The sequence below is a fragment of the Paenarthrobacter sp. UW852 genome (assembly GCF_024608385.1).
Taxonomy (GTDB): Bacteria; Actinomycetota; Actinomycetes; order Actinomycetales; family Micrococcaceae; genus Arthrobacter.
The window spans coordinates 513,130-626,376 of sequence record NZ_JAMSGY010000002.1 but is presented as its reverse complement, the minus strand read 5'-3'; the positions used below and the strand labels follow the sequence as shown (position 1 = coordinate 626,376).

Below are 113,247 nucleotides of genomic sequence, written 5' to 3'. Positions count from 1 at the left end.
CGGGATAATCATCGACTGATAGGTGTCCAGCAGGTTCACGGTTGAGTAATCGATGAAGAGCGGGACAAGTGCGATTTGGACGGGAACAATAATCCCGACCAGGAACAGGCCGCGAACGAACCGGCTGAAACGGAAGCCCAGAACCTGGATGGCGTAGGCGGCCATCATTCCGAACAAGACAATGAGCAGGTTGGCGCCCATGGTCACGATGAAGCTGTTGAGGATATTCCGGCCCAGGTCTCCCGTTTCGAAGGCGCGGGCGTAGTTCTCCCAGGTGAGGGAACCGGGAAGTGCGAACGGGTCTCCCGTGGCGAAGTCCTGTTCGGTGCGAAGGCTGGTGAGGAACAGCCATGCCAGAGGGTAGACCTGGACAATCACGATGAGCATGATCAGGACCCGCGAGAGGGTCCGGTAGAGGCTGGGCTTGCGGCGCCGCGGCTTGTAAACGGGTGCCGGTGGTGGGGCGGTGCGGTTAGTGGCCGGGGCTGTCTGGGCGATCATGAGTCTGCCTTCCGCTTGAGCATGAACAGGATGAGGCCGACGGCGACGAGGCACTCGATCACGATGAACACGGAGATGGTGCTTGCGTACCCGAAATCGGTACTGGTGAATGCTGTCTTGTACATATACGTAGTCAGCAGCTCGGACGATTGACCCGGGCCTCCGTTGGTCATCAGGTAGGGGATGTCGAACCCGCGCAGGCCATAGGTGGTGGCCATGATGGTTGTGGTGATCCATACCGGGCGGATGTACGGGAACCGGATCTTGGTGAAAAGCGTCCATTTGGAGGCGCCGTCAAGGACCGCGGCTTCTTCGAGCTCCTTGGGTACGGCGATGAGGGCCGCGTAGATGATGAGCATGTAAAGTCCCGTGAAGCGCCAGCCTTCGGGCGCGGACACTGCTGCCAGGACGGTGTTCACATCAGAGAGCCACGCCCGCTCCAAGGACCCCAGGCCTACCCAGTGCAACAACTGGTTCAGCAGGCCCACGGGGTCGATCGAGTAGATGCGCACGAAAAGGAACGCAATGGCTACGGTCGAGATGACGGCGGGCAGCAAGTAGAGGGTCTTGATGAGTTCCCGACCGCGACGCAGGGAGGTCAGCAGGCTGGCGACCACCAGGGCGCCGCCGAGTTGCAGGACCAGGCAGATGACCAGGTAAAGCAGGGCATTGAAGAATGAGCGCCAGAAAATGTCATCGGCAGTGAGCATCCTGACGTAATTCGCCAGTCCGACGAACTCCATGTCGCTGATGCCGTTCCACGAGAAGAAGCTCAGGAACAACGACTGGAGGATCGGGAAAAGCACGGCTGCGCAATAGAGCAGGAGGGGCGGGAGCAGGAATACCAGGACTGATGTCCTTGACCTGTTGGGAAGCATGGTGGGCCTTTCGGTGCGGGGGCTTTTGCAGCCCCCCGCATGTGTGTCTACTTGAAGAACTTGGGCGCGTTCTGCTTGATGGCGTCGTCCATCGTTTGCGTGAACTGTTCAGGGGTGATGTTTCCCTGCACAAGGAGGACGAGTTCCTGCTGCAACCTGCCGTTGGTGGTTGGGTCCAGTTGGGTGTCCCACGGCATGGCCTGCTTGCTCCCGAGGCCGTTCGCAGCGTCGAGGGCCTTCTTGTACAGCGGCGTGGCGTTCGCCGGCACCGCGGTTTGGACGGTGGTGGTGGGGGACAGGGCGCCGGTTGCGGCGTATTCCGCCGGATACTTCCCCAGGGCGAACTTCAGGAAGTCGCTGACCAGCGGATCGTAGGTCTTGGAGTTCACGGCCATGCCGATTCCCGAGGGTGAGACGTACTCGTTCGCGGCCGTTACCGCTCCTTCTGTGGTGGGGAGGGTGAAGAAGTCGATGTCGTTCCGCACGGCAGGGTTCAGTTTGTCGGTGGCAAGGCTGGGGAGTTCCCAGGTTCCGATGTTGTACATGGCTGCTTGGCCGGAGGTGAACTGGTTCTGGGCGTCCGAATAGCCTTGGGCCGAGAATCCGTCCTGGAAGCAGTTGGCCTTGCCAAGTTCGGCCAGCCACCCTACCGTCTTTTTCCCGGCCGGGTCGGCGAATGAGGCCTCGCCCTTCTTCAGTTTCTGCACGAACTCCGGCCCGGCTTCACGGAACGGCTGGTAGGCGACGTAGCGTTCCAACGGCCACTGGTCCTGTCCGTCCAGAGCAATGGGGGTGATGCCGGCCTTCCTCAACGCCGTGCACATGGCAGGGATGTCATCGAGGGACTTCGGAACGGAAACGCCGGCCTTTTGCAGCAGCGCCTTGTTGTACCACATGAACTCGAGCTCGAACTGGAACGGAATCATGTACAGGGAGCCATCGTCGAAGCGCTGGTAGTCCAGGGCCCCGGGGCGGTAGTCGTCGTAGACCCCCAAGGATTTGAGCAGTTTGTCGGCGTCAACCATCTTGCCCTGCTTGGCCAGCTGCTGGGCGAAGGGGGTGGCGTCCGTGTCGAACAGTTCAGGGAGCTTGTTCGCGGCGGCCAACGTTTCGAGCTTTTGGATGTAAGAGGGGCGGTCCGGGGTGGTGATGAGGTTCAGCGCGAAGCCAGGGTGGTCCTTGGCGTAGTCATCGGCGAGCTTCTTCATGATGTTGATGACGGCGCCGTCGGCGGGCCGGGACAGCAGCCAGGAAATTTCGCGGGGCTTGATCTCGCCGGCAGGACTCACGTCAGTTGGGTTGCCCGCGGTGCCGCCGCCACCACACGCCGTCAGCGCCAGCGCGCAGGCAGCCGCAACGGCTGCGGCTCGGAAAAGTTTCTTCATGGGGACAATCTCCCTTGATTGGTCGGAATGATGGGTTGGGGTTATTCAGTTGTCGGTGCGTTGGCGTATCTCAAGTTCGGCCACGGTGACCGCGCCTTCGCCGGCGAAGACGCCGATCCGTCCGGTGGGGCGGTCGTAGATCCTTGCGCTCAGCGCCACTTGGCGGTCGACGACGGCGACGCACGTGTCGCCGTCGACCATCACCTCGAGCGTGTGCTTGCCTGCGGCGAGGTGGCAGGGGCGTTCCAAGGCGATGTCGAAGGGCACATCGCCCGACACCTGCCACTGGGCATCGCCGGTCACTTCACGGGGCCAACGATCGAGGACCAGTCGGCCTCGTTTGGGTTCGAGGCGCAGCACGTAGGACTGGTCGCCGTCGTGGCTTGACCGGAGCAGCAGCCCGCATTCGGTGGTGTTGGGCGCTATGTCGAACACGGCCTTCGCGTAGAACTGGCTGGGCAGTTCCTCGTTCGAGACCATGGCGGAGTAGTTGTCCGGCACGTCCAGGGTGGCCGGCATTGGAACGGGCAGCGTTACCGGCACGTCCTCCCAGAAGCTCTCCACGAGTTCGTCGGCAAAACCGAACCCGAGCGTCCCGTCCGGGTTCTGGCGGGCTTCCAGGACGGACATGGTGCCCGCCCACTGCCACGCACCGTCGTCGGCGTTGCCTTCCTTGCTGGCTATCCAGCCGAAGAAGAATCGCCGATCGTCGCGGGCGGCGCTCTTCGAAGCGTAGAAGGCGCGGCCGTCGATGCTGTCCAGCTCGGGTACCGACCATGGACCGGTGGGACTTTTGGCCATGCGGTACCTGGTGGTGAACGATTCGGAGAACTCGGAGTACACCATGTACCACCAGTCGCCCCACTGGAAAACGTCCGGGCACTCGTGGGTGATGTAGCGGCGCGGGTCCCAGAACGGATCCGCATAATCCCAGGTCATCAAATCCCGGGAGACGCACTGGGCGATGACACCCCGGCGGCGTTCGGGGCCCTTGGAGTGCCGGGCTGCGATGAGCATGCGCCAGAGTCCGCTTTCCTGATCGTAAAAGACGAAGGGGTCGCGCCAGTCGCCGGTCTCGTACCCCTCCGGTGCGCCGAAGGTGAGCTCCGGGTGCTTGGTCCAGCTCCGCATCCCGTCAGTACTGGTGGCGTGCATGACCAGTTGGAGGGGAGCGCCGTCAGGGCCCAGGTTTCGCGGATTTTGGCCGGTGTAGAACAGATGGTGGGTGCCGTCACCGTCGACTGTCACGCTGCCTGTGTAGGCATTGAAGTCCGGTTCGTCCTCGGTTCCGTGCGGCAGGGCGACACCGTGGTTTTCGAACTGGGTGAGGTCTTTGGTGGTGACCAGGTTCCATGCCGTTCCGGGCTTGGGGTGGGAGCGTTCTTCATGAAGGTAGAAGAGCCAGAACTCCCCGTCCTTCTCGAAGGGGATGAGGTCCCCAACCCATCCGTCGGCGGGCTGGAAGAAGACTGAGCGTTTCATCTGCGCTGATGTCCATTCTGCTAAAGCGTTTGATCACCATGAAGGTAGCGCAGGTCACATCCATTGATCAAGCGTTTTAGCAAAATATTCTTCCGGTGCTAAAACGCTTGACCGTTGCCTCGGGAAGCCACTATGGTCCTAGCTACCGATGACAAACCGCGCTCCCTCGACGCCGAGCGGGCTGACCTGGTCACCGTCATCGAAACATGTTCTCCAGCCCTATGACGGCGTAGCTTTTGCGCGCCCGGCCACACCCTGGCCGGCCCCTTTGTCACGCCCTCATGCCACTGAATGCTTGAGAGGAACCACTTCATGACGCTCGAATTTTCACGCCGAACAGTCCTGCAAGGGACGGGAGCGGGCGCTTTGGCGCTGCTCATGGGAGGCGTCGCCGCCGGAACAGCCCAAGCGGCGCCCTCCCTCAGGGCGGTTTACCACATGACACCGCCGTCTGGTTGGCTGTGTGATCCCCAACGGCCGGTCCACACCAACGGCGCCTACCAGCTCTATTACCTGCACTCCAGCATCAACAACGGCCAGGGCGGATGGGACCACGCGACCACCAATGATGGCGTCTCGTTCACCCACCACGGTGTGGTGATGCCGCTCCAACCCGATTTTCCTGTGTGGTCAGGATCGGCGGTGGTGGATACAGCGAACACGGCGGGCTATGGCGCGGGGGCGGTGATCGCCCTCGCGACCAAGCCCACGGACGGGATCCGCAAGTACCAGGAGCAATACCTCTATTGGTCCACGGACGGCGGCTTTACCTTCACAGCGCTGCCGGACCCGGTGATTGTGAACACCGACGGTCGCGCCGCCACGACGCCCGCGGAGGTCGAAAATGCCGAGTGGTTCCGTGACCCGAAGATCCACTGGGACACCGCACGGAACGAATGGGTGTGTGTCATCGGGCGGGCACGCTACGCAGCCTTCTACACCTCATCCAACCTGCGCGACTGGCAGTGGACCTCCAACTTCGACTACCCCAACCACGCGCTCGGCGGGATCGAATGCCCCGATCTGTACGAGATGACCGCCGACGACGGCACCCGGCATTGGATCTTCGGGGCGAGCATGGATGCATACAGCATTGGCCTGCCCATGACCTACGCCTACTGGACCGGTTCCTGGAACGGCACGGAGTTCACAGCCGATAACCTGACGCCCCAGTGGCTCGACTGGGGGTGGGATTGGTACGCCGCGGTGACGTGGCCGGCCGTGGAAGCGCCCGAAACAAAGCGGCTCGCCGTCGCCTGGATGAACAACTGGAAGTACGCTGCCCGGGACGTCCCCACGGACGCAACGGATGGCTACAACGGGCAGAACTCGATAGTCCGGGAGCTTCGGCTGGAGCGCCAGTCCGGTGGCTGGTACAGCCTGTTGAGCGCCCCCATCGCCGCTCTCGAGTCCTACGCGACAGCCACCGTTCAGCTTCCTGATCGCACGGTGAACGGAAGCGCAGTGCTTCCGTGGTCCGGGCGCGCGTATGAGTTGGAGCTCGACATTTCCTGGGATGCCGCAGCGAATGTTGGGGTGTCCGTGGGGCGTTCCGCCGACGGTTCGCGGCACACCAATATTGGCAAATACGGTGGAGATCTCTACGTGGACCGTGCGCCGTCAGACCAGGGCGGATACGCGTTGACGCCTTACACGCGTGCTGCCGCGCCCATTGACGCCGGCGCGCGGTCAGTGCACCTGCGGATTTTTGTCGACACCCAAAGCGTGGAGGTCTTCGTCAATTCCGGGCACACAGTGGTGTCGCAGCAGGTGCATTTCGCTGAAGGTGACACCGGCATTTCGCTCTACGCCGACGGTGGCCCAGCCACCTTCACCGGAATAACCATCCGCGAGTTCGGAACTCCCATCTAGCGGAGCGGCGGGGCGAGGGTTGCGTCGTTATCCACAAACGCAAGGACGCGGACGACGGCGGCCCTCGCCTCGCGCTAGGCTGGTTACCTCGGCTGATGCAAGTGGCCGCAGGAACCACCTATGCGGAGCTTTCCTCTTAATGTCCGATGACCTTGCCCTCGCCGCCCTTGCGGCGTCTTCCTTTTCCCTCCCAACTTTGCGCGACGGCCAACTGGCCGGCATGAGTGCCCTGGTCGAGGGCCGTGATGTCCTGGCCGTCATGCCAACCGGGTACGGCAAGTCCGCCACCTACCAGGTGGCGGCCCAGTACCTTCACAACAAAACGGGACGACCCGCCGTCGTGATTTCTCCCCTCATTGCCTTGCAGGAGGACCAGCTCGACGGCCTGGCCGAGGACCTGGGGGAGGGCGCCGCGGTCGCGGTCAACTCGTCCCACAGTGATGCCGACGTGGAGGCCGCATGGGAGGCAGCGGGTTCAGGCCGTGCCACATTCCTTTTCCTCGCGCCGGAGCAACTGGCCAAGCAGGAGACGGTGGACCGGATCGCCGCGATGGACGTCACCATGTTCGTCGTTGACGAGGCGCATTGTGTTTCATCCTGGGGTCACGACTTCCGGCCCGACTACCTGGACCTGGGAAATGTCCGCAAACGCTTGGGCAACCCGCCAGTGCTGGCATTGACCGCCACGGCCTCCCCGCCGGTGCGCGACGAGATCGTGGAGCGCCTGGGCATGACCGACCCACTGGTCCTGGTCCGCGGTTTCGACCGCCCCAACATCAGCCTCAACGTCGTCCGCCACCAGGAAGACAAAGGCAAACGTAAGGCCGTGGTGGAACAGGTCGCCGCATTGGCCAAGACCGACGGTTTGGGGCTGCTTTACGCCGCAACACGCAAGGACACGGAGAAGTACAGCAGCAAGCTAGCCGAGGCCGGGCTCCGTGCAGAGGCCTATCACGCGGGCAGGAATGCCTCCGAACGCGAACGCATCCACCAGCAATTCCTGGATGACGAACTGGACGTTGTGGTGGCCACGACAGCGTTCGGTATGGGCATCGACAAGGCAAACGTGAGGTTCGTCGTGCACGCGGACATCCCGGAGTCCCTGGATGCCTATTATCAGGAAATCGGACGTGCTGGCAGGGACGGGGAGCCCGCCTCAGCCATCCTCCATTACCGGGAGGAGGACTTGGGGCTGCGGAAGTTCTTCGGCACCCATTCGCCGGACCCCGAGGCTCTTCTCACGGTGTTAACCGTGGTGAAGAACGCCAAGTCGCCAGCTCCCAAGAGCGCCATTGCAGAGCTCACCGGCTTCCCGCCGCGGCAAGTCACCGCGCTGGTAAGCCAGCTCGAGGAAGCCAGTGCCGTTACCCCCGGAAAACGTGGCGTCCGGCTCACGTCCAAAGCCAAGCTGCCCGCTTTGGTGGAGCGGGCGGTCGAGCTGGCCGAAGCCCGGCAGCGCGTAGACCAATCCCGGCTCACCATGATGCGTGCCTACGCTGAAACGGACGGTTGCAGGCGCCAGTTCCTCCTGGGGTACTTCGGCGAGGACATGCCCCAGCCGTGCGGCAATTGCGATACGTGCACCGAGGCGGCGGACCCTTCCGAAGCTCCGACTGGTACGGACCCTGTGCCCGCAGCATCTGATGAGCCGTTTCCGCTTCAATCAACGGTGATCCACAAGGAGTGGGGGCAGGGCCTGGTGATGCGCCACGAGGATGACGTCATCACAGTCCTGTTCGAGCAGGAGGGTTACAAGACCCTGTCCCGCACTGCGGTAGTGGAGCACGAGCTGCTGAAACCGGCGTAGTTTGGCTGGGGTGTCAGGTGTTCAGCTCCAGCATGAGGGCAGGGAGTTGGTCGCTGAGCTCGCGGGCCAGGAAGCCCAAGGGACCGAGCTTGCTGGCCAGGCGATCGGCCGCGGCCGCGTGGAGGTGAGTGCCCCAGCACGCAGCCTGGGCGTCGCTGGTTCCGCGGGCCCGCAACCCGGTAATGGCACCGGCAAGGACGTCCCCGCTGCCCGATGTCCCCAAGCCGCCGTAGCCTGTGGTGATTTTCCATAGTCCTGCCGTGTCCGCGTCCGGGGTGGATGGCCCGGCAATGTAGCCCTGGCAGCTGACCACGGCGTCAAAGCGTTGGGCGATCTCCACAATGGCCCCTTCCAGAGTGTCCACGTCCCGGCCCAGCAGGATCCCGGCTTCCGTGGGGTTGGGTGTGAGGATCAGCCGGCCACGCCACGGCCCGATGTGGTCTTCCAGCTTGGTCAGCGCCCCCAGCGCATAAGCGTCAAGAACGACGGCGGGGCCGCCGTCGCCGTCCGGGTCACCGCTTTGTTCCTCCCGCTCCAGCAGCGCCCTAAGCATCGTCTCAGCCAGGTCGAGATCGTCCAGGCCAGGACCGATCAGGACCGCGTCCGAACCGTCCAGATAGGAAGATATCCGGTCCAGGCCTTTACCGGTTAAGGATCCGTCATCCGTTTCCGGCAGGCCCAGGGCCCCGCACTCCGGGAAAGCAACGCCCAGCTGCGCGGCCACGGATTCAGCGACCGCCAACGATATTTTTCCTGCACCCGCGCGAAGGGCGGCTGTGCCGGCAAGCAGAGCCGCGCCCGGGGTGGCACGTGCCCCACCTATGACCAGCACTGCTCCCCGTGAATACTTGCTGTCGCCCGGTGCCGGCAATGGCCAGTCACGCAGCAGGGAGGGGGTTACCAGAGTGGGCTCTTTGTGGTCATTGTGGGTGGACACTGGCGTCTCCGGAGTGCTCTGTGACCGTCACGCCTTGCTCGGCCAGGTGGTCGGCCACGTTAAAGCTTTCCAATTCCCAACGGCCCGCACCACTGGGACGGACATAGCGTGTGATCGAGGCATTGAGTACCGATGTACTCGCCGCAAGGTCCAGGATTTCGTCCTCGGACATGCCCTCCAAGACGTAGCGGATCAGCAGGATCACGGCGTCATGGCAGACCAACATCACCCGGTGGCCTGCCGCGAGGGTGTTGAGTTCGTCCAGGACCGAGCGCAGCCGCAGGGCAACGTCCGCCCACGATTCGCCGCCCGGCGGCCGGTAGTACAGCTTGCCGAGCCAGAGCCGCCGCTCGGCCTCATCCGGGTACCTGCTCTCCACTCCGCGACGTGTCAGCCTGTCCAGGATTCCCAGTTCACGGTCACGCAGGCGCTCGTCCGTGAGCACTTTCACGGGCCAACCCGCCGTTTCGACCGCGATTTCCGCTGTTTGCCGGGCGCGTGCATAAGGGGAGGACACTACGGCATCGGGCCGCAGCTCCTCTGCGATCCTGGCCAAGGCCGTTCCCAGGGCTTTGGCCTGCTCTTGCCCGGTCCCGGACAGGTTCACATCGGGATCCCTCGCAGGCACATCGATGATTTCCGCTCCGGACAGGTGCGCCTCGGTTGCGGCCACGTTGCCTTCGCTCTCACCGTGCCTTATCAGCAGCAACTCGACAGCCCCGGCCTCCTGCACAGCGTCTGTCAGTCCGTCCTCTTTCACTAAAGATCACCTTTCCGCGTGCTTTGCCGAATTCAGAACCCTACCCACTGCGTACCCACCGGACCAGAGACTAAACGTGAGGTGTCCGCAGTCGACCCCTGTCGCATGGGCCTCCTGTGAAGTAAGTTGCTCGCATGGAGGACTCATACCAAGTCATTGTGGTCGGTGCCGGATTCGCAGGCGTTGCAGCAGCCAAGGAACTTGGCCGAAAGGGCATTCGCGTCCTGCTCATCGATTCGAACAACTACCACCAGTTCCAGCCGCTCCTTTACCAGCTGGCGACCTCGCAAATCGGAGTCTCGGCCATTGCCCGGCCCCTCCGCTCGGTCTTCCGACGCTTCAAGTCCGTCCGGGTCCTGACAGCAAAGGTGGAATCCGTGGATGCGGCAGAGCGGTCCGTCACCACAGCGGAGGGCCGAACCCTGCGCGCAGAGGTCCTGGTCATCGCCGTCGGAGCCGTCCCCAACTTCTTCAATACTCCCGGCGCGGAGGAGTTCGCGTATCCCTTGTACTCAGTCACCGATGCCACCCGACTCGGTACAGGCCTCACCCGGTTACTGGACCAGGCCGACAGGAGCCCTGACGGATCCGTGGACGTTGTAGTGGTGGGCGGTGGCCCTACCGGGGTAGAGACCGCCGGGGCCATGGCAGAGAACGTCAAATACGTTGTCAGCAAGTACTTCTCGCCAGGCCTTGCTGCGCGGTGCAAAGTGCATTTGGTGGACATGGTTCCGAGTGTCCTGAACATGTTCTCCACCAAATCCCAAAGCTACGCCACGGAACACCTGACCAAGATCGGGGTCCAGTTGCACATGGGCGTCGGGGTCACTGAAGTTCGCAAGGATGGTGTGACGTTGGCGGACGGCAGCACCGTGCCTGCACAGATTGTTGTGTGGGCCGGCGGCCTGAAAGCCGGGGACCTGATCGCCAACTCCGGCCTCACCCAGGGGAGGGGAGGGCGCATCGATGTTAATCCCGACCTGACCGCGCCCGACGTTGACGGGGTCTATGTCCTGGGGGATGCCGCCAACATCACCGATTCCACCGGAGCCAAGCTGCCCCAATTGGGATCCGTCGCCCAACAAGCGGGCAAGTGGGCGGCCAACAACATCGTCGCTGACCTGCAGGGAGGCACGCGAAAGCCCTTCAGTTACTTCGACAAGGGGTACATGGCGATGGTGGGCCGCGGCGCGGCCGTGGCCGAGCTCGGACGCAAACGCCACCAGTTGCAGGGGCCTTTCGCTTTCCTGTCCTGGCTGCTGGTGCACCTCGCCCTGCTGTCCGGACTCCAGCAGAAGGCGCGTGCGTTGTTCTCCTGGCTCAACGGCTACCTGCTGCACAGCCCCGCGCAGGTTGTGGTGAGCGGACCGGTCGAGAAGGACCCACCGGAGCAAGCTCCACCCGGGACTGCCTGAACACCTGAGTGCACCGCTGGGCGCCGAACTGGGAAGATAGCAGGAGGACACCCAAACAAGGAGCATCATGTCACTCAAAGAACGCTTGAAGGCCGACGTCGTGGACCACATGAAGGCCGGCAACAAGGTCGCGCTTACCACCGTGCGCAACGTCCTGGGCGAAATCACCACCCGCGAGAAGTCCGGCAAAACGCCGGTGGAGCTCGACGACGCCCAGGTCACCTCGCTGCTGCAGAAGGAAGCTGCCAAGCGCCGCGACACCGCCCGCATCTACACGGAGGCCGGCGAAACCGACCGTGCCGCTTCAGAGGTGGCTGAAGCAGAGATCATCGAGGCCTACCTGCCCAAGGCCCTCACCCGTGAAGAGGTGGAAACAATCGTCGATGAGGCCATTGCTGACCTGAAAGCGGACGGCCAGGAGCTTTCCATGCGGTCCATCGGAGCCGTGATGAAGCCCGTTACCGCCAAGGTGGCAGGACGCTTCGACGGAAAAACCGTTAGCGAAATCGTGCGCGGGCGTTTGGGCTAAAACGGCTGGGCTGGAGCGGTATCACACCGCGTACGCGGTGAAGGCGGCAACATGCGTCGCTTCAGGCGTCGAACTCCTGCAACTCTGCCGTCATCTCGCCGCCAGCATCTCCGGTGTTGACAGTGCCTTTGGGCTCAATGAGGAGGGCGGAGACTTCGGCGTCAGCCTTGGGGCAGTGCTCTACGCCGCGGGGAACGACGAAAACATCGTTAGGGCCAAGAACCACGTCGCGGTCGCGCAGCTGGATTGTCAGCTCGCCGGAGAGCACCATGAACAACTCGTCAGTGTCGGGGTGCGTGTGCCAAACGAATTCGCCTTGGAGTTTCACCAGCTTGATGTCGTAATCGTTGATGCTGGTCAGCCTGTGCGGCTGCCAATGGTCGGAGATCGAGGCGAGGGCATTAGTCACGTTGTGCACGTCAGTCATTTGCCCAATGTAGCAGCGGAAAGCGAGCGTCAGCCCGCCCCAAGCAGCCGCCGCAAAGTCTCAGCGTTCCGCACGGCGTTACCACCGCCGTCGTTGTTGAAGTAGGCGTAAACGTCCTTGCCGGCGTTGCTCCACTCGCGGATCCGGTCGGCCCACCACCGGAGGTCGTCATCGGAGTACGAGCCACCGTAGAGATGCTGGTGGTCCGGGCCGTGCAGCCGCAGATAGACGAACGGCGCGGTGGCCCGGAGAATGCAGGGGAGGTTGGCTCCGCTCATGATGCAGTACGCGGCCTCGTGCCGTTCCAGGAGGGCATACACCTCGGGGTGGTCCCAGCTGTCGTGCCGGAATTCGACGGCGACGCGGATCCAGTGGGGCAGGGCAGCCAGGAAGTAGTCGAGCCGGGCGTCGTCACGGGCGAAACCGGGCGGGAGTTGGACCAGCAGCACGGCCCTCTTGTCGCCCAGTTCGTGCCAGCAGCGCACGATCCGCTCCACCCAGACTTCCGGGCTGTACAGCTTCTTGGCATGCGTGAGGCCTCGAGGGGCCTTGACCGACATGGCAAAACCGGGAGGCAGCCGGTTCCGCCAGCTGGCAAACGAGGTGTCGCGGGGCCAACGGTAGAAGCTGGCATTCAGTTCCACGGTGTTGAAACGCGCCACGTAGTGAGCTAACCGCTTGGCGGTCGGAAGGCCGGGCGGATAGAGAACGTTCTCCCAGTGGTCATAACTCCAGCCAGATGTCCCAATGTGGATACCCATGCTGGAAATGTACCCGCGTCGGATGCCTGCTAACGCGAGCCGCTACTGCTTCGCTGCGGTACTGGCCATGAGGGCCCGGAGGTCCTCTGCGACTTTGGCGACCTCACGTTGGCGGGCGCTGCGGATCGGCTTTGATCCGTGGACTGCCGGACGCTCCGCGCGGCTGGAGTTGTGCGATGGGCGGCGAATTTGGGGGTCCCGAACGGGCTGCACGTCAACAGCGACGGCGCCCTGGAAGGGATCGTGAAAGAGCGGGAAGTTCATGATCCCTGATCCTGACACAACGACAGAACCGCCGAAATGGACAGTTGCATATCGTCCCATGTGGGCGCTGTGCAGATGTCCATGCAGGCCTACCCCCACAGCGCCTTCTTGAGCAGTGCCCTGAGCTGCAGGTTTTCGTCCTCGCTCAGCCCTTCAAGTTGCGTCTGCTCGCACACTTCAAGTGCCGCCCGGGCCTTGTTGTGGATCCGGCGGCCCTCAGCGGTTGAAACGATGATCTTGGCGCGCCTGTCCTGCTTGCCCTGGGCCCGTTTGACCAGGCCGCGGTGTTCCAGGTCGTCAACCAGGCTGACTACCTGGCTGGGATCCAGGCTGAGGAAATCGGCCAGCTCGCGCTGGGTGGGTTCGAGTCCGCTGCAGGCGAGTGTCAGCACGGAAAACGACCGTTCCCGAAGTCCATAATCCGCCAGCGCCTTGTTGTTCAGGAGGGAGCCGGTGGCGTGGAGCTTGGCCAGCAGCAGGCCCACATCGTTGCCGATTTTGGCGGCGGCCAGGCGCGGGGTTTCCACTTCGGTGCTTTGCGGTCCCATGACAACTCCAATAGTAATGAAAAACAATCGTTGACTTTTTCAATGATCCGTATTCTCATTGATCATGACAAGGATCTCACGCCGCAGTGGGATCGGCCCCACCGGCTCCGGCCGGTTACTGCATGCGAAGGAGCACGCCATGAGCTTGAACGGCAAGGTTGCAATCGTCACCGGGAGCGGACAGGGTCTTGGACTCGCTTACGCGAGGGAGCTCGCCCGCCAGGGAGCCGCCGTCGTGATTAATGACCTGAACCAGGAAACCGCTGCTGCCGCAGTCGCGCAGATTGAGGCCGACGGCGGCCGGGCCACCGCCGTCGTGGTCCCCGTGGGAACCACAGACGCCGCCAAAGCGCTGGTGGCGGGCGCAGTCGATACGTTCGGGCGGTTGGACATCCTGGTCACCAACGCCGGCATCCTGCGGGACAAGAGCCTGCTGAAGATGACCGACGAGGATTTCGACCTGGTCATCAACGTGCACCTGAAAGGCACCTTCACCTGCGTCCGTGAAGCGTTTGCGTACTTTAAGGAAAACAACATCGCGGGCCGTATCATCACCATCGGATCGCCCACGGGCCAGCGCGGCAACTTCGGACAGACCAACTACGCCGCCGCCAAGGCCGGAATCGTAGGCATGGTCCGGACCTGGGCGTTGGAGATGAAGAGGGCCGGCGTGACGGTCAATTCCGTGATCCCGGTGGCCGCCACCGCGATGACCAAGACAGTCCCGTACTTCCAGAAGGCCGTGGAAGCGGACGAGCGTGGCGAGGCCATGCCGTCCTTCTTCCGCCACGACCTCGGTTTCGGAACGGCCGACGACGTCGCCGGGCTGATTGCCTTCCTCGCCTCCGACGAAGCTTCCGGGATTACCGGCCAGGCGATCGGCGCCGGCGGTGACCGGCTGCAGGTCTGGACCCACCCGACCGCCGCCAGCACCGAATACCGCGAAGGCGGCTGGAGCTACGACGCACTGCAGGAGAGCGCCGGCACGCTCTTCGGCCAGGAAAATCTGCAAAGCTACGGCGAGGAATTCCTGCCGCTGCCCGAGGAACTGCAGCCCGAACCGGCCAAGGCTGAGGCCCGCTGATCATGGCCACCCGTTACGAACCGGGCATCGACGCGGCTGCCTTGGATGCGATCGACATGCACGTCCACCTTGAAGTGGACAGCTGCGGCCACGGCTCACTCCCTGATGCGCTCACGGAGGCCTCGGCAAAGTACTTCAAGGCCGAGGACCGGACGCCGTCGCTGGACAGGATCGCCGAGGTTTACCGCGAACTGAACATGGCCGCCGTCGTCTTTACTGTTGACGCGCGCACCCAGCTCAAGCACGAACCCAACAGCATCCCGGAACTGATCGAGGGCGCGGCGCGGAACAACGACGTGCTGATTCCCTTCGGCAGCGTGGACCCGCGGACGGGCGAGGACGCCATCGCCGGGGCCAAGCACCAGGCCGTTGAGCTCGGTGCCCGTGGCTTCAAGTTCCACCCGTCCTTGCAGGGTTTCGATCCGTCCAACGAGCAGTTCTACCCGCTCTGGGAGACCCTCCAGGAACTGGGCCTGCCCTGTATTTTCCATACGGGCCAAAACGGCATGGGGGCCGGTCTGCCCGGGGGATACGGCATCAAGCTGGCGTACTCGAACCCGTTGTTGCTCGATGCTGTCGCCGCCGACTTCCCGGGCCTGCAGATCATCATGGCCCACCCGTCGGTGCCGTGGCAGGACGAGGCCAACTCGATCGCGACACACAAGTCCAACGTGTTCATCGATCTGTCGGGGTGGTCCCCGAAGTACTTCCCGGAGTCCTTGGTTCGGCTCTCCAACTCGGTGCTGCAGGACAAGGTGCTGTTCGGCACGGACTTCCCCCTGATCACTCCGCAGAAGTGGCTAGGTGCGTTCGCGGACCTGCCGTTGAAGGACGAGGTCCGGCCGAAAATCCTCAAGGACAACGCTGTGCGGTTGCTCGGGCTCGGTGGTTGAGATGTCCACCACCGCATTGGAACAACGGCTCTACGTAGTGGGGGACTGGTACGACGCCGAAGCGCTCCTCGCTACTGAAGAGCGGGAGGTGTTGGCCCGGCTTCGCGGCTTCCTGGACGCCGAGGCCAAGCCGCTCCTGGCCGAGTACTGGGAGCGGGGGGAGTTCCCGCAGCAATTGGCCCAACCGCTGATCGACCTTGACCTGATGGAACCCTTCGACGCTCCGGCCCGGGGCATCTACCAGGGGTTCCGGATCTTCGAACTCGCACGGACCGATGCTTCCCTGGCCACCTGGTACACCGCGCAGGCCGGGTTGTTCCGGACGGCGATCCGGGTGGGCGCGTCGGAGGAACAACAGAAACAGTGGATGCCGCAGGTTGTGGATTTTTCACTCAAGGGTGTCTTCTCGTTGACGGAACCGGAACACGGCTCGGACATTGCCGGCGGACTGGCCACCACCGCCCGGTTTGAAGAAGATTCCGACGGCGGAACATGGGTTCTGGACGGTGCCAAACGTTGGATTGGGGGCGCCTCAACTGCGGATGTGCTGTGTGTGTTCGCCCGGGATGTCGCCGATGGACAGGTCAAGGCCTTCCTCGTGGACCGAACCGCCGCCGGCGTCAGCCTGGAGAAGATCACGGGCAAGACGTCCCTGCGGATGATGCAGAATGCGCACATTACCCTGGACGGTGTCCGCGTCCCGGAAGCCATGCGCCTTCGCAACGTGAACTCCTTCAAGGACGTTGCGGCGATGCTGCGCGCCATGCGCTCGGACGTTGCCTGGATCGCCACCGGGATACAGGCCGGAGCGTTCGAAGCCGCACTGGCGTACGTCAAGGAACGCCAACAGTTCGGCCGGTCGATCGGTTCCTTCCAACTGGTGCAGGAGAAGCTGGCCCGAATGCTCGGCAACCTCACTGCGAGCTTGTCGCTCGTGGTGCGTCTAACCGAACAGCAGAGCGCAGGGATCGTGCGGGACCAGGACTCGGCGCTCGCCAAAATGCAGACCAGCCTTCTGATGCGCGAAACCGTCGCCCTGGCCCGCGAAGTGGTGGGCGGCAACGGCATTACGCTCGCCGCCGACGTCGCGCGTTTCCACGCCGACGCAGAAGCTGTCTATTCCTACGAGGGCACCCACGAAATCAACGCCCTCATCATAGGCCGCGCCCTCACGGGCGAGAGTGCCTTCACCCGCTGAATCTCTTCAAACAACAACACAGGAGGCAAAGATGCCCAATCTCGTCGTCGATTTCGACACCCTGCTCACCATGTCCGGCAAGGACCTCGGCACCACTGATTACCGTGAAATCACCCAGCAGCAGATCAACCTCTTCGCCGACGCCACGGACGACCAGCAATGGATCCACACCGACCCCGAACGCGCCAAGGACGGCCCCTTCGGTGCCCCGATCGCGCATGGTTTCCTCACGCTTTCCCTGATCATCCCGTTCTGGGGAGAGCTGTTCGACGTGGACGGGGTCACCACCAAGGTCAATTACGGCCTGGACAAAGTCCGCTTCACCTCACCGGTCAAGGTGGGCTCCAAAGTCCGCATGAACGGCACCATCGCCGAAGTCAGCGAAGTCAAGGGCGGCGCCCAGATCAAGGTCAACGCCACCATCGAAATCGAAGGCCAGGAACGCCCCGCCGTCGTAGCTGAATTCCTCGCACGCTTCTACAAATAAACCCTCCACCAGCAATATCCCTCCTCTCCCAAGGAACAGCCATGTCAGGACACACTGCGCTCGCAACATCGAGCACGGCCGCAAAGCGCAAAGAAGCACGCACGGTCATCTTGTCCAGCTATCTGGGCAGCACCATCGAGTTCTACGACTTCCTGCTGTACGCAACAGCCGCGGCCGTTGCCTTCCCCAAAGTCTTCTTTGCCGGCACGGACGAATGGGTTGGCGTGGTCGCCGCTTACGCCACCTTCGCCGCCGGCTATGTCGCCCGGCCATTGGGTGGCATCATCTTTGGCCACTTCGGCGACCGCATCGGGCGAAAAGGGATGCTCATCGTCTCGATGGCCATGATGGGCATTGCCTCCACGCTGATCGGGCTGATCCCGGGAGCGAACGTCATTGGTCCTTGGGGTGCCGTGCTCCTTGTGGTCCTGCGCGTCTGCCAGGGCATCGCCGTCGGGGGTGAATGGGGCGGCGCCGCGCTGATGGCGCTGGAACATTCAGACCCCAAGCGGCGAGGGTTCGCTGCGTCGTTCGTCAACGCCGGTGCACCGACGGGTGCCGTGCTGGGAACGGTGGTTATGGGCATCTTCTCCGCCCTTCCGCAGGATGCTTTCCTTGCCTGGGGGTGGCGTGTGCCGTTCCTGCTGTCGTTCGTGCTCCTGATTGTCGGTATGTTCGTGCGGCTCCGGGTCTCCGAAAGCCCCATCTTCGCTGAAGCGGTGGCCAAGGAAAGCGCACAAGGAACCAAGCGCAAGATCCCGCTACTGGAAGTGCTGCGGCGTCCCAAGGCCCTGATCATGATCATGTTCGCCGGTGCCGCCGGGTTCGGACTACAGGTAGTGCTGCCCACATTCTCCGTCACCTACGCGGTCTCCAAGGGCGCACCCCAGCAGGGCGTGCTCTATGCCTTCGCGGGAGCCTCGGCCATTTCCATTCTGTTCGTCCTCCTGGGCGGAAGATTGTCCGACCGTTTCGGACGGCGTCCAGTGATGGTCACAGGGTTGGCTTTGTTCATCCTGTACCTGTTCCCCATGTTCGGGATGCTCAGCTCGGGCAACATCGCCATGATCTTCCTGGCCTTCACGGTTGCCCTGATCCTGCATTCCTCCCTTTACGGGCCGCTGGCCGCGTTCGTGTCCGAGCAGTTCGGCACCACCAACCGCTACACCGGTGCCGCGGTGGGCTACCAGTTGGCCACCCTGATCGGTGCCGGCTTCACCCCGGGCATCGTGGCTGGCCTCTACAAGGACGCGGGGCAGAGCATCGTCCCCGTGGTGGTGTTCCTCTCGGCAATGTCCTTGGTGTCGATTGTCTTCATCCTGCTCACGCGGGAGTCTAAGAACAACGACCTTTCATCGGTCAGTTAGGAGTACGGACCATGGACAACAACGGAGTTGGATCCTGGCTGCACCGCCGCCGTGCCAAGTCCGGGGGCAAAGCGGCCCTCGTCTCGGGCAGCCAGGTCCTGGGCTACGACGAACTCTCCACCCGCACCGATCGCCTGGCAAATGCACTGGTCGCCAGGGGTGTGACCAAGGGGGACCGGGTGGCTTATCTCGGGGAAAACCACCCCTCCTTTGTGGAGACCTTCTTTGCCTGCGGGCTGGTCGGGGCCATCTTCGTGCCGCTCAACACCCGGCTCGCTGCCCCGGAACTGCAGTTCCAACTGCAAGACTCCGGCGCGCGGCTCCTGGTCAACGCTTCCGCTTTGGAAGTCGTAGCGTCCGCGTCCGTGACAGACACAGTGGTAACGCACCGTCTTGTGGTGGCGCCCGACGACGGCCCTGACAGTTCCGCTGACGAGCTGCCATCCGGCGTCGAGCACTATGGTGAGGTGATTGCGGCCTCGGCCGCCGTTGCCCTGGACGAACCGGTGACCCTGGACGACGGCGCCATGATCCTTTACACCTCCGGCACCACGGGCAAGCCAAAAGGTGCGCTGTTGACGCACGGCAACATCACCTGGAACTGCATCAACACCGTGGTGGACATGGACCTGAACCGCAACGACGTGGCCCTCATGATCTCGCCCCTGTTCCACGTGGCCTCCTTGGACATGGGCTTGCTGCCGATGCTGCTCAAGGGCGCCACCGTGGTTCTTGAAGCGAAATTCGACGCCGGGCGGGTACTGGAACTGGTGTCCGAGCACAAAGTCACCACGCTCAACGGTGTCCCCACCACGTTCCAGATGCTCTGCGACCATCCGGAATGGTCGACGGCGGACCTCAGCTCCCTGGACAAGCTCACCTGCGGCGGTTCTGCCGTTCCGCAGCGTGTTCTGGACGCGTATGAGGAGCGCGGCATCGGCTTCACCAGTTGCTATGGCATGACCGAAACCGCGCCCGGGGCAACCATGCTGCCGGTGTCCCGGTCGAAGGAGAAAGCCGGATCCGCCGGGTTGCCGCATTTCTTCACGGATGTGCGGATTGCCGACCCACTGGGCGGTGTTGCTGCTCTCGGCGCTGTCGGCGAAATCCAGATTTCCGGCCCCAACGTCATCAAGGAGTACTGGAACAGGCCCGAGGCCACCGCAGACAGTTACGCGGACTCTTCCTGGTTCCGTTCGGGCGACATGGGCCACCAGGACGAAGAGGGCTTCTTGTTCGTCTCGGACCGCCTCAAGGACATGATCATTTCCGGAGGCGAGAACATCTACCCGGCGGAGGTGGAAGCTGCCATAGCGGAGCTGCCTGAGGTGGGGAGCGTGGCCGTGATCGGTGTTGCCGACGAAAAGTGGGGCGAAGTGCCCCGGGCCATCGTTACCCTGCGTGAGGGGAGGACCTTGACGGAGGATCAACTGCGGGCGCATCTGGAAGGGCGCCTGGCCCGGTACAAGATCCCCAAGTCCGTGGTTTTCGTCGAGGAGATGCCGCGGACTGCCAGCGGGAAAATCCGCAAGATGGACCTGCGGAAACAGTTCGCTCAATAGGCGTTCCCCACCCCTGGACGCTCTCTCACGTCCCGCCCGTCTGAACCGAACGCTCTCTCACGTCCCGCCCGTTTGATCCGAACGCTCTCTCACGTCCCACGGTTTGTGAGTGAGGGTTTGGGGGGTTGGGGGTGGTTGGTGAGTGAGGGTTTGGGGGTTGGGGGTGGTTTGTGAGTGAGGGTTTGGGGGATGGGGGTGGTTTGTGAGTGAGGGTTTGGGGGGAAATAATCCGTCAACAGGCTAAATCCGGGTTAACTTTGTCCATCAAACTGCCTTATTGGCTCCCGGGGCATTACGATAAGGCACGACTCATCACCTGAGCGCCTCAAACCTACCCGGGGGAAATACTAATGAGCTCTTACCCGCAGCAACCTCAGCAGACCCAGCCCTACGCCGCCCAAGGCGGCGAGCCGCCACTGTGGGCTCCCTACTACGGCGCCCCGATCGGCGCAGCAGTCAACCGTTTCTTCAAGAAGTACACCGCCTTCAACGGCCGCGCCAGCCGCAGTGAATACTGGTGGGTCGCCCTGGTCCTGGGCGTCGTCGGTTTCGTCTTGCAGCTCCTCACCGGCATCCTTGGAGCCGCAGGCGCAACCGTTAGCTCCAACGGCACCTCCGTTCCGGGGCCGGGCGCGGTCATCGGCCTCATCCTGATTGTCGTTTTCTACCTGGCTGTCCTGATTCCGTCCATCGCGCTGCTGGTGCGCCGTCTCCACGACGGCAACTTCAGCGGCTGGCTCGTCCTGCTCGGCCTGATCCCGGGCCTTGGCGGCCTGGCACTGCTCATCTTTGCGCTCCTGCCGTCCAACCCGGCCGGCCAGCGTTTCGACCAGCCGACTGCCTAGTCAGCGACCAGCCGACTGCCTAGTCAGCCGAGCACCAAGCAGTACGCTCCAATGAAAGGGGCGGCACCCGGTGTGCCGCCCCTTTTGCGTGCCCGCCTCCAAGTTCCGATACGCCGGACATGACATGCTGTGACTGACACGGACCGACCCCAACGACGAGGAGTGCCATGTCCACGCGAAACATCAAACGCGCCGCAGTGGTTGGCGGCGGAATCATCGGCATCGCTGTGGCCAGGGAACTGACCAACACCCTCGACGACGTCCAGGTCACCGTGTATGAGAAGGAAGACCACCTGGCAGCCCACCAGACCGGGCACAACTCCGGGGTGGTCCATGCAGGCCTCTATTACGAACCCGGTGGGTTGAAGGCACGGTTGTGCCGCCGTGGGGTGGAGCTGCTCCAGGAATTCTGCGCAGCCAAGAGCCTTCCCTACGAGGCCTGCGGCAAGCTGGTCATTGCCCAGACGCCGGAGGAGTCCAAACGCCTGGACAACATCTTCGCCCGCGCCACGGCCAACGGGGTGCCCGGAGCGCGGCTGCTGCGCGGTGACCAGATACCCGAGGTGGAGCCAAACGCCGTCGGGCTTTCTGCTTTGCACTCGCCTGAAACGGCGATTGTCGACTACGCAGCCATCACCCGGGCGCTCGCCGACGACGTCCGCGCAGCGGGCGGGACCATCCGCCTTGGGACCGAGGTCACGTCGCTGGAACAGCAGGGGAGCGGCGTTGCGGTGTCCACGAAGGACGGTGACGAACATTACGACCTTGTGGTTACGTGTGCCGGCCTCCAATCCGATCGCCTCGCCAAGTCAACCGGAGAGCCCCCAAGCCCGCGGATCGTGCCCTTTTTCGGGCAATACTTCCTTCTCGGGGGCGAAGCCCGGGAGAAGGTGCGTGGCCTGATTTATCCGGTGCCGGACCCGAGGCATCCTTTCCTGGGCGTGCACCTGACCAAACGCGTTGACGGCGAAATGATGCTGGGTCCCAATGCATTTATCTCCTTTGGTCGTGAATCCTACGCGTGGAAAAACGTGAATGTCCGGGACGTCCTGGATTACGCACTCTTTCCGGGCTTCTGGAATTTCGCCTGGCATAACGTGCCGTCTGCTGCCCGGGAATTCCAGACCGTCATCAGCAGGAAGAAGTTCATCCGTGAGGCAATGCGCTTCGTGCCCTCGCTCGAGGGGGCCAGCGTCCTGCCTGGTACGCGCGGAGTGCGTGCCCAGGCCATGAACGGTGACGGCTCGCTGGTGGACGACTTTGTCATTGCACGACGCCGGGACACGGTGATGGTGCGCAACGCGCCTTCCCCGGGCGCGACGTCGTCGATGGCCATCGCGGAGTACATCGTGGAGCAGGCCCTGGCAGAGTGACCACGGGAGGCGCCAGACAGTTAACAAGCCCGTGACGTACCTGAAACCGCTCCGGACCACACGGTGGATAGCGTGGCGGCATGATCGCATCGACTCTTGGAAGCTGGGCTGCCACCGCGCTCGCCAAGCTGGGCTCCGTCATTGAAGCCGCCTACGTGATGGACTGCGCCGGGCCCGAGTCGGGGAGCCCCGGATCCGACGCCGCGGATTTGACGTGGTTGCCGGCACTCAGCGGGGTGACCGTTGCCGGTTCGCAGGCCATTCAATCCCACGCGTCCAAGCCCGGTATCTAGCCTTTGGGGGCGTCGGAAAGCCAAGGACTGTTGCGTTGGGCACACTTTTCGTAATTTGCGGGTAGCATGCCCTAAACTGCATCACTGAGGTGCCGGAATGGGCACTATGCAGCAACGAAAGCGAACACCCAATGGCTACTGATTACGACGCCCCGCGCAAGACAGAAGAAGAGTCTCCCGCTGAATCGCTTGAGGCCCTCCAGGCATCCCGTGGCGGCGGTGCCCAGACCGCTGTGATCGACGTTGAGGACATCGACACAGCCGAAGGCATTGACCTTCCCGGGGCTGACCTTTCGGGTGAAGAGCTGACCGTCATTGTGGTCCCTGAGCAGTCCGACGAATTCACCTGTGGATCCTGTTTCCTGGTCCGTCACCGCTCGCAGGTGGCTTTGGAAAAGAACGGCCTGAAGTACTGCAAGGACTGCGAAGGCTAGATAACGCCGAGGTCTCGTTACCTTCGATCACGAACCAAGGTACGGAGACCCCGTTTCCGGCCTGAAAACACGGCCCGCGGGACCTTGTCATGACCCGCCCGTAACCAATCGGCGCACCCTTTAACGGTTGCGTGCCGAAGCGGCCACAACCCGCCCCTAGCCCCTCCCACCCTCCTAATGTTGAAGTATCAACGTAGCCTGAAGGGGGCACAAAAAATGAGGAAATTGGGAGCGGGTTTGGCGGCCGTCATGGCCATTGCCGGACTCGGTCTGGTGGCGCCGGGACCAGCCTCGGCCGCCACGTATTGCGGCATCTCGTGGGGTTCACTGGCCAAGGCCGATCCCGATATGAGCGCCGCCAACGTCACAGGCGTCCGCACCGGCCAACAGCCGTGCTTCGATCGCCTGGTGATCGATATGGCCGGGAAGGTTGCCGGCTACTCCGTGCAGTATGTTCCGGTGGTGACCCAGGACCCGACCGGCTTCCCCATCCCGGTGCTGGGGGACGCGGACCTGCAGGTGGTTGTGACGGCGCCGTCGTACAACCAGGCCGGCCAGCCCACCTATGAACCCGCGGCCAAGGCGGAACTATCCAACGTTTCGGGATACCAGACGTTCCGGCAGGTGGTTTTCGCCGGCAGCTTCGAAGGAATCACGAGCATTGGGCTGGGGGTCCGTGCGCGGCTTCCGTTCAGGGTTCTCACCTTGGACGGGCCCGACGGCGGGTCCCGGCTGGTAGTGGATGTCGCCCACCACTGGTGATCGGTCGGCCCTTGGCCCTCCATAACGTGGGAAAGCGGCCAGTTCGCGGGAAACTTCCCTGCGAGCTGGCCGCTTTCCCACGCACTCGGCGTAACGCGAGCCGTGCGGACCGGCTACTCCGGAACTACCAGTGCCGGGGTGTCCTTGCGGATGGTCTCGCCACGGAAGAACCCGGGACGCATGCGGGCCTGAACAAGCATGACCACGCCACCGAGGGCCAGGATTCCGATGCCAAGCACGAACACGAGCCCCACACCGAAGATTTCCGAGCCGCTGCCGAAATCCGGATCCCAGCTGTCCACTGCGGTCTGGATGAACACCACGAAGAGTCCCAGGCCACCGAGCAGCGGGCAGACGAGCCGGAAGAAGAAGTTCCGGGCGTTGGAGAACACGCTGTTGCGGAAGTACCAAGCACAGGCGATGGCCGTGAGCCCGTAGTAGAAGCAGATCATCAGGCCCAGAGCCAGGATGGTGTCGTTGAGGACGTTCTCGCTGATCACGTGCATCACCGCGTAGAACCCGGCGGACAGGACGCCCGCAGCGACAGTGGCGAAGCCCGGCGTCGAGAACTTCTTGCTCATGTGGCTGAAACGCTCCGGGAGTGCACCATAGTGCGCCATGGCCAGCAGGCTGCGGGACGGCGACGTAAACGTGGACTGCAAGGAAGCCGCGGACGACGACAGCACCGCGAGGGACATGAGGATCGCGAACGGACCCATGACCGGAGAAGCCAGCGCGGTGAAGACGTTGGCGTGGTTCTCGGCGTTGTTCAGGCCAATTCCTGCATCTCCTACACCGGCGAACATCATGGTGGCGATGGTGACCAGCAGGTAGATGCCAAGGACGATGACAGCGGTGAGCGTGCCTGCCAGTCCGGCAGTCTTCTTGCCGTTGGCGGTTTCCTCGTTGACCGTGAGGCAGACATCCCAGCCCCAGTACACGAAGATCGACAACGAGATGCCTGCAGCGATTTGGCCGAAGGTTTCCACCTTGGTCACGTCGAACCAGTCCCAGCTGAAGGGGATCGCGGTCTCGGAGGTGGACCAGTTGGCAAACGCCATGGCCACGAACAGGCCCAGGACCAGCAGTTGGAAACCGACCAGGCCGTACTGAACGATTTTGGTGGTGTGCAGGCCGCGGTAGCTGATCCAGACGGCCAGTGCCACGAAGACGAAGCAGGTTGCAACGTTCAGGAGTTTGTTGGAGGCCAGGTCCGCAAGCTCGGGTGAGCCGGTGGCCTGGGCCAGGAAGAGGTAGAAGAAGTCCACGGCGACGCCCGCCAGGTTGGACAGGACGATGATGTTCGCTGCGAGCAGGCCCCAGCCGCCCATCCAGCCAACCCATGGGCCGAAGGCCTTGGTGACCCAGGTGAAGGTGGTGCCGCTGTCCGGGGAGTCAGCGTTGAGCTCCCGGTATGCGAGCGAGACCAGGATCATGGGAATGAACCCGATCAGGAAAATAACGGGCAACTGGAGCCCGACTTGGTTGACGGTGGGTCCGAGCGCACCCGTGAGGGTATACGCCGGGGCGATGGTTGAAATGCCAAGAACGACGACGGCGAGGAGCCCCAACTGCCCCGTCTTCAGTCCCTTGCCGCTGATGTTGTGCGACTCTGCAGCATCGACGCTGCTGCGGCGGATTGTCTGGCTCATATTGGGCCCTTTCTAGATGGCCGAAGGTTGCTGCGTGGTGCTGGCCAGGGAAGTGGGGCATTCGAGGCGGGAAAGTTCAATCATGGTGGCATGTACTCCGGTGAGACGACAGTCACTAAATGAATAGCGTTCATTTAGTATGGCCTGTGTCACGCTCCGGCGCAAGGCCCAAATGAATCCCATTCATATGTGACTTCGCCGACCCGGCTGTCCGGGTTAGCCGCCGAGGGTTGGCAGAGTCAGGATCTCCGCACCGTCGGCGGTGATGGCGATAGTGTGCTCGCTGTGTGCCGTGCGGCAGCCGGTGACGCTGCGCAGGGTCCAGCCGTCGGCGTCCGTGACGAGCTGTGCCGTGTCGGCCATGACCCATGGTTCAAGTGCAAGCAGCAGGCCGGGCCGCAGTTTGTATCCTCGCCCGGGGCGGCCCATGTTGGGTACGTGCGGGTCCTGGTGCATGGTTGATCCGATGCCGTGTCCGCCAAATTCGACATTGATGGGGTACCCGGCGTCGCTGAGTACTGAGCCGATGGCGTAGGAGAGGTCCCCGATCTGGGCCCCCGGGCGCGCCGCGGCAATCCCCGCACGAAGCGCCCGCTCGGTGGCTTCGATCATCGCCACGCTTTCGGCGGGCCTCGAGTCGCCCACGATAAAGCTGATCGCGGAGTCTGCTGCGATACCCCGCAGGGAAACCGCGAGGTCGAGGGTGAGCAGGTCGCCGTCGGCCAGGGTGTAGTCGTGGGGCTTTCCGTGGAGGACGGCGTCATTGACCCCGGTGCAGATGTAGTGCCCAAACGGCCCCCGGCCAAAGGAGGGTGCGTAGTCGACGTAGCAGGACTGCGCCCCCGCTTCGAGGATCATTTCCTTGGTCCACTGGTTGATGTCCAGGAGGTTGGTTCCCACTGTGCATCGGCCCTTGAGGGTGTGCAGGATATTGGCGACGAGGGCGCCGGAGTCCTGTGCTCGGAGCAGTTCGGTGGGGGTCAGGATCTCGATCATGGAGGGCCTTTCGCGGGATTACCAATAACTATCCCGGCCATATTATCCCGGTATTAGAATTGGATCCATGGTCAGGTTGCCCCTCACACCCGCAGAGGCCGAGCGCGGACAGCGTCTCGGCGCCCTTTTGCGTCGCGCCAGGGGAGGGAGGTCCATGCTTGAAACTGCCTTGGATGCAGGGGTTTCCCCTGAAACCCTCAGGAAGATCGAATCCGGAAGGGTAGCAACCCCCGCGTTCCCCACCGTGGCCGCGATCGCTGAGGTCCTTGGCTTGTCACTGGATGAAGTGTGGGCCGAGATCAACCAGCCCGAACCGGGGACCGTCCGGCGTGGCGAACGTGAAAGGCTCGCGTCCTAGCCCTGGCGCTGCGGGCGTGCCCGCACGTGCATCCGCTCGCCCTGCTGACCGAAGAGCGTGAGCAGCTCAACCGGGTCCTTGGTGGCGCTCGCGAACCAATGTGGCGTCCGCGTATCGAATTCGGCCACCTCGCCGGGCTTCAGCACAAAGTCGTTCCCGCCCAGGACCAGTCGCAGCCGGCCGTTGAGGATGTACATCCAGTCGTAGCCCTCGTGTGACTGCGGTTCCGGAGTTTCCTTGCCGGTGGCGCCGCGGAGCACCATTTTGAAGGCCTGGATGCCGCCGGGCCGTCGGGTCAGGGGAAGAGCGGTTCCCCAGGGGTGGACGTGTGGCTTGAGGTGGATGCGGGGATCGCCCGTTTCCGGAGCGTCGATGAGCTCCTCCAGCGGGATCTGATGGAGGCGCGCCAAGGGCAGGAGCAACTCCAGTGTGGGTTTCCGCTGCCCCGCCTCCAGCCTGGAGAGGGTGCTAACGGAGATGCCCGTGGCTTCCGAAGCTTCCGCGAGGGTCACGTTACGCTGCGTCCGCATTGCCCTCAGGCGCGGACCAACGGCGTCGAGCATGGAGCTGAAGTCTGTAGCCATGGGATCAGTTTGCCATACCGGCAAATTACTTTGCTGTTTCACGATGATGTGTCAAACCATGGAAGAAGCGGCGCAGGGCCGCTCCGATGACGTGGAGGCACAGTGGAATCAGGAAACAGCCGGATGGCCGGACAGTACGACGTAGTGGTTGTTGGTGGTGGCGCAGCTGGGTTAAGTGCGGCTGTGAGTTTGGGCCGCGCCCTTCGCTCCGTTCTGGTGATCGACGCCGGCGAGCCCAGGAACGCGCCGGCGGCCGGCGTACACAGCTTCCTCTCGCGGGATGGAATCAGCCCCACCGAGCTACTCAGCCTGGGGCGGGATGAGGCAATCCACTACGGGGCCGACGTCGTGGACGGGGAAGCCGTAGCGGCGCGCCTGACCGGGGAACAGCGTACGACGGCGGAACCGGGCACCGCAGCCCAGCCCGCCTTTGAGGTGGAACTGGCGGACGGCAGTACCGTGGCCGCCCGCCGCTTGCTGGTCACCACCGGCGTGGTGGATATCCTGCCCGATGTCGAAGGAATCCGTGAGCGCTGGGGCAAGGACGTCCTGCACTGCCCGTACTGCCATGGATGGGAAGTCAGGAACAAGGCAATCGGCATCCTGGGATCCGTCCCCATGGCTTTGCACCAGACACTGCTGTTCCGCCAGTGGAGCCCTTCCATCACGCTCTTCCTCAACGACCTGGTGGAGCCAACTGAGGAGCAGTGGGAACAACTCGCGGCCCGTTCCATCACTGTGGTTGAGGGCAAAGTCCGTTCCCTTGACGTTTCCGATGATGCGTTGGCCGGCGTGGTCCTGGAATCCGGAAAGGTGGTTCCCGTGGACGCCCTCGTGGCCGGACCGCGGGTGGAGGCACGCTCCGCCGTCCTTGAGTCCTTGGGTATCTCCACGGTGGAGCACCCGATGGGGGTGGGCCGCCTCGTCGAAGTGAGCCAGCCCGGTGGAGCTACCTCTGTCCCCGGGGTGTGGGCGGCCGGAAACGTTACCGACCTCACCGGCCAAGTGATGGCTTCCGCGGCTTCGGGCTCCATGGCTGCGGCTGCCATCAACGCGGATCTGATGCTCGAAGAGACCGCACTGGCCGTGGAAGCTGCCCGGTTGGCTGTCCGAATGTGAGCAAAAGGGTCGACGCAGGGACCAAGAGCGAGGAACATTGAAGGACAGCCGTTGAAGGAGGTTGGGTATGTGCTACGCGTACTATGACGACTTCGAGCGGCGCACGAAGAAGGACTCCGCGCGCAAGCCCGAGACGCACACGTCTGAGCCAGTGAAGGAAACGGAAGCGCCCGCAGAAAGCCGTCCGCGGACGGAAGGAACACTGTGGACTTTCCTGGCCCGCCGTCGCAGGGAATTCGAGGTTTCCGAACCGAAGATCGACCGCATCCGCGAGAAAGTCTAGGCGCCGTCCTGGACTGACCCGAAGAACCGATCCACTGAAAGGCGCTGCTCCGGCAGCGCCTTTCCGCTGCGCGTGACCGGCGCTGCGCGTGACCCGCCGTAAACCCGCCGGGACGCGAACCTTCCTAGCGTGCCAGCTCTGCCCGGAGCGGATACACGGCGCCGTCCAGGATCACTTGGAGGCACGTGCCCTCCGCGTTGACCAGGAGTGGTGCCATCAGGTTCACGGTGGTCTTCTCCGACGCCGGGTTGACCACCACCAGGACCGTAGCGTTGGCAACACTGGCAAGACCCAGCGCGCCCAGCGATGCCGCCGGAATGGCTGGCTGGTAGTCCGGAACATACACGGAGGCGTCAGCTACGAACATCCGGGCGCGCGGCTCAGCCACTTCCAGGGCGTAGAGTCCTTCTGCTCCGGCGATGCCGCGCAGCGAGAACCCCTCAGCCGATTCCAGCCCGGGCATGGGGGAGGCAAAAGTCAGCGTGTCGAACGCCAGTGCCGTGCTCATCGGAGGAAGTCCATCAGCGTCGGCTGGAGCACCTTGGCCGAGACGGCAAGTGCCACCTGGTAGTTGGTTTCCTGCAATTTCAAATCCATGACCGCCTTTCCCAAGTCCATGTCTTCCACACGGGACCTTTGAGTTTCAAGCGTAGCCTTCATCCCCTCCAGCGAGTCCTGGGCCTGCCCGAGCCGCGTTTGCCGCATGCCAACATCGGAGCGGCCGTCGATCACGGCCTTGATGCGGTCGCCGAGCGCGGCCAGCCGGGCATTGGGGTCCGCACCCGAACGGATATCGGCGACGACGTCACTTACCAGGGCGAAAACAGAGCCGGCGCCATCGCCGAAGATCGCTCCGCCGTCGGAATCCACGCGCACAGTCCGGGCGGCGTCAACGCGACGTTCCACGGACCCGCCGCCCGTGCCCACGAACGTTGGCGGAGTGGTGTTGGTAAACGCACCCACGGTGTCCGAGTTACCGGCGAACACGTTGCGGCCCAAGTACTGCGTGTTGGCCTGGGTCAGGAGGTCCTTGCCCAGGCCTTCGATCTCGACAGCGATGGCCTCCTTGGCGCTGCTGTTGAGGGTGCCGTTGGAGGCTTGGATGACGAGGTCCCGGACGCGGTTGAGGATGTTGGTGGACTGCCCTAAAGCGGTATCGGCAGCCGCGAGCCAGCCATTGCCGTCGCTGATGTTGGAGCCGTATTGTGTGGCCGCACTGAGCTGGGCGCGCATGGCGATGGCTTGGGCGGCACCGGCGGGGTCGTCGGATGGGCGGCTGATGTTCTTCAGCGTCTGGGCCCGTTCCTGCAACTCTGCAAGCCGGGATTGGGAGGTCTGGAGATTCCGCTGCGCGGAAGCTGACATCATCTGGTTGGTGACGCGATTGAGCATGGCTTACCTTCCCACCAATCCGGTGCGGTTGATCAGGACATCCAGGGCTTCGTCGATTGCGGTCATGACTCGCGCCGCGGCCTGGTAGGCGTGTTGGCTCGCGAGGAGTGCGACGTTCTCCTCATCAAGGCTCACCGAGGCGGCTGACGAACGCTGCCCGACGGCGGCGACACTCGCCGCGTCTGCCAGTTGTGAATGCTGCTGGGCTGATTTGGAGGCCATCCCAATGCCTGCAACCACTCCATTCCAGAAGGTGTCAGGCGCGCCCGGCTTCGAACCGATTTGGGCCACCGCATCCGCGATGCTGCCGTCCAAGGAGCCGGCACCGGGTGCGCCGGTCGCGATTCCCGCGGCATTGGTGGGAACCACGCGCAGGGACAGCGCCACCGGGACGCCGGGCGTGCTGGTAAAGAAGTCCAGGTTGCCGGCACCGGTGGACGTCTGCCCCGTCCGGTGGATTGCGTTGACGTCGTTCATCAGTTGGGTGGCGAAGGCGTTGTAAGCCTCTGCAGCTTCGGCGATCGGGCCGCCTGTTCCGGCTCCTTTGCTTCCCGGCGCCGCGGGAGCCAGGAGCGAGACAGCTCCGGCGAGTTGGCCGCCGTCGAGGTTTACCGCCAGGCCGGCACGGTCCGCCCACTCCAGCTGCACCGGCTGTCCGGGGCCGCCCATTGAGGTTTGTCCGGCAAGCGTCAATGCGCGGTGCGAGGTCCCGGACACCAGTGCGTTGCCTCCGATGAAGACGTCCGCGGTGCCGTCCGGATTCTCGCGGACGGTGCCACCTGCCAGCGTGGCTATGGCCTCGGTCATCTGGTTCCTGGTGTCGATGAGTTCGTTCGCGGAACCCCCGGAGGCCAGGACCGAGCGGATGGTGGCGTTCAATTCCGCCACCTTGCCTGCGGTGGCGTTCAGTTCGTCCACAGTGGCAGAGGTTTCCCCACGGACCCGGCTCCACTGGGCGTCGAGCGCTTTGTAACCGGCTGAGACGGTTTCGCTGAGGGTGGAGGCCGCTTCAAGCAGGACCGACGCCGGAGCGGAGTCGCCCGGGTGGTTGGAGACTCCCTGCCATGATGCCCAGAAGGTGTGCAACGCCGTCGAAATTCCGTGGGGGCCGGGTTCCTGCAGTGCATCTTCGAGGCGCTGGAGTTCCGTGGACCGGATCCCCGCGAACCCGGACTGGGCCCCGGTCCTGCGAACCCCGGCGTCCAGGAAGCTGCTGCCGAGCCGCGCTATACCGTCCACCGAGACGCCCTGGCCGGCCTGGCCCGTGGCCGGGTTCAGCCCAACCGGGACGGGCGCGCCGATGGCCGACAGGTCCAGCCGTTGACGGGTGTAGCCGGGGGTTGTGGCGTTGGCGATGTTCTGGCCTGCCAGGTTGATGGCCTGCTGCGCTGCGGTGAGGCCACGGTAGGCCGTGTTGAGTCCGCCGAAAGTGCTCACGTGAAGATGTCCTTTTCGCTGGGTGGGCGGTCAGAATTGCCGGTCGACCAGGTGCGCGGCCGATTGGTCCCCGGTCCGGCCGTGAGAGTCGTAGGTTCCCGCCGCGGGTTTCAGGTCGGCGAGTGTTTCCTGGGTGGAACGGACGGCCGCACGCAGGAACTGCTCATTGGCGTCGCGGAGTTCCTTGATGGCCGCTGCCTGCTGGCGCATCGCGGTGACATGGGAGGTGAGGACCTCGGCCCAGGCGGGCTCCGGCGCGGCTGCGGCGAGCTCAGCCAAGGAACAATCCTGGGATACGCCCCATTGCGCAGCGACCGCGGCGATCTCCACCGTGCGGGCGAGGCCAGCCTGGGAAACGCGCTCCAGGACCTGCTCCACTTCCCTGGTCCCGTGGGGCAGCCAACGGGACTTGCCTGCTGTCAGGAGCAACTGTTCTTCTTCGAGCTTGAAGGTCAGGAGATCGAGAAGTTCGCGCTCGCGCCACAGCAGTGCTGACAGTTCATGGATGGCCACAGGGGGTCAACTCCAGTTCTGGTCGGTATCGGGTGCGGTTGTGATGGCGTACCTCCCGCCAACTCCCCATTAGTTATCGGCCGCCGGCTGGCAGGGGTTAGGCGGGAAGGTCCCTGAATCTTTCCTTCGGATTTTTCCTAACGGGCCCGCGATGGCCAGTCGATAGTGCTGGGTGACGGCCCACGGATGGGCTGTTGCACAGTAAGTCCACATCATGGAGGAAAACAACATGGGCATGCAGATCAACAACAACCTGATGGCGAACAACGCGTACCGCAACCTGAACGCCACCCAGGACAACCTGTCCAAGTCGATGGAAAAGCTTTCCAGCGGCCTGCGCATCAACCGTGCTGCAGACGACGCAGCCGGCCTTGCCATCTCGGAAGGCCTCAAGTCCCAGGTCAGCGGCTCCGCGGTTGCCGCACGTAACGCCCAGGACGGCATCAGCCTCATCCAGACCACTGAAGGTGCCCTCAGCGAGGTTCACTCCGTTCTGCAGCGCATGCGCGACCTCGCAGTCCAGGGTGCTTCCGACACGAACAACACCGCGGCACGCTCGGCGATCAAGGATGAAGCGGATTCGCTGGGCAAGGAGCTGGACCGCATCACGCAGTCCACCAACTTCAACGGCATTGACCTGCTCAAGGGCGGTTCCAAGAACATCCAGGTTGGCACCGCTGGTACCGCCAACGACACCATCTCCGTCAACCTCGGCGATGTTGCAACGGCTGCGGGCACGCTGTCCTCGGCTACCGGCGCCACCGGCTTCGACGTCACCACCAACGCCGCAGCGCAGACCACGATCACCGCTATTGACGCAGCGATCACCACGGTCTCGGCACAGCGTTCGGACCTTGGCGCCAACCAGAACCGCCTGGACCACGCGATCAAGACGCTGAACGTCTCCGGCGAAAACCTGCAGGCCGCACAGTCCCGCATCGCCGACACGGACATGGCAGCTGAAATGGTCAAGTACACCAAGGCCAACATCCTGTCCCAGGCCGGCACTGCCATGCTGGCCCAGGCAAACCAGTCCGGCCAGGGTGTCCTGTCCCTCCTGCGCTAAGCCTTCACAGCATTTAGCCGCATGAGCTGACGGCGGCCGGCCAGGCCCCATCCTGGCCGGTCGTCGTCGGACACCTTTGCTTTACGAGCCTTCCGGAAGGGACCCGCGTGGGAACAGCTATCGACGGCCTTGTCAGCGGCCTTAAGACCACGGACATCATCAACTCGTTGATGTCCGTCGAAGCCCTGCCGCAGACCCAGCTCAAGACCAAGCTGGCGTCCAACCAGACCATCATTTCCACGCTGCAGTCCTTCAACACCAAACTCACCGCGCTGAAGGAGCTCGCCGTTGCCGGGACGGCTGCCGGTGCCCTGAACCTGTTCACCGCAACCAGCGGTTCACCTGCCATCACCGCGAAAACCACGACGGCGGCCACCGCCGGATCGATCGACCTGACCGTGACGCAGTTGGCCCAAACGCAGGTCAACGTCACGGCAGCTATGTCCGCCTGGCCGTCCAACGCCGGGGTGCCTGAACGGCTGACGATCGTCGATTCCACGGGTAAGAAGACCGAGATTGCTCCCTCAGGGACTTCCTTGGATGACGTGGTTTCGGCGATCAACGCAGCATCAGCGGGCGCACACGCCGTGAAGGTTCCGGCCGGCAACGGCAGTTACCGGCTGCAGCTGACTGCCACCACGGCCGGGGCAGCAGGTGCTTTCACCGCCTACCGGGGAACGGCCGCGCAAGTAGGGGACGGCACCGCGGTGGACCTGATGACGGAGCCGACTGCCGCCGTCGTGAAGTCCGCCCAGGACGCGAAAGCGACGCTGTATGCCGGGACGCCCGCCGCGCAGGTCCTTAGCTCCGCTACCAATACTTTTGAGGATGTCCTTCCCGGCGTCTCCATCACGGCCTCGGCAGTGACCACAGGACCGGTGACAGTGACCGTGGCCAGCGACGTTCCCGGAATCACCAAGAAGGCCGAGGACCTGGTCAAGTCCGTCAACGACGTTCTGGGGTTCATCGCCATCTACTCTTCAGTGTCCAAAACCACGGACACCAAGGGCGCCACAGTGACCAAAGCCGGAATTTTCACCGGCAACAGCACTGTCCGTGCCGTCAACGACCAAGTACTCACAGCACTGTCCAGGCCCGTCGACGGGAAGTCGCCCTCCGAGTACGGAATCAACATCACCAAGGCCGGCGACTTCACCTTCGACGCCGACAAGTTCGCGAAATCACTCGCCGCAGACCCCGCCGCCACGCAAGCCGCCGTCCAGGGGTTGGCAGCCAGGCTCGCCGAGGCAGCCACCGCCGCGTCTGATCCGTACACGGGCGCAGTGTCCGGGCTGATCAAAGGCCGCGAATCCGAAGTGCGCGACCTCGGCAACAGGATCGCGGATTGGGATCAGCGCCTCATCACCCGCCGCGCCACGCTCCAATCCGTTTATACGAACATGGAAGTGCTGCTCGGCGGCCTCCAGTCCCAGTCGGCTTGGTTGTCCGGCCAAATTTCCAGCCTCTCCAAGCAGTCCTCAGGAGCATGATGACTCTCCGCGCCCAGCAACTTTCCCGGTACAACGACGACGCCGTCCTCTCGGCACCCCCGGCGCGTCTGCTCACCATGCTTTACGACCGGCTCCTGCTGGACCTCAAACGTGCCCAACTGGCGCAGGAAGGCAGCAGCTGGGACACGGCCCGGGAGAACCTGTTGCACGCCCAGGCGATCGTGGCTGAGCTGCGCTCCACCCTGCGGACCGACGCGTGGGATGGCGCGGCCTCGCTCGCGAGCATCTACGACTACTCCATGGAAGCCCTGATCGGCGCCAACATTTACCGGGACGTGGAACGGACCAAGGAGTGCATCGGCCTTCTGGAGCCACTCCGCCAAGGCTGGCACGAGGCCTTGGCTGCCTTGTCGGCTGACACCCCGGCTGGATCCGTTGCGGGGTCCGTTGCTGCCTCCGTTGCTGCGTCGGGCAGGGCCCTTGGAGTCGCTTGAGGCCTGGTCCGCGATCCTGGACGGTTTTGAACGCGACATTGCCCGTGCCGTTTCGGGCGGTCCCGCAGGGCTCTGGGCGCCGCCGACCGACGCGGGACCGTTGCCCGCAGCCTTGGCCGACCGCGCCCGTAGGGTCCTTGATGCCCAGGCGGACGCGGTCGCCATCCTTACGCGGTTGAAGAACGACGCCGGCACGCAGTTGGGTGCCATCGACGCCGTTCCTTCGGGGGCGGTGTCGGACAGGCCCCTGCTGCTCGACGTGCGCGGCTGACTTAGCTGGCGGAGGACCCCAGGAATTCGCGGGCCGCGGTAACCAGTGCTTCCGTTCCGCGCTGCAGGGTTGGCTGGATCACCGGCGCGAAATAAGGGGAGTGGTTGGACGGGATGTCTTCCGGCAACCGACCTGTTGTGGCGTACTCCTGGAAGAGCACAGGATCGGCTCCGCCCAGGAACCAGAAGACCAGGGGAGCATCCGCAGCCTTGGCCAAGGCTCCCACGTCTTCGCTGCCGGATACCGGTCCCGGATCGATGATGTGGCCCTCGCCGAAGGTCGCCTGGAACGCGGCCCTTACCTTAGCCGTGGCCGATTCATCGTTGACCGTCAGGGGGAAGTGCTCTTCGTAGTGGAACTCCGGGTCCTTGGTTGCACCGGAAGCGGTTGCTTCGCTCTGGATGATCCGTTCGATGGAACCCAGGACCTTGTCCCTGGTGGCGTTGCTGAAGGAACGTACGCTGAGCCCAAGGCTCGCGGTCTCGGGGATGATGTTGTTCTTGGTTCCGGAATGGATTTGTCCCACTGTTACCACTGCGGAATCGCTGGCAGCGAGCTCCCGGGACACGATGCCCTGCAGGCGGACGGTGGCTGAGGCTGCCATAAGGACAGGATCAACGGTGGTTTCGGGGCGGGAACCGTGGCCGCCGCGTCCGTGCAGCACCACGTTCAAGGAGTCGGCGGAGGCCATGGTGACACCGGAGCGCACCCCGAACCAGCCTGCCGGGAAGGGTGCAACGTGCTGGCCGAGGACCACATCGGGCTTCGGGACGCGGTCGTAGAGGCCGTCCTTGACCATGGTCTGGGCGCCGCCGCCCCATTCCTCGGCCGGCTGGAACACCGCAATCAGGGTGCCTTGCCATTCCTGTCGCTGCCCGGCCAACGATTCAACGGCCCCCACCAGGCAGGTCACGTGCACGTCGTGCCCGCAAGCGTGCATGACGGGAACGTCTTTGCCTTCATGATCGACGCCGGCTGCCGTGCTTGCGTAGTCCAGGCCGGTGGCTTCCTTGACGGGAAGAGCGTCCATGTCCGCGCGCAGCATGACCACAGGGCCGGGGCCGTTCTCCAGCACACCCACAACGCCGGTTTTTCCCACGTTGCGGTGCACGGTGAAGCCAAAGTCCTGGAGGTGTTGCGCGGCGATCCCTGCGGTCCGGACTTCCTGGAACGAGAGTTCAGGATTCGTGTGCAGGTCTTTGTACAGCTCTTCGAGGTCAATGGTCATGTCTTCGCCCTTCTTTCGACGTCGTCGGTACGGCCAGTGTATCGACGCGAAATCCGCACTTGCTGGGAAGCCAGAGGGCAGACTGGTGCCATGAATGATTCCGGGTCAGTGACAACTCAGGCAGCCACTGTGGAAGCGTGGACGGAAGCCCTCGCCGAATCAACCGGCTCGCCTGGCGGCGGTGCCGGGACCGGGGTGATGCTGGCCATCGCTGCCTCGCTGATCTCGATGGTGGCCGGATATACGGAGGCTGAGGAGGAGCGGGAGTCCGAGTTGGAGGCGTTGCATGGGCGGGCGAAGGAACTTCGTCGTACCGCACTGCGGCTGGCCGACGACGACGCTGCCGCATCCAAGGCGTTCGGCGCTGCCTTCCGCTTGGATCCAGGACCGGAACGCGACGACGCCATCCACCGGGCATCGGTTGATGCGGCCAAAGCATCCGCCGTCCTGGGCGGGAAAGCCATGGACGCCATCGAGGACCTTGGCTGGCTGGCTGCGCACGGAAATCCGGCGCTCATCGCCGACGTCGTGGTGGCGTTCGGGGCGCTTAGGGCTGCGATTGCCGGGGCAAGGACCAATGTCAGCTTCGACCTCGGTTCGCTCACGTCGGCAGGTGCCGAACTCGAAGAAGTCCGGGAGCAGCACCCCAGGCTGTGGGACACGGTCAGCCGGCTCAGCGAAGCCTTGGACCGGATCGACGAACTGACGGCAAGCGTGGACGGGAAAGCCGCACCGACGCAGCGCTAAAAATAAGTGGAAGTATTCTCCTAACGGGTTCGCGGGCGCTGCCGATAACTGTTGCTGAGCAGGGATCGCTCGATGCATGGCCACGGATTGGCCTTAGGACACCAGCAGGTGAGGACTTTGTGCTTGAATCCGTGACTTCCGCCGCCATGGCCAGCGCCCTGGACGCGCTCGCCTTGCGCCAGCGGACCATCGCCAACAACATCGCGAACGTCAACACGCCCAACTACCACGCCAAAAGGGTGTCCTTCGAAGACCAGCTGGCCGCTTCGGTACGTTCCGGGGATGGCAACGTCAAAGCGTCCATAAGCCCGTCTGATGAGCCCACCCGCACCGACGGCAACAACGTCAACCTGGACACGGAAACCCTTTCCAACATTGACACAGTGCTGCGCTACCAATTCGCTTCAAGGGCAGCAACCGGCGAATTCACGTCCCTCCGCACCGCACTGAGGACCAACTGATGACGTTTGACGCGATCGGAATCGCCGGTTCCGCACTGACGGTACACCGCAAATGGCTCGATGCAGTCTCCGACAACCTGGCCAACATGAACAACGCTTCCAGGACCGACGGGCAGGTTTTCCGGGCACGCTACATCGAGGCCGCCGAGGGCAACAACGGCGACGGCGTGTACGTCAAGAGCACACCGCTGGGAAATGGCGAAGGCCGGATTGTCTACCAGCCGGACCACCCCTTGGCCGACGCCAACGGCAACGTTCGCTACCCGGATATCGACATGGCAGAGCAGATGGGCACGTTGATCATCGCCCAGCGCGGCTACCAGGCCAACGCCCAAGTGGTTGACCGCGCGCGCGAAACTTACCTGGCGGCCCTTGAGATAGGAAAATCCTGATGGCCATCGGCCCAATAACAGCGGTCCAAGGCGTCAGCGGAACCGGCTACGTAAGCCCGGCAGCGCCAGCCACCACCGGCGGCGACTTCGGAGCCGCACTGACGGGCGCCGTCGACAATTTGCAGTCCCTGCAATCGACATCCAAGGAACTGGCCGTATCTGCGGTGACCGGCAACCTGGACGACATCCACAAAGCGACCCTTGCGTCCACCCGTGCGCAGGTGACCTTTGAACTGGTGGCCGCTGTCCGGAACAAGGGCATTGACGCGTTCAACGAGATCATGAGGATGCAGGCCTGATGCCACCGGCGATTTCCCAGTTTTTCCGCAAGTTCGGCAGCGGCATCCAGGCGTTCAGCCCCGCCCAGCGCACCCTCGCCATCCTGGGCGTGGCCGTGCTGGTGCTTGGCAGCGTCGCGCTGACCGCATGGCTGGGAAAGCCCGCCTACTCACCCCTGTTCTCCGGCTTGAAAGACACCGACGCCAACAGCATCGTGGAGCAGCTCCGGAAGGACAACATCCCCTACGAGCTCAGCAATGGCGGTTCCACCATCCTGGTCCCGGAGGACAAGGTTTACGACGAACGGCTGAAGGCTGCTGCCGCCGGACTCCCTTCCGCTGCTGCCACCGGATACTCGCTGCTGGATAAGTTGGGTGTCACATCCTCCGAATTCCAGCAATCCGTCACTTACAAAAGGGCGCTGGAGGGCGAACTGAGCACCACGGTGCAGGCCATGGACGGCGTGAAGAGCGCAGCGGTCCGGCTCGCCATTCCCGAGAAGTCCGTGTTCGTGGACACCACCCCTGAGGCCACAGCGTCCGTGTTCGTTGAGACCCAGCCCGGCACCACCTTGTCCGCTGACAAGGTGCAGGCCATTGTGCACCTGACCTCGGCAGCCATCGAGAACCTCAAACCCACCAACGTCTCTGTGGTCGATTCCCAAGGCAACGTCCTGTCCACTGTGGGCGGGGGAGCCACCGGTTCCTCTTCCAAGCAGGCAACCGACTACCAGCAACGAACCTCGGATGCAGTCCGGGCAGTCCTGGACAGCGTCGTGGGCCCGGGCAACGCAACGGTCGCCGTCGCAGCGGATGTCACCGCCGAGTCCGCCCAGCAGCGCAGCGAAACGTTCGCGCCCGCGGCCAACACTCCGGCGCTCAGCGAGTCCACCAAAACCGAAAAGTACACCGGTACCGGTGGCGGCGCCGCAGGCGTCCTCGGCCCGGACAACATCGCAGTGCCCGGTGGCTCCAACGCCAACGGATCCTACGATTCCAGCGACACCACCAAGAACAACGCCGTCAACAAGGTCACCGAGGACCGGACCATCCCGCAGGGCGCCGTGAAGCGCCAGACCATCTCTGTAGCGATCAACCAGGCCGCAGCTGGAGGGGTAAACGTGGACTCGGTGCGCGCGCTGGTCACCTCAGCGGCAGGGATCGATACGGGTAGGGGTGACGTGGTCACTGTGGAGGTGCTGCCATTCAGCACCGCTGCCGCCGACAAAGCCGCCCAAGCACTCGGGGCGGCGAAAGCCGACGCTGCCGCTGCCAAAGATGCAGCCCTGATGAACACCCTCATCCTTGCAGGCAGCATCATGCTGGCAGCCATCGCCCTGATCGTGGTTGTGCTCATTACCCTCAAACGCCGCCAACGCCGCGAGCCTGTGGACCTGGGCGAGCAGATGGATTACGACGCCCTCCCCGAAGCCCTTCAGACGCCGGCCCTCACCGGCCCGCCGACCACAGCGATCGAACTGACCTCCATCCAGCCCCAAGCCCCGGTCCAGCCCACCCCGGCGCTGCCGATGCCAGGCTCCGAGGCCCTCGACGGCGAACTGAAGCGCGCCCAAATCGAAGCCATGGTGGCTGACAACCCGGCACGCACGGCCGAGTACCTGCGCGGGCTCATGGATGACAGGCAGTCCGTATGAGCCAGATGGTCCCGGAAGCCTCAGCCCTGAGCGGGGTGCAAAAAGTGGCGGTGGTGCTCATGCAAATGAACCCGTCCAGCGCGGCAGCCGTCATGGCCCAATTCTCCGAATCCGAAGCCGAAGACATCGCGGCCGAAATCGTTCGGCTCCGCCGTGTGTCCTCGGTGGTCGCCGACCACGTCATCAACGAATTCCACGGCCTGGCCGTCAGCGGGCGCCGCACTGCCCGCGGTGGCCAGGAATTCGCCGTCGGGCTCCTGGAAGCATCCTTCGGCGCGGACAAAGCCGCCGGCTTCATGGACCGGCTCGCGTCCGCCATGGCCGGTAAGTCGTTCGAGTTCCTGGAAATGATGGATCCCGGGCAAATCCTGGCCCTGATCGACGGCGAACTCCCGCAAACCATCGCACTGATCCTCGCCCACCTGCGGCCGGGGAAGGCCTCCGCCGTCATGGCGGGCCTCGGCGACACCCAGCGCATCGATGTTGCCCGCAGCATCGCCACCATGGGCTCAGCATCACCCGAAGCCGTTGGGATCGTGGCTGAAACCCTCAAAGCCAGGGCCGGCGCTGTCATGTCGCAGCGGAAGTCAAACGAAATCGTTGGCGGTATCCAACCGCTGGTGGACATCATCAACCGGTCCGACATCACCACCGAACGCTCCGTCCTGGACGGCCTGGGCACGCTGGATCCCGAGCTCGCCACCGAGGTCCGGGCCCGGATGCTCACCTTCGTGGACATCGTGAAGCTGGAACCGCGGGACATCCAACGGATCCTCCGCGGAGTCAGCGCCGACGTCCTGGCAGTAGCCATGAAGGGCGCCCCGGCCGTGGTTCTGGATACCGTCCGGGCCAACGTGTCCGGCCGCAACCTGGAAATCCTCGAAGCCGAGATGGCCGCCTCCGGTCCGGTTCGTGCCTCGCAAGTGGAGGAAGCCCGCGCGGAGATCGTCCGCTCCATCCGCGAACTCGAAGCCGAAGGCGCGATCGTGGTCCGGCGCGGGGACGAGGACGACTTTGTCTACTGAGAACTTCACCCGCATCACCTTCCCGCCGGTTGGCACCACCGACCGTTCCAATGACGTCGATCGCGGCTTCGTCCAAGGCCATGCGGCCGGCTATGCCGCCGGTATGCAAGCCGCCGCAGTCGAGCACCGCGAGCTCCAGCAGCGCTTGCGGGCCGAGCACCAGGAAATGCTCGACGCCGGCAGGTCCTCCCTGGCCCGTTCGGCCCAGGTCCTGCAGGCTGCAGCACAAGCGGCCCAGCAGCGCCAGGAAGTCACCTTGGACGAGATGCAGGACGTGCTGGCGGCCAGCGCGGTGGAACTGGCCGAGGCAATCCTCGGATACGAGCTCGCCCACGGCGCGGACACGGCCCGGGCGGCACTGAACCGCGCGCTGGGAGCCGGCGGCAGCACCGGCGTCGAACACGTCACCGCAGTACGCCTCCACCCACGCGACATCGCAGCCCTCCAGGCCTCGGGTGTTGACGCAATTGCCGGTGTGGAGCTGAAAGCCGATGCCACGCTCAGGCCCGGCGACGCCATCGGCGAGTACCCGAACGGATGGATTGACGCCCAGATCGGTACCGCGCTGGACCGGGCCCGGAGAGCCCTGCTCGAGGTCCGGCAGTGACGGCGTACCGTCCCCACGCGCACAGTTTCCGTGCAGCACTGGCCGCCGCCGCCCCGCAACGCGTAGGCACCGTGACCTCCGTGCTCGGACTGGGATTGGACGTCGCCGGGCTGCACTGCGCAGTGGGGGAGCTGGTGACGGTCGGCTCCGGAACGGAAACGCTCGACGCCGAAGTGGTCGCCTCTGTGGGTGGCACGCTGCGGTGCATGCCCCTGGGCCGGTTGACCGGCGTCGCGGCAGGAACACCCGCACGGGCCGCGGGGTCTCCCATGCTCGTCCCCACCGGCGCCGGGCTGTTCGGACGGGTGCTCGATGCGCTGGGCCGGCCCATCGACGGCAAGGGGCCACTTCCACGGTCCCCGATGGTTCCTTTGGATCAGGAAGCGCCGAATGCCATGAGCCGGGCCCGGATCGACACGCCCCTGCAGACCGGAGTCCGCATCCTCGACACGATGACCACACTGGGTCGCGGCCAACGCATGGGGCTCTTCGCCGGCTCCGGCGTGGGAAAGTCCTCGCTGTTGTCCATGGTGGCCCGAGGCACCGACGCCGAAGTCTCCGTGATCGCCCTCGTTGGGGAACGCGGCCGTGAAGTCCGCGAGTTCCTGGAAGACGACCTTGGAGCCGAAGGGTTGGCCCGCTCCGTGGTGGTGGTTGCCACCTCCGACGAACCCGCCCTCATGCGGCTCCGGGCCGCCGTCACCGCCACCCGCATCGCCGAGTCCTTCCGCGAAGCTGGCAAGGACGTCGTGCTCATGATGGACTCACTCACCCGCGTGGCCATGGCCCAACGCGAAATCGGCCTCTCCGCAGGTGAGCCGCCAGCGACACGCGGCTACCCGCCGTCGACCTTTTCCGTCCTGGCCCGGCTCCTGGAACGCGCCGGCACCGCAGAAAGGGGCTCCGTCACCGGCATCTACACCGTTCTGGTGGACGGCGACGACCACAACGAACCCATCGCCGACGCCGCCCGCTCCATCCTGGACGGACACGTGGTCCTGGACAGGAAACTCGCCGTCACGGGGCACTTTCCCTCCGTCGACGTCCTCGGTTCGGTGTCCCGCGTTGCCTCCAAGGTCAACCCTGCCGGGCACACCGCGCTCGCCGTCGCCCTCCGGAGAGTCCTGGCGGCGAGGCGTGGCGCGCAGGACCTGATCGACGTCGGCGCGTACCAGCGGGGCAGCAACCCGTTGGTGGACGCGGCCCTTGACCACGAGGACGCGATCAACCAGTTCCTGCGCCAGCCAATGGGCGAATCGACGCCCAACAGTGGGTCCTGGGACGCGTTGGCCCAGCTCACAGCCAACTTTGGACACTTTGAAGGAGCAGCGTGAACCGACAATTCTCCCTTGCCGGGCTGTTGAGGCTGCGGCAGGCTGAACAGACGTCCGCGGAAAGCGGGCTCGCCGCCGCCAACTCACGATCGGCGTCATTGCGGGTCCGGCGTGCGGAAGCCCGCGAGGTGCTTGCCGATTCGAACGGGCACGCAGGGGATTCGGCGTCTTTGCTGGCCATCGCCGCGGCCCGTGCGTCCTCGCAGAGCATGCTGGCCGAACTCGACGCCCTGGTAGCCGGTGCCGAGGCGGACGCCGACGCTGCCCGCGCCGACTACACCGAAGCCAAGCGCCGGGCGGTGGGCCTGGAGAAGCTCGAAGTCCGCCACGACGCCGCTTTCGTTGCCGCACAGTTGAACGCGGAGCAGGGCGTCCTGGACGAGATCGCATCCACCGCTTGGCACAGGAAGGCCACCCCGTGAGTATGACCGACGCCATTGGGCGGATACAGAACATCGAAGCATCCCTGCAACAGCTGACTTCGCCGACCCGTTCTACCCCAGCCTCTTCAGCCTCCGCTGGGAGCTCGGCTGCCTCAGCCACCTCAGCCTCCGATGCTGCTTCCTTCGCTTCCGCGTTGAGCAGCGCGATGGGCACCTCCACTTCCGTTGCTTCAGGCCTGGGTTCCCTGCTGCCGGCCGTAGGGAGCGCGACTTCTTCGAACGCGGCCTTGGGAAGCACGACGGCGGCCACCGGAGCGGCGGCAGTCGGCGGCAGCGGCGGCACGACGTCGGGTGACGCCGTGGTTGCAGCAGCCAAGAAGTACATCGGCGTGCCCTACGTCTGGGGTGGAACCAACCCGGCAGTAGGCATGGACTGTTCCGGATTCGTGCAAAGGGTCTTCAAGGACCTGGGCGTGGAACTGCCCCGGGTGGTCAGCGACCAGATGAAGAAAGGAACCCCTGTGGCCTCCCTGGCCGAAGCGAAGCCAGGGGACCTCCTTGTCAGCTACGGCGGAGAGCACATCTCCATCTACCTGGGCAACGGGAAAGCCATCGACGCACCCGTGCCCGGGCAGACCATCCAGATCCGGGACGCCTGGGAAAAGTACTCCAACCTGACCTCGATCCGTCGGATTGTCCCGGCAGGGGTGTCCTGATGTCCGCCGTTGCCGCGAATCCACGGTTCCTAGGTCCCCAGCTTGGTTCCGGCGCCCGGATGCCTCATGGCCCAGGGGACGCCGGCGCCTTCGAAGCCGTGATGGCAGCCGAAGCCCACCCCACTGGCCAGCTCGACGGTGCGCTGCAGGATAGACGTTCCCTGCCGTCTAAGGCGCAGCGGGCCATCGAAACGGAGGCGGCCGGGGATTCTTTGGGTGGCCCGGGGGGAGCGGCGGATGCTCTTCCCGCGCTTCCTCTCGGGATTGCCGGGGATGCCCGTTTCGATGCTCCGCTGCGGAGTGTGCCGGGCGCACGGCACGATTCGCAGCAAACCCCCGAGCGGGGCCTGCCCGGTGCGAGCGTGGCCAGTGCCGGGGGAGGGGTTGAGGTCTCTTCCTCTGTCCGTTTCGATGCTTCGCTGCGGAGTGTGCCGAACGCACGGCACGATTCGCAGCAAACCCCCGAATCGGATGCACTTGTGTCTGCTGTGCCCGCTGGTGTTTATGTGGCTGCCGGGGTGTCGGGATTGGCCCGGGTTGAGGGAGATGTTGGCGTGTCCGGGATTCCTTCGGCCACCCATTTAGACGCTTCGCTGCCGGTTAGACGATTCCTACCGTCTAATGGGCAGCAAGCCGTCGAAATGGGCGTGCCCGGGGCCGTGGTTCCTGGCGTCGGGGTAGCAGTTGATGCCCCTCCGGCGCTTTCTGGTGCTCTCCAATTCGATGCTTCGCTGCGGAGTGTGCCGAACGCACGGCATGATTCGCAGCAAACCCCCGAATCGGGTGTGCCCGGGCCCGGCGGCTTGGCCGGGAACGCGGCGAGTGCTGGTGCGGCTGGGCTTGCCTGGAACACGGGGCTTGCCGGGAGCACGGGGCTTGCCAGGAACACGGGGCTTGCCGGAAACACGGGGCTTGCCGGAAACGGAGCGAGTGCTGGTGCGGCTGGGCTTGCCGGGAGCACGGGGCTTGCCGGAAACGGAGCGAGTGCTGGTGCGGCTGGGCTTGCCGCTGCCTCCGACCCTCAGCCGGCGCAGCCCACGCCTCCGTCCAGTGCCGGGGGAGGGGTTGAGGTCTCTTCCTCTGTCCGTTTCGATGCTTCGCTGCGGAGTGTGCCGAACGCACGGCATGATTCGCAGCAAACCCCCGAATCGGGTGTGCCCGGGCTCGGCGGCTTGACCGGGTACCCGGCGGGTGCTGGTGCGGCTGGGTTTGCCGGGAGCACGGGGTTTGCCGGGAACACGGGGCTTGCCGGAAACGGAGCGGGTGCTGGTGCGGCTGGGCTTGCCGGGAGCGCTGGGCTTGCCGGGAGCGCTGGGCCTGCCGCTGCCTCTGACCCTCAGCCGACGCAGCCCATTCCTCCATCCAGTGCGGAGGGCGTGTTGGGCGCTGCTTCGGTGTTGTCGCCGGCCCTCCAATTCGACGGATCGCTGCACGACAGACGCTTCTTTGCGTCTAACCAGCAGGGAAGCGTCGAATCGGGCCCGCTCCAGGCACCCCAAGTCACGCAGGCCGCACAAATTCCCCCGATCCTGCAGCCTGTACCTCCGCAGCTCAACACCATCCCAATCCAGACAGCCATCCCAACCCCGCTGGCTGGCGCACCCCAACCGGCCCTCGCACCCCAGCTCGCCGCACCACTTTTTTCGCTGGCATCGGCAGGAAACGGGGAGCACGTGATGACGTTGCGTGTTGCCCCGGACGACCTGGGACCCCTCACGGTCAGGGCCCACATCGACGCCGCGGGCGTGCGAATCGAACTGTTCGCACCCGGGGACGCGGGCAGGGACGCAGTACGGCATGTCCTTCCGGAGCTCCGACGAAGCCTCGAAGACTCCGGAGCGAGCCTGAGCCTCTCTTCACAGAACAGCCCACCCGACGCCGGACGGGATCCCGGGCAAGGCAGCGGACGGGATCCCGGCCAAGGAACAGGGCAGGGCTCAGGTCCCGGCAGCGGAACACGTGACCCGGACACCCGCACCCAAGGGCCCGGCGAACAAGGGCACGGCGAACAAGGGACCATCGAGCGAGGCCCCAACGAGCAAGGGCCCGGCGAAGCGGGGCACGAAGGTGCCGATGCCCAACCACAGCTGCCACCCGGCGTCGTACGCCGCCCGGGTAGCCCGAACCGCCTGGACATCCTGGCCTGACGAAAGAGACGAGCATGACAACCATTCCCGCAATCGCGGCCAACAACGGCGCAGCCCCGGGCAGCACCCCAAGGAGCCCGGTCAAGGCCATGGATTCGGAGGTCTTCATGTCCTTGCTGGTCACCCAGCTGAGGTACCAGGACCCCAGTGCCCCCATGGACACCAACCAGATGATGAGCCAGTCCGTGCAGCTCTCCATGATGGAGAAGATGACCGAGCTGGCAGCCGGGTCCAAGGAGAGCTTCTCGCTTCAGATGCGGAGCGCTGCGGCGCAGATCATCGGAACCGAGGTGAGCTATACGCTCGCCGACGGCACCAAGGGCGCGGGCGTCGCCAGTGCGGTGTCGTTCGCCGACGGTGTACCCACCGTGACCGTGGGGCAGGCCAAAGTGCCCCTGGACCTGATCACCGGCATGACGGCACCAGCGCCCGTCGAGCCCAAGAAGACCACCTGATCCCCAAAAACACTTACCCCGAACCAAACCGAAGAAAGGCAACACCATGCTCCGTTCGCTGTACTCCGGAATTTCCGGCCTCCGAGCCCACCAGGCCATGCTCGACGTCACCGGCAACAACATCGCCAACGTGAACACCACCGGCTACAAGTCCTCGTCCGCCCAGTTCCAGGACACGCTCTCCCAGATGACGCAGGGCGCGGCGGGACCGCAGCAGAACGTGGGCGGTTCCAATCCCGCACAGATCGGTCTCGGAGTCCGGGTGGCCGGCGTGAGCACCAACTTCGGCCAGGGATCGTCGCAGAGCACCGGCCGCGGCACGGACCTGATGATCTCCGGTGAGGGCTTCTTCGTCACCGGCAAGGGCACCCAGCAGTACTACACCCGCGCGGGCAACTTCCAGATGGACGCTGCGGGCCGCTTGGTCAGTCCCGACGGCGGCATCCTCCAGGGCTGGACGGCCACCAACGGCGTGGTCAACCCGGGCGGGGCAACGGGGCCAATCACGTTGTCACCGGGCACCACCGCGCCGGCAGTTGCGACGACGAACGCCACCTTGGGCGGCAACCTGCCTTCCGACGCCGCTGTGGGCACCTCCGTGGAGCGCCAGGTGAAGGTGTACGACGCCAACGGGGCGGAGCGCAGCCTCACCCTGACGTTCAGCCGTTCGGCCACGGGCTGGAATGTTGCCGGTGCGGACGCCAACGGAGCCAATGGAACGGGCACCTTGACCTTCGCCAACGGTGCTTTGACGTCCGGCGGGACGATGACGGTTGGTGGAATCACGGTGAACATGGGCGCGGTCACCGGCTTCGCGCAGATGAGTACCCTCTCCGTTACCGGCCAGAACGGCGCGGAAGCGGGCGAACTCGAGTCGTTCACGTTGGCTGGCGACGGTTCCTTGGTGGGGTCCTTCAGTAACGGTGCCAAGGAAGTCCTGGCACGCGTGGCCCTGGCGCGATTCACCAACCCCGAAGGCCTGGAGAAGGCCGGCGGCTCCGCGTATGTTGCCACAGCCAACTCGGGTGCCGCCCAGCTTGGGGTTGCCGGTGAAGGCGGTCTTGGCTCGCTGGCTTCGGGTTCGCTGGAGATGTCCAACGTGGACCTGTCCCAGGAGTTCACCAACCTGATTGTGGCCCAGCGTGGTTTCCAGGCGAATGCCCGCATCATCACCACCTCGGACGAGGTCCTGCAGGAACTGAGCAACCTGAAGCGCTAAGCAGATCCCGTCCTTGTCCGGATTCCAGCCGCGTAGTACGTGCCGATAACCGAACAAGGACGGGAGAGGGCTGCACGCAAGCTAACGCCCGGCCCGGTCCGGCCGACAGTAGGGGACAGCACCACTTCCAGCCACACCCTGACCAGAAACGGCCCATGATCGTTGTCACCCGCCTCAACGGCACACGCTTCGCCGTGAACCCGGACATCCTTGAACGGATCCACGAGAGTCCGGACACCCACTTGGTGACTCTCGACGGCGCCGCTTACGTCGTGCGGGAATCGCTCGCCGAGGTGGTGGAGCTGATCGCGGATTACCGTGCCAGTGTCCTCCGCCGTGCCCAGGATCTTCCCGCACGCACAGGGTATCCGCTGAGCCTGGTCCGGTCGCCCGAGCCCGAGCCCGAGCCCGAGCCCGGCCCGGCCGACGCGCCGCAGCCCGCGCCGCAGCCGAACAACCACCCGAACGGAATGTAGTCGATGACAATTCTTGGCCTGCTGTTGGCCTTCGCATCCGTGGTGGCCATGGTCACCCTGGAGCACGCGAACCTCATGTCGCTGCTCTTGCCGGCACCAATGATCCTGGTTTTCGGCGCCACCATCGCGGTGGGCCTGGCAGGGAACACGCTCGCGGATGTCATCAAGGCCTTCAAGGACGTTCCCAAGGCCTTCCTCGGCAAGCCCGCCAAGCCCACGGAGAGCATCGACGAGTTGGTCCGCCTCGCAGAGAAGGCCCGCAGCGAGGGCCTCCTTTCCTTGGAGGAGGAGGCCAACAACGCCAAGGATCCGTTCCTGCAGCGCTCGCTCCAGAACATCGCCGATGGGACGGACGCAGAGGAATTGCGCCTGCTCATGGAGGACGAAATCGACACCAAGATGCGTGCCGACCACGTGTCGTCCAAGTTCTTCGCGGCCCTGGGCGGGTACGCGCCCACTATCGGCATCATTGGCACGGTGGTCTCCTTGACTCACGTCCTGGAGAACCTTTCCTCGCCCGACCATTTGGGGCCGATGATCGCGGCAGCCTTCGTTGCCACCCTCTGGGGCCTGCTGTCCGCGAACTTCATCTGGCTGCCGTTGAGTGCCAAACTCAAGCGCCTGTCCGAGCTGGAAATCGAACGCATGACGCTCCTCATGGAGGGCCTGCTCGCCGTGCAGAACGGCACCCAGCCGCTGCTTCTGGCCGAACGGCTCCGGGCCATGGCGCCCGCAGAGGCCAAGGCCAAGTCCAAAGACGGAAAAGCGGACGACGGCGGCAAGTCCGGTAAGTTGCCGGCGTCCAAGGCAGCATGAGGTCCCGGAGGAGGCGGGGTGCCCAGCCCGAGGAGCACCACGTCGACGAACGCTGGATGGCTTCCTACATGGACATGGTCACGGTGCTGATGTGCATGTTCATTGTCCTGTTCGCCATGTCCTCGGTGGATCAGGATAAGTTCGAGAAGCTGCGCAATTCGCTGGCCACGGGCTTCGGCACCCAGATCAGCCAGAAAGTGGATACGGCTACTGGCGTTGTGGTCCCGGCGGAGCTCGCTGCTTCCGACGGCGAGGGTTTTTCGGCACTGGATTTGGCCATCAAGGAAGCCGACAAGCTCACTGCCCTTGAGCATGAAATGAAGGCCAAACTCGATGCCCAGGGCCTTGGCGCAAACGTGCAGTTCGACGTCGGCGAGCGGGGTCTGTCCGTGAAACTGGTGGGCTCCCAGACGTTCTTCCAACCGGACATGCCGGACCTGACCAACCGCGCCCTCGAGATCCTGAAGACCATCGCACCCACCGTGGTGGGCTCCGGGCTTGAAGTCATGGTGGAGGGCCACGCAGCCAAGGGAATCACGGCCTATGCATCCACGTGGGAGCTGTCGGCGGCCCGTTCCGTCAACGTCCTGCGGTACTTTGTGGACGACGCCGGCATGCCGCCTGGCCGGATCGGTGCGGTGGCTTTTGGTGCCGCGCGCCAGGTGACGGACGATTCCACCGAGGAACTCATGGAGTTGAACCGGCGCGTGGATGTGGTGTTGTTGTCCTCCAGCCCGGAGGATGTCCGCGCGCTCATTCCCGGCGCGATCGAAGCCCAGACCAAGGAATCCGCGGCGGCGGCGAAAGCTGCGAAATAGAGTCCAAATAGTCGTAGCGGGAAACGTCTTACGCGCTTCCCCGACGTGCCGATAGTGCCGTCCGTGGGAGAACAGGAAGATCGCGCGGCGGTACGCCAGCGCACCGTAGAGGTCTACGACTTCCGTCGACCCACCACTTTGCCGCGCCAGCATAGCCGGGTCCTGGAAGTTGCTTTCGAAACCTTCGCCAGGCAGTGGGGTACGCAGCTCACAGCCAAGGTGCGGTTGAAGTCCACGGCCACGCTGGAACAGCTGAGCATGCAGAGCTACGACGAATACTCGGCCTCCCTCCCTTCGGTCACGTCCATGGTGCTCTGCAGGATTGATGGCAGCGAATCCCGCCTGGTCATCCAGTTCCCCGCTACGGCCGCCCTGTCGTGGCTGAGCCGGATGCTGGGGGGTTCAAAGGAAACCGCAGTGCCGGAGCGGAAGTTCACCCAGATCGAACACGCACTGGTTTCCCGGATGGTGGAGGAAGTGCTGGAAGACCTCCGGTACTCTCTGGGCAACCTCCTGACGCAGGCCGTGACGATGGACGGCATCCAGTACAACTCCCAGTTCGCGCAGGCGGCCGCCCCCTCCGAGCTCATGATAGTGGCGTCCTTCAACGTCAACGTGGGGGAAACCCAGTGCGCGGCCACCTTGGCAGTTCCTGCCGACGTGCTGCTGTCCAGGCTCGGCGATGTCAACCCCATGGTCCACAGCGTCGACAACGAAGCACTGGTCCGCACCCAACTGGCGCAGGTGCCGGTGGATGTGGCCGTACAGTTGACCGCCGCACCGGTGACGCCCGCACAGATCCTGGGTCTCGCCGTCGGAGATGTCCTGCCGCTGCCGCACCTTGAAAACCGTCCGTTCGATGTCACCATCAACGGCACCCGCCTAGCCACCGCCGCGGCCGCCCGCAACGGCTCCCGCGCCGCCGCGGTCATCGTCACAACCGAGGAGCATCAGCGATGAGCAACATTTTGACCCTGCAGGCGGCTGCTGCCGAGCGCCTCGCGCTGCACCTGCCCAGCGCATCCACCCTCCGTGTTGCCGGCATCGTTCCTGCGCAGGACGCGGCCGCCTATGCTTCTCCGGCCGTCACTGCCACGTTTGTCGGAGCCTTGACGGCCGATTTTGCGCTGCTGCTGGTGGACCGGTCGTTCCTGGCCGCCGCCGGTGGAGCCGGGCTGGGTGGTGCGGTCCAGCATGCCGTGCAGGCCGGCGACGTTCTGCGTCCCGCTCTGGAACAGGCCGCGTCAGCGTTCGACGCCGGCGTGCTGGGTGAGGTGCGCGAGGAGGACTCAGCCGCGCTGCTCTCGGACCCCGATACTGCGGTTTTTGAACTGAACGACGGCGGTGCCCCCTTCGGCTGGTTCGCTGTCCGTGTGCGGGACAACGGTACTGGCCCTGATGCCGGTGCCCGTGGACAAGGTAACGAGCTGGCTGCCCGCTTGGGCCTGATCAGCAGCGTTGAGATGGCGTTGACCGTGGAGATCGGCCGTACCCGGATGTCAGTGCGGGACGCCCTGGCCCTCGAGCCCGGGAAGGTCATTGAACTGGACCGGTCAGCCGGTGCACCGGCGGATGTGCTGCTGAACGGCAGGCTGATCGCCCACGGCGAAGTTGTAGTGGTGGACCAGGACTATGCAGTGCGCATCACCCGCATCCTGGACGGGTCCGAGGGAACACTGTAGATGGACACAATGATCCTCGGGCTGCGGGTGCTCGTGGCCCTCGGCGCCGTGCTGGGCTTCATCTGGCTGGTGCAGAAGCGCCTCGGCAAGGGCAAAGGCCGCCGGCGCGCGGATGCCGCGCTGACGGTCGTGAGCCGTCAGGTGGTAGGCCAGAAAGCGTCGGTGGTGGTGGTCGACGCCGGGGACAAGCGTTTCCTGTTGGGCGTCACCGAGCACGCGGTGACAGTGCTCCACAGCGGTGACACTCCTGCCATAGCGCCGGAGCCGGAGGAAGCAGTGGTAGCCCAGTCCGCCGGGAGCTTCGCGGAGCTGTTCCGGCAGGCATCTGGTCGCCCCCAGCCTGAACTTCGGCCGCAGCCTGAACTTCGCCCGCAGCCGCTCACTGGGTCGCTTCCGGAGCCGGTCACGGACTCGCTGCCGGTGCTTCGGCGTCGGAGCGAACTCCACCGTCGCGGCCAAATGCCGGAGCACCCCATGCATGGCTCCATCCTGTCCGCTTCCACTTGGCGGCAAGCCTCGGATGCCATCCGGGGACGCCGCAATTGATCCGAACTACTGGGTTCGGCCTGCCGGGCCGGCCATTTCCTGCCGCACGCCGGCGCGCCCTGCCGCAGTTGTTCTCTGCTGCGGCAGTCGTGTTGTTCACGGGCGTTCTGCTGTTGCTTGGAATGGCAGCCGCCCAGGCAACCCCCATCGATCCCACGCAGCCCACGCCTCCAACTCCACCTGCGGCACCCGGTTCCGGGAACGTCAGCATAGACATCAACGGCCTGGACGGCACACCCTCCACGGCGGTCGTAACACTGATCGGGATCACGCTGCTTTCCGTAGCCCCCGCGCTGCTGCTCATGATGACGTCCTTCACCAAGATCTTCGTGGTGCTGGCGATGACCCGGAACGCCCTCTCCTTGCCGGCTATCCCGCCCAACCAGGTCCTGGCCGGACTCGCGCTGTTCCTCTCCTTGTTCGTCATGTGGCCCGTGGTCTCGGACATCAACACGGCGGCAGTGCAGCCATACCTGAACGGCGGGCTGGACTTCAACGGTGCAATGTCCGCGGGTTGGTCTCCGCTCCAACACTTCATGCTGGCCCACACACGGGAAGAGGACATCGCGCTGATGACCCGGGCCGCGAAGATGGACAACCCCGCCAACCCTGAAGCCGTGCCGTTCCAGACACTGGTTCCGGCCTTCATGATTTCGGAACTGCGTGCCGCGTTCATTATCGGCTTCGTTATTTTCATCCCCTTCCTGGTCATCGACCTCGTGGTATCCGCTGCGCTCATGTCCATGGGCATGATGATGCTTCCTCCGGTGATGATCTCGCTGCCGTTCAAGATCCTGTTGTTTGTCCTGGTGGACGGTTGGGGACTGGTCATCACGTCCCTGATCCAGAGCTATTCGAGCGGCTGATGGATACCAATGCAGTCCTGGACATCTGCCTCCAGGCCATGATCGTCGCAGCCAAGCTCGCCGCACCCACATTGGTTACCGCACTGGTGGTAGGACTGGCGATTTCGCTCCTGCAGTCCATCACGCAGTTGCAGGAAGCAACGTTGTCATTCGTCCCCAAGGCTGTTGCAGTAGCGATCGCCTTGGTGGTCTGTGGCCACTGGATGATTTCGGAAATGGTGGCTTTCACCAATGAGCTGTTCGCCCGCATCCCCAGCCTGATCGGCGGAGCGTGAGGTGGACATCCCCGTCGACCAGTCGTGGATCCAGGTCCTCTTGCTGGCATCGGTTCGCATGACAGCCTTTTTGGTGGTCGCTCCGCCGTTCGCCCACCACGCCATCCCGGCCCGCATCAAAGCCATGCTCGGGATCGGGTTGGGGCTGGCCGTTTCCCAACGGCTCTCGTCCGGAGCCGTCCCGTCGGACACGGCAGGTTTCGTCATGGCCGTGGTCCTGGAACTGGTCACGGGCCTGGTCCTGGGCTTCCTGGTCATGGTGATCTTCGCAGCGATCCAGTCCGCCGGCAGCCTGGTTGACCTCTTCAGCGGCTTTCAAATGGCGCAGGCGTTCGACCCACAGATGATGGTCAATGGTGCCCAGTTCACCAGGCTCCTTCAAATGGCGGCCCTTGCGCTCCTTTTCGCCTCGGACGGCTACCAGATGGTCCTTGGCGGCCTCATGGGAAGCTTCAATGCGTTGCCCCTGGCGGGTGGCATCGATCTCAGCCGACCCATCGAGGCACTGATCGGCGCCGTCACCGGCATGTTCCTCGCCGCCGTGCAGATCGCCGGCCCGCTCCTGGTGGTCCTGGTGCTCGCCGACGTCGGACTGGGGCTCCTGACCCGCGTGGCCCCGGCCCTCAATGCCTTTTCGCTCGGCTTTCCGCTCAAGATCTTCATCACCCTGGCACTGGCGGGCTTCCTGTTCCTGGCGTTGCCGCGGCTCGTTTCAACCCTGGCCGAGCAGGCAGCCAACACTTTGATGGGGGTGGGCTAGTGGCGGATTCGCAAGAGAAGACCGAACAAGCCACGGACAAACGCATGCGCGAGGTACGGGAAAAGGGGCAACTGTCCCGGTCCCAGGACCTTATGGCCTGGCTGGCAGTGGGGGCCGCCGCTGCGATGCTCCCGGCAACCATCGATCACGCCACAAACGCGGCCGTCGACCAGCTCTTCACCGTGAAAAGCGTCATCGCGCAGCCTGATCCCGCGAAAGCCGTTGCTGCACTCGAAGCAGGTCTGGGGTCCCTGGCCGGAATCCTGGGGCCCTTGCTCTTGGTTGTCACCGTCGTGGTGCTGGCAGGCTCGGCCCTGCAGGGTGGCATCCGCTTCAAGAAGTTCCGGGCCGAGTTTGAGCATTTCAACCTGCTCGCCGGTTTCAAACGCATGTTCGGCGGCCAGGCACTATGGGGAGGCGTCAAAGCGCTCCTGAAGACCGCCGTCGTGGGTCTTGTCCTTTACGCCGTGGTGCAGGGACTGATGCCGGTGCTGTTGACCGCCGGCGGGCTTCCGGTTGCCGGGATATTGGCAGCGGCTGCGGGGGGAATTGGCGCGCTCATCCAGTTCGCCGTCGCCGCAGGGCTGGTGCTGGCAGCGGCGGACATCTTCGTGGTGATGCGCCGCAACCGCAAGAAAACGCGGATGTCCAAGAAGGAAGTCCAGGACGAGAACAAAAGCACCGACGGCGACCCCCTGATCAAATCCCAACGGCGTTCACGCCAGCTCAGCATGAGCCGCAACCGCATGATCGGCGCCATTGGGGACGCGGACGTCGTGCTGGTCAACCCGACGCACGTGGCAGTTGCGTTGAAGTACGACGCCGGTAAATCGGCACCGCGCGTCGTGGCAAAAGGCTCAGGGCTGATCGCTGCCCGCATCAGGGAGGAAGCCGAAGCCAAGGGTGTGCCCATGGTCCAGGACATCCCCCTGGCGCGGGCCCTGCACTCGGCCTGCGAGTTGGGCCAGGAGATCCCGGTTGAGCTGTACCGCTCGGTCGCCGGAGTGTTGGCCTTTGTGATGTCGCTGAAGAAACGCGGAACTGCACGGGGAATCCATCAGATGAAAGAAAGTATGCAGGCATGAAGAACAACAAGTTCGCCCGGCTTTCCGTGCCGGTTGGCATCGTAGGAATTGTGCTGCTACTGGTTGTTCCGCTGCCGGCCGCGCTGCTGGACTTCCTGATCGTGTGCAACATCCTCCTGGCGTTGCTGATCCTGCTGACCAGCATGTTCGTGAAGAAGCCCCTGGACTTCTCCGTCTTCCCGTCGCTGCTGCTCGTGGCTACGCTCTTCCGGCTGGGACTCAACGTGGCGTCCACCCGGTTGGTACTGGGCCAGGGGTTCGCGGGCCAGGTCATCGAGGCGTTCGGCAAGGTCACGGTTGGTGGTTCGCTGATCATCGGCGCCGTGGTGTTCCTGATCCTGGTGGTCATCCAGTTCGTGGTGGTCACCAAGGGTGCCGAACGTGTTGCCGAGGTGGGCGCGCGCTTCACCCTGGATGCCATGCCCGGCAAGCAGATGGCCATCGACGCGGACCTCAACGCCGGACTCATCACCGACGCCGAAGCCCGGAAACGGCGTGCCGAAGTGTCCGCTGAAGCCGACTTTTACGGCGCCATGGATGGTGCTTCGAAGTTCGTCAAGGGTGATGCCATCGCGGGCATCATCATTATCATCATCAACTTCGTGGGCGGAATCGCCATTGGCGTGCTGCAGCGCGGCATGGATGCCGGGGATGCCCTGAACACCTACGGTCTCCTGACCATGGGCGATGGCTTGGTCACCCAGATTCCTGCACTGCTTATGGCCGTCTCCACCGGCATGATCGTCACCCGGTCCAATGCCGAAGAAGACATGGGCCGCACGGCTTCTTCGCAGCTCATGCAGTCACCCAACGCCCTGCTGATCGCAGGCCTGGCTGCCGGCAGCATGGCCCTCATTCCCGGCATGCCCATCCTTCCGTTCGTGGTGGTGGGCGCGCTGCTGGTCCTCGCTTCCAGGCGCGTAGCCAGCGCACAAAAACTCCAGGCCGAAACGCAGGAGGCAGAGAACGCAGCAGCTTTGACCGGGGAGGAGGACCCCAACGAGCGGCTCATGGAAGATATGCGCGTCCATCCCGTGGAGATCCTGCTCGCACCGGACCTTGTGGACATTGTTTCCGGTGCCTCCGATGACCTGCTGGCGCGGGTACGCTCCCTTCGGCACAAGATCGCCATGGAACTGGGGCTCGTGGTCCCTCCCGTCCGCACACGCGACGCGATGGACCTGCCGCCGTCCACCTATGCCATCCGCATCGCCGGCGTCGAGGCTGGAAGGGGAGTGGCGCCGTCGGGCAAGCTGCTTGCCTTGGGCGAATTCCTGGACGCGTTGCCGGGCACCGCAACCGTGGAACCGGTGTTTGGTCTCTCCGGCAAATGGGTTCCAACGGAAATGCGGCACAGCGCCGAAATGACCGGAGCCACGGTGATTGACCGGGTCTCTGTCCTGGTAACGCACCTGTCCTCGATCATCACCGCAAACGCGGCCCGGCTCCTGACCCGCGAAGACGTCCGGGTGCTCACCGAAGGGGTCCGCAAGCAGAGCCCCTCCGCCGTGGAAGAACTCACGCCTGCCCTGCTGTCCCTGGCCGAAATCCAGCGCGTGCTCCAAGGACTCCTCGAAGAGCAGGTCCCCATCAACGACCTCCCGCGGATCTACGAAGCACTGGCGTTGCGGGCCAAGGTTTCCACCGACCCCGAATCGCTGGTGGAATCGGCCCGCCACGCGCTGGGTCCGGTGCTTGCGGACAGGTACATGGACGGGGCGGTCCTGAACGTGATCATGATCGATCCGTTGTTGGAGCAGTCCATGTTGGAGGACATGCGTCCAGGCGAAGGCGGGACCCAGATTGTCATGGGCCAGGCGAAATTGGACAGTGTCTTGAACTCCCTGAAGTCCGCTGCCGACGGAGCCGCTGCTGCCGGCCGGGAAGCCGTGCTTGTGTGTGCACCAGCCCTGCGTCCCGCGATCCGGCGGCTCGTCGCAGCCCCCGACGGCGGTGTCCCCGTCCTCTCGTATCGCGAAGTGACCTCCGCCAACATCCGTATCGAGACGGTGGGGGTGGTCCGCCATGCAGAAGCGCTACAAGCTTAGCGGTGCGTCGCTGGAAGCCATTCGCGCCAAAGCACTCAAGCAGTACGGACCCGGTGCGCGCGTAGTCTCCGCCGAGAAGGTCACCAATCCGGGAATCGTGGGGCTGTTCGCCGCAGCCAGGTTCGAAGCCACGGTGGAGGTGTCGGACGTCCCGGAACCTGCTGGCCAGCAGGCGCCGCTGACTGCCCGGCTTGTTGAGCCAAGTCCCGTTCACGAGCTCCACGGGCCAGCCATCGCGGCACTCCTGGAGCGAGCCGACGCCGCCGAGCTTGAGATGCACCAGCCCACGCCCGCGCCGGTCTCCACCGCATCCCCGGACTTCGCGGGCCTGCTGGAACAACTCGGCAAGGAACTCCAGCCGGCCGGTCCGTCCCCCTCCGTGCCGGCCCTGGTGACCATGCCGCCGTCGGCCGATAAGCCCATGCCGAAGGTTCCGCAGCCCATAACAGGCGACGGTAACCTCATCGTCCTCTTGGGCCTCGGCGACGACGCGCTCGGACCCGCACTGGAAATGTCCATAGCCGCCGGAGGCTCGGATGTCCGCACCGCGGGCAGGCTCACCGCCTTCGGCCACCTTCACGTCCAAGGAAGGCAAGGCACGACGGCGGCACGCGCCCAGGCCGTCCTCACCGGCCAGACTGTGGTGGTTGCGTTCGGGCTCGGACGCCCGGGGGACGTGCCATCACATGGCGCGGACATCTCCCTCCTGGCCGCCGACCAAATGTGGGTGGTGGTCGACGCCCGGCACAAAGCGGAAGACACCCAGGCCTGGGTACAGGCACTCCAGCGTGTCGTGGCAGGGGAGTCCTTGGGTGTTGACGCGCTCGCCGTCATCGGTGCCTCGGAAACCGCGAGTCCGCAAACGGTGGATACGCTGGACATTCCTGTCGGTTGGGTAGATGGCAAACCCGCCACCGCATCCGTCCTCGGAAAGGTAAATTGAAAGCATGCTGGTACTGACGCGTAAGCCGGGCGAAAAGATCATGATCGGGGACGACATTGTCATCACCGTCATGGAAGGGCGCGGCGACGGCGTCCGGATCGGAATCGAGGCTCCCCGCGGAGTGTCCATCCAGCGCAGCGAGGTGGTGGAAGCCATCGCCGCAGCCAACCTGGCAGCAACCCAGGCCGGCCCCGACGCCGAGGAACTCCTGGCGGCCCTCCGCCCGCCTGCCCCCAAAGCCTGACCCTCATTCACATCCCGCCCTATTGGGGCGGACGCTCTCTCACGTTCCGCCGTGTTGGGCGTGACGCTCTCTCAGGTTCCGCCGTGTTGGGCGTGACGCTCTCTCACGTTCCGCCCTGTTGGGCGTGACGCTCTCTCACGTCCCGCCCAGTTGGGCGGGGATCCTCTCTCACGTCCCGCCCGGTTGAGCCGGATGCGTCCTCCTGGGGAAGGTCGACGCCGGGCCTTGGGATCCGCGGGAAGAGCTCGCCACCCATGGTGGCGCAGTAAATGCGGTTCACGGATGGGCGTCTACTGCCAAAGGCGCAGAGTTGTGATGGAGGGTTGGGCTGAATGGGCTGATGGGGGTGGGTTGTGATGGAGGGTTGGGCTGATGGGTGAGGGTTGGGTTGATGGGGGTGGGTTGTGAGTGAGGGTTGGGGTGATGGGGGTGGGTTGTGAGTGAGGGTTGGGCTGATGGGGGTGGGTTGTGATGGAGGGTTGGGCGGAAGGCGCCGGGATGTGATGGAGCGTCGAGGGGGGCTAGTCCAGCTCCAGGAAATCGCGCAGCGTGGGCAGGGTAGCCGAGCGCACTGCAGCCAAGGCCCGCTGTATGTTCGCATCACGGGCCAAGAGGTCAAGGTCCGCGTCCCCACCCGGTGCCTCATTGGTGCCCGATGCCAACGACGGTATCCCGGCCTCGTCCGGCGGGGCTTTCAACAGCTCGATATTCCGGGCAGCGGCAAGGTCAATTCCTGCCAACAATGCCGTCAATCCCCGGCAGTGATCGTCAAGGAGCTCGGGCCACAGTCCAGGGGGCGCCAGCGAAATAAGGGAGGGAAGGGTGGATTGATCCGGGGCTTTCCATTCGGCTGCCAGGGCCGAGGCCTCCACCCCGCGTGCGAGGGATTCGAAACGCAGATTTTCGAGGACTTTTTCGAGTTCGGCCGCGGTGAAGGTCAACCGGTGCCAGTTGCCTGCCCGGAGATGCAGGAGCTGTGTTTCGAGGAGGAAAAGCAGGAAGTCCAGCTGCCTCCGTTCGCGCCACAGCGTTGCCGATAGCTCGTCCGCCCCCACGGTTCCCCAATTCATTTTTTGTCCCGCCAAAATCACAATTTGGCAGGGTTTATCTTTACTTCTGTCGAGCGTACACGCAGGGAGCTTTTGAGGTGGTATGTTCACTGAATACGTACCTGATTGAACGCTCAACAACGATGCTCTGATTGGTCTCTGGACATCGGCGAAACGGCAAAGAAGTCGGGTTTGCAACTCAATAATCCGGTCTCATGGGGGGACTCACTTTTGAATCGCGAACAGCGCAACGAGCTGGTGTTGCAGCACCTTCCGCTCGTTGGTTACCTGGTCTCTGACCTTTGCGCGCGCGCGTCGCATTTATCGCGCGATGATTTTGCTTCTGTCGGTGCCGTTGCCCTGATAACGTCTGCTGATTCCTTCGATCCGGACCTCGGTGTTCCGTTCGGTGCTTTCGCGCGCCGCCGGATCGTAGGTGCCTTTGCGGACGAGATGCGAGCCGGAGATTGGGCTACGCGGTCGGCCCGCAAGCGGATCAAGGAAACCCTGGGCGTCCAGGAGACCTTGACCAGCATGCTGGGACGGGGTCCCAGCGTCGCCGAGATGGCTTCGGCCCTGGGTGTCGAGCGTAGCCATGTTGAAGCTGCCCTGGTGGACGCATCCCGGACGCTGACTTCACTGGATGAGGTGGTGGCGGACACCGTTGCGTCCCCCACGGATTCCCCGGAACACTCGGTGCTGGCTGATGAGCGGATCAAGTACCTGCGTGCCGCCGTCGATGCCCTCCCCGAAAAAATGCGCTTCGTGGTCCAGGAGATCTATCTCGCGGGACGGTCCGTGAAGGAGCTTGCCGAGGAACTGGGTTCCACGCATGCCGCCGTCTCGCAGCAGCGGGCTGAGGGGATACGGCTCATGCGCGACGGCCTGGCGGCCCATTACGCCGATTCGCCCGACCAGGTTTTCGAACCGGAATCGCGCATCACTGCCCGCCGCCGCAATGACTATCTTTCATCCCTTGCCGCGGCAACCACGGGTGGAATCACCCGCGGCTTTGGCCTGGGGACCTCACTCAACAGCGCCGTTTAGACACTGACGCGAAGGAGGCCGGGCCGCTCAGCGACCCGGCCTCCTTGCGTAGACTCGGCTAGTGCGCCCTGGGGACACGCCGGAGTACGACGGCGGCAAGGGCTGCCGCTCCGGCCATGAGTACCAGCCCAATCGCCGCAGTGATGTGGACGCCGGAGTCAAAGGCGACGCGTGCCGAGGCCGTCAATGCTTCAGCCAAGGGCGCTGGGAGCGTGGAAGCAACGTCAACGGCACCGGCCAGGGTTTCCCCGGACTTTTCGGCGGCGTGGCCGGTTACGCCGTCCGGTATGACCAGGTTGTGCTGGTAGGAGGCGGTGAGGATGGAACCAAGGACAGCCGTTCCCAACAGCGAACCCAACTCGTAACCGGTCTCCGAGATGGCTGATGCTGCCCCGGATTTGTCAGCCGGTACGGACGCCAGGATGAGGTCGTTTGAGATGGTCTCCGCCGCACCCACGCCAACAGCAAGAACTGTGAGGGCTGACAGGAGGAAGACGGGGCCGCTGCCGTGGTCGCCCACAACAGCCACGAAGTAGCCAACGGCACTGAGCGTCAAACCTCCGGCCACCACAAAACCGGGCCGGACCTTTTTGACCAGGGGCACCACCAGCAGTCCGGCGATGACTGTTGCCAGGAGGGCCGGGATCATTGCGATACCCGCCTCCATGGGGGACTGGCCTTCAACCAATTGCAGGTGCTGGGCGAAGAAGTAGATGAAGCCGGTCATGGAGAAGAGGGAAAGTACGTTGGCAACGATTGCCGTACTGAATACCTTGTTCTTGAACAGGCTGACGTCCAGCATCGGGCTGTCGATCCTCTGCTGGCGTCGGACGAAGAGGACACCCATTACCAGACCGAAAAGCATGAACGCCGCGGCTGATGCCCCAAGGCCGTGCACTGCGAATTCTTTGATGCCGTAGACAAACGGAGCCATGGTCAAGATGGACAAAGCGATGCTGGGGACATCCACGCGGCCCGGGTTCGCGTCTTTGGACTCGGGGATCAGAACCTTTCCGAAGGCAAGCAGCGGCAGCAGCAGGAAGGCTGCCACCAGGAAGACGGCACCCCACCAGAAGTGTTCCACCAGCCAACCGCCGAAGATCGGCCCGAGGGCAGCACCGCCTGAGAACCCGGCCGCCCACACGGCAATAGCGAGCCGGCGGCGGTTGGGGTCGGTGAAGATGTTCCGGATCAGGGAAAGCGTTGAGGGCATCAGCATGGCGCCGAAAACGCCAAGGGCGGCGCGTCCGGCAATCAGCCATTCTGCTGAGGGCGCGAACGCAGTAGCAGCCGACACCGCAGCAAAGCCCGTGCTGCCGATCAGAAGCAGCCGCCGTCGGCCGATCCTGTCGCCGAGGTTGCCCATGGAGACGAGGAGTGCGGCCAGGACCAAGGGGTAGGCGTCAACGATCCAGAGCAGTTGCACGCCACCGACATCGAGGGATCGGGCGATCTCGGGCAGGGCAAAGGTGAGCGCGGTGTTGTCGACGGCCACCAGCAGTACCGGGAACATCAGGAGTGCCAGGGCCGTCCAGTCGCGCCACGGTGCAGGGCCCATGACGGGACGAGCTGAACGGGGAGCTTGGGTGGAGGACGGCGAGAACATGTCTTTACTGTACCGTCCAGACGGTATAGTTTCAAATTAAACCCCAGCAAGCCTTTAGGGAATGATGTACTCATGCCACGAAAACCAGTTGCCCGGGACGCCGTCCTGGATGCCTACGAATCCCTCCTTATAGAGGTAGGGGAGCGGGCCGCCACGCTCGATGCAGTTGCCAAGCGTGCGGGCGTCTCGAAGGGCGGGTTGCTGTACCACTTCCCCAACAAGGAGTCGCTGATCAGCGCCCTCCTGGAACGCCTGGACCAGCTGGCAGTACAGGACATTGAGCAGATGAGGGCCGCGCCGGACGGTGCCGCTGCCTACTTCATCCGGACGTCATTGTGGGCCGGGACGCCGATGGACCGCGCTTTCGTCGCTGCTACCCGGCTGGCCGAGGTTGCCCACGAAGAAACGCGCCGCAGGTTTGCCGGAATCCAAAAGCAGTGGCTTGATGTCCTGGCCAAGGATGTCGGACCCGAAGTTGCGAAGGCCGTTAGCTACATGGGCGACGGACTGTATTTCAACGCAATGTTCGAGGGCGGCCAGGAGGCTGGCGACGACGGCCGGGAAGCCGACGTCAAAATCCTGCTCGGAGTGCTGGAGCGGCTGCGGAAGTAGCGCATCATCCCATTTGCGGCGACGCGCCGCACGTAGGACAATTAACCCTTGTGGCCTGCCTGAAATCGGGCCGCGTTATAACTGAACATTGCCTATGATCTGCGGCGGGAGAGTCCTGCAAGCACGTGATGCAGGCGCCGTAGGAGCAAACCCTCCCCAGGAATCTCTCAGGCCCACGCACCGCCGCGGCAAGGCAACTCTGGAAAGCAGCAGGCGCTCACCACCGAAGGGTGAAAGAGTGCTGTGCTCACCGACGGTGCAAGCGATGTTGTTCCAACAACGCGGAAACTCTCAGGTCCAATACAGAGCGGGGAGGAACCCAGCCACTGTGGCGTACCCAAACGCCGCCCAAGTAATGGAGTTCCTTCGTGACGGTTAGTTCTGCCTCCACCACCTTCGTTGATCGGCATATTGGCGCCCGCCGCCAGGCCGACATTGAGACCATGCTCAAGTCCGTGGGCTACGACACCGTTGACGCGTTGGTCGACACCGCCGTCCCCAACGACATCCGCCAGGACGTCGCCCTCACCCTGCAGAACGCCCTGAGCGAAGTCGAAGTCCTTGCCGAGCTTCGCAAGCTCGCCTCCAAGAACAAGACCGCCGTGCAAATGATCGGCCAGGGCTACTACGACACCGTCACGCCGCCGGTGATCCGCCGCAACATCCTCGAGTCCCCGGCCTGGTACACCGCCTACACCCCGTACCAGCCGGAAATCTCCCAGGGCCGCCTCGAAGCGCTCCTCAACTTCCAGACCATGGTCCAGGACCTGGTGGGCCTGCCCATCGCCAACGCTTCCCTCCTGGATGAAGCAACGGCTGTGGCCGAAGCCGTGCTGATGATGCGCCGCGCCAACAAGAACAAGTCCGCCCAGGACGGCAAGACTGTCCTCGACGCCGACTGCCTGCCGCAGACCATTGCGATCGTGAAGGGCCGCGCGGAAGCGCTCGGCTTCGACGTTGAGGTAGCCGACCTGAGCGCCGGTCTTCCGGAAGGTGCCATCAACGGCGTCGTCCTCCAGCAGCCCGGCGTTTCCGGCCGCGTGTTCGATCACTCCGCCGTCATTGCTGAAGCCAAAGAGCGCGGCGCGCTGGTCACGGTCGCCGCCGACCTCCTGTCCCTCACGCTCATCACCCCTCCGGGCGAGCAGGGCGCCGACATCGCTGTTGGTTCCGCCCAGCGCCTGGGTGTGCCGCTGTTCTTCGGCGGCCCGCACGCCGCGTACATGGCCGTCCAGAAGGGCCTGGAGCGCTCCATGCCCGGCCGCCTGGTAGGCGTTTCCAAGGACGACGCCGGTGTCCCCGCCTACCGCTTGGCGCTGCAGACCCGCGAGCAGCACATCCGCCGCGAGAAGGCTACGTCCAACATCTGTACAGCCCAGGCACTCCTGGCGATTGTGGCCTCCATGTACGCGGTTTACCACGGCCCCGAGGGACTGAAGGCGATCGCTGAGACCGCCCACAACCACGCCCGGACACTGGCCGCATCCCTGAAGGCTGCCGGCGTCGAGGTCCTCCACGGCTCGTTCTTCGACACCATCACGGTCCGCGTCCCGGGCAAGGCCGCCGAGCTGGTGGCCGCAGCTGAGGCCAAGGGCATCAACCTGCGCGGGGTCGACGCCGACACGGTTGGCATCTCAGTGGATGAAACAACGACGACGGCGATTGTCGCCGACGTCGCAAGCGTCTTCGGCGCTTCGGTAACTGAAGCCGTTGAAGGCTTCGCGCTGGAATCCTCCGTTGAGCGCACCAGCGACTTCATGCAGCACCCGGTGTTCAACACCCACCGCTCCGAAACCCAGCTCCTGCGTTACATCCGCAAGCTGTCCGACCGGGACCTCGCGCTGGACCGCACCATGATCCCGCTGGGTTCGTGCACCATGAAGCTCAACGCCACGGCCGAAATGGAAGCTATCTCCTGGCCGGAGTTCGCTTCCATCCACCCGTTCGCGCCGGACTCCCAGACAGAAGGCTGGCGTGAGCTCATCACCGACCTCGAGGCACAGCTGACCGAGATCACCGGCTACGACCAGGTCTCCATCCAGCCGAACGCCGGTTCCCAGGGTGAACTCGCCGGGCTCCTCGCGATCCGCGGCTACCACCACTCCAACGGTGACGAGCAGCGCAACGTCTGCCTCATCCCGGCTTCCGCCCACGGCACCAACGCTGCCTCTGCAGTCCTGGCGGGCATGAAGGTGGTGGTCGTTGCCACCGCGCCGGATGGCACCATCGACCACGTAGACCTCAAGGCCAAGATCGAGGCCAACCGCGACGCCCTCTCGGCCATCATGATCACCTACCCGTCCACGCACGGTGTCTACGATGCCGACGTCCGCGAAGTCTGCGACGCCATCCACGAAGCCGGCGGGCAGGTCTACATCGACGGTGCCAACCTCAACGCCCTTGTTGGCCTTGCCCAGCCCGGCAAGTTTGGTGGCGATGTCTCGCACCTGAACCTGCACAAGACCTTCTGCATCCCGCATGGCGGTGGCGGTCCCGGCGTTGGTCCGGTTGCTGCCAAGGCACATCTGGCACCGTTCATGCCGGGCGATGCGGCTTCCTGGACCGAAGGCAACGACGTTCCGATTTCCGCATCCCGCTTTGGTTCCGCGGGTGTCCTGCCGATCTCCTGGGCATATGTGAAGCTCATGGGTGGCCAGGGCCTCACCGAAGCGACCAAGTCCGCACTGCTCGCTGCGAACTACATCGCGTCCCGCCTCAACGACCACTTCCCGGTGCTCTACACCGGCGAAGGTGGACTCGTGGCACACGAGTGCATCCTGGACCTGCGGGAACTGACGGCCAAGACCGGCGTCACCGCTGAAGATGTGGCCAAGCGCCTCATTGACTTCGGCTTCCACGCCCCCACGCTCGCCTTCCCGGTTGCAGGGACCTTGATGGTGGAGCCCACCGAGTCCGAAGACCTCGTGGAGATCGATCGCTTCATCGAAGCCATGATCACCATCCGCAAGGAAATCGACCAGGTCGCTGCCGGTGACTTCTCCGTGCAGGACTCCCCGCTTCGCCGCGCGCCCCACACGGCAGCCGCCGTCGTAAGTTCCGACTGGGACCGCGCCTACCCGCGTGAGCAGGCTGCCTTCCCGGTCCACCACCTGAAGCAGGACAAGTACTTCCCGCCCGTTGGCCGCATCGACGGCGCAGCCGGAGACCGCAACCTGGTCTGCTCCTGCCCGCCCATCGAAGACTTCGAGAACTAGGGGGTTCCGGAAAATGACTGAGAACTACACGGCCCTCTACGAAGAGCACAAGAAACTCGGCGCCTCCTTCACCGACTTCGGTGGCTGGCAAATGCCGCTCAAGTACTCCTCGGAGCTGGCTGAGCACCACGCCGTCCGCAAATCCGCAGGCCTGTTCGACCTCTCCCACATGGGCGAAGTCTGGGTCACCGGGCCGGAGGCCGCTGCGTTCCTGGATTACGCCCTGGTAGGCAAAATCTCCGCCATGGCCGACGGCAAGGCCAAGTACTCGCTGATCTGCCAGGAAGACGGCGGCATCATCGATGACCTCATCACCTACCGTCGCCCCTCACCCGAAGAAGGTGAGGACAAGTTCCTCGTAGTCCCCAACGCGGGCAACGCGAAGGTAGTGGCTGACGCCCTTGCCGAACGGGCCGCCGGATTCGACGTTGTGGTTCAGGACGCCTCCGCCGAGACCTCACTCATCGCCGTCCAGGGTCCCCTTGCGGAATCGATCCTGCTGCGGCTCGTGCCTGCCGAGCAGCACTCCCTGGTCACGGAACTGAAGTATTACGCCGCCGTCGAGGTCACGTTCCTGGTGGCCGGCAGCGGCCAGGACCTGCTCCTGGCCCGCACCGGCTACACGGGCGAGGACGGCTTCGAGATCTTCGTGTCCAATGAATCCGCCGCAGCCCTGTGGCAGGCCATTGCCGCAGTCGCGGATGACGGCGAGCTCATCCCCGCCGGCCTCGCATCCCGCGACTCCCTCCGGCTCGAAGCGGGCATGCCCCTCTACGGCAACGAACTTTCCCGTGAGGGCAACCCCTTCGCCGCAGGACTTGGGCCCGTGGTTGCGCTGTCCAAGGAAGGCGACTTCGTGGGCAAGGAAGCCCTGGCTGTCCTGAAGGCGGACGGGGCCGGGTCCACCACCGGCCGCAAGCTCGTTGGCCTCAAGGGCCTGGGGCGCCGCGCCGGACGCAGCCACTACCCGGTCCTGAAGGACGGAGCGGTTGTTGGCGAAGTGACCTCCGGCCAGCCCAGCCCGACGCTCGGCTACCCGGTAGCGTTGGCGTATGTCGACGTCGAGTTTGCCGAGGTTGGAACTGCGCTGGACGTCGACCTGCGCGGCAAGGCCGAGCCTTTCGAGGTCGTTGCCTTGCCGTTCTACAAGCGCCAAAAGTAGCCAGTTTTTCATTCACCACACGTTAGGAAACAGAATGCCCAAAGTAGCGCCCGAACTTCAGTACTCCGACGAACACGAGTGGGTTTCCCGCGGCGAAGGGAACTCGGTGTCTGTTGGTATCTCCGAGGTTGCCACCGACGCCCTGGGCGACATTGTCTACGTTGACCTTCCGGAGGTCGGCTCCACTGTGACCGCAGGCGAGACCTGTGGCGAAGTTGAGTCCACCAAGTCGGTCTCCGACCTGTACTCGCCCGTCACCGGGGAGGTCACCGAAATCAACGACGCCGTTGTTTCCGACCCCGCACTGATCAACAACGATCCCTACGGTGCAGGCTGGCTGTTCAAGGTGGCCGCCGAGGCCGACGGTCCGCTGCTTTCCGCCGAGGAATACGCCTCCAAGAATGGCGGAGACCTGTCCTAGGTATCCCGCCACGCGAGCTCCATGGGCGTAGCGTGGTAACCAGTAACTGAAAAATTGCGACGCCGGGTTGCCGCCTTTGGGGGCCATCCGGCGTCGTGCTTCGGTTGACTTCCGCCACAAGCGGGAGCGGCCATCCGGCAGGACCATCTGCCGGGACATCTCAAGTTTTTATGAAGGAATCACGGCTATGGCTGTTGGTGTTTTCGATCTGTTCTCTGTAGGCATTGGTCCGTCGAGTTCGCATACGGTGGGCCCGATGCGTGCCGGGGCGGTGTTCGCTTCTGAGTTGAAGGACGCTGGCGTCCTTGATTCGGTGGCGTCGTTGCGGGTGGACCTGTATGGGTCGTTGGCGGCGACCGGTCGTGGGCATGGGACGTTTACCGCGACCCTGTTGGGGCTTGAGGGTTTTGAGCCGGAGTTGATCCTTCCCGATGAGGTGGAGGCACGGTTGGCGTCGATTGCGGAGACGGGGAAGCTCAACCTCGCCGGTGAGGTTCTGTTGCCGTATGCGGTGGAGGACATGGTTTTGCATCCCTTGACGGTGTTGCCGCGGCATACGAACGGGATGAAGTTTGCTGTCTCCGATGCCGGGGGGACCGTGCTGAAGGAGGCGACGTTTTTCTCGGTCGGTGGTGGGTTCATTGTCCGTGAGGGTGAGGAGTCCGCGGCTCAGGCGGAGTTGGAGGAGTCCAAGAAGGAGTTGCCGTTGCCGTTCCGGACGGCGGCGGAGTTGTTGGGCAGGTGTGCGTCCAAGGGTTTGGGGATCAGCGACATCATGTTCATCAATGAGCGGGCGTCCCGGTCCGAGGAGGAGATCCGGGAGGGTCTGCTGCATATCTGGGCTGTGATGGAGGCTTGTGTTGAAACCAGTTTGCAGCGTGAGGGTGTGTTGCCGGGTGGGTTGAAGGTCCGTCGTCGTGCGCCGGATTGGTTGGAGCGGCTCCTGAAGGAGGACAAGGACCGGAACGATCCGAAGTACTGGCAGGAGTGGGTGAACCTGATCGCGTTGGCGGTCAATGAGGAGAACGCTTCCGGTGGGCGGGTGGTGACGGCTCCGACCAATGGTGCTGCGGGGATCATTCCTGCGGTGTTGTATTACGCGTTGAATTACGCCCCGGGCATGGATAAAGCGACCCAGGCTGATAAGGACGACGTGGTGGTGAAGTTCCTGCTCGCTGCCGGTGCGGTGGGTGTGTTGTACAAGGAGCAGGCGTCTATTTCGGGTGCTGAGGTGGGTTGTCAGGGTGAGGTCGGGTCGGCGTCGTCGATGGCTGCTGCGGGTTTGGCTGAGGTGATGGGTGGTTCCCCGGGTCAGGTGGAGAACGCGGCGGAGATCGCGATGGAACATAACCTGGGGCTGACGTGTGATCCGATCGGCGGGTTGGTGCAGATCCCGTGTATCGAGCGGAACGCGATCGCTGCGGCGAAGGCGATCAACGCGGCGAAGATGGCGTTGTGGGGTGACGGGACGCACCGGGTCTCGTTGGACGAGGTGATCGTGACCATGCGTGAAACGGGCAAGGACATGTCCCACAAATACAAAGAAACAGCGATGGGCGGCCTCGCCGTCAACGTCGTCGAATGCTGAGTCTGTTTACTGTCGGTGCCTAGTGCCATGCTGTATCCATGAGCGGGGGATACGACAGGGATTTTTTGCGGGCACGCCTTGAGCTGCCCAGTCCGTCGGCGACGACGACTCTTTTGGACTACATCCACTTCTCCGTGCGTTTCCGGGTTTCCCGGAAGCTCGCGGCGATCGTGGGGGTCAATATCAACGGCAAGGAGCTGAACCCGCTGGCCCGTGAAGGTACCTGGCATTTCGATGACCGGATTCCCCGGGAGCAGCAGGCCGGTCCGGACGTCTACAAGAACAACGCGTTTGACCGCGGGCATCTGGTGCGGCGTCTGGACCCGGTGTGGGGAGATCCTGCCACCGCCAAAAAGGCCAACCAGGACACCTTCGTGTTCACCAATGCTGCGCCGCAGGTTGATGACTTCAACCAAGGCAAGGAACTGTGGGTGGGGCTGGAGGACCATGTCCTGGAACACGCTGATGCCTACGATGCCAAGCTCAGCGTCTTCACGGGGCCGGTTCTTCTCGACGACGACCCCCCGTACAGGGGCGTGCAGGTTCCACGGAAATTCTGGAAGATCGCTGCATGGACCAGTGATGCCAAACTGGCGGCCGCGGGATTCGTCCTGGACCAGTCGCCGCTCCTGGGCAAAGTAGAGCTGAAACGGGCCATCGACCAGCGGCTCCTGGAAGGCGAACCGCCGCCGTTGGGGCCGTTCCGGACGTTCCAGGTGCCCATTGGGGAGATTGCGGATCTGACCGGGCTCAGCCTCAGCCGGTTGGTGAACGCAGATCGTCTGGCCAGCGGCCAGCGAGAGCTCGGAAAGGCGCCGAAGGCCATTAAGTTGGAAAGCGCGGATCAGATCAGGCTTTAGGGCGAACCGGAAGATTTTTCCCGGCCCGATAGACTTGGGGCTGCATGTCCGCATGCCTTTGAACACTGCACCAAAACCCTGAGATTGGACACGGCCACCTTGCGAGAATTTACTGCCCGCTTTGCCACCGCCGAGGAAACCGATAACTGGGACAAGCACGTCACGGCCAATCCGAACAGCGGCAACATGCTGCAGTCGGACGCCTACGCCGCAGTAAAGGACGGCAACGGCTGGCTGGTCCGCCGCGTGGTGGTGGAAACCGCCGGGTACGCCAGCTACAACCTGCTGCTGGAGAAGAAGTTCCCCGTTCTCGGCCGGCTCTGGTACCTGATCAAGGGACCGGATGCTGCCTCGGCGGATGACATCGAGCCCATGCTCAGGGCGGTAGCTGCGTTGGCACGGGAACAGAAGCTGAACGTCTTCAGCATCAAGATCGAGCCCGACGTCGTGGAGTCACCTGAGGTGGTCGCGAAGCTGAAGGCGTCTGGCCTGGTCAAGGCTCCGAATATCCAGTCCAACGATTCCACGGCGTTGTTGGACATCTCCGCCCCGGCGAACGAAGTCCTGCGGAGTATTTCGTCCCGGGCCCGCAATGCGGTCCGAAGGGCGGAGCGCGAAGGCTGCGAAGTTGTGGAAGCAGAGCCGGGCCAGGACAGCTACAAGAAGCTCTACGCCCTGATGCAGAACACCATGAACGCCAAGGGCGCCATGCCGCTGCGAAGCTACGAGTACTACGCCACCTTCTGGGAGCAGTTTTGCAGTCGGGGCCAGGGACACTTCTTCTTCGTCTACGAGGACGGTGCCCCGAGCGTTGGCGCTTTCGTCATCAACTACGGTTCCAAGGCAACCTACAAGGACGGCGGTTCCACGCAGAACCGTAAACAGTATGGCGACTCGCACTTGGTCCAATGGGCAGCCATCCAGCGCATGCAGGAGCTCGGCTGCGTGGAATACGACTTCTGCGGCACACCCCCCGCTGCCAGGATCAAGGACAAGAGCCACCCGCTCTACGGCCTGGGATCGTTCAAGACGAGCTTCACCAAGACCGTTACGGACTTTGTGGGCTGCTACGACCTCGTGCTGGGCCCTGTCCGGTACAAGCTGTGGCTCAAGGGCGCAGAGAAGGTGTTCAGAAGGCTCGAAACCATGCGCACCGGCGGTCAGTTCTACTGACGGACACCCAAGCCAGCAAGCCAACCCACAGGCCCGCCCCGGCCACCAACGGGCGCAAATCTAATCTAGGTGAGGTAATTTCTTTGACTCCGATCGAGGCTGGAACCGACATGGAATTCGTGATTCTCAGTGACGCTGATTTCGAGACGTTCGCCAAGGGACACCCACAGGGGAGCTTCATCCAGTCCATGGACCTGACGCGCTTCCAACGAGCCCGTGGCCAGGAGGTCGAGCTCTTTGGCGTAACCCGCGCCGGCAGCCTCATTGCTGCGGGAAAGCTCGTCTACACGTCCAACCGTTTTGGCTACAAAACCGCGGACTGTGCCAAGGGACCACTGATGGACTACAGCGACCCGGCAGTGGTTCGCTTCGTCGTCGAGCAGTTGAAGAAGCATGCCGCTTCAAAGAAAGCGGCGGAACTGCGCATCTCGCCGAACGTCCGTTACATCGCCCGTGATGAGGACGGCGCCGAGCACCCGGAGATCGAAGACAACCGGCCGCTGTTGAAGGAACTCGAGGGCCTCGGTTTCAAGCACCAGGGCTTCGACATGAACTTCGCCAATATCAACTGGATGTTCATCAAGCAGCTCGATGGTTTCGCGGACTCCGAAGAGCTCATCATGGGCATGAACTACCGCACCCGCAAGGCGATCCGGAAGGCCGAGAAGAACGGCGTCTACCTGGAACAGGCCACGCTGGAGACGCTGGACGACTTCTACACCGCGCTGAGCACCGCAGGCGACGAGAAGGGCTTCACGTACCGCGAGCGGGAGTACTACGAGCAGCTGCTCCGGAACACCTCCGATGAGTTCACCAAGCTCATGATGGCCAAGATCAACATCCCCGAGTACCGCGCGTCCATCACGGAGCGGCTCGAAGCTGAATCCAAGACACTGGCCGAACTGAAACGCGAGGTCGAGGAGACCGGCAGCAAGAAGAAGGCCAACCGCGTCAAGGTGGTCCAGGACCTCGTGGACAGCTACGAGCGCAGCCTCAAGGACATCGAGCGTTTCCCCGATTCCGTGGGGGTGGCTACGGTGGCGGCCATCCACTTCGCGTGCTCCGGCGACGAACTGACGTGCGTCATCGGTGGCACCGTGCAGGACTACATTTATTTCAACGGCGCCACGTCCCTGTACTGGGGCATGATGCTCCACGCCCTGAACAACGGGTACTCGCGGTACAACTTCTACGGCACGTTCGGCATCCAAGGCCAGGACGACACCGGTCACGGTGGGTATGAATTCAAGAAGGGGTTTGGCGGCGAGGTGGTCCAGCTGATTGGCGACTTCGTGGCTCCGGTGAACCCGCTCACGTTCAACGCCTACCGCCTGGCCAGGAAGCTTGCAGGAGCCGCCCAGACAGTACTGGGACGATTGCCACTTGAGAAATTGCCGGTCGTAGGAAGACTCCGGAGGAACCACTAATCACACAAGCGCAGGGGAGGATCACCGCGTGACTGAACGCCCCGAGGGGTCCGGTAGCAGGCCCCACACGGACGGCTTGCCCAAGACCCAGCCGCTTAGGCCGTCGCAGGTCCGGCAGAACGTCAACGCCAAACGCATGCTGATGCGCCTGGTGCAAGGCGATAGCCCACCGACGGCTCCCATGAACATCGTGGACCGGCTGGCGGGCAGCCCGTACGCCAACCCCACCATCCAGGTGGTTGGTGTGGATGCATCCGCCCGCAAGACCATCGACTTTGCCTTGCACCTGGCTGAAGTCATGTTCCGATACGGTGCCGGCGCCTTGGAAGTCGAGACGAGCATGATTGCCGTTACGGCTGCCTTGGGCCTGAAGAACGTTGAAGTGGACATCACCAACCAGTCGGTGGCCATCAACTATGCGCCCAAGGACCAGACGCCCATCACGCTCCTCCGTGTGGTGCGCTCCTGGACAAACAACTACGCAGGCTTGGCGCAGGTGCACCAACTGGTCACAGACATTGTGGCCGGGGGAGTGGGCCGCGACGAAGCCGTGCGCCGGTTGAACGAAATTATCCGCAGCGCCAAGCCCTTCCCTCGATGGATGGTGACCATAGCGTTCGGTATCTTCGCAGCTGTCTTCGTTGGCGTCTTGGGCGGTGGGCTCGGCGCATCAGCGGTGGCCTTCTGCTCCAACATCCTGATCAGCCTGCTTTCCCGCCAACTGGCCAGGTGGAGGACGGCGGACTTCTTCAACACCATGGCGTGCGCGTTCCTGGTCACCTTCATTGCCTTGATGCTCCGCTGGGCAGGTGTGGACATCGCTCCCTCCATAGTGGTGGCGGGCGGAATCCTGCTGCTGCTCCCAACGGGCAGACTCGTGTCGTCGGTACAGGATGCGATCAACGGCTTCCCGGTCACCGCCGCGGGTCGGTTCCTCTCCACGCTGCTCACCTTCGGGGCGATCGTGGCAGGGATCGGTGTCGCCGTCGTGGTGGGCACCCTCATGGGCAGCGCTGTACTGGATGTCACGCAAACATTCCCCGACGCGTATCCGTTGTGGGGGCGCGCCGTCCTCATCGCCGTCGCGGTGGTTGCCATCGGCGTCACGGAACAAACGCAGATGCGGTTGTTGATTCCGACGGCGGCAGTCGGCATAGTGGGCTTCTTCGTTTTGTGGGGGGTCGGCCAAGCCGGTCTCGGCGATCGTTTGTCGCCCGCTGTCGCAGCGGTGGTCATCGGTTTGCTGGCCCGTGTGGTTGCCCTGAAGTTGGGTGCTCCCCAGCTGGTTGTCGCTGTGCCCGCGGCTTTGATCCTGCTGCCCGGCCTGACGATCTTCCGTTCGATGTATGCCCTCACCGTTGAAGGGGGCGACTTCCTGGCCGGTGCCGGCGGGATGCTTAACGCCGGAGCGATTGTCCTGGGAGTGGCCGCGGGTATCGTGCTCGGCGACAACCTGGCCAGGCCGCTGACGAAGGGCCTGTCCAGCAACGAACGCCGCAGGGTGCGTCGGCGCTAACCTCCCAAAAGTTTGTGTACAGGTAATGCCCTTAAGAAGGTTTCTTAGGGGCATTACTTGTTTGCAAACCCGAGTTGCTAGATCTTCCCTACTGGGAGCTTCTTCTCGGCTTGGAAGACCTCTTCGACGCGCCCTTGTGCCCAGTACCCGGACAAGGAAACCTGCGAACGTTCCAAGCCCCGCTGGACGAAGAAGATCTCCCGAAGACCCTTCATGTAGCCCCGCTCGCCGTGGGCGAAGACGTCCACTTTGCCGGGCAGCCACTCGGTGGTCCTTAGGGCTTCGAGCAGGAGGTCACTGGAGCCGGCAGGCACGCCGCCGCGCAGCAGCCAGCGCAGTTCCAGGCCGGCAGGTGCCGCGATAGGCAAGATGTCCGCCTCACTGTCCACCTCCAGGTAAGCAACGCCGCGTGCGTCAGGAGCCAGTGCCTCCACGCAAGCGGCAACCGCTGGGATGGCGGCGTCGTCGCCGGCGAAAAGGTACCAGTCGGCGTCGGGGTCGGGATTGTAGCCACCGCCGGGGCCCGTAAAGACCAGCGTTTCACCTGGTTCGGCCGCTGCAGCCCACGGCCCGGCAAGTCCCTCGTCACCATGGACAACAAAGTCGATCGCCAGCTCCTGCGCAGCCACGTCCACCCAGCGGATGGTGTAGGTCCGGGTGTGCGGCCATTGCTCGCGCGGCATGGTCTCGCGGATGGTCCAGAGGTCCAGCGGGAAGTCGTAGTCGACGCCCGGCTGGGGAAAAACGATTTTGACGTAGCGGTCCACGTAGTCGTTGTTTGCGTAATCGCTGAACCCCGGCCCGCCGGCCACAATCCGCACCATGTGTGGGGAAAGGAGTTCTTTCCTGAGCACGGTCAGGGTGACCTGGGGGCGGGTGTTGCGGGTAGCGGACGAGGTGACGGGGAGAGCGGCCATATAGGCAAGCCTAAGCTAGTGCGCTGGACGTCGGCTGGATAGGGCCGAACGTTACACACCCTCGCTCACGTTCCGTCCGCTTGGGGCGGACGCTCGCTCACGTTCCGTCCGCTTGGGGCGGACGCTCGCTCACGTTCCGTACGCTTGGGGCAAACGCTCGCTCACGTTCCGTACGCTTGGGGCAAACGCTCGCTCACGTTCCGTACGCTTCGCGGCCTTTGGCGGCTGAGCGCTAGAGGACCGGCAACTCCCAGTCGATCGGCCCGGCGCCCTGCTGGGCCAGCAGCTCGTTGGCCCGGCTGAACGGCTTGGAGCCAAAGAAGCCCCGCGACGCCGATAACGGGCTGGGATGGGCCGACACGAGCGACGGCGCTCCTTTGAGCAGCGGCACGACACCCTCAGCGTCCTTCCCCCACAGGATGGCGACGAGTGGCTGTTGCTGCCCGGTACTGGTGGTTCGGTCGGCGACGGCGGTGACAGCCGCCGTCGTGATGTCCTCCCAGCCTTTGCCGCGGTGCGAGCCGGCATTTCCCGCCTCGACGCTGAGGACACGATTCAGCAGGAGCACGCCCTGGCGGGTCCATTCGCTCAAGTCGCCATGGACGCGAGGTGGCAGGCCGAGGTCCTCATGAAGTTCGCGGTAGATATTGGCGAGGCTCCGCGGGATGGGTCGCGTACTCCCCGAAACAGCGAAGGAAAGACCGACGGCGTGTCCCGGAGTTGGGTAGGGGTCCTGGCCGAGGATGAGTACTTTGACGTCGGCCAGCGGCTGTTTGAAGGCGCGCAAGAGATTGTCGGCCGCCGGCAGGACCTGGCGCCCGTTGGCGGCCTGGCCGGCAACGAACGCGAGGGCGGCGCGGAGTTGGTCTTCCACGGGCAACAAGGCGTCCGCCCAGTCGGGCGCCATTAGCTCTTCCAGCGGACGGTCGATCAGTTCCGCGAAGTCGCTATCCGCCACGCCTGCCGGTTCAAGTTCAAACAGTGCATCCTCGCCAGTCATCACGCCATTGTCCCCCGCGCCTGCCAGGCGGGGCGAATGACAGCGTTGTTATTCACCCGTAACATAGGGGTAGGACAATTTCCCATCAAGCGTCGAAGGAGTATGCCGTGGCGGAACCAGCACCGGAACCGATGGCGCAGCAGGCGACAGGTTTTTCCCTCGAGGACCTCGCGGCTGAAACCCGCAGCGAATCGCCCCTCAGTGAACGCGACCAGCAAATGCTGGCACTTGAACGGCAGTGGTGGAAGTACGCAGGCGCCAAGGAACAGGCTATCCGTGAGCTGTTCGATCTCTCCGCTACGCATTACTACCAGATCCTGAACGCGCTGATCGATACCGAGGACGCGTTGGCCCACGATCCCATGCTCGTCAAGAGATTGCGTAGACTACGTACGTCCCGCCAACGTGCGCGGACGGCACGTCGCTTGGGGTCCGACGCGTAAATCGCCAGGCTGATCTGTCAGCAGCAACCAGCAAGGACAACGCTTCACCATGACCAAATTTGCCAGGGATGAATTCGACCAGGTTCCGCAAAACACCAATCGCCAGGGCGTCCACCGCGACGCCCAGGAGACTGCCCGCCCTGCCTTGTGGCCGGTCCTCACAGTCGGAGCTGTCGCTCTGGTGCTGGGCCTGGTGGCCTTCCTGATCCTTCCAAACCTCGGCGTGGTGGGCCCCAGCGCCTCCTCGAATGTCTCGACGCCGGCACCCCAGCAGAGTACTGATACCTCGCCTTCTGCGGCGCCCAGCGAACCGGCTCCCACGGCTTCGGGTGAACCGAGCCCTGAGGCGTCACCGTCCAACGTTCCGTCCGCTACTCCGTCCTCGGCTCCGGTAGACAAGACCATCCCCGTGGCTGTCTACAACGGCGCTGGCACGGCTGGCCTGGCAGGCCGGGTGGCCGGTCTGGTACAGGGCGATGGCTGGACGCTGAGCACAGTTGGGAACTGGGGTGGCCTGCCGCAGCAGACCTCCGTGATCTTCTACAACAGTCCTGCGCAGAAGGCCAACGCTGAGGCGTTGGGAACCCTGCTGCGTATTCAGTCGATCGTTGAGTCCCCGGAAATCCAGCAGCCCCTGGTGGTTGTTGCCGGTCCCGGATACCAGTAGCGGACCGCTGTAGGAGCACCTTTGAGCCCCAACTCGGTTAAGCATCAATAACAAAACCGAAGCACTGCCGCCCACCGGCAGCGCCGCAGGAGTGACTGTGGTTAGAGTGGATTGATTCCGGTACGGAGATCCCGGCAACCGGTCTTGGCTACTGCGAAAGTGTGGGCATCATGGCATTGGGAACCGTCAAATGGTTCAACGCCGAAAAGGGCTACGGATTCATCACTGTGGATGAGTCCGGCGACGACGTTTTTGTGCACTGGTCCGCCATTCAGATGGATGGCTTCCGGGCCCTCGAGGAGGGTCAGCGGGTGGAGTTCGAATTGGGGGAAGGCCAGAAGGGGCCGCAGGCAGAAGGCGTGCGCGTCGCCTAGCCCTGAAGCAGGCCAACGCCTGACCGGCTCAGCTCATGGCTGAAACCCTTGGTTTTCCGTCGCATTGACGCTTTCCTGCTTGCACTCTCCCCGGTCGAGTGCTAATTATTGATTTAGCACTCCTACGGTTCGACTGCTAAGTGCGGATCGGCTGACGCCGGTCCCGGTCGCTGGCGTACCGCTGGAGGATCAAGAAAAACCTTGGTGTGGTGAGGTTTGGAGCGCGGGGCGTACATAGGCCGCAAGCAAAGAACCGTCCGTCGCGGGCACCGCATCTGACAGGTACCTTCTTAACGACTGTCCCGAAAGGACTACCGCCGTTATGGCCAAGATCATTGCATTTGATGAAGAGGCACGCCGCGGCCTCGAGCGGGGCCTGAACATCCTCGCTGACGCCGTTAAGGTCACCCTCGGCCCGCGTGGACGCAACGTCGTCCTCGAAAAGAAGTGGGGCGCCCCCACGATCACCAACGATGGCGTTTCCATCGCCAAGGAGATCGAGCTGGACGACCCTTACGAGAAGATCGGTGCAGAACTGGTCAAGGAAGTTGCCAAGAAGACGGATGACGTCGCTGGCGATGGTACGACCACTGCAACCGTCCTCGCCCAGGCACTGGTGAAGGAAGGCCTGCGCAACGTTGCCGCCGGCGCCGACCCGCTGTCCCTCAAGCGCGGCATCGAGAAGGCTGTTGAAGCAGTCATCAACGAACTGCTGGCCTCTGCCAAGGAAATCGAAACCAAGGAAGAGATCGCAGCCACGGCTTCCATCTCCGCCGGTGACCCGGAAATCGGCAGCCTGATCGCCGAAGCCCTGGACAAGGTGGGCAAGGAAGGCGTCATCACGGTCGAGGAATCCAACACCTTCGGCTTGGAGCTCGAGCTCACCGAGGGCATGCGCTTCGACAAGGGCTACATCTCCGCTTACTTCGTCACCGACGCAGAGCGCCAGGAAACGGTCCTCGAAGACCCGTACATCCTGATCGTCAACTCCAAGATCTCCAACGTGAAGGAACTCGTCACGGTTCTGGAGAAGGTCATGCAGTCCAACAAGCCGCTGCTGATCATCGCCGAAGACATCGAGGGCGAGGCCCTGGCCACCCTGATCGTCAACAAGATCCGTGGCACCTTCAAGTCCGTCGCCGTCAAGGCCCCGGGCTTCGGTGACCGCCGCAAGGCCCAGCTGGCCGACATCGCCATCCTCACCGGCGGCCAGGTCATCTCCGAAGAAGTTGGCCTCAAGCTCGAAAACGCTGGCCTGGAACTCCTCGGCACCGCCCGCAAGGTTGTTGTCACCAAGGACGAGACCACCATCGTTGAAGGTGCCGGCGACGCCGAGCAGATCGCAGGCCGCGTGGCCCAGATCCGTGCCGAGATCGAAAACTCCGACTCCGACTACGACCGCGAGAAGCTGCAGGAGCGCCTGGCCAAGCTGGCCGGTGGCGTTGCAGTCATCAAGGCCGGTGCCGCAACCGAAGTTGAGCTCAAGGAACGCAAGCACCGCATTGAGGACGCAGTCCGCAACGCCAAGGCTGCTGTTGAAGAAGGCATCGTTGCCGGTGGTGGCGTAGCCCTCATCCAGGCAGGCGCCAAGGCATTCGCCAACCTCACCCTACAGGGTGACGAGGCAACCGGTGCCAACATCGTCAAGGTTGCCATCGACGCTCCGCTGAAGCAGATCGCGTTCAACGCTGGCCTCGAGCCGGGCGTTGTCGTCGACAAGGTTCGCGGCCTGCCTTCCGGCCACGGCCTGAACGCTGCCACGGGCGTCTACGAAGACCTCCTGGCTGCCGGCGTCAACGACCCCGTAAAGGTCACCCGCTCGGCTCTCCAGAACGCTGCTTCCATCGCTGGTCTGTTCCTGACCACCGAGGCTGTAGTGGCTGACAAGCCCGAGAAGAACGCTCCGGCTCCGGGCGGCGACGACATGGGCGGCATGGGCGGCTTCTAAGCCCCCTCGCTGAACATTTCGTTTCAGAGCTAACGACGGCGGTCCCCACCAACTGGAGGGGGCCGCCGTTTTGCTGCCTACCACGGTTTTAGTGTCCGTGGGTTCTGGCAGGATTAACGGTATGACGATTATTGCTGCCGCCGACGGGTCCGCCCTCGGTAATCCTGGGCCGGCCGGTTGGGCCTGGTACGTTGACGACTCCTGTTGGCATGCAGGAGGTTGGCCACATGGCACCAACAACCAGGGCGAACTGATGGCAGTCCTGGATCTTTTCCGCTCCACGGCCCATGTTGCCCACGAGGAACTGCTGATCCTGTGCGATAGCCAGTACGTCATCAACTGCATCACCAAATGGATGCCGGGCTGGAAGCGCAAAGGATGGCGTAAGGCGGACGGCAAGGCGGTGCTCAACGTCGATCTCCTCAAGGACATCGATCAGGCGATCGTTGGCCGCAAATACACTTTCGAATGGGTCAAGGGCCACGCAGGACACGATCTGAACGAAGCCGCGGATGAGCGTGCCCGGGCTGTCGCCGTGGCGTATCAACAGGGCGTCGCACCGCGGGTTGGACCAGGTTTCCCGGGCGCCAAGCATGACTCCGTGGCCGAGGGTTCCGGGTCCTCCGGAACCACCTCGGTTGGGACTGCAGCAAGCCCCGCGACGGTCACTGCCGGCAGGGCCGCCACCGCGACGGCTACTTCTGCGAATGCCGTTGCCGCGCCGCCCAGGAGTTCCCGGCCGCACTTTGAGCCGACGCTCTTCGGCGAGTCAGGCATCTTCGGCCAAGCGGACCTTTTCAGTGAACTGGAAGGTGACGCAGCGGCCCCGGAGCTCTCGCCGGAAGACACGGTCCTTGCCTTGGAACGGGAACTGTTGCGACCGGATGTGAGGGCGGACATTGGCAGGATTGGAGTGCTGCTCCACCCGGACTTCGCGGAGATTGGCAGTTCCGGCCGGTTTTGGACGCGGGACGCCATGATGATGGCGCTGGAAGAGGACCCGGGCGAACCGGGAGAGCTGGAGCTCCTGAGCGCCGACCGCCTCAATGAAACCACCATTTTGCTGAACTACCGGAGTTACGCCCACGCGGGCTCTGCGCTTCGCAGCTCGATCTGGATGTTGGACCGCGGCCAATGGCGGCTGAGGTTCCACCAGGGCACCTTGGAGCCATAGAGACAGCGACGCCAACCCAGGACAAACAGGTGCGGCGTGACCTGCGGGGCCGGATAGTTCAGGGGAAGACATCCGGCCCCGCAGGAGTGCGGGACTGTGCCGGCGGGCTGGCGGTTCCTAGTAGGTGAACCGCTGGGTGTTGCCCTGCTCGACTTCGGCGTAGTTTGAGGCCGCAGTGGACAACGCCACGGTGATGGAAGCCAACGATGCCTCCACCTTGCTTTGCGTCAGGGACCATTCCAGAACCAGGGACTGAAAGTTCGCGGCCGCAGTTCCTTTCCACGTTGCCTGGAGTTCCTCAAGCCCGCGCTTCATGGTGTGAACGTCCGAACTGATGCGGTCAATGGTTCCCCGGACATTGTCGGACTTGAGCTGGAGCATCTCGGTATCGACGGAGATGACGGACATGGTTGTGCCTTTCGACGAAGGTGTTCCGCATGGTGCGGCGGTAAGTGTGGGCCACACCATTGAGCCTAGGCCGCAGGCCTCAACCGCGGAACGAACGTCTGCCGCTATGTGGAAAACGGCGTCAAAAGTGCGGTACTACGTAGAGAGAAGCTCGGCGGGTTCCTCGTGGAAAGGGAGGCTGACCACCAGAGTGGCGCCGCCGCCGTCGGTCTCTGAAACACGGACGCTTCCGCCGTGCGAGCCCACGATGGCAGCCACAATCGCCAGGCCAAGGCCGCTGCCACCCGTCTCGCGGGTGCGCGAGGTGTCTGCGCGGTAGAAGCGTTCGAAGATCTTGTTGGTCTCGTCTTCCGGGATTCCCGGTCCATGATCACGGATCTCGATGACCGACTCGGCGCCAGCGGGCGTGTTCCGGACACCAACGGCAAGCTCGATCGGGCTGCCTTCCGGCGTATATCGCAGGGCATTGCCCACCAGGTTCCCAATGACCTGCCGGAGCTTGGCCTCGTCACCTTGCACGGGGGCAGGGGCGGGGGAGCCGCCGTCGAGTCCTGTCAGGGTGATGGTCCGGTCGCCGGAGGAAGCTTTGGTGTCCACCATGGCGTCGTGGGCCAGGAGGTGCAGGTCCACAGGCTTGAGCTGCAGCGGCCGCTGTTCGTCGAGCCTGGCCAGCAGCAACAGGTCTTCGACCATGGAGCCCATTCGCTTGGCTTCGCTTTCGATCCGGCCCATGGCCATGGCCACATCTTCTTCCGTGGTCAGGGCGCCATGCCTGTAGAGTTCCGAGAAGCCCCGGATGGTGACCAAGGGCGTGCGCAGTTCGTGGGAAGCGTCGGCCGCAAAGCGCCGCATCCGCCCCTCAGAAGCAGCCCGCGCTGCGAACGACGCCTCAATGTGCGCCAGCATGGCGTTCAGCGATCCGCCGAGGCGGCCCACTTCGGTATGTGGATTATCGATTTCAACACGGCGGGACAAGTCGCCCGCCGCAATGGCCGCAGCCGTTTTTTCCACTTTGGCCAAGGGCCTGAAGGACCGGGCCACGGTCCACGTGGCAATGAAGAAGGCCAGTACCAGCGTCAAAAGGCCGACGCCGACCACCACAAGGACGGCGTGCTCCATCACTTTGTCCACCGGGGTCAGCGGCAGGCCGATGATCACCACGCCGTTCTGCCCGTTGGCGATCACGCCAACGGCGACAACCCGCCAGTTGGTCCCCGCCGTGCCCTTGACCTGGAAGGGCGCATTGCCGCGCAATTTGGCTTCTGCAGCGGTGATGTTGGCGATCGCCGGGCGGTCGCTCTGGTTCCCGCCAAAGGGGTAGGGGTCCAGACCCGGCACATAGAGCGTTAGGGAGTAGTCCGTGGGAACGGCAGTGTTGGGTTCAGACAACTTGTCAAAGGATTGGCGGTCCTGCGCCAAGGCAACTGCAGCCTTGAGCTTGTCGTCCACCTGGCCCTGCAGGTAGCTCTTGACCAGGGTCAGGGTTCCCGCGCCCGTCGCTGCCAGGGCCAGCAGGAGCAGACCCATGATGATGGCGACGAGCTGCGACCTCAGTGAGGCCGACTTCCAGCGTTGCAGCAAGGTCAGCGCTTCTCGGCCGTCCGCAGCACGTAGCCCACGCCGCGCTTGGTCTGGATGAGGGCGGCGGCGTCGGGATCGATGTCCACCTTGCGGCGCAGGTACGAAATGTACGACTCAACAATTGAGGCATCGCCGTTGAAGTCGTACTCCCACACGTGGTCCAGGATCTGCGCCTTGGAAAGGACCCGGTTGGGATTGAGCATGAGGTAGCGCAGGAGCTTGAACTCCGTGGGGGACAGCTCGATGACAGTTCCGCCGCGACGGACCTCGTGGGCGTCGTCGTCGAGTTCGAGGTCGTCGACGCGGATGACGGCGTCATCGTCTTCGAGCGGCTGGGTACGGCGGAGGACGGCCCGGATACGGGCCACTACCTCGTCGAGGCTGAAAGGCTTGGTGACATAGTCATCCCCGCCCACGGTGAGGCCCGTGACTTTGTCCTCGGTGTCGTCCTTCGCTGTGAGGAACAGGACGGGGAAATGCTTGCCGGCCGCGCGGAGGCGCCGGGTCACGGTAAAACCGTCCATATCCGGCAGCATGACATCCAGGACGGCGAGGTCCGGGGCGTGGAGATCGGCCGCAGCAAGAGCTTCGCGACCGTTGGAAGCGGCCACTACCTCGAACCCTGCGAAACGCAGCGACGTGGACAGCAGCTCACGAATGTTGGGTTCGTCATCAACCACAAGAAGCTTGGCTTCGGGACCGTTCTTTTTCATGCCATCCATGATCCTCCCAGTAACTGGGAGTTTTCTGAATGCTGCATGTGAGCAAACTGCGCGGGAAGTCCACGGACGGCATCATGCACCGAGGACCAGGCCCGCTCCCAATGCCACCATGGTCACGGCGATGCCACCGTCCAGGATCCGCCAGGAGCGGGGCCTCGAAAAGAAGCCACGAAGGTACCGCGCACCGAATCCCAGCGAGCAGAACCAAAGAATGCTGCCCAGCATTGCCCCGGCGCCGAACCACCATTGCAGGGGAGTCCCTTGCGCGCTGGCCAGGGAGCCGATCAAGGCAATATCCAGATAGACGTGCGGGTTGAGCCAGGTCAGGGCCAGGACGGTGGCGACGGCGGCCGCCAGGCCGCGCCTCGCGCCGCCGTCGTCCGGGCCGTCGCTGGTCAGCGACTGGGGGCGGAAGGCCCGCCGTGCGGCCATCAGGCCATAGGTCACCAGGAACGCTGCGCCCACATAGCGAAGGACGACGACGGCGGCCGGTGCGGCAGTGACCAGGGCGCCGATGCCCAGAACGCCGGCAGCGATAAGGACGGCGTCGGAGAGGGCGCATACCGCGACGATCGGACCTATGTGTTCGCCACGGATCCCCTGACGAAGCACGAACGCATTCTGTGCCCCGATCGCGACGATGAGGGCCAGGCCTGTGGCGAGCCCAAGGCCCGCGGAGTGGGAGATGTCAGTAATAGTCACGCTTCGAAATTACGGATGCGCCAAGCATTAGACCAGCTAAGTATTTTGATGCGGCGTAAGCTGTTCTAATGTTCCAGTTTCCGTCCGAACAGCTGCTCACATTCGCCACCGTCCTCTCGGAGGGAACGCTGGACGCGGCCGCGCGCCAACTACATGTCACGCCGTCGGCAGTGTCCCAGCGGCTCAAGGCGCTCGAGCAGGCGGCGGGCCGGGTGCTGCTAAGGAGAAGCAACCCCGTGCAGGCAACGGAAGCCGGAGAGGTGGTCTTGCGGCTGGCACGCCAGGTGGCGCAGCTCGAGGCCGACGCGGGCAGGGAACTTGGCTTGGGCTCGGAGGGAGCGGAACTCGCCGTGCCGATCGTCGTCAACGCGGATTCGCTGGCCGTGTGGTTCCTGCAGGCGCTGGTGAAGGTTCCGCAGGAGCTGAACGTGACGTTCGACCTCCATCGGGATGACGAACAGCATTCAACGTCGCTGTTGCGGTCCGGGACAGTCATGGCGGCAGTCACGGCCACCCCTGAACCAGTGCAAGGATGCCGCGTCGAGAGCCTTGGGGTCATGCGATACCTTCCCGTTGCTGCGCCGCAGTATCTGGCGCGATGGTTCCCTGATTTCCCGAAGGGCATCAATGGGGTGTCGCTGAACGCTGCCCCCACGGTCGACTTCGATCGCAAGGACACCTATCAGTGGGCTTTCGTCCAGTCGTGGGCTGAGGCCGGGAGCGTGCCCGAGCGCCGGGGTCCCCGCCATTTCGTTCCGGCCTCGCACGATTTTGGCGACGCCATCCGCCTGGGCCTTGGCTGGGGGCTGATCCCCGAAGTGCAGTGCGGGCCGGACATAGCGGACGGCCGGCTGGTCGAGCTGGCACCGGACAGGCCGTTCGATGTTCCGCTTTACTGGCAACGGTGGCGCACGGCCTCACGGGTCCTGGACGTCCTCAGCGAGACGGTGCGGGACGTTTCTGCCCAGTATCTGAGGAGGCTGTAAATGTCCCTGAAACCGGACACGCCCGCTGATGCTTCCAATAATGTCAGTGCCCCGTTCCACACTTAAAACATGGCAAACACAGCAGCTCCCACCACAGCAGCTCCCACCACAGCAACTTCCAACACCGTCCACCAGCTCCGCGACAGGGACGACGTCGAGTTCCATGTGACATACCTGGACACCGACACCGGCCATGTCCGCCGCGAGGATTTCCAGGACCTCGCCGCAGCCGAACGCTTCGCCAGTGCGCAGCTCCGCGATGAAGAGTGCTGGGCCGTGGTGGACCACGTCAGCATCTCGGCCACCAGCCGAATGGTCGCCTGACCCACTTCACTCCGGCCTGTTGTGGGCGTGGCCCCCGTGCATGAAAGGCGATGACACCCCCTGATACTTCAGGAGCATCATCATCCCTTCCGCCGCGTGATCCAGGTTGTGGCAGTGGTCCATCCAGATGCCCGGGTTGTCGGCGTGCAGCAGCAGTTCCCAAACCTCGCCAGGCTGAACGTCAACGGTGTCCAGCAGCAGCGGCGAGCCCGTGGGGGCCACGCCGTTCCGGCTCAGGACCTGCACATGGTGCCCGTGCGGATGCATGGGATGTGGTTCGGCGGTGCGGTTCACCACCGTCACCTTCACGGTGTCGCCGAGAGACACGTCAATGGAGGGGACCAAGGGGTAGGCTGCGCCGTTGACGGTGAAGGCAAAACGCGGAATTCCATCGACAAAACGGAATTGCCGGTCCAGGACCATTACTTCTTCCCGGGTAATCGTCGGCTGCGCCGAACCGGAACCGGCTACGGGTTTGCCATAGGCCAGGAGATCCAGCGCAGGAGCGGTGGCGAAGATACCCGTCGGCGCTTTGTCCGGGGCCGCACTCAAAGCAGCGGCCGAAGCTTCAGCCAGGGCTGCGGAACCGGGTGGGGCAATGATGACGGCGGCTCCTGCTGCGGAGTCCGAACGCACGGTTACCGGTGACGCCGGCATGGTGAAAGCGACGTCCATCCTGCCTCCGGCACCAAGCCTGAGGAGTTTGCCGGCCACTTCCCCCGGCTGGTTCACCTCCGTTCCGTCCACGGCGACTACCCGGAACGGGGCGCCGTCCACCCAGTAACGCTGCGGCAGCGAATCAGTGTTGACCAGCCTCACCCGCACCGCGGAGCCGGGTGTGGCCGGGTGGGCACTGATGCGGTCTGAGGAGCCCAGCAACCCCAGACCGCCGAGGTCGTGCGCAGCCACCACAAGGTCCGTCCCGGCTCGGGGCGTTGCGGGGTTGTGCACGACGAATGTGCCGTAGAGGCCCTTACGGACTCCCTCGGCTGAATCCTGGTGCGTGTGGTACCAGTACGTGCCGACCTGTTTGGCCTGGAAGCGGTACGTCATGGAATGTCCCGGCATGACGGCGTCCTGGGTGGCCCCGGCTACTCCGTCCATGGCATTGGGAACGTCGTAGCCGTGCCAATGCAGGGTCACGCCCGCGGCGATGTCACGGTTCTTGAGTTCCACCTCCATGATCTCGCCCAGCTGGGCTTCCAGCGATGGCCCCGGGACGCTCCCGAAGGTCCAGGCTTCCACCCTCTGGCCCGAGGGCAGCGTCACCTGTTCCACGCGTGCTGTCAGCTCATAATGCCGGACCACGGCGTCCGCCGGCACGGTGCCCAGCAGATCCGTCACTTGGGTGGGCTTTGCCTCCACGTACCTGTCCGGTCTGCCGTGATGTCCGACGGCGGCAACGATCGCCGCGCCGTCGGCGGACCGGCTCCCCAGCCAGGCAAAAGCTCCCGAGCCCAAAGCGGTACAGGCCATGAGGGCGGCAACTGCTGCAGCCGTCGTCGGACGCTTGTGGGCGCGCCGGACCGTTCCTGGGAAACTGCGCCCGGGACGGCCAGCTTCCCGGAGTGCAAGCCTGGCGAGAACCACCGTGCCGCCCACCATGAACAGGAGGACAATCACAGTCCATGGGGCCGGGAACGGACCCACTACGAGCGACAAGGCCAGCGATGCCACGGACGCCGCGGCCGCAGCCACCACGGCCAGGACAACTCCTTCACGGGACCGCGACCAGCCGGGCCTCCGGGAAGTGGTGGAGCCGGTGTTCCGCTTCCTCAGCAAATACGGAACACCGGCCATCGCGGCCCAAGCCGCGGGGATGGCGGTCAGGGGCAAGCTGATGGTTATGCGCTCACTGGCAAACCACCAACTGCCGGCCACCAAAGCGGGTAGCAAGGCATAGCGGGCCACCGTCGCAGCGGCGGCCACGCCCAGGAGCAAGAGGGCCAGATCGGTCGCGTGGGGTGGTGCTTGCTTCCGATCAGTGGTCGCGGCACCTGTCATCCACGCGGCGGCGACCCAGGCGCCGGCCGCGAGGATGGACAACACCAGGTCCACGGCCAGCAGCTGCGAAGTGTTCACAGCTGCCGCTGGTCAGGCAGTGCTGGGAGAGGCTGAAGCATCCGGGGCTGCAGCCTTGGGCGGAAGCGGCTGGGGGTTCAAGGCCACCGCGCGGGCACGCCTGAAGAGCCAGTAGGACATGAAAATTATCAGGACGCCGGTCAGTGGGTGGATGGCGGCCACCCACGAGCCGGCCGGGGTGATGAAATCTTCGGACGAACCAGTCAGCATGCCGCCGATGATGAAGATGAACAACTGTACCCAGCTGAGCAGGAAGATCCCTGCGGCCAGCCAGATGGTCCGGGATCCGGCCCGGGCGATGGCGGCGACGATGGCGGCCAGGAGCGCGCCGTAACGCAGCACGTATTGGCCGTTCATCACGTGGTAGACGCCCGCTTCATGCTGGGCTTCGATGGTGTTTTGAAAATGGAAGTAACCGGCGAACAGTAACTGTGCGAGTGCTGACAGCAGGACGATCGCGGAAAGGACCAAGAGGGCTTTACGCATGGGGAATCCTCTGGATGAAAATGCTCAGATTTTTCTAGGCCTTCGAACCGCCGGCTCCCTGGCTGCGGGATTACCCCCACTGCCGACGGCTGGCCGCCGGATTGCCTGGACCAGGGGCAAACCTTAAGGGCGGAGAGCTTCACTAGGAATCGTAAAGTTGCTGGACATTAACCGCAAGGGCCCTGACCTTAAAAACTACTTGCGGCCGCCCTACTGTTCCTGTCCGACGTCCTTGCCGATGTCCTTGGCGTCCATGATGCGGTAGGCGTAGCCCTGCTCGGCCAGGAACCGTTGGCGCTTGGCAGCGAAGTCCTGGTCCAGGGTGTCGCGGGCCACCAGGGAGTAGAACCTGGCGGCGCGGCCGTCCTGCTTGGGGCGCAGGAGGCGTCCCAGCCGTTGAGCTTCTTCCTGGCGCGACCCGAACGAGCCTGACACCTGGATGGCTACCGAAGCCTCGGGAAGGTCGATCGAGAAGTTCGCCACTTTGGACACCACCAGGGTGTGGATTTCGCCCTTGCGGAAGGCGTCGAAGAGTTTTTGCCTCGCCTTGACGCTGGTTTCGCCCTTGATCAAAGGGGCATCCAACCGTTCGGAAATCTCATCCAGCTGATCGATGTACTGGCCGATCACCAGCAACTGCTCACCTTTGTGGACCTCCACCAGTTGCTCCACCAGCTGGGTCTTGGTTTCCGACGTCGCGCATAGCCGGTACTTATCGGCGTCGTCAGCCATGGCGTAAGCGACGCGCTCGTCGCGGGGGAGGTCCACCCGGACTTCCACACAGTCCGCAGGAGCGATGTAGCCCTGGGCTTCAATGTCCTTCCAGGGAGCGTCGTAGCGCTTGGGACCGATCAGGCTGAAAACCTCACCTTCCCGTCCGTCCTCCCGTACCAGGGTTGCCGTCAGGCCCAGCCGGCGCCGGGCCTGCAGGTCCGCGGTCATCCGGAAGATTGGAGCGGGAAGCAGGTGGACTTCGTCGTAGATGATGAGTCCCCAGTCGTGGCCGTCCACCAATTCCAAGTGCGGATAGAGCCCGCCGCGCTTGGTGGTCAGGACCTGGTACGTGGCAATGGTGACGGGCCGGACTTCCTTGACCGCGCCGGAGTACTCGCCGATCTCGTCCTCTGTCAGGGACGTCCGTTTCAGGAGCTCGTCCTTCCATTGCCGCGCGGAAACCGTGTTGGTGACAAGGATCAGCGTGGTGGTGGAAGACGTCGCCATGGCAGCTGCGCCCACCAGCGTCTTTCCGGCACCGCAGGGAAGCACGACGACGCCGCTGCCGCCGGCCCAGAAGTTCTCCGTGGCCAGCTTCTGGTACGGGCGAAGCTGCCAGCCGCTCTCGTCCAGCATGATCAGGTGCGGCTGCCCGTCCACGTAGCCCGCAAGATCCTCTGCGGGCCAACCCAACTTGAGGAGCAGCTGCTTCAACTGGCCGCGCTGGGATGAATGGACCACCACTGTTTCGCCATCGATCCGTGGCCCCAGCAGGGGTGCGATTTTCTTTGCCCGGATGACTTCCTCAAGCACGGGGTAGTCATCGGTCCGCATCACCAGGCCGTGCTGGGCGTCCTTTTCCAGCCGGAGCCTGCCATAGCGGGACATGGTCTCTTCGATGTCGATCAGCAAAGCGTGCGGCACGGGAAAGCGCGAGTACTTCAGCAAGGTATCCAGCACCTGCTCCGCGTCCAACCCCGCAGCACGGGCATTCCAAAGACCCAAGGGCGTCAGCCGGTAACTGTGCATATGTTCCGGGGCGCGTTCCAGTTCAGCGAACGCGGCGATGGCATGCCGGGCTTCGGTGGCGAGTTCGTGGTCGACTTCCAGCAGGATGGTTTTGTCGCTTTGAACGATCAGCGGACCGTCGGTCACTGTTGAATCCTCACTTGCGCAGCTTCACGGCGCGGTTTTCACGAACTATGCGTTTCACGAACGCAATTCCTTGGCGGGTTCCACGTCGATGATCCGGTGGATGGACAACACCCGCTCGGTTTCCTTGGCGGGATCGAACACCCTGACGCGTCCGCCGGAGACGGATACAGGAACAACGGTTTCGGTGTTGGCATTCCCCAGGCTGTCCACCACGTTCATGATGACTGCCTGCTTCAGCCGGATAGCCGTTTGCAGGGTCTCCAGCCCAATCTGCGTTGAGGCTTCCCCGGCAGTTTCCGCCGGCACTCCGCGGTGCTGGCGCAGCACCGAAAGCTGGGCCTCGACATCCTCGTCAGGCGGAGCCGTTCGGGGCGCCGTGTAGACGGGACGCGCGCTCCCGGGTACCGCCGTTGTCCGTTTGAAACGCACGACGGCGGGTTCGGCCTCCTGCACTGCAGGTGACAGTCCCAGTTCGCGCAGCACACGCGCCGTTTCCCGCGGGCTCGCGGACGACGTCAGAACGGTCGGTGCGATGCGTACCAGGCTCAACACGGACGTTCTAGCCTCTTGGAGGAGATCGGCGATGGCGGTTTCGTCGTCGCTCTGGATAAAGCTGGCGCTGGAACCAATCCGCAATCGGCCATGCCGGGACGCGGTGTCCTGGACCAAATAGGCCAAGGGCTGGGGCACGTCGGTTGCTGAATGCTCACGAAGGAACGCCAACAGCGATTCCGCATCCTGTCCGGCGTCGAGCGCCCTGCGGATGGTGGCGGCAGAAAACCGGTAGATCGACGCCGGACCCTGGCCCTCGGCGTCGGCCATCAACAGCAGGGTTTCGCTGAGTTCCGGCGCGAGGTAACCGGGCGCGACAGCCGTCAGGTCGGCCTGCAACAGGATGTGGTTCACCGCGGCGGGCAAATGCTCGCCAAGGATGGTCATGGCTTGTTCCGGCTGTGCTTCCGCAATCGCGGATCCCAGCTGGGTCAGGGCGCCCGAACCCATCAGGCCCAGGAGCGTTGCCTCCTCCAGGATGCCGCGGACCAGTGAACTGAAACGCCTCGACATCCGCGGCTGTGCCCACTCGGCCCGCTGCAGGACGGCCCGGGCATCGAGGACGGGCGCTTTGCCGTCCGGCGCGGCTGCTTCCACTGTCAGCTCATTCAGGATTTCCAGGACACGCCGCCGGATCACCGGAGCATCGGGCCGTTGGGCTTCCGCGGACAAGGCGTTGATGGTGGTGCCTGCAGCGCCCTGATGCGTGGGAGAGGATGCCGAACCCGTGAGCGGTTGTCCCACCAGTGATGGCGCGCGCTCGCTGGCCAACCAGGCATTGACCAACCAGAGCCATTGCTCCTGGCGGGGCAGGTTCAGCCACTCCAACGACGGCGGCTGCACCCAGGTGGAGCTGTCCACGTCCAGTCTCAGGAGTCCCGCCAACGCAGCCAGTTCCAGGAGGATCGCAGTCTCGTGCACCCCGTTCCGGACGGACTCGGCCAGGCGGCGGAGTTCGCGTACGCCCACGCCGCCGCTCCGCAGTGTGGCCAGCGGTTGCTCGCGGACGGCAAACAACAGCTCACCGGTCAGCCGCAGGGTCTCGGCGATGGCGCCCATGGCGGCATTACGGCGGAGGGCGGCACTGGTGTGGCCAAGCTCTGGAACGGGCGGGGCCAGCGTGAAGTCGTCCACGATCGCGCCACCCCGCAGGGCAAGCCCCACGCTATGAGGGAGTTCCACATGGCCGGCGTCCAAGGGGACCAGCAACCCGCGCGCCAACAGCCAGTCGATGGGCCCGACGTCGCGGCTTTCATGGGTGACCGACGCCCGCCGCTGGGCCTGCGGTACAGCACCCATGGCCCAGCTCCCGAATTTCTCCAGGAGGGCCACAGTGCGTTCCGGAGCTGTGGCCAGGATGGCCCGCAGCTCCGCGGGACTGGAGGTCCAACGCTGCAGCGCAAGGGCCGCGTCCATGGGCGTGCTCGCTGGATGGATGCCGAGCCCGCTTTGGTGCAGTTCGGCCACCAACTGGACTGCCCGTTGGGCAAAGGCGGGTTGGAGCCGGACCAGCTCGGTATAGCTCCGTCCCAGTCCTGCCGGGTAGATGCCGATGACGTCCTTGAGGCTGCCCACCGGGAGGTAGAAGCGCTGCCGTGAGGTGGTCGCAGGGGAACCGGCGGGTGGATCCGCCCGATGGATCAAGGCCAGTTCCTGCAGTTTGGCGAGGATGGGATCCAGGGCAGAGAGGGTGGAACCGGCAATGACTTTCTTCAATCCGGCCGCCGAAACACTGTGCCCGGTATCGGTATTGGTGCAGAGATGGAGCGTTTCGAGCACCTGCATCTCCGGCTTGTTCAAGCGTTCCAAGGCCCGCTGGACACTCACGCGGGCACTCGCCCTGGCTGCCAAGGCAGCGAAGTCCGGCGCCATGGGGGAGATAAGGTCCGGCCGCGCGGCAAACAAAGCCCGCAGCGAATCGTCGCTGCGCGCTTCCAGTTCCTTGCTGAGCGCGCGAATAAGGGACATCAATCCAACGGTACCGCCCTTGGGCCGCTCATGCCCGCCGGAGGGACGGACCGGTTACTGGCGGCGACGAAGACGGATGGCGTCCACCACCAGGACAGCCGCCAGCATGAACGCCGCGGGCAGCCCGTAAAGGGCCGTGGAAGTGATCCACACGGGGGCTGCGCTGCCCGCGGAAGCGATGGCGATGACGGCGGCGACGGCCGCCAATGACAACACGGCAATGACGGCGGCAGCAATCACGAGGGGGCGGCGGTAACCCGGGGAATTCATGCCATCAACGCTAGCAGGAGCAGTCCGCCGTGACCGTTGCTGCACGTCATGGCGCCCGCGGGCATGCACGCGGGCGTCCCAAAGCGGGATTAGGGGGTCCGGCAGGATAACCTTGAAGGAACAGACCAACACGGACCGGGCTGTCACCCTCGATCCCGCAGGACCCTGCGGATGCGGTAACGGCCCGACGTGTCTCCCAGAGCAAGAAAACGAAGAAGGTTGATTACGTGCCTACCGGCAAGGTCAAATGGTATGACAAGGAAAAAGGCTTCGGATTCCTCGCGGCAGAAGACGGCCAGGAAGTATTCCTGCCCAAGACGTCCCTGCCCGCGGGCGTAACGGAACTCAAAGCCGGCACGCGTGTGGAGTTCGGTGTAGCTGACGGCCGCCGCGGCGCACAGGCACTGGGACTTCGTGTCCTGGAGAAGACGCCTTCCATTGCCAAGGCCAAGCGCATGAACGCCAAGGATCTTGCACCGATGGTGCAGGACCTCGTGACGGTGCTGGACAACCTCTCCGGCTCTCTCTCGTCCGGCAAGTACCCGGACGGCAACAAGGCCAAGGCCATCAGCATGGCGCTGCGCAAGGTTGCCGACGAGCTGGAAGCCTAGGCTCATGGCATCGGAATCCGCACAGGACACGAAGGGCGGAAAGGGCGCGCAGGGAAGCCCTGATTCAGCCCCCGACGCTGCCCAGGCTCCTGGAAACGGGGAAGCCCCCGCGCGGAAGCCTGCGGCGGAGAAGCCGCGGGCCGGTTTGCCTGTGTGGCGAACCGGCAAGCCTGACGCCTTCCTGGCTGCCGCCGTCGATATTGCGCGTGAGGCAGTTCAGGGCATAGCCAACCCGGGCGAAGTGGGTGCGCACCTCGGCGCAAAGTCGGAGGGCGACCGCGTGGTCACCCACTTGTTCGAATCCAAGCTCGCGGGTTACGGCGGCTGGCAGTGGTACGCGGTGGTGACGCGTAACTCCCGTTCCAAGATCGTGACCGTCAGCGAGCTCGGCCTGCTGCCCTCCGAGGATTCCATCCTCGCCCCGGAATGGGTTCCGTGGGCCAAGCGGGTCCGCCCCGAGGACGAGACTCCGCTGGTGGAGGAGACGGTCGGCGATGTCACGGAGGAATCCGTCCAGGCCGACGAGGACGACGCTACGGGACCCGCCGAAGCGGACGACGACGAGGCTGACGACGAGGCTGACGGCGAAGAAGACGACGCCGAAGCGGACGGCGTAGAGGACGACGCCGACGAAGCCGGGGCTGAATAGGCATTGCGGAAACCCGGGGTGAACCAAGCGATGGTGGACACTGATGTCCACCTTTAAGTCGCTGGGGATTCCCAACTACCGCATCTGGTTCTTCGGTGCCCTGATCTCCAATATCGGCACCTGGATGCAGCGCACTGCGCAGGACTGGCTGGTGTTCGACCACCTGACCGCGCACGATGCCGGCGCGATGGGCATCACCCTGGCCCTCCAGCTGGGTCCGCAACTTTTCCTTGCCCCGTGGGCCGGCCTGCTTGCCGACCGCTACAGCAGGCGGAAGCTGCTCCTCCTCACCCTGGTGGCAATGGCCCTGCTCAGCACGGGACTGGGCATCCTGGTGTTGTTGGGAGTCGCGGAGCTGTGGCACGTGTACATCTTTGCCCTGCTGCTGGGCATCGTGACGGCGTTGGACGCTCCGGTCCGCCAAACGTTCGTCTCGGAACTCGTCACCGATGATTACCTGCCCAACGCGGTGGCACTGAACAGCGCATCCTTCAACGTAGCCCGGATGATCGGTCCGGCAGTGTCCGGTGTCCTGACTGTGGTGGTGGGGCCGGGATGGGTCTTCCTCATCAACACGGTGTCCTTCGCCGCGATGCTCTGGGCGCTCAAGCTGATTCCGGCGTCGTCACTGCGGGCACAACCACGTGCGGCACCAGGTAAAGGGCGCATCCGCGAAGGCCTGCGGTACGTCCGGGGAAGGCCTGATATCCAAGTGGTCCTGGTGGCCATCTTCATCGTGGGCACCTTCGGACTCAACTTTCCGCTGTTCATCGCCGCGATGGTAGGCACCCAGTTCGGCATGGACGCCGGCGCCTTTGGGGCCTTGAGTTCCATCATGGCCATCGGCTCGGTGACCGGGGCATTGCTCGCGGCCCGACGCGGCCGGCCCCGCCTCAGGCTGATCTTCCTGGCGGCCGGAGGCTTCGGGGTCTCCAGCACGCTCGCTGCCCTGGCGCCCAACGCAACCCTTTTCGGTCTCGCGCTGGTTCCCTGTGGCCTGTTCGCGCTGACCCTCATCACCAGTGCCAACGGATACGTGCAATCGACCACGGAGGCCGTTATGCGGGGCAGGGTGATGTCCTTGTACATGGCGATCTTCATGGGCGGGACACCCATTGGTGCCCCGCTGGTGGGTTGGGTGGCCAACGTCGGCGGTCCGCGCTGGGCGGTGGGCGTAGCCGCAATAGCCGGCATCAGCACCGCCGTCGTGGGTTTGGTCTGGATCATCCGGGCCAAACAGCTGAGGCTCCGCTTTGACCGGCGGGCGCGTGGCCTGAAACATTTCCGGGTGGAGTCGCTGCTTGCCCCTCCGGGTACGGAAGAGGGCGACGGCGGCACCGCCCGTTAAGCGGCGACGGCGCCGTCCGGGCTGACCGAACGACGCCGACCCTCGGGTCCGGCTGACTACCCGCCGAGGGTTACTTCTTCAGTTCACCCACGACGTAGTCGATGCTGGCAAGGAGCGCTGAGACATCGTCCGGCTCAATGGCGACGAACGTGGCAATACGCAACTGGTTGCGGCCCAGCTTGCGGTACGGCTCCGTGTCCACCACGCCGTTGGCGCGGAGGACCTTGGCGATCGCGGCCGCGTCAATGGAGTCGTCGAAGTCGATGGTGGCAATGACGTTGGAGCGGTCCTCTGCCTTGGCCACAAACGGGGTGGCGTACTCGGAGGCTTCGGCCCAGGAGTAGATCCGGTTGGCGGAGTCCGCAGTGCGCTTGCTGGCAAAGTCCAGGCCGCCGTTGCTGTTCAACCACTGAACCTGGGCGTCCAGGGTCACCAGGGTGGACAACGACGGCGTGTTGTACGTCTGGTTGAGCTTGGAGTTGTCGATGGCGGTCTGCAGGTCCAGGAAATCCGGGATCCAGCGGCCGGATGCCTTGATGCGGGCAGCGCGTTCCAGGGCTGCGGGGGAGAAGAGGCCAAGCCACAGCCCGCCATCTGATGCGAAGTTCTTCTGCGGGGCGAAGTAGTAGACGTCGGACTCCGAGACGTCGACGTCCAGGCCGCCGGCAGCGGAGGTGGCGTCCACCAGGACCAGTGATCCTTCGTCGGCGCCCTGGACCCGCTTGACGGGAGCTGCCACACCCGTGGACGTCTCGTTCTGGGGCCACGCGTAGACATCGACGCCGGCTTCGGCTTGCGCCACGGGGCGGGTGCCGGGCTCGGACTTGATGATGGAGGAAGCATCAAGGAACGGGGCTTTGTTGGTGGCGGCGGCGAACTTCGAACCGAACTCGCCAAAGGACAGGTGCTGTGCTTTCTTCTCCACCAGGCCGAATGCGGCGACGTCCCAGAAGGCGGTTGATCCGCCGACGCCGAGGACAACCTCGTATCCCTCGGGTGCGCGGAAGAACTGGCTGAGTCCTTCCCGTACCGATCCCACGAGGTTCTTGACCGGGGCCTGCCGGTGGGAGGTGCCCAGGATGGTGGCCGATGCGGCAGACAACGCCTCGATCTGTTCCGGGCGGACCTTGGACGGTCCTGCGCCGAAGCGTCCGTCCTTGGGCAGCAGATCGGCGGGAATGGTGATGCTGTTGTCGCTCACGTGTGGCTCCAATGGGTATCGGCTAGAGATGGGTCGTGGCAGGTGGCATCCGCTGCCCCTTCGACTCCCCAATTCTGCCTGACTCGGCCCGGGGGCTGTAACCTGCATCCGTCATAGTCCGCCACGTGGAATGCGAAGCAACAGGATGCGACCGGAATTATCCAGAGTAATTCCAAATAAGCTAGGCTGGGTGTCGGCGTTCAAGGGCCAGCGGTACACACCGGCTGCCCTGGCCAAGGACGCGGTACGGTGGAGATTACGCAAGGAAACTGCGTTCGAGGAGAGCTGAGCTGGATGACGGATCTGATCGATACCACTGAGATGTATCTTCGGACCATTTTGGAGCTTGAAGAAGAGAACATTGTGGCGCTCAGGGCCCGCATCGCCGAGCGCCTGCGGCACTCCGGCCCCACGGTTTCACAAACCATCGGCCGCATGGAGCGCGATGGCCTGGTAATTGTATCCAACGACCGTCACCTTGAACTGACCCAGATGGGCCGCAAGCGCGCCACCGAGGTCATGCGAAAGCACCGTCTCGCGGAGCGGCTCCTTGCCGATGTCATTGGCCTCGACTGGGCGTACGTCCATGACGAAGCGTGCCGTTGGGAACACGTGATGAGTGAGCGGGTTGAACGCCGGCTCTACGAACTCCTTGAACACCCCACCGAGTCGCCTTACGGCAATCCGATTCCAGGACTCGAAGCTCTGGGCGGCCTGCCGACGCAGACTATTCCGCGGCTCGACATCAACCTGCTGCAGGCCATGGATGGCTACGCCGCCGATTCCCGCGTGGTGGTCAGCCGGCTTGCCGAGCCCATCCAGGTGGAGCCCGAACTCCTCACCCAACTGGACGAAGGCGGAATCCGTCCCGGGGCAGCGGTGTCATTGGAACGCGTCGGCGAGTACATTTCTGTCCGGGTTCCCGGCATCGAGGGAGCGCTTGAGCTTCCACCGGAAGTTGCGGCCCACGTGTTCGTCTCCCTGGGCTGACCTCCCTTCGGGGCGCCGCATCCTCGGGTATGCCGTGTCAAACCTCACTTTTGTGCCCTGCGGGACAATGTGACCTGCGGTTTTCCGGGATTGATGATAAGGGAGTGCGTCGTCCTGTTGATAACGAATTTATTACTGCAGGCTTTAATCGCCTATAGTTATCTACTAGCGCCGATACCAAAGCGTTACCTGATCCGGAGCCGAGCTCTGCCAGCGGATCAGGTGTGTCATCCACCACTGGCAGAGGCGGGGGAACCACAAGCGGCTGTCTAAAGAAGCAGCCTTGGGGTGAAGTCCGCAGCAGAAGTGCCCATTTACGCAAGTCCCTCCTGGGATACCTGTGTGCCATGAGCGTTTCGTGCGGACCGGGTCTTTGAACTCTCTGACCCGAATCCGACAGCTAACTTCGCAGGCTTTCCAGAGAGGAACAGAGTTTGACATCGCAGAACGTCAGGGGTCGTCGCCGCGCCACCGGCCCCGCTGTTGAGCTGCGGCCAGCCCGCGCAACAATGGAGGTCCGGCCCCGTGACACTGAGCGCCAAGTCCGCCGCCGTAAGAGCCCATTGCGCCAGGTTGCCGATTTCGCCGCAGCCAGTGGTGTCGGCCAGAAAGCCGGAGTAGCCCTCGCTGCCACCGGCTTGGCGCTGACTGTCGGACTGCCGGCCACAAGCCCCGTGATGGCAACGTCGGAGTCGGGCCAGACCGAGTCCGCCCTCGCCGTTTCCGGCGGCAGTCAGCCAGAGGTTTCCGCGGCCGCATCGGCAAAAATCGACTTCAGCCGCGCCGCCGTCGCAACCGCAGCTGACCCCGACGGCAAGCTGAAGCAATTGCTCAGCGCCCAGTCGGTCGGCAGCATCCAGCGCGCCTCGTCCGTAGGCACGCTTGCCAGCCCCTTGGACAGCCTGGTCACGGCCTCGCCGTTCGGCTACCGGGTCAGCCCCCTCACGGGCGGCACGGGAGACTTCCACCGCGGCCAGGACTTCGTTGCCCAGTGCGGCACCGCGGTGCATGCGGCTGCCACGGGCAAGGTCACTTTCGCCGGATGGCACGAGTATGGCGGAGGCAACCGCGTGGTAGTGGACCACGGCAACGGCCTCGAGACCACCTATAACCACCTGTCGTCCTTCAACGTCAAGGTCGGGCAGACCGTCACCCGTGGCGATACCGTCGCGTTGAGCGGCACCACGGGCGCTTCCACGGGCTGCCACCTCCACTTCGAGGTCCAGGTCAACGGAGAAGTTGTAGACCCCATGGGCTGGCTCTAAGCCAGTTGATGGTCGCCTCTCGCATTTTGCGACACCCCGTGACCTGAATGTGACATTCGCGTTCAACTGTTGTACCGTACAAAGCGCATCGGCTTTTTAGGGGGCCGATGCACTTGAGTGGATTGCCTAGCTCTGCCACCACTCAAGGTCCGTTCGCATAAATCGTCTGGCAGGGGCGGGGGAACCACTTTTGGTCTTCGATAGAAGGCCTTGGGGTTAAGTCGCAAAAGCTTCCTTGAAGCAACGCGGCCGGATGACTCCCATCCGAATCCGACAGCTCACCTCGCAGGCATTGGGAGAGGCTACCTACGTGTCATCACGCACTACCCCTGCGCGCCACCGCGCTGAAACGGTTCGTACGAACCCCTTGAACACTCTTTCCAAGGCTGTTTCGTCCAACGCCGGTTCGGTTGGCCGTCAGGCCGTCGTCCTGGCAGCAGCTTCGGGCCTTGTCCTGACCGCCGGTCTTCCGGCTACGGCAGCTGATACGGACGTCTCCAAGTCGGAAGCCTCCAGTACCCAGCAGATGGTGGCAACCGCCGTCGTCACCGCAGAGCCAACCGCCACCGTGGCCTTCGAGAGCCCGGTCGTGGCCACCAAGGAAGCCCCCAAGGTTGTCCAGCGTGCATCGCAGGTCACCCAGCGCGCCGCTGGTAGCCAGGACGCCGCAGCAGCAGTCACCGCAAAGTCCTCCGAGGTTACGGACGGTGCTGCAAGCGCTGCTGCTTCGGGCCTCGCCGCCATTGCCTACACCGGTATCGGCCACCCCTACGTATGGGGCGGCACCACCCCCAACGGCTGGGACTGCTCCGGCTTCACCCAGTGGGTCTACGCGCAGGCCGGCATCAGCATTCCCCGCGTCAACGCCTGGACGGCCATGAAGCCCACCAGCAACCCCCAGCCCGGTGACCTCGTCATGCAGAACGGCGGAGCCCACGTCGGCATCTACGTCGGCAACGGCATGATGATCAGCGCACTGAACCCGAGCCAGGGCACTCTCCTGCACTCGGCAGCCTCCACGGGCACCTCTTCCTTCTTCACCCTTCGCTAGAAAACATCCGGTTCGTGGCCGGCCAGCATGCCCCCAAGTGCTGGCCGCCCATTACCCGCGTGTAACCCCACTGCACGCGGATACGAAAAGAGAAAATCATGACCAGTGCAAACAAGGTTGCACGGCATCGCGCTGAGGCCCCCAAGACCAGCTCGCTTGCCATCATCGCCAAGGCTGTCGGCGGCAACGCCGGTACTGTGGGCCGCCAGGCCGCCGTCATCGCAGCGGCTTCCGGTCTGGTCCTGACCAGCGGTGTGGCGGCCAACGCCGCCGAAACCAACGTTGACCGTGAATCCACCGCGACGTCCACCCTCGATGTCCAGGCAGTGGTCCAGTCGACCATCGCTGCGGACTCCACGGTAGCCATCTCCTACGAACGGCCCGTCGTCACCACGGTTGAAGCTCCGGCTCCCGTGGAGAAGAAGGCCCCCGCCAAGGCAGAAGCCAAGGCCACGGAGAGCGCCAACACGGCTGCTTCCACCGGCAACGCGACGCTTGCCGTCAACAGCTCGGCTACGGCTGCCAAGGCTCCGGCAGCTTCCAGCGGCCTCGGTGCAGCTATCGCCGCCGCAGCTTACGCCCAGCTCGGCGTGACCCAGGACTGCACCATGCTGGTGACCAACTCCCTGGCAGCCGTGGGCATTCACTTCCATGACTGGCCGGCCGGGTACCTCTCCTTGGGCCGTACCGTCAGTGCTGCAGAAGCCCAGCCGGGCGACCTCGCCTACTACGCCAACGGCGGTTTGGCCGGACAGGCCCACATCGCTGTCTATGTCGGCAACGGCATGGCTGTGCACGGTGGATGGAACGGATCCACCACGGCATTGTTCAGCGTAAACGTCGGCTCCGGGCCGGTTTTCATCCGCGTCAACGGCTAATATCGCACCTTTTGGAACACCCCGCAGGCTTCGGCCCGCGGGGTGTTCTGCTTTAACCACGCATGAACATTTGCCGACACTGCACGGGAAACGACAGAAAGATTCGTTGATACGGCATATAAGTGCTTACCCTTATCTTGTCGATCCACAGCCCGTACATGCAGAGGGCAGCCGGCCCTCGTGCCCCTGACGGGTGCGGCCGTGAAGAGGTACGTGCATGCGCACACTCGTTCTGAATGCTGGATATGAACCGCTGGCGGTAATAACATTCCGCCGGGCGCTGGTCCTTGTGCTGACTGGGAAAGCGAGCGTAGTGGCCGAAGGCGACGAGCCTGTCGTCGGGCCACAGGAGATTCTCGGACGACCATCCGTGATCCTCCTCAACCGCTACATCCGTCCCAAGTACAACAGGATCACCGCTGTGAGCCGCCGGGGCGTCCTTCGCCGCGACGGTCACCGCTGCGCCTACTGCGGGAAGACAGCGCACACCATAGACCACGTCCACCCCAAATCCAGGGGCGGCGCGGATTCCTGGGAAAACTTGGTTGCGGCGTGCTTGAAATGCAACAACGCCAAGAGCGACCACACGCTGGCTGAGATGGGTTGGAAACTTCGTTTCAAACCCGGCGTGCCCCAGGGAACCATGTGGCAGATCAAGGAACTCGAGAAACCTGCGCCGGACTGGGACCCGTTCCTGTTGCCGGAATCCGCTGCCTGATCGATTTCTGACGACTCCGCCCGCCCCGGGTAATCTGGGCGGATGGAGTTCAACGCCGTCGTCCTGGCGGGTGGCAGGGCCACCCGCCTCGGTGGCGTGCCCAAGCCGTCCTTAACGTACGACGGCGCCACCCTCCTTTCGCATGCCCTGCAGGCATCGGGAGGTGCAGCCGCCGTCGTCGTTGTAGGCCCTGAGGTTCCGGGCAACGACGCGGCCCTGTACGAAGGCATCCTGAGGGCGCGGGAAGAGCCGCCGTTTGCGGGCCCTGCTGCGGCGATCGCTGCCGGGCTGGCGGCGCTGAGGACCCGGGCCCTGCCGTGTCAGTGGACGCTGGTTTTGGCGTGCGACATGCCCCACGCTGCCCGCGGAGTCGATGCCCTCCGGAACGCGCTCAGGAATCATCCGGACGTGGACGGTGCCATGGCGGTGTCTGCGGACGGTCGTAAGCAGCCGCTGCTGGGTGTTTACAGCACGGCGGCCCTGGAACGGAAAGCGGCGGAAGCCGAGGGCAATTCCGGCTTAACGGACTCTTCGGTCTTCCGGCTGCTTGCTAGGCTGAACCTGCTGGATGTCGCCGTCCCCGCCGGTGCCACGGATGATGTGGATACCTGGGATGACGCCACGGCGTTGGGCATTGACTACGACTTGGAGGCCGACGTGAAGAGCCAGGAAGAGACGCTCGAGGAATGGTGCCGCACTTTGCTGCAGGCCTTCGAGCTGGAAGGCGTCGAAGTGGACGTCAATGAGGTCCTCGCTGTCGCCGGAGTAGCTGCGCATTCGGTGGTGCGTCCCGCTGCTCCCTTGACCACGTTCATCGCCGGGTACGCCGCCGGCATGGCCCGCGGGATCGGCCAGGCCAGCGACTATGCCTCCATGAAGGCGGCCTTGGACCTGGCACGCAAGGTGGCCAAGGAGTACGTGGAGACCGGGACAGACGCCGAATGACCGAGGCCCCCAGGGAGGGCCATCACGCGGCACACACGTGGCAGGAGGCCCGCAGCCGGGCATTCGAGGTTGCTGCGCCCATCCCGCCCGGTCCGGTCCCGATCAGTTCCGCCATTGGCCGCACATTGGCCTCGGATGTCCTGGCCGTGCAGGACATGCCCCACTACGCGTCGTCGGCCATGGACGGATGGGCCGTCAACGGCAGTGGTCCGTGGATCCTTAGCGAGCCCGGGCAGCGGCTCGCACCACACCAAGCGAGCCCCATTGTCACTGGTGGCCTGATTCCGCCCGGCGCCAAAGCTGTGTTGCGCAGCGAGAGCGGCGAGATTACGACGGACGACGACGGTCTGCCGATCCTTGCGCTTGGCGGCACAGCGAAACCGGGGGAGCCACGCAACGGCCAACATATCCGTAAAGCCGCCGAAGAAGCCGTGGAGGGGGAGGTCCTGCTCAAAGCGGGGACGGTACTGAACCCGGCGCACATAGCATTGGCGGCGCTGGCCGGACTGGACCATCTGAACGTTCAGGGCAAGCCTTTGGTCCGCTTCCTCCTGACAGGCTCGGAGGTAGTAGTGCAGGGGGTTCCAGGTCCGGGGCAGGTCCGGGACACGTTCGGTCCGCAGTTGGGTTCTGTCGTGGAACTTTTGGGCGGCATCGCCGGTGAGCAGCTCAGGGTTGGTGACAGCTATGAAGAGTGGCTGGCCGCCCTCCAGGATACTGAGCCGCTGCTTGGCGGACCTGACGCGGACGCCGAACCGCCGGCCGACGTCGTTATTACCACCGGGGGCACCGGGCTCTCGGGGACGGACCACTTCCGGAAGGCGGTGGCCGAGCTCGGAGGCGAGCTGCTGATTGATGGCATCGCCATGCGTCCGGGCCATCCCGCGGTGCTGGCCGAGCTTCCCGACGGCCGGTTCGTGCTGGGCCTGCCCGGGAATCCGCTCGCGGCGATGATGGCCTTGTTCACGGTGGGTGGGCCCCTGTTGGCGGCCTTGGGACACGGCAAACTTGAAGACGTCGCCGAGGTGCCCTGCGGCGCGATGATTGACGCGGACCCCGGCCGTACCCGCCTGATGCCCTTCAGGCTGATGTATGGCCTGGCGTCGCCGGCCCAGCATGCGGCTCCCGGGATGATGCGCGGCCTCGCAGCTGCGGATGGGGTCATGGTGGTCCCGCCGCACGGAGTGCAGATGGGGGAATTGGTCCCTGCGTTCGCCCTGCCTTGGGGCAAGCCGCTGCCCGCACCCAAGCCGGCAGATGACAAGCCCCACAAGGCGCCGGGCAGGCAGGCGAAGAAGGCTCCGGCCGGCCCGGTGGACTGGAGTGCCCTGGACGCTTGAGCGGTGCGTTCGCCTTGGACGGACAGTCCGGCCAAGATGCAATGATGGACTCATGAACAGGCATGCTCCCGAACAGGACATCAACGAAGATGACCTGCAGATCCACCCGCCCAAACGAGCCGCAGCAGGCGTCAAAGCCGTCACGGTGGCGCTTGAACGCGGCTATTCGCAAGCGGGGGTCACCCGTACGGTCCGCTCCATGCTGCGGGTCAACCAACACGGCGGGTTTGACTGCCCGGGATGTGCGTGGCCCGAATCGATCACCGGCCGGCGAAGCCCGGCAGAGTTTTGCGAGAACGGCGCCAAGGCAATCGCCGAGGAAAGCACCACCAGGACGGTGGGCGCGCCTTTCTGGGCCGAGCACTCCATCAAGGACCTCGAAGGCAAGACCGAGTACTGGCTGGGGAGCCAGGGCCGGATTTCCGAGCCTGTGGTCATCAGGCCCGGTGACACCCACTATTCGCCCATCAGCTGGACGGACGCTTTCGCTCTCATCGGGGAGCACATCAACGCCACCACGCCGGACAAATGCGTGTTCTACACCTCCGGCCGCACGGCCAACGAGACCGCCTTCATGTACCAGTTGTTCGCTCGAAGCCTCGGCACCAACAACCTCCCGGACTGTTCGAACATGTGCCATGAATCCTCCGGCAGCGCACTGAACCCCACCATCGGAATCGGAAAGGGCACGGTGTCCCTGGAGGACATCCACCATGCGGAGCTGGTGCTGGTGGTCGGCCAGAACCCCGGAACCAACCATCCCCGGATGCTCTCAGCACTGCGGGACTGCAAGAACAACGGTGGAAAAGTCGTTGCCGTGAACCCGCTTCCCGAGGCGGGCCTGTTGAACTTCAAGGACCCGCAGTCCCTTAACGGAGTGATCGGTGGCGGCACCACCATCGCCGATGAGTTCCTGCAGATCAAGGTCGGCGGAGACCTCGCCTTGTTCCAGGCCCTCGGCCACCTGCTCCTGGAGGAGGAGAAGCTCAACCCGGGGACCGTCGTCGACCATTCCTTTATTTCGCAGCAGACCGACGGCTTCGCCGCCTACGCGGAGGCCCGGTCTACGGTGGACTGGGATGAAACAGAGCGCGCCACCGGCCTGGGCCGTGCGGAGATCACCAAGGTGGCGAAAATGATGACTGCCTCCAAGGCCACAATCATTTGCTGGGCGCTGGGATTGACCCAGCAGCCCCACTCGGTGGATACCTTGCGCGAAATCATCAACCTCCTGCTGCTCCAAGGGAACTTCGGCAAGCGGGGAGCGGGAGCCTGCCCGGTCCGCGGCCACTCCAACGTGCAAGGTGACCGCACCATGGGTATTTGGGAGAAGCCCAAGGAGTCGTTCCTGGCGGCATTGGACAAGGAGTTCGGCTTCCGGATGCCGCGCGACCATGGCTACGACTCCGTGGAAACCCAGCACGCCCTCGAGAAGGGTGAGGTGGATGTCTTCGTGTCCATGGGCGGCAACTTCGCCGCGGCGGGTTCGGACACGGCAGCACTGGAAGAAGGCCTGAAACGTGCCGGGCTGACGGTCCACATTTCCACCAAGCCCAACCGGGCCCATGTGGTCCATGGCAAGACATCCCTGATCCTGCCCACGCTGGGCCGGACAGACACCGATGACAAACACCCCAAGGGCAAGCAGTTCCTTTCCGTGGAGGACTCCATGTCGGTCATCCACAAAACGCAGGGACGGCTGGAACCGGTCTCCGAACACCTGCTCAGCGAACCGGTGATCGTAGCCCGTATGGCGCAGGCGACCCTTGGCGGTGACCACGGCGTGGACTGGCGGGCCATGGCTGAGGACTACGACGTGATCCGCGACCATATCTCCCGTGTCATCCCCGGATTCGAAGACTTCAACGCCCGGGTCCGTACCAAGAATGGTTTCGTGTTGCCCAACCCGCCCCGTGATACCCGTACCTTTGCCACGGACATCGGGAAGGGTCGCTTCAGCGTGCGCCCATTGGAGTACCTCGAAGCCCCCGCAGGCCACCTGATCCTGCAGACGGTGCGAAGCCACGATCAGTACAACACCACCTTCTATGGGCTGGATGACCGTTACCGTGGAGTCTCGGAGGGCCGCCGCGTGATTCTCGTCCACTCCGCTGACCTGGAGGAACTTGGCTTCCAGGACCGTGATTTGGTGGACGTCATCTCGACGTTCGCCGGCTCGGAGAGGCGGGCCAACAAGTTCCGGCTGGTGGATTACCCCACAGCGAAGGGCTGCGCTGCCGCCTACTTCCCGGAAGCCAATGCACTGGTACATCGCGAGTTGGTGGCCAGGGAGTCCAACACGCCCGGTTACAAGGCCATGACGGTGCGCTTCGTCCGGCATGAAAGCGAGGTGGCTTAGCGTGGGACGCGTAACCCAGCGCCGCAAGGTGCATAAGTTCGTCCTGGACGGCTCTCCCCAGGCACTGGAGCACCCAGTCCGGTTCAAGGAGGATGTCCTTGCCGTGGAGGAGCCCCTGGAGATCAGGCTTGGCGACATGTCGTTCTCGGTGACCATGCGTACGCCGGGAGACGACTTCGACCTCGTCGCGGGATTCCTGGTGTCCGAGGGCATCATCTGGGAGCCTTCGCAGTTGATCTCCGAGCGGTTCTGCTCGGGGGAGGACGAGAACGGCGTGCAGACCTTCAACGTTGTGGACGCCCAGTTGCGCCCCGACGTGGAACGCCCGGACACCGGACGCAATGTGTACACCTCAAGCTCGTGCGGCATCTGTGGCACGGACTCCATCGAGGCGGTCCGCAAATCCTCGCACCACACGCCGTACGAGGACGACGTCACCGTCCCCGTGAGTGTCCTTGCGGCCCTCCCGGACCGTCTCCGCGAGGCACAGGCGGTTTTCGATAAGACAGGCGGCGTCCATGCCGCCGGGCTGTTCAGGATTCACGACGACGGCACTTCCGAGCTGCTCTGCCTCCGGGAGGATGTGGGGCGCCACAACGCGGTGGACAAGGTGGTGGGCTGGGCTTTGCGCGCCGGAATGCTCCCGTTGCGGGGGACGGTGCTGCAGGTTTCCGGCAGGGCGTCTTTCGAGCTCGTCCAGAAAGCTGCAATGGCGGGCATACCCGTTCTTGCCGCAGTCAGTGCTCCGTCCAGCCTTGCCGTGGAGCTGGCCGTGGAATCGGGCATCACACTGGCGGGATTCAGCCGGGGTTCCAGCCTCAATGTGTACGCTGGTCGGGACAGGATCACGGGAGAACAGGGCTCATAGGGACACCCCGGTGGTGGCCGCGTCACTTGGCTATTGGGCTGGAACAACGTAGATTTTATCCATCGAATGGAACCGCGGGTATCAGGAACAGGCGTTGAAAAACAGCCTGTGGGGAACCTGCCATCACGCCTTGTCCTTAACCCGACGCCCAAAGGGGAATTAATTGCACGACGACCGCCGGATCACCGAACAGCGTCTCGATCGATTTGTTCGGGAACGCATTCTTCCGGCCATTTATTGCAGGGCCTTACCGCTGGAGCTCAGCAGTTGGGATGCTCCCGGTGAGCCGGTGCCAGCCGCTGAGGCCATGCGCCAGCTCTTCACCCCACAGGAGCCGGGCGCTGCATGGGGCAAGGCCTGGAGCACCAAATGGTTGCGCCTGCAGGGCGAGGTGCCCCAGGACTGGGGCATGGCGGATTCCACTGGGGTGGAGATCATCGTGGACCTTGGGTTTAACAGCGACGTCCCCGGTTTCCAGTGCGAAGGTACCGCCTGGCGTGCGGACGGCAGCATCATCAAGGCGATCTCGCCCAGGAACTACCACGTACCCCTGAAACTTCTTGGCGGCGGACACTCCGTGGACTTCTACGTGGAGGCCGCGGCCAACCCTGACGTTGCACAAGGCTGGTCCTTCGCCCCCACACCGCTGGGAGACAAGGCGACCTCCGGTGATGAACCCCGGTACCGCTTTGGCCGGATTGTCATGGCAGAGCTGAATGAAACTGTGTGGGAACTCAACCAGGACATCTGGACCCTCAGTGGCCTGATGCACGAGCTGCCCATCGAATTGCCCCGGCGCAACGAGATCCTGCGGGCGCTGGAACGCATGCTGGACATCATGGACCCCGACGACGTCGCCGGCACGGCAGCCGCTGGCCGTGAAGCGCTCAGGGAGGTCCTGAGCAGGCCGGCGTATGCGTCCGCGCACGAACTCCTGGCCACGGGCCACGCACATATCGACTCGGCGTGGCTGTGGCCGGTCCGGGAGACCATCCGCAAATGTGCCCGGACTTTCTCCAACGTGGTGGCCCTGATGGACGAGGACCCGGACTTCGTCTTCTCCTGTTCCTCCGCCCAGCAAATGGCATGGATGAAGGAGTATTTCCCTGAGCTCTTTGTCCGGATCAGGGAAAAGGTCAAAGCCGGACAGTTCGTTCCCGTGGGCGGCATGTGGGTGGAGTCCGACACGAACATGCCCGGCGGGGAGGCCATGGCCCGCCAGTTCGTGGAGGGCAAGAGTTTCTTCCTGAAAGAGTTTGACGTCGAATGCCAGGAAGCATGGCTGCCCGATTCCTTTGGCTATTCCGGAGCGATCCCCCAAATCGTCAAGGCCGCGGGATCGCGTTGGTTCCTTACCCAGAAGATTTCCTGGAACAAGGTCAACAGGATGCCGCACCACACGTTTTCCTGGGAAGGGATTGACGGGACCCGGCTGTTTACGCACTTCCCTCCCGTTGACACGTACAACGCGGAGCTGCACGGCCGGGAGTTGGCCCACGCCGAGCGCAACTACCGCGACCACGGCCGGGGCACCATGTCGCTGGTGCCGTTCGGCTATGGCGACGGCGGTGGCGGACCAACGCGCGAAATGGTTGCTGCCGCGCACCGCACCGCAGACCTCGAGGGATCGCCAAAGGTCCGCATGGGCACGGCCCGGGACTTCTTCACCAAAGCGGAGGCCGAGTACGCGAACCTTCCGGTGTGGGTGGGGGAGATGTACCTGGAGATGCACCGTGGCACGTACACGAGCCAGGCCAAGACCAAACGGGGTAACCGCCGCAGCGAGCACCTTCTCCGCGAAGCAGAACTGTGGTGCTCCACCGCCGCAGTGCGGCTCGGCGCGGATTACGAGTACCCCTACCAGGAACTCAAGCGCCTCTGGCAGCTGGTCCTGCTGCAGCAGTTCCACGACATCCTGCCCGGCAGCTCCATCGCGTGGGTCCACCAGGATGCCGAACGCAATTACGAGGCCATCGCACGCGACCTCGAAGCAATCATCAGTGCCGCCGCGACGGCCCTGGTGGGACCAGGTGGCAACGAGTACCTGCTCAACGCCGCCCCGCACATGCGTGCCGGAGTGCCCGCTCTAGGCGCCGGCGCAGCGACCACCCCCGGTTCCGCCGTTGACGTCCAGGAGGATGCCGGCGGCTACGTCCTGGACAACGGGGTCATCCGTGCGGTCCTGAACGCTGATGGTCTCCTGAGCTCGCTTGTGGACCACGCCAGCGGCCGTGAGGCGATCGCTCCCGGCCAGGCAGGCAACCTGCTGGAGCTCTTCAGGGATACCCCGAACGAGTGGGATGCCTGGGACATCGAGGAGTTCTATCGTCGGAATGTCACTCCGCTGACCCGTGCGGACAGCTGCGACCTCGAGCGCACCGCAGCGGGCGCCGTCGTGGTGGTCAAACGCAAGGTGAACGCCTCCACCATTACGCAACGCATCACGCTCGACGCCGGCGCGAAGTCCCTGGGCATCGCCACCACCGTGGACTGGCAGGAACGCGAAAAGATGCTGAAGATTGCGTTCCCGCTGGACGTCCGCGCTGACCGCTCGGCCTCCGAAACACAGTTTGGCCACGTCTTCCGGGCCACCCACACCAACACTTCCTGGGAAACCGCAAAGTTCGAAATCTGCGCGCACCGCTGGATCCACGTGGCGGAACCCGGATACGGGGTGGCGGTCAGCAACTCCTCCAGCTACGGCCATGACGTCACCAGGGCGGTCCGCGGGGACGGCGGAACCACGACGACGGTGCGCACCTCGCTGCTGCGCTCCGCCCGTTTCCCGGACCCGGAGGCGGACCGGGGCGAACACACCCTGGAACTGTCCATCAGGCCTGGCGCGGCGATAGCCGACGCCGTGGAAGAGGGCTACCGCACTAACCTGGCACCGCGGTACGTTACCGGCGGGCACGCCGTGGAGCCGCTGGTTTCAGTGACCAATCCTGCGATCGTAGTGGAAGCCGTCAAGCTGGCCGAGGACGGATCGGGCGATGTTGTGGTCCGGCTTTACGAATCCTTGGGGGAGCGCTCAACCGGCAAGGTAGCGCCCGGATTCCAGCCCCAGGGTGTCGCGGCCACGGACCTGTTGGAACGGCCCGTCGATGCCCCCGGGGTTGCTGTGGGGGAAGACTGCGTGGTGGACCTGGTGCTCCGTCCGTTCCAGTTGGTGACGTTGCGCTTCAGCCGGGGCTAGAGATCGTGCTGTAGCCGTTTCACAAAGAGCTTGGTCCGTTCCTGCCGGGGTGCGCGCAGCACCTCGGCAGCAGGGCCCCGTTCCACCACGACGCCGCCATCCATGAAGATGACTTCGTCCGCGACGTGCTGCGCGAAGGCCAGCTCATGGGTGACGATCACCATGGTCCAGCCCTCTTCGGCGAGTTCCTTGATGACGCCCAGAACGTCGCCTACGAGCTCGGGATCGAGGGCGGAGGTGGGTTCGTCGAACAGGAGGAGCTGGGGTTTCAGGGCCAGGGCGCGCACGATGCCGACGCGCTGTTGCTGGCCGCCGGAAAGCTCAAAGGGATAGGCGTCGCGCTTGTCGGCCAGACCCACGCGTTCCAGGAGCCGTTCGGCTTCGGCAATGGCCTCGGCCTTGGGACGCTTCTGGACCTGCACCGGCCCCTCAATGATGTTCTTCAACACGGTCATGTGCGGGAACAGGTTGTAGTGCTGGAAGACCATGGCGCTGCGGTCGCGGAGGGCGGCTACTTCCTTCTTGCCCACCTTGGCCCCAAAATCGATGGCCAGCTCACCTGAGGCATCACCGCGGCCGAAGGTAACGGTGCCGCCGTCGGGAATTTCCAGTCCGTTGAGCGAGCGCAGGACCGTGGTCTTACCCGAGCCCGAGGGCCCGATCAGGGCCACTACCTGGCCACGGCGGATATCGATGTCGATGTCGCGCAGCACCTGGTTGCTGCCAAAGGCCTTGGCGAGGTTCCTGGCCTCCAGTACCGGGGCGACCCGCGGTTCCGGGGTATCAGTGGGCGACATAGCGGTCCAATCTCCTCTCCACGGCGGACTGCGCGGTGGAAAGGACCAGGCAAATGACCCAGTAGACCAGGGCAGCCTGCAGGTACAGGGCCATGAACTCCTGGCTGAAGGCAGCAATCTGCTGGGCATTGCGGAACAGTTCGGTGACCAGGATCAAGGATGCGAGGGACGTGTCCTTGACCAGGGAGATGAAGGTGTTGGACAACGGTGGGACGGATACCCGGGCCGCTTGCGGCAGGATGATGCGCAGCAGGGTCTGCGGCCGGGACATGCCGATGGTGTGGCCGGCTTCCCACTGGCCTTTGGGCACGGACAGGATGGCGGCACGGATGATCTCAGCCGCGTAGCCGCCAACGTTAAGGGAGAAGGCGATGATCGCGCTCGGCCAGGGGTCCAGCTTCACACCGATGCTGGGCAGCCCGTAGAAGATCACGAAGAGCTGCACCAGCAACGGAGTGCCGCGAATGACTGAAACGTAGAAACGGCCGATCCCCGAAAGGACCACGTTGGGGCTCAGCCGCAGCAGGGCAACCAGCAGCGCCAGCACCAGGCCAAATGCGAAGGACGCAAGCGTGAGGGGAATGGTCCCCGTCACGGCCCCAGTAATCAGGGGGCCGAAGGAGCTCCAGATGAGGTCCCAGTTCATCTATTTGGTGACGTCCGCGCCGAAGTACTTGGTGGAGATCTTCGCCAGCGTTCCGTCGGACTGGAGATCGGCGAGGGCTTTACTGACGGCCTTGCTGAGTTCCGTGGATCCCTTGCGGAAAACGAACGCACTCTCGGTCTTGTCCGGTGCCTCAGCTGCAACCTTCAAGCCCGAGTCGGGGGTGGTCTTCGCATAGTCGAGGTAGGTGAGCTTGTCGTTGACGGTGGCATCGACGCGTCCTTGCTGGACCAGGGTGGCGGACTGGGCCCACCCCTCCACAGCCTGGACGTTCGCGCCGGCTTCGACAGCCATCTTGTAGAAGTTGCTGGTCAGCGACTGGGCAGTGGTTTTGCCCTTGAGGTCGGCGAAGCTGTTGATGCTGTTGTTATCGGACTTGGTGACCACAACGCCCGTGGAGACGGTGTAGGGCGTGGAGAACTCGTACTTGGCTTTGCGTTCGTCATTGATGGAGATCTGGTTCGCGATGGTGTCGAAACGCTTGGCTTCCAGGCCCGCGAAGATGCCATCGAACTGGGTCTCCTGGAAAGTTGCCTTCACGCCTAGCTTGTCTGCCACTGCCCGTGCAATCTCGACGTCGTACCCTGTCAGGTCGCCGGCGCCCTCAGCATGGAAGGTGAAGGGGCGGTAGGTTCCTTCGGTGGCAATGACCAGTTCGCCTTTGGACTTCACATCGGAAAGGGACGTATCCGCGCCGGACTGGGCAGGAGTGGAGCCGCCGCCGCAGGCAGCAAGCGCAAGGGCGGCCGAGGCCAGGGTGGCAGCGAGGACTGAGCGTCGGGTGCGAAGGCTGTTCATGGAGCCATCTTAGTCACGGTGTGTGCGCCGCATTTGCTCCTGCCCGGCGAGGAAACAATTTTGCCGTTAAAAAGGCTGAGTGGGGGCGGTCCCCAACAGCCCGCCACCACTCATCCCCCCAATTGTGATCCGGTGGGCGCCACATCCACCGGAAACCCGTTCTCTGATTCCGGTGTCAGGCTGCAGCCGCTTTCACACATTCATGATTGTGCCATGATCTAATGCTTTTGTGAAAGTCTTACGCCAAGAGTCGTCGCTTTCGACGGGCGTAGGCCTTGGAAAACCAGATTCCGGCCAATCCGATGCACGTGGACATGGCAGCTGAGTAGTTGATGAGCACCCGCAGCCAGGCCTCTGAAAAAGGGATCAACGGGAAGAACTGGGAGAGCAGCAGCAAGCAAAGGCCCAGGAGCAGGAACCCCGAAGCCACGCGCAGCAGCACGGGAGCCGTGCTGGCCACGGTCCGCCAGATCGCAGGAACCAGGCAGGCGGCAACAAACCCGGGATACAGCCGGCCCATGGCCGCATAGCCGTCCAGGGAGGGCCCCCAGGTGAGGCCGCTCATTCCGGCCGAGGAACCCCTCGTGTCCGTGATGGCGAAGAAGTAGATGGTCAAGGCACCCACCAGTATGGCCGCAGTGATGCCGATGGGTCCGCGGATTGCACGTACGGCCGATTCTGATCCGAACGCCATGGCGATCTTGACGCCCATGAAGTAGAACGTGGCATACAGG

The 113,247-nt window shown here is 64.0% G+C and carries 114 protein-coding genes and 3 riboswitches (2 of these 117 cut by a window edge); of the genes, 78 read left to right on the top strand and 36 right to left on the bottom strand.

Annotated elements, in window-relative coordinates; all coding sequences use genetic code 11:
• The 4 genes in view from NEK97_RS06065 to NEK97_RS06050 are tightly spaced (at most 47 nt apart) and all read right to left on the bottom strand, a layout consistent with a single transcriptional unit that may run on beyond the window.
• Positions 1–501, bottom strand: the 5' portion of a protein-coding gene (locus NEK97_RS06065; RefSeq protein WP_257368991.1) for a carbohydrate ABC transporter permease. Its footprint begins 402 nt before the window's first position; the window shows 501 of its 903 coding nt (coding positions 1–501); it begins with the start codon at positions 499–501; the stop codon falls past the left edge of the window.
• Entirely contained in the window at positions 498–1,379 is an 882-nt protein-coding gene (locus NEK97_RS06060; RefSeq protein ID WP_257368990.1) for a carbohydrate ABC transporter permease, read from the bottom strand. Before NEK97_RS06060 ends, NEK97_RS06065 begins: the two co-directional genes overlap by 4 nt.
• A gap of 47 nt (positions 1,380–1,426) precedes the next feature.
• Positions 1,427–2,764 carry an ABC transporter substrate-binding protein gene (locus NEK97_RS06055; protein WP_257368989.1) on the bottom strand — a complete coding sequence of 446 codons (1,338 nt, stop codon included), beginning with the start codon at positions 2,762–2,764 and terminating at the stop codon, positions 1,427–1,429.
• Between the two features lie 45 nt (positions 2,765–2,809).
• Entirely contained in the window at positions 2,810–4,246 is a 1,437-nt protein-coding gene (locus tag NEK97_RS06050) for a glycoside hydrolase family 32 protein (RefSeq protein WP_257368988.1), read from the bottom strand.
• Between the two features lie 312 nt (positions 4,247–4,558).
• Between NEK97_RS06050 and NEK97_RS06045 the strand changes: the two genes are divergently transcribed.
• Entirely contained in the window at positions 4,559–6,118 is a 1,560-nt protein-coding gene (locus NEK97_RS06045) for a glycoside hydrolase family 32 protein (protein ID WP_257368987.1), read from the top strand.
• A gap of 139 nt (positions 6,119–6,257) precedes the next feature.
• On the top strand, positions 6,258–7,925 hold the full coding sequence (locus NEK97_RS06040; protein ID WP_257368986.1) for an ATP-dependent DNA helicase RecQ: 1,668 nt from the start codon (positions 6,258–6,260) through the stop codon (positions 7,923–7,925).
• 13 nt (positions 7,926–7,938) lie between these two features.
• Here NEK97_RS06040 and NEK97_RS06035 read toward each other — a convergent pair whose 3' ends face one another.
• Both NEK97_RS06035 and NEK97_RS06030 read right to left on the bottom strand, forming a co-directional pair.
• Positions 7,939–8,862 carry an NAD(P)H-hydrate dehydratase gene (locus NEK97_RS06035; protein WP_257368985.1) on the bottom strand — a complete coding sequence of 308 codons (924 nt, stop codon included), beginning with the start codon at positions 8,860–8,862 and terminating at the stop codon, positions 7,939–7,941.
• Positions 8,846–9,622: a histidine phosphatase family protein gene (locus NEK97_RS06030; protein WP_257368984.1), complete on the bottom strand. Its 777-nt coding sequence runs from the start codon at positions 9,620–9,622 to the stop codon at positions 8,846–8,848. The genes NEK97_RS06035 and NEK97_RS06030 overlap by 17 nt, the downstream gene beginning before the upstream one ends.
• Positions 9,623–9,756: 134 nt before the next feature.
• On the opposite strand from NEK97_RS06030, the gene NEK97_RS06025 reads away from it, so the two are divergent.
• Together NEK97_RS06025 and NEK97_RS06020 are read left to right on the top strand one after the other, a co-directional pair.
• Positions 9,757–11,037: an NAD(P)/FAD-dependent oxidoreductase gene (locus NEK97_RS06025; RefSeq protein ID WP_257368983.1), complete on the top strand. Its 1,281-nt coding sequence runs from the start codon at positions 9,757–9,759 to the stop codon at positions 11,035–11,037.
• 67 nt (positions 11,038–11,104) lie between these two features.
• Entirely contained in the window at positions 11,105–11,566 is a 462-nt protein-coding gene (locus NEK97_RS06020; RefSeq protein WP_257368982.1) for a GatB/YqeY domain-containing protein, read from the top strand.
• Positions 11,567–11,627: 61 nt separating this feature from the next.
• On the opposite strand, the gene NEK97_RS06015 is transcribed toward NEK97_RS06020, so the two are convergent.
• The 4 genes from NEK97_RS06015 to NEK97_RS06000 all read right to left on the bottom strand — a co-directional run bounded on the left by NEK97_RS06015 (position 11,628) and on the right by NEK97_RS06000 (position 13,566).
• Positions 11,628–11,993 carry a cupin domain-containing protein gene (locus NEK97_RS06015; protein ID WP_257368981.1) on the bottom strand — a complete coding sequence of 122 codons (366 nt, stop codon included), beginning with the start codon at positions 11,991–11,993 and terminating at the stop codon, positions 11,628–11,630.
• Between the two features lie 29 nt (positions 11,994–12,022).
• Positions 12,023–12,754 carry a DUF72 domain-containing protein gene (locus NEK97_RS06010; RefSeq protein ID WP_257368980.1) on the bottom strand — a complete coding sequence of 244 codons (732 nt, stop codon included), beginning with the start codon at positions 12,752–12,754 and terminating at the stop codon, positions 12,023–12,025.
• A 42-nt stretch (positions 12,755–12,796) separates the two neighbouring features.
• Positions 12,797–13,018 (bottom strand): hypothetical protein, encoded by a 222-nt coding sequence (locus NEK97_RS06005; protein WP_257368979.1) that lies wholly within the window; start codon positions 13,016–13,018, stop codon positions 12,797–12,799.
• Between the two features lie 89 nt (positions 13,019–13,107).
• Positions 13,108–13,566 (bottom strand): MarR family winged helix-turn-helix transcriptional regulator, encoded by a 459-nt coding sequence (locus NEK97_RS06000; protein WP_211712778.1) that lies wholly within the window; start codon positions 13,564–13,566, stop codon positions 13,108–13,110.
• A gap of 139 nt (positions 13,567–13,705) precedes the next feature.
• Here NEK97_RS06000 and NEK97_RS05995 point away from each other — a divergent pair, with 139 nt between their 5' ends.
• From NEK97_RS05995 to NEK97_RS05945, 11 genes are all read left to right on the top strand, one after another.
• The gene (locus NEK97_RS05995; RefSeq protein ID WP_257368978.1) at positions 13,706–14,650 is read left to right on the top strand and encodes an SDR family NAD(P)-dependent oxidoreductase; all 945 of its coding nucleotides are present in this window, start codon (positions 13,706–13,708) and stop codon (positions 14,648–14,650) included.
• Positions 14,651–14,652: 2 nt separating this feature from the next.
• Positions 14,653–15,543, top strand: a complete 891-nt coding sequence (locus tag NEK97_RS05990) for an amidohydrolase family protein (RefSeq protein WP_257368977.1) — start codon at positions 14,653–14,655, stop codon at positions 15,541–15,543.
• Position 15,544: 1 nt separating this feature from the next.
• Complete coding sequence (locus tag NEK97_RS05985; protein ID WP_257368976.1) at positions 15,545–16,741, top strand: acyl-CoA dehydrogenase family protein; 1,197 nt, start codon at positions 15,545–15,547, stop codon at positions 16,739–16,741.
• 31 nt (positions 16,742–16,772) lie between these two features.
• On the top strand, positions 16,773–17,228 hold the full coding sequence (locus tag NEK97_RS05980; RefSeq protein WP_235518828.1) for a MaoC family dehydratase: 456 nt from the start codon (positions 16,773–16,775) through the stop codon (positions 17,226–17,228).
• A 41-nt stretch (positions 17,229–17,269) separates the two neighbouring features.
• Positions 17,270–18,595 (top strand): MFS transporter, encoded by a 1,326-nt coding sequence (locus tag NEK97_RS05975; RefSeq protein ID WP_257368975.1) that lies wholly within the window; start codon positions 17,270–17,272, stop codon positions 18,593–18,595.
• Between the two features lie 11 nt (positions 18,596–18,606).
• A complete protein-coding gene (menE, locus tag NEK97_RS05970; protein WP_257368974.1) occupies positions 18,607–20,157 on the top strand; it encodes an o-succinylbenzoate--CoA ligase in 1,551 nt (516 codons plus the stop codon).
• 350 nt (positions 20,158–20,507) lie between these two features.
• Complete coding sequence (locus NEK97_RS05965) at positions 20,508–21,002, top strand: DUF805 domain-containing protein (RefSeq protein WP_257368973.1); 495 nt, start codon at positions 20,508–20,510, stop codon at positions 21,000–21,002.
• A 167-nt stretch (positions 21,003–21,169) separates the two neighbouring features.
• Positions 21,170–22,375 (top strand): L-2-hydroxyglutarate oxidase, encoded by a 1,206-nt coding sequence (gene lhgO, locus NEK97_RS05960; protein ID WP_257368972.1) that lies wholly within the window; start codon positions 21,170–21,172, stop codon positions 22,373–22,375.
• A gap of 80 nt (positions 22,376–22,455) precedes the next feature.
• On the top strand, positions 22,456–22,668 hold the full coding sequence (locus NEK97_RS05955; RefSeq protein WP_257368971.1) for a hypothetical protein: 213 nt from the start codon (positions 22,456–22,458) through the stop codon (positions 22,666–22,668).
• A 131-nt stretch (positions 22,669–22,799) separates the two neighbouring features.
• The gene (locus tag NEK97_RS05950) at positions 22,800–23,102 is read left to right on the top strand and encodes a DUF4193 domain-containing protein (RefSeq protein WP_211712788.1); all 303 of its coding nucleotides are present in this window, start codon (positions 22,800–22,802) and stop codon (positions 23,100–23,102) included.
• Positions 23,103–23,318: 216 nt separating this feature from the next.
• Positions 23,319–23,864: a hypothetical protein gene (locus NEK97_RS05945; protein WP_257368970.1), complete on the top strand. Its 546-nt coding sequence runs from the start codon at positions 23,319–23,321 to the stop codon at positions 23,862–23,864.
• Between the two features lie 113 nt (positions 23,865–23,977).
• Here NEK97_RS05945 and NEK97_RS05940 read toward each other — a convergent pair whose 3' ends face one another.
• Together NEK97_RS05940 and map are read right to left on the bottom strand one after the other, a co-directional pair.
• Positions 23,978–25,516 (bottom strand): APC family permease, encoded by a 1,539-nt coding sequence (locus NEK97_RS05940; protein ID WP_257368969.1) that lies wholly within the window; start codon positions 25,514–25,516, stop codon positions 23,978–23,980.
• Between the two features lie 216 nt (positions 25,517–25,732).
• Positions 25,733–26,512, bottom strand: a complete 780-nt coding sequence (map, locus tag NEK97_RS05935) for a type I methionyl aminopeptidase (protein WP_257368968.1) — start codon at positions 26,510–26,512, stop codon at positions 25,733–25,735.
• Positions 26,513–26,579: 67 nt separating this feature from the next.
• Here map and NEK97_RS05930 point away from each other — a divergent pair, with 67 nt between their 5' ends.
• A complete protein-coding gene (locus NEK97_RS05930; RefSeq protein ID WP_235518839.1) occupies positions 26,580–26,870 on the top strand; it encodes a helix-turn-helix domain-containing protein in 291 nt (96 codons plus the stop codon).
• On the opposite strand, the gene NEK97_RS05925 is transcribed toward NEK97_RS05930, so the two are convergent.
• On the bottom strand, positions 26,867–27,454 hold the full coding sequence (locus NEK97_RS05925; RefSeq protein WP_257368967.1) for a helix-turn-helix domain-containing protein: 588 nt from the start codon (positions 27,452–27,454) through the stop codon (positions 26,867–26,869). The two genes, NEK97_RS05930 and NEK97_RS05925, sit on opposite strands and share 4 nt — an antisense overlap.
• 123 nt (positions 27,455–27,577) lie before the next feature.
• On the opposite strand from NEK97_RS05925, the gene NEK97_RS05920 reads away from it, so the two are divergent.
• Both NEK97_RS05920 and NEK97_RS05915 read left to right on the top strand, forming a co-directional pair.
• Positions 27,578–28,573 (top strand): NAD(P)/FAD-dependent oxidoreductase, encoded by a 996-nt coding sequence (locus NEK97_RS05920; RefSeq protein ID WP_257369026.1) that lies wholly within the window; start codon positions 27,578–27,580, stop codon positions 28,571–28,573.
• 67 nt (positions 28,574–28,640) lie between these two features.
• Positions 28,641–28,856, top strand: a complete 216-nt coding sequence (locus tag NEK97_RS05915) for a DUF4312 family protein (protein WP_235518841.1) — start codon at positions 28,641–28,643, stop codon at positions 28,854–28,856.
• Between the two features lie 124 nt (positions 28,857–28,980).
• Here NEK97_RS05915 and NEK97_RS05910 read toward each other — a convergent pair whose 3' ends face one another.
• The 4 genes from NEK97_RS05910 to NEK97_RS05895 are packed head-to-tail and all read right to left on the bottom strand — an operon-like array spanning position 28,981 to position 32,198.
• Complete coding sequence (locus tag NEK97_RS05910; protein WP_257368966.1) at positions 28,981–29,364, bottom strand: flagellar assembly protein FliW; 384 nt, start codon at positions 29,362–29,364, stop codon at positions 28,981–28,983.
• Complete coding sequence (gene flgL / locus NEK97_RS05905) at positions 29,361–30,248, bottom strand: flagellar hook-associated protein FlgL (protein ID WP_257368965.1); 888 nt, start codon at positions 30,246–30,248, stop codon at positions 29,361–29,363. Before flgL ends, NEK97_RS05910 begins: the two co-directional genes overlap by 4 nt.
• Positions 30,249–30,251: 3 nt before the next feature.
• Positions 30,252–31,685, bottom strand: coding sequence for a flagellar hook-associated protein FlgK (gene flgK / locus NEK97_RS05900; protein ID WP_257368964.1), 1,434 nt, complete (start codon positions 31,683–31,685; stop codon positions 30,252–30,254).
• A gap of 30 nt (positions 31,686–31,715) precedes the next feature.
• Positions 31,716–32,198, bottom strand: a complete 483-nt coding sequence (locus NEK97_RS05895) for a flagellar protein FlgN (protein WP_257368963.1) — start codon at positions 32,196–32,198, stop codon at positions 31,716–31,718.
• A gap of 229 nt (positions 32,199–32,427) precedes the next feature.
• Here NEK97_RS05895 and NEK97_RS05890 point away from each other — a divergent pair, with 229 nt between their 5' ends.
• From NEK97_RS05890 to NEK97_RS05875, 4 genes are all read left to right on the top strand, one after another.
• Positions 32,428–33,264 carry a flagellin gene (locus tag NEK97_RS05890; RefSeq protein ID WP_257368962.1) on the top strand — a complete coding sequence of 279 codons (837 nt, stop codon included), beginning with the start codon at positions 32,428–32,430 and terminating at the stop codon, positions 33,262–33,264.
• Positions 33,265–33,371: 107 nt separating this feature from the next.
• Positions 33,372–34,754 carry a flagellar filament capping protein FliD gene (gene fliD / locus NEK97_RS05885; protein WP_257368961.1) on the top strand — a complete coding sequence of 461 codons (1,383 nt, stop codon included), beginning with the start codon at positions 33,372–33,374 and terminating at the stop codon, positions 34,752–34,754.
• Positions 34,751–35,209, top strand: a complete 459-nt coding sequence (fliS, locus tag NEK97_RS05880) for a flagellar export chaperone FliS (protein ID WP_257368960.1) — start codon at positions 34,751–34,753, stop codon at positions 35,207–35,209. Before fliD ends, fliS begins: the two co-directional genes overlap by 4 nt.
• Entirely contained in the window at positions 35,196–35,480 is a 285-nt protein-coding gene (locus NEK97_RS05875; RefSeq protein ID WP_257368959.1) for a hypothetical protein, read from the top strand. The genes fliS and NEK97_RS05875 overlap by 14 nt, the downstream gene beginning before the upstream one ends.
• A 1-nt stretch (position 35,481) precedes the next feature.
• On the opposite strand, the gene NEK97_RS05870 is transcribed toward NEK97_RS05875, so the two are convergent.
• Positions 35,482–36,708, bottom strand: coding sequence for an amidohydrolase (locus NEK97_RS05870; protein WP_257368958.1), 1,227 nt, complete (start codon positions 36,706–36,708; stop codon positions 35,482–35,484).
• A gap of 90 nt (positions 36,709–36,798) precedes the next feature.
• Between NEK97_RS05870 and NEK97_RS05865 the strand changes: the two genes are divergently transcribed.
• The 26 genes from NEK97_RS05865 to csrA all read left to right on the top strand — a co-directional run bounded on the left by NEK97_RS05865 (position 36,799) and on the right by csrA (position 58,686).
• Positions 36,799–37,455 carry a cyclodeaminase/cyclohydrolase family protein gene (locus NEK97_RS05865; RefSeq protein ID WP_257368957.1) on the top strand — a complete coding sequence of 219 codons (657 nt, stop codon included), beginning with the start codon at positions 36,799–36,801 and terminating at the stop codon, positions 37,453–37,455.
• A gap of 119 nt (positions 37,456–37,574) precedes the next feature.
• The gene (locus NEK97_RS05860) at positions 37,575–37,916 is read left to right on the top strand and encodes a flagellar basal body protein (RefSeq protein ID WP_257368956.1); all 342 of its coding nucleotides are present in this window, start codon (positions 37,575–37,577) and stop codon (positions 37,914–37,916) included.
• The gene (locus NEK97_RS05855; RefSeq protein ID WP_235518861.1) at positions 37,916–38,308 is read left to right on the top strand and encodes a flagellar basal body rod protein FlgC; all 393 of its coding nucleotides are present in this window, start codon (positions 37,916–37,918) and stop codon (positions 38,306–38,308) included. Before NEK97_RS05860 ends, NEK97_RS05855 begins: the two co-directional genes overlap by 1 nt.
• Positions 38,308–38,607: a flagellar hook-basal body complex protein FliE gene (locus NEK97_RS05850; protein WP_235518865.1), complete on the top strand. Its 300-nt coding sequence runs from the start codon at positions 38,308–38,310 to the stop codon at positions 38,605–38,607. Before NEK97_RS05855 ends, NEK97_RS05850 begins: the two co-directional genes overlap by 1 nt.
• On the top strand, positions 38,607–40,241 hold the full coding sequence (gene fliF, locus NEK97_RS05845) for a flagellar basal-body MS-ring/collar protein FliF (protein WP_257368955.1): 1,635 nt from the start codon (positions 38,607–38,609) through the stop codon (positions 40,239–40,241). The genes NEK97_RS05850 and fliF overlap by 1 nt, the downstream gene beginning before the upstream one ends.
• The gene (fliG, locus tag NEK97_RS05840) at positions 40,238–41,266 is read left to right on the top strand and encodes a flagellar motor switch protein FliG (protein ID WP_257368954.1); all 1,029 of its coding nucleotides are present in this window, start codon (positions 40,238–40,240) and stop codon (positions 41,264–41,266) included. Before fliF ends, fliG begins: the two co-directional genes overlap by 4 nt.
• Positions 41,256–41,873: a FliH/SctL family protein gene (locus tag NEK97_RS05835; protein WP_257368953.1), complete on the top strand. Its 618-nt coding sequence runs from the start codon at positions 41,256–41,258 to the stop codon at positions 41,871–41,873. The genes fliG and NEK97_RS05835 overlap by 11 nt, the downstream gene beginning before the upstream one ends.
• Positions 41,870–43,207, top strand: coding sequence for a FliI/YscN family ATPase (locus tag NEK97_RS05830; protein ID WP_257368952.1), 1,338 nt, complete (start codon positions 41,870–41,872; stop codon positions 43,205–43,207). Before NEK97_RS05835 ends, NEK97_RS05830 begins: the two co-directional genes overlap by 4 nt.
• Entirely contained in the window at positions 43,204–43,629 is a 426-nt protein-coding gene (locus NEK97_RS05825; RefSeq protein WP_257368951.1) for a flagellar FliJ family protein, read from the top strand. Before NEK97_RS05830 ends, NEK97_RS05825 begins: the two co-directional genes overlap by 4 nt.
• 2 nt (positions 43,630–43,631) lie before the next feature.
• Complete coding sequence (locus NEK97_RS19820; RefSeq protein ID WP_306672871.1) at positions 43,632–44,306, top strand: C40 family peptidase; 675 nt, start codon at positions 43,632–43,634, stop codon at positions 44,304–44,306.
• Entirely contained in the window at positions 44,306–46,453 is a 2,148-nt protein-coding gene (locus tag NEK97_RS05815; RefSeq protein WP_257368950.1) for a flagellar hook-length control protein FliK, read from the top strand. The genes NEK97_RS19820 and NEK97_RS05815 overlap by 1 nt, the downstream gene beginning before the upstream one ends.
• Before the next feature lie 14 nt (positions 46,454–46,467).
• On the top strand, positions 46,468–46,908 hold the full coding sequence (locus NEK97_RS05810; RefSeq protein ID WP_257368949.1) for a flagellar hook assembly protein FlgD: 441 nt from the start codon (positions 46,468–46,470) through the stop codon (positions 46,906–46,908).
• Between the two features lie 46 nt (positions 46,909–46,954).
• A complete protein-coding gene (locus NEK97_RS05805; protein WP_235518879.1) occupies positions 46,955–48,127 on the top strand; it encodes a flagellar hook protein FlgE in 1,173 nt (390 codons plus the stop codon).
• Between the two features lie 155 nt (positions 48,128–48,282).
• A complete protein-coding gene (locus NEK97_RS05800; RefSeq protein WP_257368948.1) occupies positions 48,283–48,603 on the top strand; it encodes a flagellar FlbD family protein in 321 nt (106 codons plus the stop codon).
• Between the two features lie 3 nt (positions 48,604–48,606).
• The gene (locus NEK97_RS05795) at positions 48,607–49,419 is read left to right on the top strand and encodes a motility protein A (protein WP_257368947.1); all 813 of its coding nucleotides are present in this window, start codon (positions 48,607–48,609) and stop codon (positions 49,417–49,419) included.
• Positions 49,416–50,237: a flagellar motor protein MotB gene (locus NEK97_RS05790; protein ID WP_257368946.1), complete on the top strand. Its 822-nt coding sequence runs from the start codon at positions 49,416–49,418 to the stop codon at positions 50,235–50,237. Before NEK97_RS05795 ends, NEK97_RS05790 begins: the two co-directional genes overlap by 4 nt.
• 63 nt (positions 50,238–50,300) lie before the next feature.
• On the top strand, positions 50,301–51,197 hold the full coding sequence (locus NEK97_RS19895) for a flagellar motor switch protein FliM (RefSeq protein WP_257368945.1): 897 nt from the start codon (positions 50,301–50,303) through the stop codon (positions 51,195–51,197).
• The gene (fliN, locus tag NEK97_RS05780; protein WP_257368944.1) at positions 51,194–51,919 is read left to right on the top strand and encodes a flagellar motor switch protein FliN; all 726 of its coding nucleotides are present in this window, start codon (positions 51,194–51,196) and stop codon (positions 51,917–51,919) included. The genes NEK97_RS19895 and fliN overlap by 4 nt, the downstream gene beginning before the upstream one ends.
• Positions 51,920–52,465, top strand: a complete 546-nt coding sequence (fliO, locus tag NEK97_RS05775) for a flagellar biosynthetic protein FliO (RefSeq protein WP_257368943.1) — start codon at positions 51,920–51,922, stop codon at positions 52,463–52,465.
• Between the two features lie 122 nt (positions 52,466–52,587).
• Positions 52,588–53,331, top strand: coding sequence for a flagellar type III secretion system pore protein FliP (gene fliP, locus NEK97_RS05770; RefSeq protein ID WP_235519720.1), 744 nt, complete (start codon positions 52,588–52,590; stop codon positions 53,329–53,331).
• Positions 53,331–53,606, top strand: a complete 276-nt coding sequence (gene fliQ / locus NEK97_RS05765) for a flagellar biosynthesis protein FliQ (RefSeq protein ID WP_257368942.1) — start codon at positions 53,331–53,333, stop codon at positions 53,604–53,606. The genes fliP and fliQ overlap by 1 nt, the downstream gene beginning before the upstream one ends.
• 1 nt (position 53,607) lies before the next feature.
• Complete coding sequence (locus tag NEK97_RS05760; protein ID WP_257368941.1) at positions 53,608–54,366, top strand: flagellar biosynthetic protein FliR; 759 nt, start codon at positions 53,608–53,610, stop codon at positions 54,364–54,366.
• Positions 54,366–55,451, top strand: a complete 1,086-nt coding sequence (locus NEK97_RS05755; RefSeq protein WP_257368940.1) for an EscU/YscU/HrcU family type III secretion system export apparatus switch protein — start codon at positions 54,366–54,368, stop codon at positions 55,449–55,451. Before NEK97_RS05760 ends, NEK97_RS05755 begins: the two co-directional genes overlap by 1 nt.
• Positions 55,448–57,499, top strand: coding sequence for a flagellar biosynthesis protein FlhA (locus NEK97_RS05750; protein WP_257368939.1), 2,052 nt, complete (start codon positions 55,448–55,450; stop codon positions 57,497–57,499). Before NEK97_RS05755 ends, NEK97_RS05750 begins: the two co-directional genes overlap by 4 nt.
• Complete coding sequence (locus tag NEK97_RS05745; RefSeq protein WP_257368938.1) at positions 57,477–58,442, top strand: hypothetical protein; 966 nt, start codon at positions 57,477–57,479, stop codon at positions 58,440–58,442. The genes NEK97_RS05750 and NEK97_RS05745 overlap by 23 nt, the downstream gene beginning before the upstream one ends.
• A 4-nt stretch (positions 58,443–58,446) precedes the next feature.
• Positions 58,447–58,686 (top strand): carbon storage regulator CsrA, encoded by a 240-nt coding sequence (gene csrA / locus NEK97_RS05740; protein ID WP_235518896.1) that lies wholly within the window; start codon positions 58,447–58,449, stop codon positions 58,684–58,686.
• A gap of 521 nt (positions 58,687–59,207) precedes the next feature.
• Here csrA and NEK97_RS05735 read toward each other — a convergent pair.
• Positions 59,208–59,756 carry a flagellar protein FlgN gene (locus NEK97_RS05735; RefSeq protein ID WP_257368937.1) on the bottom strand — a complete coding sequence of 183 codons (549 nt, stop codon included), beginning with the start codon at positions 59,754–59,756 and terminating at the stop codon, positions 59,208–59,210.
• A gap of 210 nt (positions 59,757–59,966) precedes the next feature.
• On the opposite strand from NEK97_RS05735, the gene NEK97_RS05730 reads away from it, so the two are divergent.
• Complete coding sequence (locus tag NEK97_RS05730; RefSeq protein ID WP_257368936.1) at positions 59,967–60,782, top strand: sigma-70 family RNA polymerase sigma factor; 816 nt, start codon at positions 59,967–59,969, stop codon at positions 60,780–60,782.
• Between the two features lie 58 nt (positions 60,783–60,840).
• Here NEK97_RS05730 and NEK97_RS05725 read toward each other — a convergent pair whose 3' ends face one another.
• Entirely contained in the window at positions 60,841–62,388 is a 1,548-nt protein-coding gene (locus NEK97_RS05725) for an MFS transporter (RefSeq protein WP_257368935.1), read from the bottom strand.
• A gap of 72 nt (positions 62,389–62,460) precedes the next feature.
• Here NEK97_RS05725 and NEK97_RS05720 point away from each other — a divergent pair, with 72 nt between their 5' ends.
• The 9 genes from NEK97_RS05720 to NEK97_RS05680 all read left to right on the top strand — a co-directional run bounded on the left by NEK97_RS05720 (position 62,461) and on the right by NEK97_RS05680 (position 74,362).
• Positions 62,461–63,000 (top strand): TetR/AcrR family transcriptional regulator, encoded by a 540-nt coding sequence (locus tag NEK97_RS05720; RefSeq protein ID WP_257368934.1) that lies wholly within the window; start codon positions 62,461–62,463, stop codon positions 62,998–63,000.
• A gap of 95 nt (positions 63,001–63,095) precedes the next feature.
• Positions 63,096–63,193: riboswitch (glycine riboswitch) on the top strand.
• Positions 63,194–63,368: 175 nt separating this feature from the next.
• A complete protein-coding gene (gcvP, locus tag NEK97_RS05715; protein ID WP_257368933.1) occupies positions 63,369–66,215 on the top strand; it encodes an aminomethyl-transferring glycine dehydrogenase in 2,847 nt (948 codons plus the stop codon).
• Positions 66,216–66,228: 13 nt separating this feature from the next.
• Complete coding sequence (gcvT, locus tag NEK97_RS05710; protein ID WP_257368932.1) at positions 66,229–67,377, top strand: glycine cleavage system aminomethyltransferase GcvT; 1,149 nt, start codon at positions 66,229–66,231, stop codon at positions 67,375–67,377.
• Between the two features lie 34 nt (positions 67,378–67,411).
• Positions 67,412–67,798, top strand: coding sequence for a glycine cleavage system protein GcvH (gene gcvH, locus NEK97_RS05705; RefSeq protein WP_257368931.1), 387 nt, complete (start codon positions 67,412–67,414; stop codon positions 67,796–67,798).
• A gap of 187 nt (positions 67,799–67,985) precedes the next feature.
• Entirely contained in the window at positions 67,986–69,386 is a 1,401-nt protein-coding gene (locus NEK97_RS05700) for an L-serine ammonia-lyase (protein WP_257368930.1), read from the top strand.
• A 38-nt stretch (positions 69,387–69,424) separates the two neighbouring features.
• Positions 69,425–70,246 (top strand): DNA/RNA non-specific endonuclease, encoded by an 822-nt coding sequence (locus NEK97_RS05695; protein ID WP_257368929.1) that lies wholly within the window; start codon positions 69,425–69,427, stop codon positions 70,244–70,246.
• Between the two features lie 84 nt (positions 70,247–70,330).
• On the top strand, positions 70,331–71,419 hold the full coding sequence (locus tag NEK97_RS05690) for a peptidoglycan bridge formation glycyltransferase FemA/FemB family protein (protein WP_257368928.1): 1,089 nt from the start codon (positions 70,331–70,333) through the stop codon (positions 71,417–71,419).
• 110 nt (positions 71,420–71,529) lie between these two features.
• Complete coding sequence (locus tag NEK97_RS05685) at positions 71,530–72,846, top strand: aminoacyltransferase (RefSeq protein ID WP_257368927.1); 1,317 nt, start codon at positions 71,530–71,532, stop codon at positions 72,844–72,846.
• Between the two features lie 28 nt (positions 72,847–72,874).
• Positions 72,875–74,362, top strand: a complete 1,488-nt coding sequence (locus NEK97_RS05680; protein WP_257368926.1) for a threonine/serine exporter ThrE family protein — start codon at positions 72,875–72,877, stop codon at positions 74,360–74,362.
• Positions 74,363–74,439: 77 nt separating this feature from the next.
• Here NEK97_RS05680 and NEK97_RS05675 read toward each other — a convergent pair whose 3' ends face one another.
• Together NEK97_RS05675 and NEK97_RS05670 are read right to left on the bottom strand one after the other, a co-directional pair.
• Positions 74,440–75,279, bottom strand: a complete 840-nt coding sequence (locus NEK97_RS05675) for a siderophore-interacting protein (RefSeq protein WP_257368925.1) — start codon at positions 75,277–75,279, stop codon at positions 74,440–74,442.
• 232 nt (positions 75,280–75,511) lie between these two features.
• Complete coding sequence (locus NEK97_RS05670; protein WP_257368924.1) at positions 75,512–76,279, bottom strand: uracil-DNA glycosylase; 768 nt, start codon at positions 76,277–76,279, stop codon at positions 75,512–75,514.
• Positions 76,280–76,386: 107 nt separating this feature from the next.
• On the opposite strand from NEK97_RS05670, the gene NEK97_RS05665 reads away from it, so the two are divergent.
• The 5 genes from NEK97_RS05665 (at position 76,387) to NEK97_RS05645 (ending at position 80,885) form a co-directional block, all read left to right on the top strand.
• On the top strand, positions 76,387–76,722 hold the full coding sequence (locus NEK97_RS05665; RefSeq protein WP_374111512.1) for a DUF3263 domain-containing protein: 336 nt from the start codon (positions 76,387–76,389) through the stop codon (positions 76,720–76,722).
• Positions 76,723–76,771: 49 nt separating this feature from the next.
• Positions 76,772–77,389, top strand: coding sequence for a LytR C-terminal domain-containing protein (locus NEK97_RS05660; protein WP_257368923.1), 618 nt, complete (start codon positions 76,772–76,774; stop codon positions 77,387–77,389).
• Between the two features lie 170 nt (positions 77,390–77,559).
• On the top strand, positions 77,560–77,763 hold the full coding sequence (locus NEK97_RS05655; protein WP_011773737.1) for a cold-shock protein: 204 nt from the start codon (positions 77,560–77,562) through the stop codon (positions 77,761–77,763).
• A gap of 322 nt (positions 77,764–78,085) precedes the next feature.
• On the top strand, positions 78,086–79,711 hold the full coding sequence (gene groL / locus NEK97_RS05650) for a chaperonin GroEL (protein ID WP_172324129.1): 1,626 nt from the start codon (positions 78,086–78,088) through the stop codon (positions 79,709–79,711).
• 121 nt (positions 79,712–79,832) lie between these two features.
• The gene (locus tag NEK97_RS05645; RefSeq protein ID WP_257368921.1) at positions 79,833–80,885 is read left to right on the top strand and encodes a ribonuclease HI family protein; all 1,053 of its coding nucleotides are present in this window, start codon (positions 79,833–79,835) and stop codon (positions 80,883–80,885) included.
• Between the two features lie 117 nt (positions 80,886–81,002).
• Here the strand turns inward: NEK97_RS05645 and NEK97_RS05640 are convergent, their stop codons facing one another.
• From NEK97_RS05640 to NEK97_RS05625, 4 genes are all read right to left on the bottom strand, one after another.
• Positions 81,003–81,293, bottom strand: coding sequence for a WXG100 family type VII secretion target (locus tag NEK97_RS05640; RefSeq protein WP_257368920.1), 291 nt, complete (start codon positions 81,291–81,293; stop codon positions 81,003–81,005).
• Positions 81,294–81,428: 135 nt separating this feature from the next.
• Positions 81,429–82,874, bottom strand: a complete 1,446-nt coding sequence (locus NEK97_RS05635) for a HAMP domain-containing sensor histidine kinase (protein ID WP_257368919.1) — start codon at positions 82,872–82,874, stop codon at positions 81,429–81,431.
• Positions 82,875–82,876: 2 nt separating this feature from the next.
• A complete protein-coding gene (locus NEK97_RS05630; protein WP_026543233.1) occupies positions 82,877–83,587 on the bottom strand; it encodes a response regulator transcription factor in 711 nt (236 codons plus the stop codon).
• Positions 83,588–83,668: 81 nt separating this feature from the next.
• The gene (locus NEK97_RS05625) at positions 83,669–84,298 is read right to left on the bottom strand and encodes a LysE family transporter (RefSeq protein WP_257368918.1); all 630 of its coding nucleotides are present in this window, start codon (positions 84,296–84,298) and stop codon (positions 83,669–83,671) included.
• A gap of 68 nt (positions 84,299–84,366) precedes the next feature.
• Here NEK97_RS05625 and NEK97_RS05620 point away from each other — a divergent pair, with 68 nt between their 5' ends.
• Both NEK97_RS05620 and NEK97_RS05615 read left to right on the top strand, forming a co-directional pair.
• Positions 84,367–85,284: a LysR family transcriptional regulator ArgP gene (locus NEK97_RS05620; protein WP_257368917.1), complete on the top strand. Its 918-nt coding sequence runs from the start codon at positions 84,367–84,369 to the stop codon at positions 85,282–85,284.
• A 69-nt stretch (positions 85,285–85,353) separates the two neighbouring features.
• Entirely contained in the window at positions 85,354–85,608 is a 255-nt protein-coding gene (locus NEK97_RS05615) for a hypothetical protein (RefSeq protein ID WP_257368916.1), read from the top strand.
• A gap of 6 nt (positions 85,609–85,614) precedes the next feature.
• On the opposite strand, the gene NEK97_RS05610 is transcribed toward NEK97_RS05615, so the two are convergent.
• From NEK97_RS05610 to NEK97_RS05590, 5 genes are all read right to left on the bottom strand, one after another.
• Entirely contained in the window at positions 85,615–87,690 is a 2,076-nt protein-coding gene (locus tag NEK97_RS05610) for a multicopper oxidase family protein (RefSeq protein WP_257368915.1), read from the bottom strand.
• A 12-nt stretch (positions 87,691–87,702) separates the two neighbouring features.
• Positions 87,703–88,176, bottom strand: coding sequence for a hypothetical protein (locus NEK97_RS05605; protein ID WP_235518938.1), 474 nt, complete (start codon positions 88,174–88,176; stop codon positions 87,703–87,705).
• Positions 88,177–88,386: 210 nt separating this feature from the next.
• The gene (locus NEK97_RS05600; RefSeq protein WP_235518939.1) at positions 88,387–90,045 is read right to left on the bottom strand and encodes a DNA repair helicase XPB; all 1,659 of its coding nucleotides are present in this window, start codon (positions 90,043–90,045) and stop codon (positions 88,387–88,389) included.
• A 54-nt stretch (positions 90,046–90,099) separates the two neighbouring features.
• Positions 90,100–92,565 carry a helicase-associated domain-containing protein gene (locus NEK97_RS05595; RefSeq protein WP_257368914.1) on the bottom strand — a complete coding sequence of 822 codons (2,466 nt, stop codon included), beginning with the start codon at positions 92,563–92,565 and terminating at the stop codon, positions 90,100–90,102.
• Positions 92,566–92,619: 54 nt separating this feature from the next.
• Positions 92,620–92,835, bottom strand: coding sequence for a hypothetical protein (locus tag NEK97_RS05590; protein WP_257368913.1), 216 nt, complete (start codon positions 92,833–92,835; stop codon positions 92,620–92,622).
• Between the two features lie 227 nt (positions 92,836–93,062).
• Here NEK97_RS05590 and NEK97_RS05585 point away from each other — a divergent pair, with 227 nt between their 5' ends.
• Genes NEK97_RS05585 through NEK97_RS05575 form a run of 3 tightly spaced genes read left to right on the top strand, consistent with a single transcriptional unit; the run spans position 93,063 to position 95,443 of the window.
• Entirely contained in the window at positions 93,063–93,446 is a 384-nt protein-coding gene (locus tag NEK97_RS05585; protein WP_090820714.1) for a cold-shock protein, read from the top strand.
• A gap of 4 nt (positions 93,447–93,450) precedes the next feature.
• A complete protein-coding gene (locus tag NEK97_RS05580; RefSeq protein WP_257368912.1) occupies positions 93,451–94,095 on the top strand; it encodes a DUF3027 domain-containing protein in 645 nt (214 codons plus the stop codon).
• Positions 94,096–94,138: 43 nt separating this feature from the next.
• Positions 94,139–95,443, top strand: a complete 1,305-nt coding sequence (locus tag NEK97_RS05575) for an MFS transporter (RefSeq protein WP_257368911.1) — start codon at positions 94,139–94,141, stop codon at positions 95,441–95,443.
• A 70-nt stretch (positions 95,444–95,513) separates the two neighbouring features.
• On the opposite strand, the gene serC is transcribed toward NEK97_RS05575, so the two are convergent.
• Complete coding sequence (gene serC / locus NEK97_RS05570) at positions 95,514–96,644, bottom strand: phosphoserine transaminase (protein WP_235518946.1); 1,131 nt, start codon at positions 96,642–96,644, stop codon at positions 95,514–95,516.
• Positions 96,645–96,938: 294 nt separating this feature from the next.
• Between serC and NEK97_RS05565 the strand changes: the two genes are divergently transcribed.
• The 10 genes from NEK97_RS05565 (at position 96,939) to NEK97_RS05520 (ending at position 110,254) form a co-directional block, all read left to right on the top strand.
• Positions 96,939–97,634 (top strand): metal-dependent transcriptional regulator, encoded by a 696-nt coding sequence (locus NEK97_RS05565; RefSeq protein ID WP_235518947.1) that lies wholly within the window; start codon positions 96,939–96,941, stop codon positions 97,632–97,634.
• A 188-nt stretch (positions 97,635–97,822) separates the two neighbouring features.
• A riboswitch (cyclic di-AMP (ydaO/yuaA leader) is annotated at positions 97,823–98,064 on the top strand.
• Positions 98,065–98,068: 4 nt separating this feature from the next.
• On the top strand, positions 98,069–98,899 hold the full coding sequence (locus NEK97_RS05560; protein ID WP_235518948.1) for a M23 family metallopeptidase: 831 nt from the start codon (positions 98,069–98,071) through the stop codon (positions 98,897–98,899).
• Positions 98,900–99,036: 137 nt separating this feature from the next.
• A riboswitch (cyclic di-AMP (ydaO/yuaA leader) is annotated at positions 99,037–99,205 on the top strand.
• Positions 99,206–99,209: 4 nt separating this feature from the next.
• Complete coding sequence (locus NEK97_RS05555; RefSeq protein WP_257368910.1) at positions 99,210–99,950, top strand: C40 family peptidase; 741 nt, start codon at positions 99,210–99,212, stop codon at positions 99,948–99,950.
• 98 nt (positions 99,951–100,048) lie between these two features.
• Positions 100,049–100,828, top strand: coding sequence for an NlpC/P60 family protein (locus NEK97_RS05550; protein ID WP_235518951.1), 780 nt, complete (start codon positions 100,049–100,051; stop codon positions 100,826–100,828).
• Positions 100,829–101,045: 217 nt separating this feature from the next.
• Positions 101,046–101,546, top strand: coding sequence for an HNH endonuclease (locus tag NEK97_RS05545; RefSeq protein ID WP_144662688.1), 501 nt, complete (start codon positions 101,046–101,048; stop codon positions 101,544–101,546).
• Between the two features lie 42 nt (positions 101,547–101,588).
• The gene (locus tag NEK97_RS05540) at positions 101,589–102,491 is read left to right on the top strand and encodes an NTP transferase domain-containing protein (RefSeq protein WP_257368909.1); all 903 of its coding nucleotides are present in this window, start codon (positions 101,589–101,591) and stop codon (positions 102,489–102,491) included.
• Complete coding sequence (locus NEK97_RS05535) at positions 102,488–103,831, top strand: molybdopterin molybdotransferase MoeA (protein WP_257368908.1); 1,344 nt, start codon at positions 102,488–102,490, stop codon at positions 103,829–103,831. Before NEK97_RS05540 ends, NEK97_RS05535 begins: the two co-directional genes overlap by 4 nt.
• Before the next feature lie 52 nt (positions 103,832–103,883).
• Positions 103,884–106,190, top strand: a complete 2,307-nt coding sequence (locus NEK97_RS05530) for an FdhF/YdeP family oxidoreductase (protein ID WP_257368907.1) — start codon at positions 103,884–103,886, stop codon at positions 106,188–106,190.
• 1 nt (position 106,191) lies between these two features.
• Positions 106,192–107,058: a formate dehydrogenase accessory sulfurtransferase FdhD gene (gene fdhD, locus NEK97_RS05525; RefSeq protein ID WP_257368906.1), complete on the top strand. Its 867-nt coding sequence runs from the start codon at positions 106,192–106,194 to the stop codon at positions 107,056–107,058.
• 163 nt (positions 107,059–107,221) lie between these two features.
• Entirely contained in the window at positions 107,222–110,254 is a 3,033-nt protein-coding gene (locus tag NEK97_RS05520) for a glycoside hydrolase family 38 C-terminal domain-containing protein (protein WP_257368905.1), read from the top strand.
• On the opposite strand, the gene NEK97_RS05515 is transcribed toward NEK97_RS05520, so the two are convergent.
• The 4 genes from NEK97_RS05515 to NEK97_RS05500 all read right to left on the bottom strand — a co-directional run.
• On the bottom strand, positions 110,251–111,051 hold the full coding sequence (locus NEK97_RS05515) for an amino acid ABC transporter ATP-binding protein (protein ID WP_257368904.1): 801 nt from the start codon (positions 111,049–111,051) through the stop codon (positions 110,251–110,253). The genes NEK97_RS05520 and NEK97_RS05515 overlap by 4 nt on opposite strands.
• On the bottom strand, positions 111,038–111,697 hold the full coding sequence (locus tag NEK97_RS05510; RefSeq protein ID WP_257368903.1) for an amino acid ABC transporter permease: 660 nt from the start codon (positions 111,695–111,697) through the stop codon (positions 111,038–111,040). The genes NEK97_RS05515 and NEK97_RS05510 overlap by 14 nt, the downstream gene beginning before the upstream one ends.
• Positions 111,698–112,513: an amino acid ABC transporter substrate-binding protein gene (locus tag NEK97_RS05505; protein WP_257368902.1), complete on the bottom strand. Its 816-nt coding sequence runs from the start codon at positions 112,511–112,513 to the stop codon at positions 111,698–111,700.
• A gap of 238 nt (positions 112,514–112,751) precedes the next feature.
• A protein-coding gene (locus NEK97_RS05500) for a hypothetical protein (protein ID WP_257368901.1) crosses the window boundary here: on the bottom strand, positions 112,752–113,247 show its 3' portion. The gene runs 212 nt beyond the window's last position; 496 of the gene's 708 nt are visible here — the last part of the coding sequence; its start codon lies beyond the right edge, outside the window; it ends in the stop codon at positions 112,752–112,754.

Excerpts from the sequence above, each read along its gene's own strand:
- NEK97_RS06060 (WP_257368990.1), bottom strand. The coding sequence starts at position 1,379 with ATGCTTCCCAACAGGTCAAGGACATCAGTCCTGGTATTCCTGCTCCCG.
- NEK97_RS06055 (WP_257368989.1), bottom strand. The coding sequence starts at position 2,764 with ATGAAGAAACTTTTCCGAGCCGCAGCCGTTGCGGCTGCCTGCGCGCTG.
- NEK97_RS06050 (WP_257368988.1), bottom strand. The coding sequence starts at position 4,246 with ATGAAACGCTCAGTCTTCTTCCAGCCCGCCGACGGATGGGTTGGGGAC.
- NEK97_RS06045 (WP_257368987.1), top strand. The coding sequence starts at position 4,559 with ATGACGCTCGAATTTTCACGCCGAACAGTCCTGCAAGGGACGGGAGCG.
- NEK97_RS06040 (WP_257368986.1), top strand. The coding sequence starts at position 6,258 with ATGTCCGATGACCTTGCCCTCGCCGCCCTTGCGGCGTCTTCCTTTTCC.
- NEK97_RS06025 (WP_257368983.1), top strand. The coding sequence starts at position 9,757 with ATGGAGGACTCATACCAAGTCATTGTGGTCGGTGCCGGATTCGCAGGC.
- NEK97_RS06020 (WP_257368982.1), top strand. The coding sequence starts at position 11,105 with ATGTCACTCAAAGAACGCTTGAAGGCCGACGTCGTGGACCACATGAAG.
- NEK97_RS06015 (WP_257368981.1), bottom strand. The coding sequence starts at position 11,993 with ATGACTGACGTGCACAACGTGACTAATGCCCTCGCCTCGATCTCCGAC.
- NEK97_RS06010 (WP_257368980.1), bottom strand. The coding sequence starts at position 12,754 with ATGGGTATCCACATTGGGACATCTGGCTGGAGTTATGACCACTGGGAG.
- NEK97_RS06005 (WP_257368979.1), bottom strand. The coding sequence starts at position 13,018 with ATGAACTTCCCGCTCTTTCACGATCCCTTCCAGGGCGCCGTCGCTGTT.
- NEK97_RS06000 (WP_211712778.1), bottom strand. The coding sequence starts at position 13,566 with ATGGGACCGCAAAGCACCGAAGTGGAAACCCCGCGCCTGGCCGCCGCC.
- NEK97_RS05995 (WP_257368978.1), top strand. The coding sequence starts at position 13,706 with ATGAGCTTGAACGGCAAGGTTGCAATCGTCACCGGGAGCGGACAGGGT.
- NEK97_RS05990 (WP_257368977.1), top strand. The coding sequence starts at position 14,653 with ATGGCCACCCGTTACGAACCGGGCATCGACGCGGCTGCCTTGGATGCG.
- NEK97_RS05985 (WP_257368976.1), top strand. The coding sequence starts at position 15,545 with ATGTCCACCACCGCATTGGAACAACGGCTCTACGTAGTGGGGGACTGG.
- NEK97_RS05980 (WP_235518828.1), top strand. The coding sequence starts at position 16,773 with ATGCCCAATCTCGTCGTCGATTTCGACACCCTGCTCACCATGTCCGGC.
- NEK97_RS05975 (WP_257368975.1), top strand. The coding sequence starts at position 17,270 with ATGTCAGGACACACTGCGCTCGCAACATCGAGCACGGCCGCAAAGCGC.
- menE (WP_257368974.1), top strand. The coding sequence starts at position 18,607 with ATGGACAACAACGGAGTTGGATCCTGGCTGCACCGCCGCCGTGCCAAG.
- NEK97_RS05965 (WP_257368973.1), top strand. The coding sequence starts at position 20,508 with ATGAGCTCTTACCCGCAGCAACCTCAGCAGACCCAGCCCTACGCCGCC.
- lhgO (WP_257368972.1), top strand. The coding sequence starts at position 21,170 with ATGTCCACGCGAAACATCAAACGCGCCGCAGTGGTTGGCGGCGGAATC.
- NEK97_RS05955 (WP_257368971.1), top strand. The coding sequence starts at position 22,456 with ATGATCGCATCGACTCTTGGAAGCTGGGCTGCCACCGCGCTCGCCAAG.
- NEK97_RS05950 (WP_211712788.1), top strand. The coding sequence starts at position 22,800 with ATGGCTACTGATTACGACGCCCCGCGCAAGACAGAAGAAGAGTCTCCC.
- NEK97_RS05945 (WP_257368970.1), top strand. The coding sequence starts at position 23,319 with ATGAGGAAATTGGGAGCGGGTTTGGCGGCCGTCATGGCCATTGCCGGA.
- NEK97_RS05940 (WP_257368969.1), bottom strand. The coding sequence starts at position 25,516 with ATGAGCCAGACAATCCGCCGCAGCAGCGTCGATGCTGCAGAGTCGCAC.
- map (WP_257368968.1), bottom strand. The coding sequence starts at position 26,512 with ATGATCGAGATCCTGACCCCCACCGAACTGCTCCGAGCACAGGACTCC.
- NEK97_RS05930 (WP_235518839.1), top strand. The coding sequence starts at position 26,580 with ATGGTCAGGTTGCCCCTCACACCCGCAGAGGCCGAGCGCGGACAGCGT.
- NEK97_RS05925 (WP_257368967.1), bottom strand. The coding sequence starts at position 27,454 with ATGGCTACAGACTTCAGCTCCATGCTCGACGCCGTTGGTCCGCGCCTG.
- NEK97_RS05920 (WP_257369026.1), top strand. The coding sequence starts at position 27,578 with ATGGCCGGACAGTACGACGTAGTGGTTGTTGGTGGTGGCGCAGCTGGG.
- NEK97_RS05915 (WP_235518841.1), top strand. The coding sequence starts at position 28,641 with ATGTGCTACGCGTACTATGACGACTTCGAGCGGCGCACGAAGAAGGAC.
- NEK97_RS05910 (WP_257368966.1), bottom strand. The coding sequence starts at position 29,364 with ATGAGCACGGCACTGGCGTTCGACACGCTGACTTTTGCCTCCCCCATG.
- flgL (WP_257368965.1), bottom strand. The coding sequence starts at position 30,248 with ATGCTCAATCGCGTCACCAACCAGATGATGTCAGCTTCCGCGCAGCGG.
- NEK97_RS05890 (WP_257368962.1), top strand. The coding sequence starts at position 32,428 with ATGGGCATGCAGATCAACAACAACCTGATGGCGAACAACGCGTACCGC.
- fliS (WP_257368960.1), top strand. The coding sequence starts at position 34,751 with ATGATGACTCTCCGCGCCCAGCAACTTTCCCGGTACAACGACGACGCC.
- NEK97_RS05870 (WP_257368958.1), bottom strand. The coding sequence starts at position 36,708 with ATGACCATTGACCTCGAAGAGCTGTACAAAGACCTGCACACGAATCCT.
- NEK97_RS05865 (WP_257368957.1), top strand. The coding sequence starts at position 36,799 with ATGAATGATTCCGGGTCAGTGACAACTCAGGCAGCCACTGTGGAAGCG.
- NEK97_RS05855 (WP_235518861.1), top strand. The coding sequence starts at position 37,916 with ATGACGTTTGACGCGATCGGAATCGCCGGTTCCGCACTGACGGTACAC.
- NEK97_RS05850 (WP_235518865.1), top strand. The coding sequence starts at position 38,308 with ATGGCCATCGGCCCAATAACAGCGGTCCAAGGCGTCAGCGGAACCGGC.
- fliF (WP_257368955.1), top strand. The coding sequence starts at position 38,607 with ATGCCACCGGCGATTTCCCAGTTTTTCCGCAAGTTCGGCAGCGGCATC.
- fliG (WP_257368954.1), top strand. The coding sequence starts at position 40,238 with ATGAGCCAGATGGTCCCGGAAGCCTCAGCCCTGAGCGGGGTGCAAAAA.
- NEK97_RS19820 (WP_306672871.1), top strand. The coding sequence starts at position 43,632 with ATGACCGACGCCATTGGGCGGATACAGAACATCGAAGCATCCCTGCAA.
- NEK97_RS05815 (WP_257368950.1), top strand. The coding sequence starts at position 44,306 with ATGTCCGCCGTTGCCGCGAATCCACGGTTCCTAGGTCCCCAGCTTGGT.
- NEK97_RS05810 (WP_257368949.1), top strand. The coding sequence starts at position 46,468 with ATGACAACCATTCCCGCAATCGCGGCCAACAACGGCGCAGCCCCGGGC.
- NEK97_RS05805 (WP_235518879.1), top strand. The coding sequence starts at position 46,955 with ATGCTCCGTTCGCTGTACTCCGGAATTTCCGGCCTCCGAGCCCACCAG.
- NEK97_RS05800 (WP_257368948.1), top strand. The coding sequence starts at position 48,283 with ATGATCGTTGTCACCCGCCTCAACGGCACACGCTTCGCCGTGAACCCG.
- NEK97_RS05795 (WP_257368947.1), top strand. The coding sequence starts at position 48,607 with ATGACAATTCTTGGCCTGCTGTTGGCCTTCGCATCCGTGGTGGCCATG.
- NEK97_RS05790 (WP_257368946.1), top strand. The coding sequence starts at position 49,416 with ATGAGGTCCCGGAGGAGGCGGGGTGCCCAGCCCGAGGAGCACCACGTC.
- fliN (WP_257368944.1), top strand. The coding sequence starts at position 51,194 with ATGAGCAACATTTTGACCCTGCAGGCGGCTGCTGCCGAGCGCCTCGCG.
- fliO (WP_257368943.1), top strand. The coding sequence starts at position 51,920 with ATGGACACAATGATCCTCGGGCTGCGGGTGCTCGTGGCCCTCGGCGCC.
- fliP (WP_235519720.1), top strand. The coding sequence starts at position 52,588 with ATGGCAGCCGCCCAGGCAACCCCCATCGATCCCACGCAGCCCACGCCT.
- fliQ (WP_257368942.1), top strand. The coding sequence starts at position 53,331 with ATGGATACCAATGCAGTCCTGGACATCTGCCTCCAGGCCATGATCGTC.
- NEK97_RS05750 (WP_257368939.1), top strand. The coding sequence starts at position 55,448 with ATGAAGAACAACAAGTTCGCCCGGCTTTCCGTGCCGGTTGGCATCGTA.
- NEK97_RS05745 (WP_257368938.1), top strand. The coding sequence starts at position 57,477 with ATGCAGAAGCGCTACAAGCTTAGCGGTGCGTCGCTGGAAGCCATTCGC.
- csrA (WP_235518896.1), top strand. The coding sequence starts at position 58,447 with ATGCTGGTACTGACGCGTAAGCCGGGCGAAAAGATCATGATCGGGGAC.
- NEK97_RS05735 (WP_257368937.1), bottom strand. The coding sequence starts at position 59,756 with ATGAATTGGGGAACCGTGGGGGCGGACGAGCTATCGGCAACGCTGTGG.
- NEK97_RS05725 (WP_257368935.1), bottom strand. The coding sequence starts at position 62,388 with ATGTTCTCGCCGTCCTCCACCCAAGCTCCCCGTTCAGCTCGTCCCGTC.
- NEK97_RS05720 (WP_257368934.1), top strand. The coding sequence starts at position 62,461 with ATGCCACGAAAACCAGTTGCCCGGGACGCCGTCCTGGATGCCTACGAA.
- gcvT (WP_257368932.1), top strand. The coding sequence starts at position 66,229 with ATGACTGAGAACTACACGGCCCTCTACGAAGAGCACAAGAAACTCGGC.
- gcvH (WP_257368931.1), top strand. The coding sequence starts at position 67,412 with ATGCCCAAAGTAGCGCCCGAACTTCAGTACTCCGACGAACACGAGTGG.
- NEK97_RS05700 (WP_257368930.1), top strand. The coding sequence starts at position 67,986 with ATGGCTGTTGGTGTTTTCGATCTGTTCTCTGTAGGCATTGGTCCGTCG.
- NEK97_RS05695 (WP_257368929.1), top strand. The coding sequence starts at position 69,425 with ATGAGCGGGGGATACGACAGGGATTTTTTGCGGGCACGCCTTGAGCTG.
- NEK97_RS05685 (WP_257368927.1), top strand. The coding sequence starts at position 71,530 with ATGGAATTCGTGATTCTCAGTGACGCTGATTTCGAGACGTTCGCCAAG.
- NEK97_RS05675 (WP_257368925.1), bottom strand. The coding sequence starts at position 75,279 with ATGGCCGCTCTCCCCGTCACCTCGTCCGCTACCCGCAACACCCGCCCC.
- NEK97_RS05670 (WP_257368924.1), bottom strand. The coding sequence starts at position 76,279 with ATGACTGGCGAGGATGCACTGTTTGAACTTGAACCGGCAGGCGTGGCG.
- NEK97_RS05660 (WP_257368923.1), top strand. The coding sequence starts at position 76,772 with ATGACCAAATTTGCCAGGGATGAATTCGACCAGGTTCCGCAAAACACC.
- NEK97_RS05655 (WP_011773737.1), top strand. The coding sequence starts at position 77,560 with ATGGCATTGGGAACCGTCAAATGGTTCAACGCCGAAAAGGGCTACGGA.
- groL (WP_172324129.1), top strand. The coding sequence starts at position 78,086 with ATGGCCAAGATCATTGCATTTGATGAAGAGGCACGCCGCGGCCTCGAG.
- NEK97_RS05645 (WP_257368921.1), top strand. The coding sequence starts at position 79,833 with ATGACGATTATTGCTGCCGCCGACGGGTCCGCCCTCGGTAATCCTGGG.
- NEK97_RS05640 (WP_257368920.1), bottom strand. The coding sequence starts at position 81,293 with ATGTCCGTCATCTCCGTCGATACCGAGATGCTCCAGCTCAAGTCCGAC.
- NEK97_RS05630 (WP_026543233.1), bottom strand. The coding sequence starts at position 83,587 with ATGAAAAAGAACGGTCCCGAAGCCAAGCTTCTTGTGGTTGATGACGAA.
- NEK97_RS05620 (WP_257368917.1), top strand. The coding sequence starts at position 84,367 with ATGTTCCAGTTTCCGTCCGAACAGCTGCTCACATTCGCCACCGTCCTC.
- NEK97_RS05615 (WP_257368916.1), top strand. The coding sequence starts at position 85,354 with ATGGCAAACACAGCAGCTCCCACCACAGCAGCTCCCACCACAGCAACT.
- NEK97_RS05605 (WP_235518938.1), bottom strand. The coding sequence starts at position 88,176 with ATGCGTAAAGCCCTCTTGGTCCTTTCCGCGATCGTCCTGCTGTCAGCA.
- NEK97_RS05595 (WP_257368914.1), bottom strand. The coding sequence starts at position 92,565 with ATGTCCCTTATTCGCGCGCTCAGCAAGGAACTGGAAGCGCGCAGCGAC.
- NEK97_RS05590 (WP_257368913.1), bottom strand. The coding sequence starts at position 92,835 with ATGAATTCCCCGGGTTACCGCCGCCCCCTCGTGATTGCTGCCGCCGTC.
- NEK97_RS05580 (WP_257368912.1), top strand. The coding sequence starts at position 93,451 with ATGGCATCGGAATCCGCACAGGACACGAAGGGCGGAAAGGGCGCGCAG.
- NEK97_RS05575 (WP_257368911.1), top strand. The coding sequence starts at position 94,139 with ATGTCCACCTTTAAGTCGCTGGGGATTCCCAACTACCGCATCTGGTTC.
- NEK97_RS05565 (WP_235518947.1), top strand. The coding sequence starts at position 96,939 with ATGACGGATCTGATCGATACCACTGAGATGTATCTTCGGACCATTTTG.
- NEK97_RS05550 (WP_235518951.1), top strand. The coding sequence starts at position 100,049 with ATGACCAGTGCAAACAAGGTTGCACGGCATCGCGCTGAGGCCCCCAAG.
- NEK97_RS05545 (WP_144662688.1), top strand. The coding sequence starts at position 101,046 with ATGCGCACACTCGTTCTGAATGCTGGATATGAACCGCTGGCGGTAATA.
- NEK97_RS05540 (WP_257368909.1), top strand. The coding sequence starts at position 101,589 with ATGGAGTTCAACGCCGTCGTCCTGGCGGGTGGCAGGGCCACCCGCCTC.
- NEK97_RS05535 (WP_257368908.1), top strand. The coding sequence starts at position 102,488 with ATGACCGAGGCCCCCAGGGAGGGCCATCACGCGGCACACACGTGGCAG.
- NEK97_RS05530 (WP_257368907.1), top strand. The coding sequence starts at position 103,884 with ATGAACAGGCATGCTCCCGAACAGGACATCAACGAAGATGACCTGCAG.
- NEK97_RS05515 (WP_257368904.1), bottom strand. The coding sequence starts at position 111,051 with ATGTCGCCCACTGATACCCCGGAACCGCGGGTCGCCCCGGTACTGGAG.
- NEK97_RS05510 (WP_257368903.1), bottom strand. The coding sequence starts at position 111,697 with ATGAACTGGGACCTCATCTGGAGCTCCTTCGGCCCCCTGATTACTGGG.
- NEK97_RS05505 (WP_257368902.1), bottom strand. The coding sequence starts at position 112,513 with ATGAACAGCCTTCGCACCCGACGCTCAGTCCTCGCTGCCACCCTGGCC.